At 39.5% G+C, this 115,343-nt stretch carries 119 protein-coding genes, 1 other RNA gene, 1 pseudogene and 1 riboswitch (1 of these 122 running past the window's edge); of the genes and pseudogenes, 101 read left to right on the top strand and 20 right to left on the bottom strand.

Annotation, left to right across the window (positions count from 1 at the left end):
* The 18 genes from hepT to BMX30_RS10070 all read left to right on the top strand — a co-directional run.
* Positions 1–324 carry the final stretch of a heptaprenyl diphosphate synthase component II gene (gene hepT / locus BMX30_RS10155; protein ID WP_090744583.1) on the top strand. Its footprint begins 639 nt before the window's first position, so 324 of the gene's 963 nt are visible here — the last part of the coding sequence; its start codon lies off the left edge, out of view; its stop codon occupies positions 322–324.
* Positions 325–415: 91 nt separating this feature from the next.
* Positions 416–862, top strand: a complete 447-nt coding sequence (gene ndk, locus BMX30_RS10150) for a nucleoside-diphosphate kinase (protein ID WP_090744580.1) — start codon at positions 416–418, stop codon at positions 860–862.
* A 136-nt stretch (positions 863–998) separates the two neighbouring features.
* A complete protein-coding gene (aroC, locus tag BMX30_RS10145; protein WP_090744577.1) occupies positions 999–2,171 on the top strand; it encodes a chorismate synthase in 1,173 nt (390 codons plus the stop codon).
* Positions 2,172–3,260 (top strand): 3-dehydroquinate synthase, encoded by a 1,089-nt coding sequence (aroB, locus tag BMX30_RS10140; protein WP_090744574.1) that lies wholly within the window; start codon positions 2,172–2,174, stop codon positions 3,258–3,260. It abuts the gene before it with no gap.
* Entirely contained in the window at positions 3,261–3,626 is a 366-nt protein-coding gene (gene aroH / locus BMX30_RS10135; RefSeq protein WP_090744572.1) for a chorismate mutase, read from the top strand.
* Positions 3,627–3,754: 128 nt separating this feature from the next.
* The gene (gene hisC / locus BMX30_RS10130) at positions 3,755–4,855 is read left to right on the top strand and encodes a histidinol-phosphate transaminase (protein WP_090744569.1); all 1,101 of its coding nucleotides are present in this window, start codon (positions 3,755–3,757) and stop codon (positions 4,853–4,855) included.
* Between the two features lie 15 nt (positions 4,856–4,870).
* The gene (locus BMX30_RS10125; protein WP_090744566.1) at positions 4,871–5,974 is read left to right on the top strand and encodes a prephenate dehydrogenase; all 1,104 of its coding nucleotides are present in this window, start codon (positions 4,871–4,873) and stop codon (positions 5,972–5,974) included.
* Between the two features lie 43 nt (positions 5,975–6,017).
* The gene (aroA, locus tag BMX30_RS10120) at positions 6,018–7,307 is read left to right on the top strand and encodes a 3-phosphoshikimate 1-carboxyvinyltransferase (protein ID WP_090744564.1); all 1,290 of its coding nucleotides are present in this window, start codon (positions 6,018–6,020) and stop codon (positions 7,305–7,307) included.
* Positions 7,308–7,437: 130 nt separating this feature from the next.
* Entirely contained in the window at positions 7,438–8,331 is an 894-nt protein-coding gene (locus BMX30_RS10115; protein WP_090744562.1) for a hypothetical protein, read from the top strand.
* 15 nt (positions 8,332–8,346) lie between these two features.
* The gene (locus BMX30_RS10110; RefSeq protein ID WP_425283750.1) at positions 8,347–9,570 is read left to right on the top strand and encodes a tetratricopeptide repeat protein; all 1,224 of its coding nucleotides are present in this window, start codon (positions 8,347–8,349) and stop codon (positions 9,568–9,570) included.
* 78 nt (positions 9,571–9,648) lie between these two features.
* The gene (locus tag BMX30_RS10105; protein WP_090744556.1) at positions 9,649–10,197 is read left to right on the top strand and encodes a ReoY family proteolytic degradation factor; all 549 of its coding nucleotides are present in this window, start codon (positions 9,649–9,651) and stop codon (positions 10,195–10,197) included.
* 283 nt (positions 10,198–10,480) lie between these two features.
* Positions 10,481–10,942, top strand: coding sequence for a DUF2487 family protein (locus BMX30_RS10100; RefSeq protein ID WP_090744554.1), 462 nt, complete (start codon positions 10,481–10,483; stop codon positions 10,940–10,942).
* A 161-nt stretch (positions 10,943–11,103) separates the two neighbouring features.
* Entirely contained in the window at positions 11,104–11,607 is a 504-nt protein-coding gene (locus BMX30_RS10095) for a QcrA and Rieske domain-containing protein (protein WP_090744551.1), read from the top strand.
* 3 nt (positions 11,608–11,610) lie between these two features.
* Complete coding sequence (gene qcrB / locus BMX30_RS10090; RefSeq protein WP_090744548.1) at positions 11,611–12,285, top strand: menaquinol-cytochrome c reductase cytochrome b subunit; 675 nt, start codon at positions 11,611–11,613, stop codon at positions 12,283–12,285.
* Positions 12,286–12,365: 80 nt separating this feature from the next.
* Positions 12,366–13,121, top strand: coding sequence for a menaquinol-cytochrome c reductase cytochrome b/c subunit (locus tag BMX30_RS10085; RefSeq protein WP_090744545.1), 756 nt, complete (start codon positions 12,366–12,368; stop codon positions 13,119–13,121).
* A gap of 174 nt (positions 13,122–13,295) precedes the next feature.
* Complete coding sequence (gene lhaT, locus BMX30_RS10080) at positions 13,296–13,916, top strand: lipoprotein heptaprenylglyceryl N-acetyltransferase LhaT (RefSeq protein WP_425283749.1); 621 nt, start codon at positions 13,296–13,298, stop codon at positions 13,914–13,916.
* Between the two features lie 224 nt (positions 13,917–14,140).
* Complete coding sequence (gene ypjB / locus BMX30_RS10075; protein ID WP_090744543.1) at positions 14,141–14,941, top strand: sporulation protein YpjB; 801 nt, start codon at positions 14,141–14,143, stop codon at positions 14,939–14,941.
* Positions 14,942–15,004: 63 nt separating this feature from the next.
* Complete coding sequence (locus BMX30_RS10070; RefSeq protein ID WP_090744540.1) at positions 15,005–15,682, top strand: zinc metallopeptidase; 678 nt, start codon at positions 15,005–15,007, stop codon at positions 15,680–15,682.
* Between the two features lie 646 nt (positions 15,683–16,328).
* Here the strand turns inward: BMX30_RS10070 and BMX30_RS10065 are convergent.
* Positions 16,329–17,201, bottom strand: coding sequence for a YitT family protein (locus BMX30_RS10065; RefSeq protein ID WP_090744538.1), 873 nt, complete (start codon positions 17,199–17,201; stop codon positions 16,329–16,331).
* A gap of 300 nt (positions 17,202–17,501) precedes the next feature.
* Between BMX30_RS10065 and BMX30_RS10060 the strand changes: the two genes are divergently transcribed.
* From BMX30_RS10060 to BMX30_RS09980, 17 genes are all read left to right on the top strand, one after another.
* Complete coding sequence (locus BMX30_RS10060) at positions 17,502–17,804, top strand: nucleotide pyrophosphohydrolase (RefSeq protein ID WP_170843848.1); 303 nt, start codon at positions 17,502–17,504, stop codon at positions 17,802–17,804.
* Positions 17,805–17,815: 11 nt separating this feature from the next.
* Positions 17,816–18,616, top strand: a complete 801-nt coding sequence (dapB, locus tag BMX30_RS10055; RefSeq protein ID WP_090744533.1) for a 4-hydroxy-tetrahydrodipicolinate reductase — start codon at positions 17,816–17,818, stop codon at positions 18,614–18,616.
* 12 nt (positions 18,617–18,628) lie between these two features.
* Positions 18,629–19,054, top strand: a complete 426-nt coding sequence (mgsA, locus tag BMX30_RS10050) for a methylglyoxal synthase (RefSeq protein WP_090744530.1) — start codon at positions 18,629–18,631, stop codon at positions 19,052–19,054.
* Positions 19,041–19,763 carry a bacillithiol biosynthesis deacetylase BshB1 gene (gene bshB1, locus BMX30_RS10045; RefSeq protein ID WP_090744528.1) on the top strand — a complete coding sequence of 241 codons (723 nt, stop codon included), beginning with the start codon at positions 19,041–19,043 and terminating at the stop codon, positions 19,761–19,763. The genes mgsA and bshB1 overlap by 14 nt, the downstream gene beginning before the upstream one ends.
* The gene (bshA, locus tag BMX30_RS10040; protein ID WP_090744525.1) at positions 19,751–20,887 is read left to right on the top strand and encodes an N-acetyl-alpha-D-glucosaminyl L-malate synthase BshA; all 1,137 of its coding nucleotides are present in this window, start codon (positions 19,751–19,753) and stop codon (positions 20,885–20,887) included. The genes bshB1 and bshA overlap by 13 nt, the downstream gene beginning before the upstream one ends.
* On the top strand, positions 20,887–22,095 hold the full coding sequence (locus BMX30_RS10035) for a CCA tRNA nucleotidyltransferase (protein ID WP_090744522.1): 1,209 nt from the start codon (positions 20,887–20,889) through the stop codon (positions 22,093–22,095). Before bshA ends, BMX30_RS10035 begins: the two co-directional genes overlap by 1 nt.
* Positions 22,068–23,051 (top strand): biotin--[acetyl-CoA-carboxylase] ligase, encoded by a 984-nt coding sequence (locus BMX30_RS10030; RefSeq protein WP_090744520.1) that lies wholly within the window; start codon positions 22,068–22,070, stop codon positions 23,049–23,051. The genes BMX30_RS10035 and BMX30_RS10030 overlap by 28 nt, the downstream gene beginning before the upstream one ends.
* A 248-nt stretch (positions 23,052–23,299) precedes the next feature.
* Positions 23,300–24,136, top strand: coding sequence for a 3-methyl-2-oxobutanoate hydroxymethyltransferase (gene panB, locus BMX30_RS10025; protein ID WP_090744516.1), 837 nt, complete (start codon positions 23,300–23,302; stop codon positions 24,134–24,136).
* The gene (panC, locus tag BMX30_RS10020) at positions 24,133–24,981 is read left to right on the top strand and encodes a pantoate--beta-alanine ligase (RefSeq protein ID WP_090744512.1); all 849 of its coding nucleotides are present in this window, start codon (positions 24,133–24,135) and stop codon (positions 24,979–24,981) included. The genes panB and panC overlap by 4 nt, the downstream gene beginning before the upstream one ends.
* Before the next feature lie 16 nt (positions 24,982–24,997).
* On the top strand, positions 24,998–25,381 hold the full coding sequence (panD, locus tag BMX30_RS10015) for an aspartate 1-decarboxylase (protein WP_090744509.1): 384 nt from the start codon (positions 24,998–25,000) through the stop codon (positions 25,379–25,381).
* Positions 25,382–25,546: 165 nt separating this feature from the next.
* A complete protein-coding gene (gene dinG, locus BMX30_RS10010) occupies positions 25,547–28,363 on the top strand; it encodes an ATP-dependent DNA helicase DinG (protein WP_342028068.1) in 2,817 nt (938 codons plus the stop codon).
* Positions 28,364–28,729: 366 nt separating this feature from the next.
* A complete protein-coding gene (locus BMX30_RS10005; protein ID WP_090744503.1) occupies positions 28,730–29,215 on the top strand; it encodes a cell wall elongation regulator TseB-like domain-containing protein in 486 nt (161 codons plus the stop codon).
* Positions 29,216–29,247: 32 nt separating this feature from the next.
* Complete coding sequence (locus BMX30_RS10000) at positions 29,248–30,432, top strand: pyridoxal phosphate-dependent aminotransferase (RefSeq protein ID WP_090744951.1); 1,185 nt, start codon at positions 29,248–29,250, stop codon at positions 30,430–30,432.
* Positions 30,433–30,915: 483 nt separating this feature from the next.
* Positions 30,916–32,211 (top strand): asparagine--tRNA ligase, encoded by a 1,296-nt coding sequence (gene asnS / locus BMX30_RS09995; RefSeq protein WP_090744500.1) that lies wholly within the window; start codon positions 30,916–30,918, stop codon positions 32,209–32,211.
* 138 nt (positions 32,212–32,349) lie between these two features.
* The gene (locus BMX30_RS09990) at positions 32,350–33,057 is read left to right on the top strand and encodes a DnaD domain-containing protein (RefSeq protein WP_090744498.1); all 708 of its coding nucleotides are present in this window, start codon (positions 32,350–32,352) and stop codon (positions 33,055–33,057) included.
* Between the two features lie 70 nt (positions 33,058–33,127).
* Entirely contained in the window at positions 33,128–33,784 is a 657-nt protein-coding gene (nth, locus tag BMX30_RS09985) for an endonuclease III (protein WP_090744495.1), read from the top strand.
* A 2-nt stretch (positions 33,785–33,786) separates the two neighbouring features.
* Positions 33,787–34,308: a YpoC family protein gene (locus tag BMX30_RS09980; protein ID WP_090744493.1), complete on the top strand. Its 522-nt coding sequence runs from the start codon at positions 33,787–33,789 to the stop codon at positions 34,306–34,308.
* A gap of 22 nt (positions 34,309–34,330) precedes the next feature.
* Here BMX30_RS09980 and BMX30_RS09975 read toward each other — a convergent pair whose 3' ends face one another.
* The gene (locus BMX30_RS09975) at positions 34,331–36,901 is read right to left on the bottom strand and encodes a transglycosylase domain-containing protein (RefSeq protein WP_090744490.1); all 2,571 of its coding nucleotides are present in this window, start codon (positions 36,899–36,901) and stop codon (positions 34,331–34,333) included.
* Positions 36,902–36,941: 40 nt separating this feature from the next.
* Positions 36,942–37,556: a Holliday junction resolvase RecU gene (recU, locus tag BMX30_RS09970; RefSeq protein ID WP_090744487.1), complete on the bottom strand. Its 615-nt coding sequence runs from the start codon at positions 37,554–37,556 to the stop codon at positions 36,942–36,944.
* A gap of 108 nt (positions 37,557–37,664) precedes the next feature.
* Here recU and BMX30_RS09965 point away from each other — a divergent pair, with 108 nt between their 5' ends.
* The 3 genes from BMX30_RS09965 (at position 37,665) to BMX30_RS09955 (ending at position 39,717) form a co-directional block, all read left to right on the top strand.
* Complete coding sequence (locus BMX30_RS09965; protein WP_342028067.1) at positions 37,665–38,666, top strand: DUF2515 domain-containing protein; 1,002 nt, start codon at positions 37,665–37,667, stop codon at positions 38,664–38,666.
* Positions 38,667–39,001: 335 nt separating this feature from the next.
* Positions 39,002–39,268 carry a hypothetical protein gene (locus BMX30_RS09960; RefSeq protein ID WP_090744482.1) on the top strand — a complete coding sequence of 89 codons (267 nt, stop codon included), beginning with the start codon at positions 39,002–39,004 and terminating at the stop codon, positions 39,266–39,268.
* A 71-nt stretch (positions 39,269–39,339) separates the two neighbouring features.
* Positions 39,340–39,717, top strand: a complete 378-nt coding sequence (locus BMX30_RS09955; RefSeq protein ID WP_090744480.1) for a YppE family protein — start codon at positions 39,340–39,342, stop codon at positions 39,715–39,717.
* Positions 39,718–39,770: 53 nt separating this feature from the next.
* Here BMX30_RS09955 and BMX30_RS09950 read toward each other — a convergent pair whose 3' ends face one another.
* Positions 39,771–39,965, bottom strand: coding sequence for a YppF family protein (locus BMX30_RS09950; RefSeq protein ID WP_090744477.1), 195 nt, complete (start codon positions 39,963–39,965; stop codon positions 39,771–39,773).
* Between the two features lie 191 nt (positions 39,966–40,156).
* On the opposite strand from BMX30_RS09950, the gene BMX30_RS09945 reads away from it, so the two are divergent.
* Complete coding sequence (locus BMX30_RS09945) at positions 40,157–40,732, top strand: YppG family protein (protein ID WP_244532552.1); 576 nt, start codon at positions 40,157–40,159, stop codon at positions 40,730–40,732.
* Positions 40,733–41,249: 517 nt separating this feature from the next.
* Here BMX30_RS09945 and BMX30_RS09940 read toward each other — a convergent pair.
* Positions 41,250–41,942, bottom strand: a complete 693-nt coding sequence (locus BMX30_RS09940) for a Crp/Fnr family transcriptional regulator (RefSeq protein ID WP_090744474.1) — start codon at positions 41,940–41,942, stop codon at positions 41,250–41,252.
* 199 nt (positions 41,943–42,141) lie between these two features.
* Between BMX30_RS09940 and BMX30_RS09935 the strand changes: the two genes are divergently transcribed.
* The 8 genes from BMX30_RS09935 (at position 42,142) to BMX30_RS09900 (ending at position 51,355) form a co-directional block, all read left to right on the top strand.
* Positions 42,142–44,418 (top strand): DEAD/DEAH box helicase, encoded by a 2,277-nt coding sequence (locus BMX30_RS09935; RefSeq protein ID WP_090744472.1) that lies wholly within the window; start codon positions 42,142–42,144, stop codon positions 44,416–44,418.
* 42 nt (positions 44,419–44,460) lie between these two features.
* On the top strand, positions 44,461–45,735 hold the full coding sequence (locus BMX30_RS09930) for a ribonuclease H-like domain-containing protein (protein WP_090744469.1): 1,275 nt from the start codon (positions 44,461–44,463) through the stop codon (positions 45,733–45,735).
* Positions 45,736–46,150: 415 nt separating this feature from the next.
* Entirely contained in the window at positions 46,151–46,486 is a 336-nt protein-coding gene (locus BMX30_RS09925; protein WP_090744466.1) for a CotD family spore coat protein, read from the top strand.
* 118 nt (positions 46,487–46,604) lie between these two features.
* Complete coding sequence (locus tag BMX30_RS09920; RefSeq protein WP_090744463.1) at positions 46,605–47,165, top strand: SLOG family protein; 561 nt, start codon at positions 46,605–46,607, stop codon at positions 47,163–47,165.
* Between the two features lie 78 nt (positions 47,166–47,243).
* The gene (gene gpsB / locus BMX30_RS09915) at positions 47,244–47,549 is read left to right on the top strand and encodes a cell division regulator GpsB (protein ID WP_090744460.1); all 306 of its coding nucleotides are present in this window, start codon (positions 47,244–47,246) and stop codon (positions 47,547–47,549) included.
* A gap of 86 nt (positions 47,550–47,635) precedes the next feature.
* Positions 47,636–48,022: RNase P RNA component class B (rnpB, locus tag BMX30_RS09910), an RNA gene on the top strand.
* Positions 48,023–48,174: 152 nt separating this feature from the next.
* Positions 48,175–49,311 carry a THUMP domain-containing class I SAM-dependent RNA methyltransferase gene (locus BMX30_RS09905; protein ID WP_090744457.1) on the top strand — a complete coding sequence of 379 codons (1,137 nt, stop codon included), beginning with the start codon at positions 48,175–48,177 and terminating at the stop codon, positions 49,309–49,311.
* Positions 49,312–49,372: 61 nt separating this feature from the next.
* Positions 49,373–51,355, top strand: a complete 1,983-nt coding sequence (locus tag BMX30_RS09900; RefSeq protein WP_170843841.1) for an ATP-dependent DNA helicase — start codon at positions 49,373–49,375, stop codon at positions 51,353–51,355.
* Positions 51,356–51,412: 57 nt separating this feature from the next.
* On the opposite strand, the gene BMX30_RS09895 is transcribed toward BMX30_RS09900, so the two are convergent.
* Both BMX30_RS09895 and BMX30_RS23515 read right to left on the bottom strand, forming a co-directional pair.
* On the bottom strand, positions 51,413–51,643 hold the full coding sequence (locus BMX30_RS09895; RefSeq protein WP_090744451.1) for a DUF2249 domain-containing protein: 231 nt from the start codon (positions 51,641–51,643) through the stop codon (positions 51,413–51,415).
* Between the two features lie 98 nt (positions 51,644–51,741).
* Entirely contained in the window at positions 51,742–51,894 is a 153-nt protein-coding gene (locus BMX30_RS23515; RefSeq protein WP_170843840.1) for a hypothetical protein, read from the bottom strand.
* A 193-nt stretch (positions 51,895–52,087) separates the two neighbouring features.
* On the opposite strand from BMX30_RS23515, the gene BMX30_RS09890 reads away from it, so the two are divergent.
* Both BMX30_RS09890 and BMX30_RS09885 read left to right on the top strand, forming a co-directional pair.
* Positions 52,088–53,593 carry a carboxypeptidase M32 gene (locus BMX30_RS09890; RefSeq protein WP_090744448.1) on the top strand — a complete coding sequence of 502 codons (1,506 nt, stop codon included), beginning with the start codon at positions 52,088–52,090 and terminating at the stop codon, positions 53,591–53,593.
* A gap of 129 nt (positions 53,594–53,722) precedes the next feature.
* Entirely contained in the window at positions 53,723–54,631 is a 909-nt protein-coding gene (locus BMX30_RS09885; RefSeq protein ID WP_244532550.1) for a DMT family transporter, read from the top strand.
* 126 nt (positions 54,632–54,757) lie between these two features.
* Here BMX30_RS09885 and BMX30_RS09880 read toward each other — a convergent pair whose 3' ends face one another.
* Genes BMX30_RS09880 through BMX30_RS09870 form a run of 3 tightly spaced genes read right to left on the bottom strand, consistent with a single transcriptional unit; the run spans position 54,758 to position 57,069 of the window.
* Positions 54,758–56,416 (bottom strand): b(o/a)3-type cytochrome-c oxidase subunit 1, encoded by a 1,659-nt coding sequence (locus BMX30_RS09880; protein WP_090744445.1) that lies wholly within the window; start codon positions 56,414–56,416, stop codon positions 54,758–54,760.
* On the bottom strand, positions 56,416–56,892 hold the full coding sequence (locus tag BMX30_RS09875; RefSeq protein ID WP_090744442.1) for a cytochrome c oxidase subunit II: 477 nt from the start codon (positions 56,890–56,892) through the stop codon (positions 56,416–56,418). Before BMX30_RS09875 ends, BMX30_RS09880 begins: the two co-directional genes overlap by 1 nt.
* 27 nt (positions 56,893–56,919) lie before the next feature.
* A complete protein-coding gene (locus BMX30_RS09870; RefSeq protein ID WP_090744439.1) occupies positions 56,920–57,069 on the bottom strand; it encodes a cytochrome c oxidase subunit 2A in 150 nt (49 codons plus the stop codon).
* 369 nt (positions 57,070–57,438) lie between these two features.
* Positions 57,439–57,540, top strand: a riboswitch (purine riboswitch).
* Positions 57,541–57,822: 282 nt separating this feature from the next.
* On the opposite strand from BMX30_RS09870, the pseudogene BMX30_RS24250 reads away from it, so the two are divergent.
* The 7 genes and pseudogenes from BMX30_RS24250 to BMX30_RS09835 all read left to right on the top strand — a co-directional run.
* Positions 57,823–57,941, top strand: a pseudogene (locus BMX30_RS24250) (solute carrier family 23 protein); the annotation flags it as partial.
* A 323-nt stretch (positions 57,942–58,264) separates the two neighbouring features.
* Positions 58,265–59,038 carry an SDR family NAD(P)-dependent oxidoreductase gene (locus tag BMX30_RS09865; RefSeq protein WP_090744437.1) on the top strand — a complete coding sequence of 258 codons (774 nt, stop codon included), beginning with the start codon at positions 58,265–58,267 and terminating at the stop codon, positions 59,036–59,038.
* Positions 59,039–59,227: 189 nt separating this feature from the next.
* On the top strand, positions 59,228–60,313 hold the full coding sequence (locus tag BMX30_RS09860) for a type III polyketide synthase (RefSeq protein WP_090744434.1): 1,086 nt from the start codon (positions 59,228–59,230) through the stop codon (positions 60,311–60,313).
* A gap of 2 nt (positions 60,314–60,315) precedes the next feature.
* Entirely contained in the window at positions 60,316–60,888 is a 573-nt protein-coding gene (locus tag BMX30_RS09855) for an isoprenylcysteine carboxyl methyltransferase family protein (protein WP_090744431.1), read from the top strand.
* A gap of 504 nt (positions 60,889–61,392) precedes the next feature.
* Complete coding sequence (locus BMX30_RS09850; protein WP_090744428.1) at positions 61,393–65,052, top strand: dynamin family protein; 3,660 nt, start codon at positions 61,393–61,395, stop codon at positions 65,050–65,052.
* Between the two features lie 12 nt (positions 65,053–65,064).
* Positions 65,065–65,817 carry a nucleotidyltransferase domain-containing protein gene (locus BMX30_RS09845; protein WP_090744425.1) on the top strand — a complete coding sequence of 251 codons (753 nt, stop codon included), beginning with the start codon at positions 65,065–65,067 and terminating at the stop codon, positions 65,815–65,817.
* Positions 65,818–66,190: 373 nt separating this feature from the next.
* Positions 66,191–67,060, top strand: coding sequence for a 5'-3' exonuclease (locus BMX30_RS09835; protein WP_170843846.1), 870 nt, complete (start codon positions 66,191–66,193; stop codon positions 67,058–67,060).
* 154 nt (positions 67,061–67,214) lie between these two features.
* Here the strand turns inward: BMX30_RS09835 and sspL are convergent, their stop codons facing one another.
* Positions 67,215–67,346, bottom strand: coding sequence for a small, acid-soluble spore protein L (gene sspL, locus BMX30_RS09830; RefSeq protein WP_090744419.1), 132 nt, complete (start codon positions 67,344–67,346; stop codon positions 67,215–67,217).
* Positions 67,347–67,505: 159 nt separating this feature from the next.
* Here sspL and BMX30_RS09825 point away from each other — a divergent pair, with 159 nt between their 5' ends.
* Together BMX30_RS09825 and BMX30_RS09820 are read left to right on the top strand one after the other, a co-directional pair.
* On the top strand, positions 67,506–67,964 hold the full coding sequence (locus BMX30_RS09825) for a divergent PAP2 family protein (protein WP_090744417.1): 459 nt from the start codon (positions 67,506–67,508) through the stop codon (positions 67,962–67,964).
* A gap of 73 nt (positions 67,965–68,037) precedes the next feature.
* On the top strand, positions 68,038–68,310 hold the full coding sequence (locus BMX30_RS09820) for a DUF6123 family protein (protein WP_090744414.1): 273 nt from the start codon (positions 68,038–68,040) through the stop codon (positions 68,308–68,310).
* Positions 68,311–68,331: 21 nt separating this feature from the next.
* Here BMX30_RS09820 and BMX30_RS09815 read toward each other — a convergent pair whose 3' ends face one another.
* Positions 68,332–69,270, bottom strand: coding sequence for a DMT family transporter (locus BMX30_RS09815; RefSeq protein ID WP_090744411.1), 939 nt, complete (start codon positions 69,268–69,270; stop codon positions 68,332–68,334).
* On the bottom strand, positions 69,267–69,677 hold the full coding sequence (locus BMX30_RS09810; protein WP_090744408.1) for a reverse transcriptase-like protein: 411 nt from the start codon (positions 69,675–69,677) through the stop codon (positions 69,267–69,269). The genes BMX30_RS09815 and BMX30_RS09810 overlap by 4 nt, the downstream gene beginning before the upstream one ends.
* Before the next feature lie 119 nt (positions 69,678–69,796).
* On the opposite strand from BMX30_RS09810, the gene BMX30_RS09805 reads away from it, so the two are divergent.
* Together BMX30_RS09805 and BMX30_RS09800 are read left to right on the top strand one after the other, a co-directional pair.
* Positions 69,797–70,453: a reverse transcriptase-like protein gene (locus BMX30_RS09805; protein WP_090744406.1), complete on the top strand. Its 657-nt coding sequence runs from the start codon at positions 69,797–69,799 to the stop codon at positions 70,451–70,453.
* Positions 70,454–70,473: 20 nt separating this feature from the next.
* Positions 70,474–70,665 (top strand): zinc-finger domain-containing protein, encoded by a 192-nt coding sequence (locus BMX30_RS09800; protein WP_090744403.1) that lies wholly within the window; start codon positions 70,474–70,476, stop codon positions 70,663–70,665.
* Between the two features lie 66 nt (positions 70,666–70,731).
* On the opposite strand, the gene cspD is transcribed toward BMX30_RS09800, so the two are convergent.
* Positions 70,732–70,932, bottom strand: a complete 201-nt coding sequence (gene cspD / locus BMX30_RS09795) for a cold-shock protein CspD (RefSeq protein WP_046524220.1) — start codon at positions 70,930–70,932, stop codon at positions 70,732–70,734.
* 270 nt (positions 70,933–71,202) lie between these two features.
* On the opposite strand from cspD, the gene BMX30_RS09790 reads away from it, so the two are divergent.
* From BMX30_RS09790 to mntR, 3 genes are all read left to right on the top strand, one after another.
* The gene (locus BMX30_RS09790; protein WP_090744400.1) at positions 71,203–71,484 is read left to right on the top strand and encodes a hypothetical protein; all 282 of its coding nucleotides are present in this window, start codon (positions 71,203–71,205) and stop codon (positions 71,482–71,484) included.
* A 134-nt stretch (positions 71,485–71,618) separates the two neighbouring features.
* Positions 71,619–73,778: a DNA topoisomerase III gene (locus BMX30_RS09785; protein WP_090744397.1), complete on the top strand. Its 2,160-nt coding sequence runs from the start codon at positions 71,619–71,621 to the stop codon at positions 73,776–73,778.
* An 82-nt stretch (positions 73,779–73,860) separates the two neighbouring features.
* Entirely contained in the window at positions 73,861–74,289 is a 429-nt protein-coding gene (gene mntR / locus BMX30_RS09780; protein WP_090744394.1) for a transcriptional regulator MntR, read from the top strand.
* 195 nt (positions 74,290–74,484) lie between these two features.
* Here mntR and BMX30_RS09775 read toward each other — a convergent pair whose 3' ends face one another.
* Positions 74,485–74,700 (bottom strand): DUF3892 domain-containing protein, encoded by a 216-nt coding sequence (locus BMX30_RS09775; protein ID WP_090744391.1) that lies wholly within the window; start codon positions 74,698–74,700, stop codon positions 74,485–74,487.
* Between the two features lie 159 nt (positions 74,701–74,859).
* Positions 74,860–75,768 (bottom strand): homoserine O-acetyltransferase MetA, encoded by a 909-nt coding sequence (gene metA, locus BMX30_RS09770; RefSeq protein WP_090744389.1) that lies wholly within the window; start codon positions 75,766–75,768, stop codon positions 74,860–74,862.
* Between the two features lie 155 nt (positions 75,769–75,923).
* Between metA and BMX30_RS09765 the strand changes: the two genes are divergently transcribed.
* The 9 genes from BMX30_RS09765 (at position 75,924) to BMX30_RS09725 (ending at position 85,024) form a co-directional block, all read left to right on the top strand.
* Positions 75,924–76,463: a hypothetical protein gene (locus BMX30_RS09765; protein ID WP_090744387.1), complete on the top strand. Its 540-nt coding sequence runs from the start codon at positions 75,924–75,926 to the stop codon at positions 76,461–76,463.
* 63 nt (positions 76,464–76,526) lie between these two features.
* On the top strand, positions 76,527–77,375 hold the full coding sequence (locus tag BMX30_RS09760; protein WP_090744383.1) for a DegV family protein: 849 nt from the start codon (positions 76,527–76,529) through the stop codon (positions 77,373–77,375).
* 95 nt (positions 77,376–77,470) lie between these two features.
* On the top strand, positions 77,471–78,115 hold the full coding sequence (locus tag BMX30_RS09755) for an HD domain-containing protein (RefSeq protein ID WP_090744380.1): 645 nt from the start codon (positions 77,471–77,473) through the stop codon (positions 78,113–78,115).
* On the top strand, positions 78,112–79,989 hold the full coding sequence (locus tag BMX30_RS09750; RefSeq protein WP_090744942.1) for an ABC-F family ATP-binding cassette domain-containing protein: 1,878 nt from the start codon (positions 78,112–78,114) through the stop codon (positions 79,987–79,989). Before BMX30_RS09755 ends, BMX30_RS09750 begins: the two co-directional genes overlap by 4 nt.
* An 83-nt stretch (positions 79,990–80,072) precedes the next feature.
* Positions 80,073–81,197: a conserved virulence factor C family protein gene (locus tag BMX30_RS09745; RefSeq protein ID WP_090744378.1), complete on the top strand. Its 1,125-nt coding sequence runs from the start codon at positions 80,073–80,075 to the stop codon at positions 81,195–81,197.
* Between the two features lie 315 nt (positions 81,198–81,512).
* The gene (locus tag BMX30_RS09740; protein WP_090744375.1) at positions 81,513–82,649 is read left to right on the top strand and encodes a glucose-1-phosphate adenylyltransferase; all 1,137 of its coding nucleotides are present in this window, start codon (positions 81,513–81,515) and stop codon (positions 82,647–82,649) included.
* A 99-nt stretch (positions 82,650–82,748) separates the two neighbouring features.
* Positions 82,749–83,183, top strand: a complete 435-nt coding sequence (locus BMX30_RS09735; RefSeq protein ID WP_090744940.1) for a BrxA/BrxB family bacilliredoxin — start codon at positions 82,749–82,751, stop codon at positions 83,181–83,183.
* A gap of 168 nt (positions 83,184–83,351) precedes the next feature.
* Positions 83,352–84,128 carry a class I SAM-dependent methyltransferase gene (locus tag BMX30_RS09730; RefSeq protein ID WP_090744373.1) on the top strand — a complete coding sequence of 259 codons (777 nt, stop codon included), beginning with the start codon at positions 83,352–83,354 and terminating at the stop codon, positions 84,126–84,128.
* Positions 84,129–84,445: 317 nt separating this feature from the next.
* Positions 84,446–85,024 (top strand): YpjP family protein, encoded by a 579-nt coding sequence (locus tag BMX30_RS09725; RefSeq protein ID WP_090744370.1) that lies wholly within the window; start codon positions 84,446–84,448, stop codon positions 85,022–85,024.
* 57 nt (positions 85,025–85,081) lie between these two features.
* Here the strand turns inward: BMX30_RS09725 and BMX30_RS09720 are convergent, their stop codons facing one another.
* Positions 85,082–85,333, bottom strand: coding sequence for a hypothetical protein (locus tag BMX30_RS09720; RefSeq protein WP_090744368.1), 252 nt, complete (start codon positions 85,331–85,333; stop codon positions 85,082–85,084).
* A 175-nt stretch (positions 85,334–85,508) separates the two neighbouring features.
* Here BMX30_RS09720 and BMX30_RS09715 point away from each other — a divergent pair, with 175 nt between their 5' ends.
* From BMX30_RS09715 to BMX30_RS09670, 10 genes are all read left to right on the top strand, one after another.
* Positions 85,509–86,210: an anthrax toxin lethal factor-related metalloendopeptidase gene (locus BMX30_RS09715; protein WP_090744365.1), complete on the top strand. Its 702-nt coding sequence runs from the start codon at positions 85,509–85,511 to the stop codon at positions 86,208–86,210.
* Between the two features lie 104 nt (positions 86,211–86,314).
* Complete coding sequence (locus BMX30_RS09710) at positions 86,315–87,109, top strand: thymidylate synthase (RefSeq protein WP_090744362.1); 795 nt, start codon at positions 86,315–86,317, stop codon at positions 87,107–87,109.
* Entirely contained in the window at positions 87,106–87,591 is a 486-nt protein-coding gene (locus BMX30_RS09705; RefSeq protein ID WP_090744360.1) for a dihydrofolate reductase, read from the top strand. The genes BMX30_RS09710 and BMX30_RS09705 overlap by 4 nt, the downstream gene beginning before the upstream one ends.
* 113 nt (positions 87,592–87,704) lie before the next feature.
* The gene (locus BMX30_RS09700) at positions 87,705–88,436 is read left to right on the top strand and encodes a lysophospholipid acyltransferase family protein (RefSeq protein ID WP_090744357.1); all 732 of its coding nucleotides are present in this window, start codon (positions 87,705–87,707) and stop codon (positions 88,434–88,436) included.
* A 138-nt stretch (positions 88,437–88,574) separates the two neighbouring features.
* Positions 88,575–89,840: a threonine ammonia-lyase IlvA gene (gene ilvA, locus BMX30_RS09695; protein ID WP_090744354.1), complete on the top strand. Its 1,266-nt coding sequence runs from the start codon at positions 88,575–88,577 to the stop codon at positions 89,838–89,840.
* A gap of 160 nt (positions 89,841–90,000) precedes the next feature.
* Entirely contained in the window at positions 90,001–90,204 is a 204-nt protein-coding gene (locus BMX30_RS09690; RefSeq protein ID WP_090744352.1) for a twin-arginine translocase TatA/TatE family subunit, read from the top strand.
* Between the two features lie 126 nt (positions 90,205–90,330).
* A complete protein-coding gene (gene tatC / locus BMX30_RS09685) occupies positions 90,331–91,098 on the top strand; it encodes a twin-arginine translocase subunit TatC (RefSeq protein ID WP_090744349.1) in 768 nt (255 codons plus the stop codon).
* Positions 91,099–91,330: 232 nt separating this feature from the next.
* Positions 91,331–91,906: an SCO family protein gene (locus tag BMX30_RS09680; protein WP_090744347.1), complete on the top strand. Its 576-nt coding sequence runs from the start codon at positions 91,331–91,333 to the stop codon at positions 91,904–91,906.
* 116 nt (positions 91,907–92,022) lie between these two features.
* On the top strand, positions 92,023–92,868 hold the full coding sequence (locus tag BMX30_RS09675; protein WP_090744344.1) for an SGNH/GDSL hydrolase family protein: 846 nt from the start codon (positions 92,023–92,025) through the stop codon (positions 92,866–92,868).
* A complete protein-coding gene (locus BMX30_RS09670; RefSeq protein ID WP_090744341.1) occupies positions 92,858–93,442 on the top strand; it encodes a YpmS family protein in 585 nt (194 codons plus the stop codon). Before BMX30_RS09675 ends, BMX30_RS09670 begins: the two co-directional genes overlap by 11 nt.
* Positions 93,443–93,523: 81 nt before the next feature.
* Here the strand turns inward: BMX30_RS09670 and BMX30_RS09665 are convergent, their stop codons facing one another.
* A complete protein-coding gene (locus BMX30_RS09665) occupies positions 93,524–94,285 on the bottom strand; it encodes a DUF4397 domain-containing protein (protein ID WP_090744338.1) in 762 nt (253 codons plus the stop codon).
* Between the two features lie 167 nt (positions 94,286–94,452).
* On the opposite strand from BMX30_RS09665, the gene BMX30_RS09660 reads away from it, so the two are divergent.
* From BMX30_RS09660 to ablB, 11 genes are all read left to right on the top strand, one after another.
* Complete coding sequence (locus tag BMX30_RS09660) at positions 94,453–94,950, top strand: PTS sugar transporter subunit IIA (protein WP_090744335.1); 498 nt, start codon at positions 94,453–94,455, stop codon at positions 94,948–94,950.
* Between the two features lie 158 nt (positions 94,951–95,108).
* Complete coding sequence (locus tag BMX30_RS09655; RefSeq protein ID WP_090744333.1) at positions 95,109–95,288, top strand: YjcZ family sporulation protein; 180 nt, start codon at positions 95,109–95,111, stop codon at positions 95,286–95,288.
* A gap of 369 nt (positions 95,289–95,657) precedes the next feature.
* Positions 95,658–98,351, top strand: coding sequence for a response regulator (locus BMX30_RS09650; RefSeq protein WP_090744330.1), 2,694 nt, complete (start codon positions 95,658–95,660; stop codon positions 98,349–98,351).
* A gap of 69 nt (positions 98,352–98,420) precedes the next feature.
* A complete protein-coding gene (locus BMX30_RS09645; RefSeq protein WP_090744327.1) occupies positions 98,421–99,239 on the top strand; it encodes a CheR family methyltransferase in 819 nt (272 codons plus the stop codon).
* A gap of 3 nt (positions 99,240–99,242) precedes the next feature.
* A complete protein-coding gene (locus tag BMX30_RS09640) occupies positions 99,243–100,847 on the top strand; it encodes an ATP-binding protein (RefSeq protein WP_090744325.1) in 1,605 nt (534 codons plus the stop codon).
* Between the two features lie 48 nt (positions 100,848–100,895).
* Positions 100,896–101,888 (top strand): S66 family peptidase, encoded by a 993-nt coding sequence (locus BMX30_RS09635; RefSeq protein WP_090744322.1) that lies wholly within the window; start codon positions 100,896–100,898, stop codon positions 101,886–101,888.
* Positions 101,889–102,335: 447 nt separating this feature from the next.
* Complete coding sequence (locus BMX30_RS09630) at positions 102,336–103,694, top strand: aspartate aminotransferase family protein (RefSeq protein WP_090744318.1); 1,359 nt, start codon at positions 102,336–102,338, stop codon at positions 103,692–103,694.
* Positions 103,687–104,388 (top strand): CoA transferase subunit A, encoded by a 702-nt coding sequence (locus BMX30_RS09625; protein WP_090744316.1) that lies wholly within the window; start codon positions 103,687–103,689, stop codon positions 104,386–104,388. Before BMX30_RS09630 ends, BMX30_RS09625 begins: the two co-directional genes overlap by 8 nt.
* 24 nt (positions 104,389–104,412) lie before the next feature.
* Positions 104,413–105,072, top strand: a complete 660-nt coding sequence (locus BMX30_RS09620; protein ID WP_090744313.1) for a 3-oxoacid CoA-transferase subunit B — start codon at positions 104,413–104,415, stop codon at positions 105,070–105,072.
* A 26-nt stretch (positions 105,073–105,098) separates the two neighbouring features.
* Positions 105,099–106,376 (top strand): peptidase, encoded by a 1,278-nt coding sequence (locus BMX30_RS09615; protein ID WP_090744310.1) that lies wholly within the window; start codon positions 105,099–105,101, stop codon positions 106,374–106,376.
* Between the two features lie 69 nt (positions 106,377–106,445).
* Positions 106,446–107,294 carry a putative beta-lysine N-acetyltransferase gene (gene ablB, locus BMX30_RS09610; protein WP_090744308.1) on the top strand — a complete coding sequence of 283 codons (849 nt, stop codon included), beginning with the start codon at positions 106,446–106,448 and terminating at the stop codon, positions 107,292–107,294.
* Positions 107,295–107,362: 68 nt separating this feature from the next.
* Here ablB and BMX30_RS09605 read toward each other — a convergent pair whose 3' ends face one another.
* Entirely contained in the window at positions 107,363–108,355 is a 993-nt protein-coding gene (locus tag BMX30_RS09605) for an MBL fold metallo-hydrolase (protein WP_090744306.1), read from the bottom strand.
* A 197-nt stretch (positions 108,356–108,552) separates the two neighbouring features.
* On the opposite strand from BMX30_RS09605, the gene BMX30_RS09600 reads away from it, so the two are divergent.
* From BMX30_RS09600 to BMX30_RS09575, 6 genes are all read left to right on the top strand, one after another.
* On the top strand, positions 108,553–109,929 hold the full coding sequence (locus BMX30_RS09600; protein WP_090744304.1) for a sigma-54 interaction domain-containing protein: 1,377 nt from the start codon (positions 108,553–108,555) through the stop codon (positions 109,927–109,929).
* Between the two features lie 123 nt (positions 109,930–110,052).
* Positions 110,053–111,483, top strand: a complete 1,431-nt coding sequence (kamA, locus tag BMX30_RS09595; protein ID WP_090744301.1) for a lysine 2,3-aminomutase — start codon at positions 110,053–110,055, stop codon at positions 111,481–111,483.
* The gene (locus BMX30_RS09590; protein ID WP_090744298.1) at positions 111,476–111,784 is read left to right on the top strand and encodes a YokU family protein; all 309 of its coding nucleotides are present in this window, start codon (positions 111,476–111,478) and stop codon (positions 111,782–111,784) included. Before kamA ends, BMX30_RS09590 begins: the two co-directional genes overlap by 8 nt.
* 331 nt (positions 111,785–112,115) lie before the next feature.
* Positions 112,116–112,481 (top strand): putative zinc-binding protein, encoded by a 366-nt coding sequence (locus tag BMX30_RS09585; protein WP_090744295.1) that lies wholly within the window; start codon positions 112,116–112,118, stop codon positions 112,479–112,481.
* Between the two features lie 97 nt (positions 112,482–112,578).
* Complete coding sequence (locus tag BMX30_RS09580) at positions 112,579–112,824, top strand: hypothetical protein (protein ID WP_090744292.1); 246 nt, start codon at positions 112,579–112,581, stop codon at positions 112,822–112,824.
* A 15-nt stretch (positions 112,825–112,839) separates the two neighbouring features.
* The gene (locus tag BMX30_RS09575; RefSeq protein ID WP_090744289.1) at positions 112,840–113,160 is read left to right on the top strand and encodes a carboxymuconolactone decarboxylase family protein; all 321 of its coding nucleotides are present in this window, start codon (positions 112,840–112,842) and stop codon (positions 113,158–113,160) included.
* A gap of 143 nt (positions 113,161–113,303) precedes the next feature.
* Here BMX30_RS09575 and BMX30_RS23510 read toward each other — a convergent pair whose 3' ends face one another.
* A complete protein-coding gene (locus tag BMX30_RS23510) occupies positions 113,304–113,465 on the bottom strand; it encodes a hypothetical protein (RefSeq protein ID WP_170843839.1) in 162 nt (53 codons plus the stop codon).
* A gap of 315 nt (positions 113,466–113,780) precedes the next feature.
* On the opposite strand from BMX30_RS23510, the gene BMX30_RS09570 reads away from it, so the two are divergent.
* Positions 113,781–114,734: an alpha/beta hydrolase gene (locus BMX30_RS09570; RefSeq protein ID WP_090744286.1), complete on the top strand. Its 954-nt coding sequence runs from the start codon at positions 113,781–113,783 to the stop codon at positions 114,732–114,734.
* A gap of 85 nt (positions 114,735–114,819) precedes the next feature.
* On the top strand, positions 114,820–114,951 hold the full coding sequence (locus BMX30_RS24070) for a hypothetical protein (RefSeq protein WP_280139953.1): 132 nt from the start codon (positions 114,820–114,822) through the stop codon (positions 114,949–114,951).
* The last annotated feature ends 392 nt before the right edge of the window (positions 114,952–115,343 follow it).

The following is a 115,343-nucleotide window of genomic DNA, read 5'->3' as shown; positions in this document are numbered from 1 at the left end:
CTTGACTTTACTGCAACGGAACAAGAGTTAGGTAAACCTGCAGGTGATGACCTCATACAAGGAAACATAACCCTTCCTGTCCTATATGCCATGCAAAATAAAGAGGTATACGAGAAAGTAATAACTGTCCATGAAGACATCTCTAGAGATGAAATGAATGAAATTATCTCGTTGATCAAACAATCAGGGGCGATTGAACAGTCTCTTGCTTTAAGTGATCAATACTTAAAAAAAGCGTTAACCATCCTTGATGACCTCCCTCCAAACAAAGCCAAGAAAACATTGCGAGATATTGCTAAGTTTATTGGCAAACGTAAATATTAGCAAGTTGCTAATTTTTCAAAAAAATGTTACTATTTTAGATGGTTGTTGATATCAACCTACTATACATATGATCTTTTAGGAGTGGAGTTTCATGGAAAAAACGTTTCTTATGGTTAAACCTGACGGGGTACAACGGAATGTAATCGGTGAAATCGTTTCCCGTTTTGAAAAAAAGGGGTTCCAACTTGTTGGGGCAAAGCTTATGAATATCCCAACAGAACTGGCTGAAGAGCACTATGGTGAGCATAAAGAACGTCCATTCTTTGGTGAACTTGTTGGTTTCATTACTTCTAGCCCAGTGTTTGCTATGGTATGGCAGGGAGAAAATGTAATTGCAACTGCACGCCAAATGATGGGTTCAACAAATCCAAAGGATGCTGTAGCAGGGACAATCCGGGGTGACTTCGGTCTAACTGTGGGTAAAAACATCATTCACGGATCTGACTCTCCTGAAAGCGCTGTCCGAGAAATCGGTTTGTTCTTTAAAGAGGAAGAATTAGTAGAATACAATAAACTCATGAATGAATGGATTTATTAAAAAGGAAGTAGACATCTGCTGTCAGCAGATGTCTTTTTCTTTTTGCTATCTTATTTTTTAAATTTTTGCTATTTTTATTTAAACGTGTATGTTATATTGGTACATAATCCTTTAATGAGTTGAAGGGGGAAAGAATATGAGATATTTGACAGCCGGGGAATCCCACGGTCCACAGCTAACAACGATTATCGAAGGCTTACCAGCTGGGGTCCCATTAACAGAAGAAGATATTAATACAGAGCTTGCTAGACGCCAAAAAGGATATGGGCGTGGTAGAAGGATGCAAATTGAAAAAGATGCCGTTCAAATCATGGGAGGAATCCGTCATGGTTATACTCTTGGTTCTCCAGTTGCTCTTGTGGTTGAAAATAAGGACTGGACACATTGGACTAAGATTATGGGGCAGGCGCCTTTGGATTCAGAAGCATCAGAAGACGTAAAGAGAAAAATTACCCGAGCACGACCTGGACATGCGGACCTAAATGGCGCATTAAAATATGGGCATCGTGACATGAGAAACGTTCTTGAGAGATCATCTGCACGAGAAACAACTGTTAGAGTTGCGGCTGGAGCGGCGGCCAAAAAGCTTTTATCGCTCTTGGGGATTGAGATTGCTTGTCATGTGTTAGAAATTGGTGGCGTACAAGCTGAAAAGCTACCATACACCTCATTGGCGGAGTTGAAAGAAAAAACCGAAGCCTCCCCAGTCCGCTGCTTTGACTCAAATGCAGAGCAGAAAATGATGGATGCCATCGATCAAGCAAAGAAAAATGGCGATTCTATTGGTGGAATTGTCGAAGTGATTGTCGAAGGAATGCCAGCTGGTGTTGGCAGCTACGTACATTATGACCGTAAACTTGATTCAAAACTTGCAGGGGCAATGGTCAGTATTAATGCCTTCAAAGGGGTTGAATTTGGTATCGGCTTTGAAGCAGCAAGGAAACCTGGTAGTGAAGTTCATGATGAAATTGGCTGGGATCCAGAAAAAGGTTATTACCGAAAATCAAACCGCCTTGGTGGGTTTGAAGGTGGAATGACAACTGGTATGCCAATTGTAGTTAGAGGTGTGATGAAACCAATCCCAACACTCTATAAGCCGTTACAGAGTGTCGATATTGAAACAAAAGAAGCATTCGCTGCAAGTATTGAGAGGTCAGACAGCTGTGCTGTTCCAGCTGCCGCTGTAGTAGCAGAAAGTGTAATTGCATGGGAGCTTGCGGCTGCCATTGTTGACCAATTCTCTGCGGATCGCCTTGACAGTCTGCAAATGGCAATTGATGAACAGCGTCGTTATGCGAGGGAATTCTAAATGGAAACCATCTCGATTAAAGCAGGAGAACAAGTGTACCCGGTACATGTTGGCTTTGGTGTAATTGGAAAATTACAATCATTTCTACAAAGTCAGTTCCCTAAGCTGACATCGGTTTTGATTATAACTGATGAAACTGTCGGTGCTTTGTATTTAAAAGATTTAATCCAGGAACTTGGGTTGGATACTGTCCACACGAAAATCGTTCCAGCTGGAGAGAAAGCGAAGACCTTTGACGTCTATTACGATTGCTTAAGCTATGCGCTTGAAAAGAGACTTGACAGAAAATCAATTATTTTGTCTTTTGGTGGCGGCGCTGTCGGAGACTTAGCAGGATTTGTCGCTGCAAGCTTTATGAGGGGAATTCCATTTATCCAAATTCCGACAACCATCCTTGCACACGATAGTGCGGTAGGTGGAAAGGTGGCAATCAATCACCCACTTGGGAAGAACATGATTGGGGCTTTTTATCAGCCAGTTGCCGTATTTTATGACTTGCATTTTTTAACGTCTCTTCCTCCAGCTGAATTAAGATCGGGTTTTGCCGAGGTTATAAAACATGCACTCATAAGTGATTCAAGTTTTTATAATTGGTTGGTCGAAAACATCACGAGACTTGAAGATATTCCAGCACCATCGATGGTAGAATTTTTGACTAAGGGTATTCAAGTGAAGGCTGGAGTTGTTGAAGTAGATGAAAAAGAATCTGGTATCCGCGCGCATCTCAACTTTGGTCATACATTAGGTCATGCCATCGAAGCTGAAATGGGCTATGGAGCAATTACCCATGGAGAAGCTGTAACAATCGGAATGGTGTTTGCGCTACAACTGAGTGAGAGATTCCATAAGTTTGATTTTAATCGTAGGGAATTTATTCAGTGGGTCAAACATCTAGGGTACCAAACAAATCTACCTAAGGGGCTATCTGTTTCAAAACTGCTTGAAAGAATGAAACAGGATAAAAAATCATTTGGACAGACAATTCACTATGTTTTATTAAGTGAAGTTGGTCAGCCATATGTTAGGGAACTGGGCGATGATTTTCTGTTAGAAAACCTGGGAATTTTCATAAAAACAGGGGGGCTATAAGTGATAAGAGGGATAAGAGGAGCGATTACCGTTCAAATAGATAATGAAGAAGAGATTATTTCGGCAACTGAAAGATTAGCCAGGGAGGTTATCCGAGAAAATGGAATAACTGCTGAGTCCGTGTCTTCCGTATTTATTTCAGTTACTCATGATCTAACCTCTGGATTTCCTGCCAAGGCTCTTCGTCAAATCGATGGTTGGACATTTGTTCCGGTTATGTGTATGCAAGAAATCCCTGTGCCAGGATCACTTCAAAAGTGTATAAGACTTATGTTTCATGTAAATACAGACGTACGGCAAGAGGGTATCAAACATATTTATCTAGAAGGAGCCAAGGTGCTTCGTCCAGATCTTTTCAAATCCTAGGATTGTTAAAAATGGCTGTGTTAAAGTAAGTTGTTGATTTTACTTTGTTGATTGGAACAAAAATCAACAACCTTGTTTAACATAGCCTTAAAAAATGGAACAAGAGTTTAATTGAGGTGAAAAAATTTATGAAATGGAAACAACCATTATTATCACTAAAACCATATCAGCCAGGAAGGACAATTGAAGAAGTAAAAAAACAGTATAATCTAGAGGAAATTGTTAAACTGGCTTCGAATGAAAATCCTTTTGGCTGTTCTCCAAAAGCCGCGGGGGCCATACGGGATTTTTCTAGTTTATTATCCTTATACCCTGACGGTTATGCAACAAAATTGCGGGAAGCTGTCGCCTCTCATTTACAAGTCAGAGTAGAGCAGTTAATCTTTGGGGATGGATCGGATGAGTTAATTCAAATCATCTCAAGAGCACTCCTTCATAGTGGAACAAACACTGTAATGGCTGAGGGTACCTTCTCACAATACAAGCATAATGCGGTAATTGAAGGTAGTGAAATCAGGGAAATTCCACTAGTAGATGGGGCGCATAACCTACCAGCTATGCTAGCTGCCATTGACGAGAATACGAGCGTGGTTTGGCTCTGTTCCCCTAATAATCCGACAGGGGTTTACATAAACCGTGATGAAATCGTTGCTTTTATATCAAAGGTTCCGAAGGATATACTAGTAGTTTTGGACGAGGCCTATTTTGAATATGTATATGCAGAGGATTACTATGATGCGCTAGCTCTTGTGAGAGAATATGAGAATATGATTGTCCTACGGACATTTTCTAAAATATATGGTCTAGCGAGCCTGAGGGTCGGATACGGAATAGCGAATGAAGCTATTATTAATGTACTTGATCCTGCAAGACCGCCTTTCAACGTAAATGCTTTAGCGCAAGCGGCCGCAATAGAAGCGATAAAGGATCAGGACTTTGTTACCCGCTGCAGGGAAGCAAATATAAAAGGATTAGAGCAATTCTACCAATTTTGTGAAGAGCATCAATTAAGCTATTATCGTTCCCAAGGGAATTTTATTCTTATTGACTTTGCTTGTGATGGAAATGAGGTCTTCCAATTCTTAATGGAAAGAGGCTACATTGTCCGTTCCGGTGTTCCACTCGGATTCCCTACTTTTGTCAGGGTCACAGTTGGTTCTAGGGAACAAAATGAAGGTGTGATTAGCAAGATGAAAGAGTTTCTCGCTGCGAAAGCAACTTTAGCGTAAAAGTGAGGTGATACTGTGGAAGGCCGCGTGTTTGTCATTGGTTTAGGGTTGATTGGTGGATCTCTGGCTTTATGCATTAAAGAGGAGCATAAAGAGGTTATTGTATGTGGGTATGACATAAATGAAGAGCAGGCAAAATTAGCGAAGATGATGGGTGTCATTGATGAAAGCGTTCGAAGTCTTGAGGCAGGAGCAAGGGATGCAGACCTTATTATTATTTCTACTCCCGTTACGGTGACAGAGCAAATATTGGAGCAGCTGGCTGAATTACCTTTAAAGGACAACGTGATTGTAACAGATACAGGTAGCACAAAAACCACCATTACAGACAAGGCGAGAAGCCTAATAGAGAAGGGTACTTGCTTCATTGGCGGTCATCCAATGGCTGGTTCTCATAAAAGTGGAGTAACAGCTGCTAAAAAGATACTCTTTGAAAATGCCTTTTATTTATTTACCCCTAGGCAAGAAACAAACCCGAAAGAGATTGAAACATTAAAAGCCTGGCTTGTGGGAACAAAAGCAAAATTTTTGATAGTATCCCCGGAAGAACATGATTACCTGACTGGAGTCATTAGTCATTTTCCCCATTTGATTGCCGCTTCGCTTGTCCATCAAGCGGCTGCAGCAGAAGATCACTCAGCCCTTGTTAGTAGACTTGCTGCCGGTGGATTTAGAGATATTACAAGAATTGCATCAAGTAGCCCTGCGATGTGGCGGGATATTTTACTTCATAATCGAACGGTGATTCTAGAGTTATTACTAGGTTGGGAAAATGAGATGCAAAAGGTCATAACGCTCCTAGAATCAAGTGATGCTAGCGAAATCTATCGTTATTTTGATGAGGCGAAAAATTATCGTGATGGACTTCCAAGTAAAGAGAAGGGGGCAATTCCGGCCTTTTATGATTTATTTGTAGATGTCCCCGATTATCCAGGTAGCATTTCGGAAATCACGGGTCATCTTGCTAAAGATGAAATTAATATTACGAATATCCGTATTCTTGAAACTAGGGAAGATGTATATGGCGTCCTTGTTATTAGTTTTCAAAGCGAGGAAGATCGAGCACGGGCAGAGGTATGTATTCAAGTAAATACTAACTTTGAGACCTCTATGGGTTAAAAAGGGAGCCGCTTTATCATTTATTAAAATAAAGGAGTTAGATATGGAAGCCAAAAAGCTGATATCCAATAAATCATCCCTTGTTGGGACGGTAAAAGTACCGGGAGATAAGTCGATTTCCCACCGAGCAGTGATGTTTGGCTCCATCGCTTCTGGAGTAACGACAGTGGAAAATTTTCTTCCTGGTGAAGACTGCTTGAGTACCATTGCCTGTTTTCGTAAATTAGGAGTGGACATTGAGCAGGAAGGAAGTCGAGTTAAGGTAGAAGGCAAGGGGCTTGACGGACTTCAAGAGCCTAAGGATGTTCTTGATGTGGGGAACTCGGGTACCACAATACGACTCTTAATGGGTATCCTGTCTGGAAGACCATTCCATACTGTATTGATAGGAGACCAATCAATAGGCAAGCGACCGATGACACGGGTTACTTCTCCGCTTGCTAAGATGGGAGCTAAAATATCAGGTAGAAAGAATGGCGAATATACTCCTTTATCTTTATCAGGAGGAGAGCTTACGGGAATAGAATATGAGCTCCCTGTCGCAAGTGCTCAGGTGAAGTCAGCAATCCTATTAGCAGGTTTACAGGCGAACGGAGTAACGACAGTTATTGAACCTGAAAAGACCAGGGACCATACAGAACGAATGATTCGAATGTTTGGTGGAGAGGTTCATTCAGAAGGGATGGCAATCTCCGTTAACGGTGGACAAGAGCTGAAGGGTACTCATGTGGATGTTCCTGGAGATATCTCCTCGGCAGCCTTCTTCCTCGTTGCAGGCGCAATTGTTGCTGGAAGTCAGATTACGTTGAAAAATGTCGGATTGAACCCTACACGAACAGGGATATTAGATGTGCTCAAAAAGATGGGCGCTGATGTTACGATTGAGGCATACGACTCCGCGGGAAATGAGCCTGCTGGTAACATTACTATTGGAACTTCATCCTTAAAGGGAACGGTTATTTCGGGTGATCTAATTCCTAGGCTCATTGATGAAATACCAATCATTGCCCTCCTAGCTACCCAAGCAGAAGGAAAGACAGTCATCAAGGATGCGGCAGAATTAAAGGTGAAAGAAACCAATCGAATTGATACTGTAGTGAATGAGTTAAAAAAGCTAGGAGCCAACATAGAGGCGACCGACGATGGAATGATCATCTATGGGAATTCTAGTAGGTTGAGTGGCGGGACCGTAGCCAGCCACGGTGACCATCGAATTGGTATGATGTTAGCTGTCGCGGCCTTGATATGCAGTGATGAAGTATATCTTGAGGACAGTGAGGCAGTGGCTGTTTCATACCCTGACTTCTTTAATGATTTACATTCCTTGTTTTAAAAAAATTAAAATTGTCAAAGAACCTCCCCTAATACTAAAGGAGAGGTTCTTTTAATTCCTACATTACTCCTTATGCATAATTCCTTCTCCTTTTTCATAGCTTGTCATAAGACCGTTAAGGAGTGGTTTTATGGCTTATATTATTGACAATGCTCATATTCTCAAAGGAGAAAGGCTAAAAGATTTAAGTCTTTTAATTGAGGGTGATCGAGTTAAGTCAACGAGGGCAACCTTAAATATGTACAAGCATCTCCGAATGGATGCGGACGATTACATTATGACTCCTACTCATGTTCTCTTGGATTTTGATCTACCCTTATCTCAACCATTTGAGAAACGGAAGGCTTACTATTTGGAGAAATTCATAGAGAAGGGCAGTACAACGGTTATAACTAGTATCCGCGTTAATAGAGAAAGAGAATTTCCTCACCAACTAAAAAAAGTCCATTCTCAATTGCTTGATTGTCCGCTTGACTACGTCCTTGGGGTCAGAATACCAGTTAAACTATTAAACCAGAGTTTCTTAATGCAGTGTAAAAGGGCGAAAATCCCTGCCATCTTTGTTGAAGTCAATAGCATTTCTGAGCTTAACGAAGTTCCTTGGGGTTGGGTAAAACAAGCGATGTTCCCATATAATAGTCCGCTCATCCCGATATTTCAATCAACAGAGAAAAAAGTTAGAAAGACATGGACAAATATAATGAAAAACACGAATTTACCCAGCCTAATAGACCCAGTTCAGGAGTTAACCCCACTAAGTAGGAATCAAGTAGAGAAAATAGGCATCTTTCCAATGAAATCAAATTTGCATGATGGAGGGGAAGTAAGTTACAATTTCTATTTAAAAGACAGTGGAACTGTTAAAATGATAGAAAGCGAGTTATTTATGCAGCATGACTCAAAACTGTTAATCACAATGCATAAAGGAAAAGTGATTCGTGCCGGGAAGAAGATGATTTATCGGCCTGGGTTTGGGGAATATGTGGAAATAAAAACGCCCTCTTTCTATCAATCCCCGACATAGATTGGAAGGATGAACATGAATATTGAGGCAATTAGTGGTTTATTAGAAAACGGAGAAGTAAATGAAGCGATGTCTGGTTATGCGCAGATTTTAACCAATGGCAGTGATGAAGAAAAGTTTTTACTAGCAGAAGAGCTTTTCCGCTTTGGTTTCCTTGAAGAGACAAAGAATCTTCTAGAATCTCTCTTACTCAATTACCCTACTGAGGGAGAGCTTCTTGTTCTCCTGGCGGAAACAGAGCTTGAGTTAGGGGAAGAGGAGAAAGCGACGCTTATCCTTGAAAAAGTAGGGGAGAATGACCCTCAATACCCTCAGGCTTTGCTATTGATGGCCGATTTATACCAGATGAATGGCTTATTCGAAGTAAGTGAGCAAAAGCTTCTTCGAGCAAAACAATTGCTTCCTAATGAGTCAATCATCGACTTTGCACTAGGAGAATTATATGCTCATCAGGGACGCTTTACAGATGCGATTCAATACTATGAAAGGGTTGCTCATGAAAGAAATGAAGTGGGAGGAGTAAGCTTGAATCAGCGACTAGCTGAAGCTTATAGTGCAGGGGGATCCTTTGAGGAAGCGCTTCTTTACTATGAGAAAGCGCTAGGGGAGCGTCTAGAGATCAACACCTTATTCGGTTATGCTTTTACAGCTTTGCAGGCTGGTAAAAATAAAACGGCTATTGATAAATTTGAAGAGTTAAAAGTTCTTGACCCTGAATATCATTCTTTATACTTACACCTTTCCCATGCATATGAACATGAAGAGATGTTGGAAGAGGCTTATGAAACGATTAAACAGGGGATTAAGCAAGATGACTTCAATAAGGACTTATTTTTCTATGGTGGAAAGATTGCCTTAAAACTTGACCTTGTCGAAGAGGCAGAGAGCTTATTGCGTGAGGCGTTAGCGCTTGACCCTGGCTTTACAGAAGGAGCGCTTGTTCTAAACAAATTACTTCTAAAACTGGAGCGATATGAAGATGTTTTAGATTTAATTTCAAACACGGACATGAAGGATGAAGAAGAGCCTCAACTTTTATGGGATGCTGCAGTAGCCTCACAGCATCTTGAGCAATATTCACAGGCATTAAACAAATATCAGCATGCATATACTTTCTTTAAAGACAACAAAGAATTTCTTTCAGATTATGGTTATTTTTTAATTGAAGAAGGAAAAATAGCCGAGGCCGCCGAAATTTTAACTATACTCATTAAGATTGATCCGATGAACGAAGAGTAACAGGAGCTTCTTGAGCGGTTAACCGAAGAGTATTAATCACAAAAAAACTGACCATGTATACAGAGGAGGGATTCACAAATGACAACCCCTGTTTCTGTCAACGAGAAGAAAGACTTTATCCGTTGGTTCTTGAATCATTACCAGTTAAAGAGGCGGGAATGCGTATGGATTCTCAATTATTTAATGAGTCATGACCAATTGATGGAGAAAGTCCATTTTGTTGAAAATGCCCAGTTCTGTCCTCGAGGACTTGTAATGTCCACCCATTGCATTGATGAGGTTCCATTTCGATTCTATAAAGAAAATATCATGACCACCGATGCTGAAAAGTCGTTTCATGATATTCGCTTAAATCGTGATGAGGAAATTTATATCCAATTAAATTTTCACTCAGCCAATAAGGCTCCTCAATTTGCCGCGGTTCTTGAGGAAAATCCATTTATGCCTAAACGATTACAAATCAGTGAAAAGGATCGGTTGATTGCTGAACGCTTTCTTGTCGATAGTCTTTATCGGTTTCAAAAAGATAAACTTACAAAATTAATCGATGAAGCCTTAGATAGGCAGGACAAGGAAGCCTTCGTGCGTCTAACAGAAAAATTAAAGCAACTAGGAACTGGTCAATGAACGGCTTGCTTATTAAAAGCAAGCTTTTTGTTTGTTAAGGAATTTATAAAAGTTTAAGGGTGTGGATAATTGTGTTCGTTTTCTGTATCCAGCTCCAGCGCCTAGCCCCTCGGGTCATAAGCCAAGCCGTCAAGAAGGTTAAAAAACAACCTTATTGACGGCTCGTCTTATGCCTGTCGGGGCTGATCAAGGCGCTTGCGCTTTTGTTCTTTGGCTTTTTCTGGGCATACACTCCATGAAATGGTAGAATAAATAGGAATACAACTAGACGGAGTTGAATGAAATGAAATGGGTACCTACTGATATTGGAGTTTTTGAAAAAACACCAGAGTATGTGGACACGGCTGTCATTCCGTTGCTACCGGTTTCCTTCAAGGAGGGGATGAAGGATTCTGCGGCAATGACGGAATTTACGACGCTTTTAACAAGTCAGCTTGAAAGACAGCTGCAGGGCAGAATCCTCCTGATTCCCGGACTTTCTTATTTGAAAGAGTCCCGGTCTGAATCATTGGAACAATTGAAGAGGTGGGAAACAGAATTGTTGGACAAGCAATTCAAGCATGTATTTGCTGTTACTTCCGATTTTGATTGGAAACAGGATGAGGGACATTTAAAAGGGACCCTCTTATGGTTACCGACACTTCCACTTCAGCAAATGGATGAAAAAACAAAGCAATCTGTAATGGAGGATCAAGTACGTCAGTTAATGAATTTGTTCATTCAAAAATGGCGCGAGGATGAATAATGGACAGCCTGTAATATTTATCACTGATAAAAATGTTTTTACCATAGTATTATATTGATTTTATAAAGAGATTGATATATCATGATTATGTCCTAGTCTTAATTGTGTGTACAAATTATGTTCGAAGTACGTAAAATTGGGGAAACAGAGGGGGGAAAAGCATGAGTGAGAATCGCGTTTCAAGACGACAATTCTTAAACTATACACTGTTAGGTGTAGGCGGTTTCATGGCTGCTGGAATGGTGATGCCAATGGCGCGTTTTGCGATTGATCCTGTCCTAAAAGCCAATGCAGGTGGAGATTTCATTGCCACAAAGCTAAAGGTGGCGGATATTACAACCGAGCCGCAAAGGATTGATTTTAAATTCGATCAAAAAGATGGATGGTATGAGTCTGAGGTTACTGGAACGGCATGGGTATACAAGACAGAAGACGGAGAGATTGTAGCCCTTTCACCAGTGTGTAAGCATTTAGGCTGTACAGTAGACTGGAATGCAGACGAGAAGAATCAAAATATGTTCTTCTGTCCATGCCATTATGGTCTCTATGAAAAGGATGGTACAAACGTTCCAGGCACACCGCCGTTGGCACCGCTTGATGTCTATCCTTATGAGGAAAAGGACGGCATCCTTTATTTAGGGAAAGCACAACCGAAGGGGGCGTAATAATTGTTAAACAAGATTTACGATTGGGTAGATGAACGTTTAGATATTACGCCGCTTTGGCGTGATATTGCTGACCATGAAGTTCCGGAGCATGTTAATCCGGCGCATCACTTTTCCGCATTTGTTTACTGTTTTGGCGGTTTGACTTTCTTTATCACTGTCATTCAGATTTTATCAGGAATGTTTTTAACGATGTATTACGTTCCGGATATTAAAAATGCATGGGAATCTGTTTATTATCTTCAAAATGAAGTGGCTTTTGGACAAATAGTCCGTGGCATGCATCACTGGGGAGCAAGCTTAGTAATCGTCATGATGTTCTTACATACATTGCGTGTATTCTTCCAGGGAGCTTATAAAAAGCCTCGTGAATTGAATTGGGTTGTAGGGGTATTGATTTTCTTCGTAATGCTAGGTCTTGGTCTTACAGGATATCTATTACCATGGGATATGAAAGCCCTATTTGCTACAAAGGTTACCTTGCAGATTGTTGAAGCAGTGCCATTATTAGGACCATACTTAAAGACGCTAATGGCTGGTAGTGCTGATATTGTCGGTGCTCAGACTCTGACTCGCTTCTTTGCGATTCATGTATTCTTCTTACCTGCTGCATTGTTTGGCCTAATGGCAGCACACTTCATTATGTTACGAAAACAAGGTATTTCAGGACCGTTGTAAGTTCATCAGAAAGAAAAAAATGTTGTACGGATTATATGTAAGGTCTGTTCAACTTCACGGAAAAAGGAGGGGATTGCTCGATGCATCGTGGTAAAGGGATGAAGTTTGTAGGCGACTCGCGTGTGTCTGCCGAAAGGAAGCCTTTTATTCCTAAAGATTATTCGGAATACCCAGGCAAAACAGAAGCATTCTGGCCTAACTTTCTTTTAAAAGAATGGCTTGTTGGTGCCGTTTTCCTCGTAGGGTTCCTAGTTCTGACTGCAGCACATCAACCGCCGCTTGAGAGGGTTGCGGATCCAACGGATACAGCATATATTCCGCTGCCTGACTGGTATTTCTTATTCTTATACCAATTACTGAAGTATTCTTTTGCAGCGGGTCCGTATACTGTTGTAGGTGCTCTAGTTATACCGGGATTAGCGTTTGGAGCTTTAATGCTTGCTCCATTCATCGATCGTGGACCTGAACGCCGTCCATCTAAGCGTCCGTTAGCTACTGGCTTTATGCTTCTAGCTATAGCTTCTGTTTTTTACCTAACATGGGAATCTGTTGTTCAAACGGATTGGGAAGCTAAGGAAAAGATGGGGGCAATTTCGGATGTTGAGATTGATAAAGCATCTGATGGTTACCAAATTGCTGAAGCAAACACTTGTCTTAGCTGTCATGGAGGAGAGCTTGGTGGCGCGAGTGGCCCAAGTTTAGTGGGTACGGGACTTACGGCTGAAGAAATCTCTGATATTGCTGTAAATGGTCAAGGAGATATGCCAGCTGGTATCTTCAAGGGTACTGACGAAGAATTGCAAATCATGTCTGAATTTATTGCTGAATTGGAATAGTAAAACATAGGCTGACGGGAAATTCCCGTTAGCTTTTTTTTGCTTGTTAAATAACGCCGTACTTAAAGAGAAAACCAACCTGTTTAACCTAGCCTTTTAATAAAGTATAATAGAAAAGGGTGAATTCCCTCTTTTTAGAAGATTACGTATTAAAAGAAGAAAGAAGTGTGTTTAATGATTACATGGCTTTATTCTATGTTACAAAACAAGCAATTTATATGGATGTTGTTCATTATCAATCTTTTTGGAACGATTTACGGATATATGTGGTACGGTCCTCAACTAGTTGAAACTCCTGCAATATTCTTACCTTTTGTTCCAGACAGTCCTACTGCGAGTCTATTTTTTGTGTTTGTCTTAATGGCTTTCTTGCTTAAAAAAAACTGGCCGCTAATGGAAGCGCTGGCGATTGTGACCTTGTTTAAATACGGAATCTGGGCGGTTATTATGAATCTCCTTGTCCTCATTGTAACAGGAGACCTACACTGGAGCGGATATATGTTGATGGGATCCCATTTGGCCATGGCGGTCCAAGGTCTGTTATATGCACCATTTTATCGCTTTAAGGTTTGGCATTTGGTTGTAGCTGCGATTGTGGCTTTACATAACGAAATCATAGATTATGTTTTTATGATGATGCCATGGTATCAACAGTTACATCTATACCAAAATGAGATTGGGTATTTCACTTTCTGGCTAAGCTTACTATCCATCGGAATAGCCTATTACTTTGGCTTGCGTAAAAACCGCTATATATTAGAAATCAATCCTAGGAGTAGCAATTTACATAAATAAAGGAGTAAGTTTTATTGTTAAACTCGATTTTAGCGGAGAAAAGCTATCAGATGCGTTTATATTCAGTCTGTAGCTATTTCGCTTAACTCTATAGCTATTTATCGAAAAACATAGCATCATTTTCTATTTAATGTTCGAAAGCAATAAGTTGAAGAAAGAGTATAAATAAAAGGTCTATCCTTGTCCACTCTCTCATACATTTTAGTATTTAAGGGGGGACAGGAATGAAACCAAGTAAAATTATCGCATTACTCCTTTCTTTGCTACTGCTTTTAACACCAGTGGTTGCATACGCTGATATAGAACCTTCCATAAAAAGGCTCGATAACATTTCTGATGAAGCCCTTCAGATGGTAAAGATTTATCGTTATGAAGACGCTAGAAAAATGCTTGAACATTTTGAGGGGGAGTTTATTAAAGTTACCGGAGAGGCATATTTTTTCTCAATGGACGAGCTTAGGATTGTAACTACTGCTCATGATGAAGCGCTTGAAGCCACCGGTAGTTCAACTATGGGACATGAGGAACGGTTGCATAAGGTTACAAGATTTCGGCTTGTAATTGATGCTCTTCAGTCAATCCATCAACCACTTTGGACAGAAATGGAGGAGCCAATCATGACTGTGTTCAATGGCATGAAAGACGCAGTCTATAATGGGGACAATGAGGATTTTCATTCGAATCTAGATTCTTTTTTGTCCCTTTACCATGTCATTTATCCAAGTCTTAAGATTGATGTCACTCCTGAAACGATTCAACAAATTAATGCTCGAGTAAACTATATTGATCATTATCGCCCTGAGGTTTTATCGAAAACAGCAAGCCAGGTGGAATTGGATGCCCTTGAAGCCGATTTAAGGAAGATTTTTGACGATATGTCTGAAGATGAGGCAGACCCCTCCCTTTGGTGGGTTATTATTTCTACAGGGAGCATTATAATTCTGACATTATCCTATGTTGGCTGGCAAAAGTATCGAGCGGATCTCGAAAGGCGTAAAAATCGTTTAAAAGAGAGAAAAAATTGACACCCTTTCTATTCATGAATAAAATAGTAGTAACAGCTAGATTTTTTTAGGAGGGCTTTGCGGTTGAGCATATTAATTTATTTTGCGATTCTTATTTTAGTTCCGATTTGGGCGCAGATGCGGGTGAAAAGCGCATTCAAGAAATACTCTCAGGTTCCTTCTTCCTCTCGTATGCGCGGGGCAGAAGTTGCAAGAAAGATTTTGGATGATAACGGACTCTACCATGTAGGGGTTGAAGAAACGAGAGGGGTTTTAAGTGACCATTATGACCCACGTTCAAAGACAGTCCGTCTATCCTCTGACAATTATCACGGTCATTCTGTAGCTGCTGCTGCGATTGCATCCCACGAGGTTGGTCATGCGATTCAAGATCAGGAAGACTATTCGTTTTTACGATTCCGTCATGCCTTAGTACCAGTAGCAAACCTAGGATCCAATTTTTCTTGGATTTTCATCCTAATAGGGATTTTTGCTCAAATGAGCAATATGCTTTTATTAGGGATTATTTTTATGGCAGCGGGTGTTGTTTTCCAGCTGGTTACTCTACCTGTCGAGTTTAATGCTTCAAACCGTGCGATGGAACAAGTAGTAAGTGCGGGGATTATCAGAAATGATGAAGAACGTGAAACGAAGAAGGTTCTCGACGCTGCTGCTCTTACCTATGTTGCTGCTGCAGCGGTTGCGGTAATGGAACTAGTGCGTCTCGTTTTAATTTATACTGGGATGAATAATGATGACTAAGTTAGAGAAAGAGCTGCAAATCCTAACGGGTTCCGTTTCCTATCACAAACAATAAAAATATAATTTAAAATGAGTGCCAATTTGTATATGAAATTGACACTCATTTTTTATAGGTATAAAGTACATGTTTGATGAAATTACTAAAAAATTCGTATACAAGGGCTGTTGTACCTCTACAATTTCATCCGCAAATTGATATATAATTTATCTTATAAAAAATAAGCGGAGTTTTTCCGGTTATTTTGCAAAATAACTACATTATGGGGTAAATAAGCGGAGTTTTTCCGCTTAAGTAAAGAAAAATTACCCGTTTTCACTTTTTTCGAGTAAATAGTCGGAATTTCTCCGTCTATTTAAGCTAATTTTAGTGCTTTTTCCAAAATAACCGGAATTTCTCCGCTTATTTATCAAACAAAACTGTCCCCAATCAATAAGAGCGGATAATCACGGAACCATCCTCTATTATCGAGTAATTCAGGCAGCTAAACATGGATATTTAAAATGGCTCAGTTAATGAACTGAGCCATTTTATTTTTTAGTAAAAAAACAGATACAAAAGGCAGGACAAATTGGGCTACATTTTCGATTGCATTTTCAGGTTTAGACAGGAAACGGAACCCGTTATGCAAATTCGCAGCTCTTTTTTCTATCTTTGGATGGGGATTTTATTTTCATCAAGTGTAAATCCTTCTCCTAAAACATCATGAACAATTGTAACTGAAACAAACGCATGAGGGTCAACGGAGTTAATAACCCCCTTTAACCGGACGATCTCATTTTTTCCAACGACACAGTATAGGACATCGCGTTCTTGTTTTGTGTAAGAGCCTACCGCCTTTAATAGTGTGGCCCCTCTATCCATTTCTTTTAAGATTCGATCGGCAATTTCTTCATTTTTATCAGAAATTATCATCGCGCCTCTAGCCGAATAAGCCCCTTCTTGCATAAAGTCAATAACTCTTGCCCCTATAAAAACGACAACAAGTGTATACATGGCTTCTCGATAATTCAAGTATGTAATGAGTGAAATCGTAATAACACAGAAATCGAACATGAACATGGTTCGCCCCATCGACCATCCAACATACTTTTGCGCTAGCCTGGCAATAATATCGACTCCTCCGGTTGTGCCTCCAAAGCGAAAGATAATTCCAAGACCAATCCCAATAAAAACACCAGCGAACAACGCAGCTAGAAAAAGATCCTCATATAAAGGCATCTCAATCTGGTATCTTTGAAAGATGGCTAAAAAGAGGGACACGGCAAATGTACCGATAATCGTATATAAAAAAACACTACGACCTAATAACTTCCAACCAATAAAAAACAGTGGGATATTAAGAATTAAATTTGTGATTGCGGGATCCCAACTGAAAACGAAGTAAAGGAGAAGGGTAATCCCTGTAAAGCCCCCTTCTGCTAAATTATTTTGCATATTAAAGTGAACAATACCAAAAGAAAAGATGGCTGATCCAAGTAAAATAAAAAATATATTCTTTAATTTTAATTCTGAAAACAAACTGGTTTCTCACCGCCTAATTATGAAGTTTGCGTGAAGCGTTACTAATTATATAAAATATCTATCATAAGGGCAATCTTTTACAGTATCGCCTTATTTAGCTAAAATATTTGTCAAACCTTACCTTGTAGGCTAACATCAAGTAGAGATAGAAGATCCTCGAAGTAATAAGCTATGATATAGGAAGTTGTTGAGTGCGTATACCGTTGATTGGAACGGGAATTAACAACTAGTACAGAGGCAAAAACAAGAAGGGAGGAGAAGTAATTGAGTGAGCAAAAGTCAATCAAAGATTTACAAATGGAAGTCGATACATACATAGGTCAATTTAAAGAAGGTTATTTTAGTCCTCTTGCGTTGGTGGCGAGAATGACTGAAGAATTAGGTGAACTGGCTAGGGAAGTAAACCATTATTACGGAGAGAAGCCTAAAAAGGCAAGTGAGGAAGAAAAGACTGTTGAAGAAGAACTGGGTGATATGCTTTTCGTCCTAATTTGCTTTGCTAATTCCTTAAATATTGATTTACAAGAAGCACATGATTCAGTGATGCTCAAGTTTAATACTAGGGATAAAGATAGATGGACAAGACTTAATGAAGAGTGAGGAGAATTAGTATGGAAAAAGTGAAAATTGTCGTAGCTGGTCCAAGAGGTCGCATGGGGAAAGAAGCCGTAAACCTTGTTTTAGAAACAGAAAACTATGAACTAGTCGGCGTGTTAGATTATAAGCATGAAGGCATGAAACTGGTTGAATTAGAAGGCTTTACGAAAGGGGATGCCCTGGTTTATACAGATATTCATCAATGCTTTAAAGAGCAGCAACCGGATGTTTTGATTGACCTGACTACACCTGAGGTTGGAATGGAACATACTGTCACCGCGTTAGAATACGGTGTTCGACCAGTTGTAGGAACGACAGGGTTTTCTAGTGGCGATTTAAGAAAATTAGATGCCCTTTGTGAACAAACTGGGCGCGGTTGTATCATCGCACCAAACTTTGCTGTGGGAGCGGTACTTATGATGAAATTTTCACAAATGGCGGCAAAGTATTTTAATGATGTTGAAATCATTGAACTACATCATGACCAGAAGTTGGATGCTCCATCAGGTACAGCGGTAAAAACGGCTGAGATGATTTCTACTGTACGTGAAGCGAAACAACAAGGACATAAAAATGAGAAAGAGACGATTCCTGGAGCTAGAGGGGCTAATTTTGATGGAATGCATATTCACTCTGTAAGATTACCAGGTCTCATTGCTCATCAACAAGTGATGTTTGGTTCTGATGGTCAAACTTTATCCATCCGTCATGATTCGTATAATCGGGCTTCGTTTATGTCTGGAGTGAAACTCGCAGTTGATACGGTGATGGAAAATGACCATTTTGTGTATGGTTTGGAAAATATAATTGGATAGGAGCCTATAACGATGAATATTGCATTGATAGCTCATGATAAGAAAAAAGATGACCTTGTGCGATTTGCAGTCGCCTATAAGCCAATTTTTGAAAAGCATACACTTTTTGCTACGGGTACAACCGGTTTGAGAATCATGGAAGCGACTGAGCTTCCTGTTCACCGCTTTCAATCTGGTCCCCTAGGTGGAGACCAAGAAATCGGTGCTAAGATTGCCAAAAATGAAATGGATGCGATTTTCTTCTTTAGAGATCCGCTAACTGCGCAACCCCATGAACCCGATGTTACGGCCCTCGTGAGGTTATGTGATGTCTACGCCATCCCACTGGCAACCAATATGGGGACAGCAGAGATCTTAGTAAGAGGATTAGAGCGTGGTGATTTAGACTGGAGATATATTGTGAAAGAGAGCAGTGACCAAGAGAATGGAAATAACTAACCTAGATATTCTTGCAATAGGTGCTCATTCTGATGATGTTGAAATCGGTATGGGTGGGACAATTGCAAAATATGCTTCAGAAGGAAAGAAAATTGGTATTTGCGATTTAACAAAAGCAGAATTGTCCTCAAATGGAACGGTAGAGCTTCGTCTTCAGGAAGCTGAGAAGGCTGCGGAAATATTAGGCGTGGTTGTTAGGGAGACGTTGGATCTACCAGATAGAGGTTTATACATGAAGGAAGAATACATAAAAAAAATAGTAAGGGCGATTCGTAAATATCGCCCGAGACTACTGTTTGCGCCTTACCATGAAGACCGTCATCCGGATCATGGGAATTGTGCTCGTCTTGTCGAAGAGGCGGCTTTTTCGGCAGGGATTAAAAATTATGATACTGGAGACGGGCTTATGCCACACCGAGTACAGTCTCTTTACTTTTATATGATCAACGGTTTTCACAAGCCTGATTTTGTTATTGATATTAGTTCGTATATGGAGGCAAAGAAGCGTTCTCTGCAAGCATATGAAAGTCAGTTTATAAAAACACACACCAGTTATGAAACTCCGCTTGTTAATGGTTACATTGAAAGTGTCGAGGCAAGGGAAAGATTGTTTGGGAAGGACGCAGGTGTAACTTATGCAGAAGGATTTATGTCTAAATCCCCACTAGTTATACGCGATTTGTTAGGAGAAAGCTCATGGAAAAATTAAAAATTGGTATCACCTGCTATCCAACCGTAGGTGGTTCAGGGATTGTTGCAACCGAATTAGGAAAGCTTTTAGCAGAAAGGGGACATGAAATCCATTTCATCACCTCAAGTCTGCCTTTCCGTTTAAATAAAATGTACCATAACATCTACTATCATCAGGTAGAAGTGAATCAATACTCTGTCTTTCAGTACGCTCCATATGACATAGCGCTTGCGAGCAAAATAGCTGAAGTGGCGGTTCGCGAGAATCTTGATTTGCTTCATGTTCACTACGCCATCCCCCATGCCGTTTGTGCGATTCTTGCTAGGGAAATGAGCGGACGTGACTTGAAAATTGTCACAACCCTCCATGGGACAGATATCACTGTACTTGGGTATGATTCTTCATTAAGTGATGCTATTCGTTTTGGGATTGAAAAGTCAGACGCAGTCACCGCTGTTTCCAACTCTTTAGTTGCTCAGACGTACGATTTGATCAAACCAGAGAAAGCAATACAATGCATTTATAATTTTGTCGATGACCGTGTTTACCAATATGGGTCTAGTGATTTGAGAAGAGATTATCGAATAGAGCCATCCGAAAAGGTAATCATCCATGTGTCCAATTTCCGTCCTGTTAAACGCGTTCCCGATGTCGTTAAATCTTTTGCTCGAATTGCTTCTGAAATACCAGCAAAGCTACTTCTTGTAGGAGATGGCCCTGAAATGAAAGTCGTTTCAAATCTCGTTAATCAATTAGGAATCCGCGATAAGGTCCTATTTCTTGGTAAACAGGAAAATTTGGAAGAACTTTATGCAATTAGTGATGTCATGCTCCTTCTCTCAGAGAAAGAAAGCTTCGGTTTGGTTGCGCTTGAAGCGATGGCCTGTGGTGTTCCATGTATTGGAACCGATACGGGTGGTATTCCAGAGGTGATAATGGATGGGGAGAATGGCTATATTTGTGACTTAGGGGATATTCAGTCAGTTGCGAGAAAGGCTATAGATCTTTTAGGTGATCCTGCTCTATATGAGGCTTTTGTTAGAAACGCAGTAAGGACGGCTAGAGAGAAATTTAGTGCAGAGAAGATAGTTGGCGAATACGAAAATCTGTATAAGCAGGTACTAAGTCAGGTGAAAAGCTAATGTTACCTCCATTCAAGAAAGCAATCCCTTTACTAGAAAGGATAGAGAATTCGGGTTATGAAGCGTATTTTGTTGGAGGCTCTGTTCGTGATTCATTGCTTGGACGTGAAATTTCAGACGTAGATATTGCAACGTCCGCATTACCCGAAGAATTAAAAACAATTTTTCCACAGACGGCAGACATCGGAATTGAGCATGGAACGATTCTTGTTATCTACAAAGGGATTCCTTACGAAATTACGACATTTCGAGCTGAATCTGAATATAGCGATTTTCGAAGGCCTGACAAAGTAGAATTTATTCGATCATTAACAGAGGACTTGAAACGCCGCGACTTTACAATGAATGCGATAGCTATGGACCGAGCTGGAGGATTGATTGACCCGTTTAATGGTCAAGAAGCAATCCGAACAAAGCAAATTGTGACAGTTGGCGAGGCAGCGGAGCGATTTGGGGAGGATGCTTTGCGGATGATGAGGGCCGTACGATTTGTTAGTCAACTTGGGTTCACCATTGAAACGAATACGTTGTCAGCATTATCGACAATGCCCCATTTGCTTGAGAAAATAGCTGTCGAGAGAAAGCTAGCTGAATTTGAAAAACTCCTAGAAGGTCCATCTCGAACGGAAGCTTTATCTATCTTGGTGCAAACAAGTCTTTATAAATTCCTACCAGGTCTTAAAGGTAGTGGAACGAGCCTACATAGAATGATTCATTGCAGTCTTTCGACTCTTTCAAGGGTTGAAATGTGGACCCTTCTAGTCTACCAATTGCATTTGAATGAACAAGAATCAGGTCGGTTTCTAAGGGATTGGAAGCTACCTGTTAAACAAATCAAGGAAGTGTTGAAAACATTACATTGGTTTCGGTTTCGTTTACATAACCAATGGACGGCTATGGACGTTTATAGAGCCGGCAAAGAAGTTATGCTGTCAGCAGAAAAGCTTATTCAAAGTAGTTTAGGAATTGAGCCAGTCTTGAACGCAGATTTAGTTAAGCTGTTTGAGTGTTTACCGATTAAAAATCGAACAGAATTAGATATGACTGGAACCGATTTGTTATCATGGTTTAATCGGAAACCGGGGCCATGGGTTAAGGACTACCTCCAATTGATTGAGGAAAAGGTCATTAAAGGAGAGTTAGTTAATGAGAGAGCGAACATAAGGGAGTGGCTAGTCAATTGCAATCGGAAATTAGAAAAAGATTGATAGAAGCATTTACAAATGCGGGTCAAGAATATCTCTCAGGTCAATATCTTGCTGAGACAGCGGGCTGCTCAAGGACAGCCATATGGAAACATATAGAGGAACTTCGAAAAGAAGGGTTTTTGTTTGAAGCCGTCAAAAAAAAGGGTTATAAGATTGTCCATGCACCTGAGAATGTAACAGCGGATGAAATTAGCTTTGGATTAAAAACGGAGTTTATGGGCCGGTCCATTCATTATGAAGAAAAGGTAGATTCGACTCAAAAAATTGCGCATCGCTTAGCAACTGATGGCGCAGTGGAGGGAACGGTCGTCGTTGCTGAAGAGCAAACGCTTGGAAGAGGGAGATTAGATAGAAGATGGCATTCTCCTAAATACACGGGGATTTGGATGAGCATCATTCTAAAGCCGAATCTGCCGATGCATAAAGCTCCCCAGCTCACATTGGTGACCGCTGTTGCTGTCGTACAAGCAATCGAGGATGTTACAGGTTTACTCCCGCAAATCAAATGGCCAAATGATATCTTAATTGACGGCAAAAAAGTAACAGGAATTTTGACAGAGTTGCAAGCAGATGCAGATCGAATCAATGCTATTATCATCGGGATAGGCATTAATGTGAATCAGAAACTAGAAGATTTCCCAGAAGATATCTTACATACGGCTACTTCTTTGTCCGTAGAAACAGGACAAGTTATTTCGAGAGCAGGACTTATGCAAGCTGTTTTTGCAAGATTAGAGAAGCTCTATTTAACCTACTTAAAAGACGGTTTTTATCCAATTAAATTACTTTGGGAAGGTTATGCCCTTAGTATTGGAAAAGAAATCATCGCAAGAACAGTAACGGGAGACATTGCGGGCAAAGCTTTAGGGATTACAGAGGATGGCGTCTTGAAAATACAGCAAGAAGATGGGGAAATTCGTCATGTCTATTCGGCAGATATTATTATTAATGAGTAAGAAATGGATAGTAGCATAAATTTTAGAATTTTGTTATAATTCTTTTGGGCGGTATCGATAGAACTGCACCTAGTGTAAAAAATGGTGAATATAAAATGGTTCTGCCTAGATCCGAAACCGGACCGGGACAGAGGGATGAAACATGAATGAATGTAACGGGATCCTTCTGACGTTTAAGAGGGATCCTTTTTTGTTACCATCATGATGAATTGTTTTATCACCTCTCCTGTAAAAAAGGAGGAATGGAAATGAAACAAACAACTGATTTTTTGAAAATGAAAGAAAGTAAAAGTAAAATTGTGATGGTTACGGCTTATGATTACCCTGCAGCAAAGCAGGCAGAAGCTGCTGAAGTTGACATGATTCTTGTCGGTGATTCTCTTGGAATGGTTGTGCTAGGCTATGATTCTACTGTTCCCGTTACAATGGAGGATATGATCCATCATGCTAAAGCAGTAAAAAGAGGGGCAGTTAATACTTTTATAGTGGTAGATATGCCTTTTATGACCTATCACCTCTCCGTAAAGGACTCGCTTATTAATGGTGCTAGACTCATCCAGGAAACGGGTGCTCATGCCGTAAAGGTTGAAGGTGGAGGCGACGTAATCAATCATATTAAAGCGCTTGTGACAGCTGGAATTCCTGTCGTAGGTCACTTAGGTTTAACACCGCAATCGGCTGCTGTTTTGGGTGGGTACAAAGTTCAAGGGAAGAATGCAGAGTCAGCAAGAAAATTGATTGAGGACGCTAAGAAGTGCCAAGAAGCCGGTGCGTTTGCTCTTGTACTCGAATGTGTTCCTAAGCAGCTTGCTGAGGAAATTTCTAATATACTATCCATTCCAACAATCGGAATTGGCGCGGGTGTCGATACAGATGGGCAAGTCCTTGTATATCATGACATCCTTACTTATGGAGTAGGACGGGTGCCAAAGTTCGTAAAAACATATACAAATGTAAATGAACAGATAGCTAGAGCTTTAGACGCTTATGCTTGTGATGTGAGAAATCGTCAATTTCCAGACGATAAACATAGCTTTACGATGAAGGAAGAAGAGCTGCTAAGTCTGTACGGAGGAAAAGTATGAACGTAATCCATTCGATTGAAGAGATGCAAAAAAAAATCCTTAGATTAAAATCTAGCGGAAACAAAATCGGCTTCGTCCCGACAATGGGCTATCTTCATGAAGGACACAAGGCTTTAATGAAACAAGCAAGAAAAGAGAATGATGTTCTTGTGCTTAGCATTTTTGTGAATCCACTTCAGTTTGGCCCAGGAGAAGATCTCGAGGCTTATCCTCGTGATTTTGAACATGACCGAATGGTTGCCAAAGAAGAAGGAGCAGACTTTATCTTCTATCCTACGGTTCAAGAGATGTATCCAAAGCACTCATCTGTTAAGGTGTCGGTCGAGGATCGGACAGATGTGTTATGCGGCAAATCACGACCGGGCCATTTTGATGGGGTGGCAACTGTGTTAACGAAATTATTTCATTTGATTATGCCAGACAGGGTTTACTTAGGGTTAAAGGATGCCCAACAAGTTGCTGTTGTAGATGGTTTAATTAAGGATTTTAATTTTCCGATTGAGCTAGTCCCAGTTCCGACTGTTAGGGAATTAGACGGGTTGGCAAAAAGTTCTCGAAACGTGAACTTGCTATCCATTGAAAGGGATCAGGCAAAGGAACTATATCAAAGCTTACTTTATGCAAAAGAAGAGATTGAACAGGGAGAAAGAGACCCTGAGAAGGTTATTGACATGGTCAAAGCCTTTATAGAGATGCGTTGTGATGCCAAGATTGATTATGTGGAAATCTATTCTTATCCAGAATTAAAACCATTAAATATCATCGCCGGAAAAGTGATTTTAGCTTTAGCTGTAAAGTTTTCAAAAGCACGTTTAATTGATAATTTAATCTTAGAAATCGTATAATGGAGGAATAGTATTTATGTTTCGGACGATGATGAACGCGAAAATTCACCGTGCTCGTGTGACGGAGGCGAATCTTAACTATGTTGGGAGCATTACAATCGACACAGATATACTCGATGCTGTCGGTTTAGTTGCAAATGAAAAAGTACAAATTGTTAATAATAATAATGGTGCTCGATTCGAAACATATATTATCCCTGGCCAACGCGGCAGTGGAGTTGTCTGTTTAAATGGTGCTGCAGCTCGTCTTGTACAAGAGGGAGATGTGGTCATCATCATATCTTATGCGCTCGTTGCGGAAGACAAGGTCCGGTATCACCAACCAAAAGTGGCGATAATGGATGAAAATAATCGGATTGTAGAGATGCTCTACGCAGAGCCAGAGAAGACAGTCCTTTAAGCTTCCGCTTTAGCGGGAGCTTTTCTTTTTATGAAAGTTTAGAATTATTCGTAACTCACGCTGAACAGATTGTAATCTTCGTAAAAGGCGCTGACTAGCTGTTTAAAGGCTTTTTTATTTTCCGCTTTTATGATACCGTTGAATGACTGAATATAGAGGTGTTACATGATGGGCAATAAATTTGTTGTCGTTGACTTAGAAACTACTGGGAACTCACCTAAAAAAGGGGACCGCATTATTCAAGTTGGCGCGGTTATCATTGAAGATGATAAGATTACGGGACAATATTCCTCACTCGTAAATCCAGGAAAGCCGATTCCAGCATTTATTGAGGAGTTAACAGGGATTAATGATGAAATGGTCGCAAATGCACCAACCTTTGAGGAAATTGCGAGTGATATCGTCGAGCTTCTTGACGATGCCTTTTTTGTGGCACATAATGTTTTTTTTGATCTTGGTTTTTTGCAAGAAGAGTTACAAATTGCAGGTCATGAAGGATTTTATGGGCCCATTATAGACACCGTTGAACTCGCTAGAATCTTGTTTCCAACAGCTGATGGTTATAAACTTTCAGATTTGGCAGCTAAGGAAGGGATTCACCATGATCGCCCTCATCAGGCGGACAGTGATGCTTATGTGACGGCTGAGTTGTTATTAATTTTACTATCTAAAACTGAGTCCTTTCCCAATATTACAATCAAAAATCTCACAAGGATATCTGCTGGTCTAAAAAGTGATGTCTATCTGCTACTTGAAGATATTCTTCAGGAAAAGGAACGAAAGGTAAACGAATATCTCCCGAATGACGTAGAAGTTTACCGAGGAATTGCACTAAAGAGAGAAATCAACCAGTTTGACACAACCCAGCATTCTGTTTGCGCCTTTCCTAAAGAGGATGAAGAGAAGCAAGAATTATTAAAAAAAGCAATGTCTTCTTTTGAATCTAGACCTGGGCAATTAGAGATGATGGACACCATTCATGACGCGTTCATGAATCACTCTCATGCCTTAATAGAAGCGGGGACAGGGATTGGGAAATCTCTTGCGTATTTGATCCCAGCTGTCTATTATTCGAAAAATAGTCGAAATAAGGTGGTTATTTCAACATTTACGACGCAGCTTCAGCAACAGTTACTGGTTAACGACCTTCCAAAGTTGAGGAAGATATGTGATTTTCCGATTAAAGCCGTTTTGCTAAAGGGGCGTAGTCATTACATAAATTTAGTCAGGTTTGAACACTCGCTTCGAGAAGAGGATGATAATTACGACACAACTCTGACTAAAATGCAAATCCTTGTTTGGCTTATGGAAACGAGTACTGGTGACTTTGATGAATTAAATCTCTCAAGTGGTGGTTTAATTTATTGGAATAAAATAAAAAATGTTCCCATCCAATTTTTGAAATCAAGACAATGGGAATCACGTGATTTCTATTTAAGGGCTCGAAGAGAGGCTGAAGATGCCGATTTAATAATCACTAATCACTCGATTTTATTGACAGACTTTGTATCGGAAGAACCTTTTATTCCCCCATATGATTATGTTGTTCTTGATGAGGCGCACCAGTTTGAAAAAGCAGCTGGAAAACATTTTGGCCAAACCCTGGATTATTTGTCCGTTAGACTAATGCTTAACAAGTTTGGACACTATGAGCAAGGACAACTATTTAACAGACTAGAACGGTTGGTGGAAAAGTTAGTTGGAGGCAAGGTGTTAACTCACTCCAAAACCAAGTTGAACGAGCTTGTTAGCAATGTCCAGTTTGAAACTGATGAGCTTTTTAGAGTCGTAATGAACTTTGCGAAAAAGAAAAAAGGACCTAACCAGGCTGGGCACCGGTTACAAGCTTTGCTTTTAAAGTCCGAGGAAGGAACTGAATGGAAATCTTTATTTGTCGTTGCCGAACGTTTTTCATTCCTGCTTAGGGACTTAATCTTAGCCATCGAGGACAGATTGGCATTAGTAGAAAAACATCGACATTTATTAACCGTCGAGGATAAAAGTTTTCTTGAGGAAATAAACAGTCTCATAAAAGAGATGACCAATGTGCGAGTAAAAACTCGTGATTTATTCCTTAAACCTTGTGAGCAGGTTGTAAGATGGATTGAGACAGATTTACGTGCAACGCAAAACATGACCACAGTGTATGGAAGGCCGGCTAATGTTTCAGAACGATTGAAGAACGAATTTTTCGGAGCGAAAAAAAGTGTCATCCTTACCTCTGCATCATTAACGGTAAACCATTCGTTCGATTATCTAAAAAAGGAGTTGGGCATTGGCTCATATCCAATTATTGAAAAACAAATAGCTTCTCCTTTCCATTATCGAGAACAAGTTGAACTCATTGTTCCAACCGATCTGCCCGATATTAAGAGGGTTCCTGAGTCAGAATACATCTCAGCAATAACTGAACACATTATATCAATAGCCGAAGCTACTAGGGGTAGAATGTTAACTTTATTTACCTCTCATGAAATGCTAAAAAAAACCTATGAACTAATAAAAGAAAGTGCCCTTCTAGATGATTTCGCGCTTTTAGCACAGGGGATTACATCAGGTAGCCGAAGTCGACTAATAAGAAATTTTCAGCGTTTTGATAAAGCTATTCTTTTTGGGACCAGCAGTTTTTGGGAAGGTGTAGATATTCCAGGTGAAGATTTATCCTGTTTAATAATTGTTCGTCTTCCATTTTCACCGCCGGGTGAGCCACTAGCGGAAGCTAAGAGAGAACTAACCCTAGAAAGCGGAGGAAACCCATTTACAGAACAAATATTGCCAGAGGCCGTTTTGCGGTTTAAGCAAGGGTTTGGAAGATTAATCAGAACTTCTACTGACAAGGGAATTATCTTTGTGTTTGATAAAAGGATCATTACAACCTCATACGGTCAAGCATTTTTAAATTCAATCCCGGCTGTACCAATTAAGAGGGCTGGTATAGGTGAGATTATTGAATTTATCCACAATTGGCTGCCAAATGAATGATAAGCCTAGGATCAAAAAAAACTGCGCAATTGCTTGCGCAGTCAAAAGAGATGTGTGTGAACCAGAAGAAATTTTGGTTGATTTTTCTGCAAACTGACATATCTACAACAGGAAACACCTGATATAATTGGTGTGTAATGAAAGTAAAGAATTGTATTCATATTGTTCTCTCGAGGTCGGTTTTATATTAGTAACAAATTTTGTTGTGTCAAATGTGGAATAGTGATGGAAAGTAAGATAGAAGGTTTACCTTCTTATAATTGTCGATGTGCTAAATCGTCCATTAAAACATAATGATTTTGATATTCCGGGCTTATTCAAGAAGAGATAGTCTTAACTAAATATTGTACATAGTGAGTGAGTAAAGTGAAAAAATGGATAATCATAAGCATTGTAGTGCTTTTCGCACTCGGAGTAGGTCTAGTCTCAGTTTATTTAAATGCCACGAAGCCACTCAGGGTTGCTGAAGACAAATCAATTGAATTGGTTAAGGAAAAATTGGATTTGTCCAATTTCAGTGATTTTAATGTATACAATGGTGAAAGTACCTACTATGTTATGACAGCTGAAAATCAAAATGACGAGCAAGTTTATGTATGGGTTTCGGAAAATGGGAATGAAATTATTACAAAACAGATGGATAGTGGTCTGAATAAAGAAGAAGCTGTCAACACTGTTTATGCAAATAGAGCTCCTAAGGAAATTATTACTGTCCGGTTAGGGATAACCGAAATACAGAAGACGAAACGTCCAGCTTGGGAAATTTACTATCGGACTGAAAATGGCCTTTTAAATTATTATTACGTTGATTTTGAAACAGGCGAAAAGTTGCGAGCAATTGATAATTTTTAGATATAGAAAACATGGGAGGTACTAGGATGAAAATTGAACTTGCGAAAAGAGTGAAAACATTAACACCTTCAACAACTTTAGCGATTACAGCAAAAGCTAAGGAGATGAAAGCGGAAGGGTACGACGTAATTGGATTAGGTGCAGGTGAGCCTGACTTTAATACTCCTCAGCATATTATCGATGCTGCCATCCAATCCATGGAAGCAGGACACACAAAATATACACCTGCAGGTGGGTTACCAGCATTAAAAAAAGAGGTTGCTGCTAAGCTAAAAAAGGATCAGGGCCTGGATTACGAACAAAAGGAAATCATTGTAACAAGTGGGGCAAAACATGCTTTATATACATTGTTTCAAGTGCTTCTTGATGAAGGGGACGAAGTCATTATCCCGATTCCATACTGGGTGAGTTATCCGGAGCAAGTTAAGCTGGCTGGTGGAACTCCGGTTTATATTGAAGGTTCAGAAACCAATGACTTTAAAATTACCCCTGAGCAGCTTGAGGAATCTATTTCGGATAAAACAAAAGCTGTCATTATTAATTCACCAAGCAACCCTACAGGCATGGTCTATTCTAAGGATGAATTAAAAGCATTAGGGGAAATTTGTATTGCACGGGGAGTTCTTATTGTTTCAGATGAAATTTATGAAAAATTAATGTATGGGGAAAACAAACATATATCCATTGCAGAAATATCCCCTGAGTTAAAAGCACAAACAATTTTAATTAACGGGGTATCAAAATCGCATTCCATGACAGGCTGGAGAATAGGTTATGCAGCAGGAGACAGTGAGATCATTAAGGCAATGACCGATTTGGCCAGCCACAGTACTTCTAATCCGACGTCAAATGCTCAGTATGCAACAATTGCTGCGTATTCTGGTAGTCAGGAGCCGGTTGAAGTTATGCGAAGAGCTTTTGAAAGCCGTTTGGATATTATCCATGCTAAGTTAATTGAAATTCCTGGTGTTACTTGCATCAAACCTCAAGGCGCTTTCTATTTATTCCCTAATGTTAAGGAAGCTGCTAAGATAACTGGCTGCAAAGATGTAGATCAATTTGTTGAAAGACTACTAACTGAAGAACAGGTAGCAGTTGTCCCAGGTTCAGGTTTCGGTTCCCCAGACAATATCAGATTATCGTATGCAACTTCTTTAGAATTACTTGAAAATGCTGTTGAGCGCATTATGAATTTTGTTAAATCTAATCAAAGATAAATTTTAGCGCGGGTGGCCATCGGTTCGGGCCTCCGCCTTTTTATGGTAACAGGTGCTTATAGTGTCATTGGATGCTCCTTGGGAAGGAAATAACCCCCAAGGGTTCGTCTTATGCCTGTCGGGCTTGAACAAGGCGCTTCCGCTTTTCGGTTGTCTAGCTGCAGCGCCTAGGCCCTCGGGTCATAAGCCGCCCCCTATAGGAAGGCAAAGCCCGCCTTCTAATAGGGTTCGTCTTATGCCTGTCGGGCCTGTGCAAGGCGCTTCCGCTTTTCGGTTGTCTAGCTCCAGCGCCTAGGCCCTCGGGTCATAAGCCGCCCCCTATAGGAAGGCAAAAACCGCCTTCATATAGGGTTCGTCTTATGCCTGTCGGGCCTGAACAAGGCGCTTCCGCTTTTCGGAGTTGCTCTTATTTTTATCGAAAGTTATAATAGTACACGTACATAGCATCATTTAGTTTTACTTAGTTTTGGAGGGAAACATACATTGAATAAAACAACGATTTCAGAAGTACATAAATATGTAGACCAAGAGGTTAAAATCGGCGCTTGGTTAGCAAATAAGCGTTCGAGCGGGAAAATTGCCTTTTTGCAACTTCGTGACGGGACAGGCTTCATCCAAGGAGTTGTCGCCAAGAGTGATGTGGGCGAAGAAGTTTTTCAGGAAGCGAAATCAATTACTCAAGAATCTTCTCTATATGTAACTGGGAAAGTACAAAAAGACGAACGCTCCCCATTAGGCTATGAATTGTTAGTCACAGGTGTAGAGCTGATTCATCAAGCTGTAGATTATCCCATTACACCTAAAGAACATGGAACTGAATTTTTAATGGACCACCGCCATCTCTGGCTTCGTTCAAAGCGTCAACATGCTGTCATGAAAGTAAGAAATGAAATCATCCGTTCTACTTACCAATTCTTCAATGAAGAGGGATTTACAAAAGTAGATCCACCAATTTTAACAGGAAGTTCTCCTGAGGGTGGAAGTGAACTGTTCCATACAAAATACTTTGAAGAGGACGCTTACCTCTCACAGAGCGGTCAGCTTCATTTAGAGGCAGCTGCAATGGCTCTTGGTAAGGTATTTTCATTCGGACCAACCTTTAGGGCTGAGAAATCTAAAACACGTCGTCACTTGATTGAGTTTTGGATGATTGAACCTGAAATGGCATTTTATGATCATGAAGATAGTTTGAAGGTGCAAGAAGAGTATGTTGCTTATATTGTTCAATCTGTCCTGAAAAATTGTCAGGTAGAACTCAAAGTTCTTGGTAGGGATGTATCTAAACTTGAAAAAATCCAAGCTCCATTCCCTAGAATCACATATGATGACGCCTTGAAGCTATTGCATGAAAAAGGGTTTACAGATGTTCAATGGGGAGATGATTTCGGTGCTCCTCATGAAACAGCTATTGCAGAGAACTATGATAAGCCTGTATTTATAACGCATTATCCAACGGAGTTAAAAGCGTTTTATATGCAACCAGCACCGGATCGTCCTGAGGTTGTATTGTGTGCCGATTTGATTGCACCTGAGGGGTACGGGGAAATCATTGGTGGTTCAGAACGAATTCATGATTATGACCTTCTGAAACAGCGTTATGAGCAGCATGATTTGCCAATGGAAACCTATAAATGGTACTTGGAATTACGTCAGTACGGCTCCGTGCCTCATTCCGGGTTTGGCCTGGGTCTTGAGCGTACTGTTGCTTGGATTAGTGGGGTGGAACATGTCAGAGAAACCATTCCGTTCCCACGGCTACTTAATAGACTGTACCCTTAAAGGTAAGAGAAAAACGTCCTTTCTAGCTTTAGCTAGCCAAGGGCGTTTTCTTTTTCACTTTATTTCCAACGTTAATCTTTTTGTATCCAGTTACTTGTCACAGATGTTCATGTTATACTTAGAAATGAGGTGTTCGGTATGCAAAAAGCTGATTTCGTCGAATGGCTGCGTGAGGGAACAATATCAATTCCAGCAGCTTTATTAACTGAATATAAAAATATGCACTTATCAGAACAAGAACTTGTCCTGCTTCTCCAGGTTCTTCACTTTTCGGAAAAAGGGAATGATTTTCCGACTCCAACTGAGCTCTCCGGCCGTATGGCAATGTCAGCATTTGATTGTACGGAAATTCTTAGATCTTTGATTCAAAAAGGGTTTATTGAAATTATTGATGGCGATTCTACAGATGGTATTCGTTTTGAAAAGTATTCTTTAGATCCGCTTTGGGATAAGCTTATTGACCGATTTATGCAGAATAGGAAGCAAGAAAAGGTCAACGCAAGGCAAGTTGAAGAATCCGATTTATATACTTGTTTTGAAAAGGAATTTGGTCGACCATTATCGCCATTTGAATGTGAAACACTTGCAATGTGGATGGATGATGATCATCATGATCCTATTATCATAAAGGCTGCACTGAGAGAATCAGTCATTTCAGGTAAGTTAAATTTCCGCTATATAGATCGGATTTTGTTTGAATGGAAGAAAAATGGCATAAAGACGATTGAACAGGCAAAAAGCTATGGTAGAAAATTCAGGCAGCATCAGGGACAACAAAAAAGTGTCCAGAAAGAAGTAAAACCACAAACAAGGCCGGTACCATTTTATAATTGGTTAGAACAATAAACATAGTAGCAGTGAAACGAGAGAAGAATCTCTCGTTTTTTATTCATATAAAAAAAATAGGTGAAGGTATATGCTAAATAAAACTCAAATTAGATATTGTCTCGATGAAATGGGAAGAATGTTTCCTGAAGCGCATTGCGAATTGAATCATTCTAATCCATTTGAACTAGTTGTTGCGGTTGCATTGTCAGCTCAATGTACAGATGCATTAGTTAATAAAGTAACGAAAAATCTCTTTCAGAAATATACGAAGCCAGAAGACTATCTCAATGTCACACTAGAAGAGCTACAGAACGATATTCGATCGATTGGACTATTTCGTAATAAAGCGAAAAATATTCAAAAGCTTTCTAAAATGATTATTGAAGATTACGATGGACAAGTCCCTAATGATCGGGATGAGTTGACCAAGTTGCCTGGTGTTGGAAGAAAGACAGCCAATGTAGTAGTTTCAGTAGCTTTTGGTGTACCGGCAATTGCTGTAGATACACATGTAGAGCGTGTTAGTAAACGCCTAGGGTTTTGCCGGTGGAAAGACTCTGTCCTTGAAGTTGAAAAAACCTTAATGAGAAAAGTACCAGATGAAGAGTGGTCGGTCACGCATCATCGAATGATTTTCTTTGGTCGATATCATTGTAAAGCACAAAATCCTCAGTGCGAAGTTTGTCCTTTGTTAGATTTATGTAGGGAAGGAAAAAAACGGATGAAAACGAAAGAGCGGGCATAATAATGGGAAAATACTTCGAGGTTCCAATCGAATTACAAAATTCTTTTTTCTTTCCCGAGTGTTTAATTGAGTGGGAGGACAATTTAGTTACAACGTTTAACCCTAACCATCCCTTCCAATACGAATTAGGTTACTACGCCGGAATGGAAGGTCTAAGGCCTTGGGAAACGCCAGAAGAGGGAATCCCGTTATTACTTAAGGAATGGAAAAAGATTAAAGGGCAACTTGAAGAGCTGTTTGCTACTAGAAAGACTGGAGCGGCAATTGAACCAATGAAGCAATCAATCGCTTTATTTGTTGAAATCTTGTTTTGGACTAATAAAGGCCCCGTTCGATTTCCATTGATGCATATTGAAGAGTTAAAAATAAAACCTGTTAATGTTATAGAAAGGCTTGAATTTATCATCGCAAAACCTCAGCTTTATCATTCCTATATTCAGCTTTCAGAATTATTGATAGAGCAGGAAAAACATTTTATAAAAGAGCGGTTATTAAAAATGAATTCAAAAAACGTCCAAGAATAGTTCCTGGACGTTTTTTTTATGCTTAAGAATCATCTTCATCTTTATCTTCTGTTTCTACTTGGTCGTCGTTACCGTTTCCAGTTCCGTTATCATTGCCATTGCCATTGCCATTGCCATTGCCACTTCCGTTACCGTTGCCATTGCCATTCTCGTTACCGTTCCCATTCCCTTCGCCACCGCCATCATTCTCTTCGTCGTTTCCGTTTTCTTCTTCTACTGGAGGTTCAGCTTCTTCCGGTTTAGGAATCGTTATGGTTGTACTTGCTGCTTCACTTCTCTGCTCACCACGAACGGCGGTTACTTTAAACGTGTAACTTCTACCAAGGTCAGGATTAGCTATTTTCAGTGAGGTGTCCTGTGTTGATTTTAGGAGCTGATCTTGTCCCCCGTCAATCGATGCACTTACTTCAAAGGTAACTCCATCCTCTTCATTTGAGCCCCATGATACAACAATTTCATTAGTTAATTCATCGAATGTTGCCACGAGTTCTCTCGGTGTTGCAAGTTTTTCAAATTTCTTGGAAATTTCGTTTGGTATATTTCCCTTTACAGCATACTCGTAAAGGATTTGATCTTTAGGAGTATATTCACTTGCAAGTTTGGCAGGGATGGTTCCTCTTTCAACCGCAACCTGAACGACACTATCGGGCTTAGTGAAGTCTGGTGTATCGATATTTTCTGAAACCTTAGAAACGATATTTTTGAACAAATGCTGCGGTATTTTTTGTTGATAGCCGTCAGCAAGAAGAGCGTTATCCCTAAATTCGTATCCGGTCCAGACAGCTGCTGTATATCTGCTGGTATAGCCGACAAACCAAGAATCTGGAACTCCGCCATTTGGGATTTTCCATTTGTTGATTTCGTCTTGAGTATAATTAGTTGTACCTGTCTTTCCAGCAACTGAAAGGTTTGCTATATTTGCCGCAGTTCCAGTACCATTGCGAACGGCAGTTTTCAACATATCTGTAATCATGAAAGCGGTATAATCCTTCATCGCTACTTCTGTTTCAGGAGACATGTCAATTTCAGTATTATCTCGAAGAACAATTTTTTTAATTGCATGTGGTTCAGTATAATAACCGTTATTTCCAAATGCTGCATAAGCCCCAACCATTTCTAGTGGCGATAGCTCATAGGACCCTAATGCTGCAGATTCGGTGAGTTGTTCAGGTAGAGATTCTCCCAGACCCAGATTCTCAGCGAAGTCTCTAGATTTTTCGAGCCCTACTTCTTGAAGGGCTTGAAGTGCAGGAATATTCCTAGACTTCGCTAAGGCCGTCCGCATGGTCATAGGACCTTCATATTTATCGTTCCAGTTTGAAATTGATTCGCCGTTAGAATATTTGTAGGGTTTATCCTCAAGCATATGGTAGGTGCCCCAATTTAAATGTTCAATGGCCGGGCCATAATCCAGTACTGGCTTGATGGTTGAACCCGTCTGACGTTCAAGGTCGGTCGCATAATTCCAACCTCTCTCTCCTGTTCGGTTACGGCCACCACCAATGGCACGAATTTCACCCGTTTGGGTATCAAGAAGAACAATTCCGGCTTGTACATCATTTGGGTAGTCAACGACATCGTTTGTATTTAATGCAGACTCTACATAAGTTTGAGCATCTTGGTCTAATGTCGTATAAATTTTAAGACCATCGGAGAAGATATCAAAGTCTCCTTGTTTTTCTACTTCGTCGATGACTCTGTCAATAAAGGCGTCAAAAGGTTTTTCTTTTCGCTTTGCACGTTCTTCCTCTGGTACTAGAGAATCCGTAACAGGTGTTGCTATCGCTTCCTTCATTTCGCTCTCAGAAATAAACCCATGTTGGTGCATGAGCGTCAAGACAATATTACGACGTTGTTCCGCTCTGTCAGGGTTGGTAAAAGGATTATAATTATTCGGGCTTTGCGGAATTCCTGCTAGTAAGGCTGCTTCATGCAATTCTATCTCATGCAATTCCTTTCCAAAGTAAATCTTTGCTGCAGTCCCAATTCCATGACTATTCTCCGACATAAAAATTTTGTTAAAATACATTTCAAAAATATCTTCTTTTGTATACTTTTGTTCAAGCTGGAATGATAGCCAAGCCTCTTCGGCTTTACGATCAATCGTTTTATCAAATGTGAGGAAATAGTTTTTAACGACCTGTTGGGTGATGGTACTAGCACCTTCAGCGCCAAATCCTTCAGTAAAGTTAGCGATGACGGCCCCTACAAGACGGATTGGATCAAGACCATTGTGCTGGTAAAATCGCACATCCTCTGTTGCAATAACTGCATTTTCAACTATTTCTGGTATATCCTCATATTCTATATAATCACGATTTTCGGAACCTAGCACCGTAATTAATTCATTATCCTTATCATATATTTCTGATGATATTGGGTCTTTCAGCATTGTTTCATCTAGTTTTGGTGCATCTTGTACCATGAAAGCAAATGTTCCGGCGCCAATAAGAAGGCCAACGATTCCTAGGATGACTAATCCAAGAAATATTTTTTTTACTAAGCCTTTAGACGTTTTTTTTCTTTTAGGCTTTTGGCTCTTAGCGGCAATTTGTTTACGGCGTTCCTCGCGAGTTTGAGGTTTATCTGCCATAGGGATTCCATCCTTTCTAAAAAAAGAACATTAAATAAATTTAACTAAGGTTATAAAGATAATTGATTACTTTAATATAGTCAATCCTTGGCTGAAGTCCTAAAGGGATGCGATGTCCTAACTTTTCGATTTCGCCCTTTGTAACCGACTTACGACCACCTTCCTCCATCCTTTTCCAAAACTCAAGAAGATGATGCGCTTGAAGTAGGTAGACTTCCTCCAATGTAGAAAATCGTAAGATGACGAAACAAATCCCATCTTGTCTTAATACCCCACTCATATGTTGGATTTGATGTGGGTGGAAATTTTTAAGTGGAAAGGAACTAGTGAACTTTGTTTCTTTAGCCTCGAAGTCAAGGTATTTCCCTTTATAAACTCCATTGTAATCCGTTGTTGATGCTTGTTTGAAATACGCTTCTTTAATGACTGCAGCACTTCTCTTCGGGTAATCAACCTGAACAATTTGAACAGGGGTTGGCTTTTTGTGTATTATAGCAATTTGACGTTCTAAATAATACGAATTGGTTTCATTTAAGTCTTCTTCGAGCGTCATTCCACGGTTGCTATAGGTACTGTTTTTGACTTTATCCTTTTTGAATCCTTCCGATTTGGCCTTTGGAATATACGGTTTTCCGTTAGGGTAATGAAAGTTCATTAATGACACACCTCACAAACTACTACCTATCATACCAAATCTTCTTCGTTTATGGCTGAATAAAAAGCCTCATTTCATCTTAACCTAATAAGATAAAGGGGGGAGATCGTGATACATAAGGATAAAGGAACCCAACCGAACTTATCTCAACTTGAGGAGAATCTTATTTTTAAGATTCGGTTAGAGACTGAGCGATTCAATGTTGATAATGTTTCCAGAACCTCCGCCTATTTTGACTTTTACCTAAAACACCCTGATATCATCTGGGCTTTTTTAGCCAGTATGGTATCTCGTAATGGCGGCTATAATATGTGCGATTTAGAAGGTGATTGGTTCCCCCTCATTCTCGAACCTCCCGTAAGGAGGACCCTTTTCCAAACATATGAACGTGCAAATTGGACAATATTTCGAGATGCCTTCCCCCAGTTACTCCTTTACCATTATTCGACGAAAATGGGCATGCCTTTGTTTCATTTATTAGTCCATTTAAATATATCTACTTTTATGAAGGGGGAATGGGAATCCTATTGGAAGGAAAGGGACAAGAAGCGGCTCATGGATGCTTTAATCGTAAATGAACAAAATGTGATTCACAGCACGGTCATCGAACATCCTGTTTTTCAAAGAAAAGTATTTAATAGCTTTAGGTTTCTTTTTCAGGACTTCTTTCATTTTAGTGCTGTCCTACTGCCAACTAGAAGAGGAGAGCTTTACGGAGCTAGTGTGAATGGTTTTAAATCGGTGAATAAGCGAATTAATCTTGGAAAAAGAATAGCGTCCATCTTATTTGATCCAGAGCTTTATCCGCTCTTTCTAGATTTTGCCCTAACGACAGAACACACGGGCTCGAGGTACGATTATGAACAGTATCTCTTTGCTGGAAAAAAAAGGGATACACCTTTCTTAAGATGGACATTTCCGGTCATGAATCACCATTACCGAAGACAACCCGATTGGTTCAGAGAAAGAAGATTTCATAAAAACTGGATGAATCCAGCAATCACTCATCGACACCCGATCCATTTAACCAACTGGTTCTTAGATAAACAAAGACAATTTCATACCTTTGTTTCTATAACCGAATTGATAGCGAATAAAACTAAAATGTAAAAAGCAAGGGAAGTCCCTTGCTTCTTGTTTTTCATGTGGTTATTAAGTTGATGGTCTATCTGGGCCTTCAAGCTTTTTATCACCATAGCCTGCCTTTTTTTCTTCTAGATGCTTTTGCTCTTGTTTGTTTTCTTTTTCTTGATTTTTCATTATAACACCTCCGGTTCATAGTTTGTTCAAGTTGAAATTTTTTCATTCGAAGGGACTGTCGAATCTTGTACAGTTTAAAGAAATTGCACTTTCTTTGACGAATCCCTTCTAGTTTTGTCAACCCTAAAGGACATAACAAATGGAAGGCCGAATTAAGTACCTAAAGAATCCAAGGAGGTTTGCAAATGAACACGACAGGAATTGAAAAGGAAAAGATTATTATGATGCTAACGGAATTGAATAATCAGCTTGATGAGCTAGAAGTGGAATTGCACTCCTCAACTGAAGAGGTTAGCAAAGTTTGGTATGATTCCCAGGATGAACGGCTCAGTCGCTGCGACCAAAAGCTTGAAAAATTAGAGGGTGATTTGATAGATATGGAACAAGGAACTCGAGGTAACCGAAAGAGTTATCCCGGAAAAAGAGTTGTTAAACTTGAACTCGGGTATTAAAAAAAATACAATAGTGTAAGAAAGTAGCTTTTATCATAAAGGCTGCTTTTATTTTTTTAGGGGGGCAAAAAATGGTTCCGAACGAAGAGTTATTTAAAAGGACAGAAAAATTATTAGAATATAGAAAGTTTATTGTAAATCGTTTTGAAGAAGCAAAGGCTTCAGGGATAAAAGGGGATTTCTATCAAGAAGTAAAACCTTTTGCTAACGAAGTAAAACAAAAAACAGATGAATGGCGTACAGAGGCATTATTATGGCTTAAGAACTATCCGCAACGACATATACACGCCCGTCAAATCGAATCCACCGCGGAAAACCTTGAGATGGTGTCTATATCTGCCTTTTTCCCAGAAACAAGTCGGAAAAGGTTTTTAGACCATGTTCAATCAATTGAGTTTGTGCTCAATGGACTTGCGAAGGCGATAAAGGACATCGAAAGCAGCCGTTAACATTTGAAACCAAAAATAAAGCACCCAGGTTAAGGGTACTCAAAAGGAGTGTTTTAGGAATATTGCTTGAGATCTTCAGGGGTAACGGCTCCCTGCAGTTCAAGTTCTCTTACCAAAACCCGGTAATCATGGAAGGAAATTTCATTCTGTACATACGCCCTTTTGGCAAAATCCAGCAACTCGTTTGCATTCTCGGGTGTATATTGCTTAACTTCAGTAAACATCCCTTTTAACTTCTGCACATTCATGATTTTTCCCCCTTCAGCTTTTACCTAATTTTAACATGAATTTCCATCTCGTTATTATTTTTTCAAAAATGAAATTTCAGACAATATTCTTCACGATTAGACAAAACGAGAAAACTCTTCCATCCATTTCACCTTCTGGGCTGAAAGTACATAATCTATTGTAGCGAAGCAAGTAAGGAGGATGTTCAGCTATGTTTGGTCGAAGAAAAAATTTGGCAAGGCAATCCCCATATCCAGCGTATTCAAGTTACTATAATCTTCCTGTGTACGGTCCCAACGGAAGTAACTTTAATAATCGAAATATGCCACAGCAGAATCTAGCTTACCCACCATCTTATAACCAACACTATTGGGGTCAAATGCAGCAGATGAATCCCTCAGGTCCTTATATGAACTTTCAGCAGCCCTATAATCCAACCCAAATGGGTGGCGGTTGGCAAGGACATGGAGGGTCGAACAGTTATGGGCAACAGCAAAATGTTTCCCAACTATTGTTTGAAAACCCCCTTCAGCCGCAAACTGAGAATCCGTACGGAGGCTACTATCAGCAGCAGCAGGAAATGCCCTATCAGAATATGAATCCCTATCCACAACAGGCATTTCTTCCGAAACAGCCGGGTGGCTTTCAAGCGGTTATGAACTCTTTTAAAAGCCAGGATGGAAATCTGGATTTAAATAAGATGGTTGATACTGCAGGTCAAATGATGAGTGCTGTGACACAGGTTTCATCGATGGTAAAAGGGTTAGGAGGAATCTTTAAGACATAGAAGTTACATTTATGAACATACCTTTGACAGCACTAAAACATCTGATGTTAATCTCACTGGTACATTTAAAAGTCCTGTTATTCTGATCTGAACCACCTGATTTCATCGGAGGTTAAATGAGTTACATCTGATTGTTTGAATAAGGGGAGTATTTCCCTTTAGCCTGCAGAATAGGGCTCGGTTCGGGGGATATAAGGGGAGTTTTTCCCGTTAAGGAGAACCAAAATGGTTCATTTCATGTTTTTTGAGTAAATAGGGGGAATCTTTCCCTCTATTTACTCTATTCTTCGTGCTATTTCCTCAATAAGAGGAATTTCTCCCCTTATTTTAGTATCTTATTTGCTAACCGGTCCTTGTCTGGAATAAAAAATGCTTGGAGCTCATGGTCTCCAAGCATTTATCTTTTCTGATTTACTTCCCAAATTGCTTTTTAATTTTAGTGCGAACTACTATACGAAAAGCCTCCGTATTTGTACTTCAGGACAACACCCATTAAGGTAATCACAGCGGGCTTTCTTTATAACAACTCATCCAATAAAACATCCATATCAATGATCATATTGCCATGCTCGTCTGTTTCAATGAGTTCATCCTTTTTCATTTTGGTAAGAGTCCGACTAACGGTTTCGCGAGTGGTACCAATCATATTTGCTAAATCTTTATTGGTAAACTCAGCTTTTAATAAAACGGTTTCATCCTCTTGTTTTTCTCCGTAAAGATTGGCAAGGCGTATCAGGAGTTTAATAATTTGTTCGTACGTATTATTAAGGACTTGTGCTTCAAGCCGCTCCTGAAGGTCGACAATCTTTTCTCCTAGAACTTTAAAAACTTTTATACTCAGCTCTGGGTTTTCCACTAAAACCCTTTCAAAGTGAGAAATAGGGACAACCGCTAAGATAGAGGGTTCGAGTACCTCGGCGAATGCTGGATAACCACCTTTTCGAAAAAATCCAACGTGTGGGAACATTTCACCATTCTTCAAAATATTTACGATTTGCTCTCTGCCATTAACATCACTTTTATAGATCTTAATTTTTCCTTGGTGAATAAAATAGACATTTTCAATCGGTTCTCCCTGCATGAAGACATGGCTATTTTTATTCCATTCTCGTGTAATTGCAATATCTGCAATTTTTTCTATTTCTAGATCATCTAAATCACGAAAAAGAGAATAATGGGAAAGAAATGTTTTTAACTCTGCTCTGTTCAAATAGTTCACCTCATTTTGCCAACAATCAATAAGCCTATTGTAGCAAAAAAAGAGTAGGATGTGTTTCTTTTTAAGGGGAACTTGTAAAGGCATTTCTAGGAAGAGAATCAAAATGGGAAAATCTAGCTATGAAAAAATGATATTTACTCTTTTTGAACGAACGTTTATTCGTTAAAATAAGAGTATTGAGGTGAGGCATATGAAGTTACGTAGAGATTTGCAAGATATTATACAAGAGTTAAAACTAGATGATTCAATTAAAGAAAATATCATACATTGGCAAACAATCGATGAAAAACCAGCAAAAAACTTTGATATGCCGGAAGAGATTCATCCGTTATTGAAACAGTCAATGGAAAAACGGGGAATCAGTCAACTATATACCCACCAAAGGACCGCATATGAAACTGCTAGTAAGGGTCGAAGTTTTGTTGCAGTTACTCCTACTGCATCTGGGAAGACTCTTTGCTATAATTTGCCGGTACTTCAAGGGATTGTGGAGGACGAAACTTCAAGAGCACTTTATTTATTTCCGACTAAAGCTCTAGCTCAGGATCAAAAAAGTGAAATCAATGAGTTTATTCAAGAAGCGGGATTGAACATCAATAGCTTTACATATGATGGAGACACTCCGGCAAATATTCGCCAAAAGGTTCGAAAGGCAGGACATATTGTCATCACAAACCCGGATATGCTTCACTCTGCCATTTTGCCGCACCATACGAAATGGGTATCGCTCTTTGAAAATCTAAAGTACGTAGTGATCGATGAACTGCATATTTACCGCGGTGTATTTGGGAGCCATGTGGCAAATGTCATCCGGAGGCTGAGGAGGCTCTGCCAGTATTATGGAAGTGATCCCGTTTTTATCTGTACATCGGCAACGATTGCGAACCCACTTGAACTTGCTGAACACCTAACAGAAAAGAAGATGGTATTGGTTGATAATAACGGGGCCCCTACTGGTAGGAAACATTTTCTCTTTTATAATCCACCAATCATCAATAAACCCCTAAATATCCGGAGAAGCGCTACACTCGAAACACGTTGGATTGCGGGTGAATTTCTTAAAAACAAAATTCAAACCATTGTGTTTGCTCGAAGTAGGGTGCGTGTTGAAATCTTACTAACCTACCTACAAGAGCTAGTAAAACACAAGCTTGGGCCCAAAGCCATTAGAGGCTATCGAGGAGGCTATTTACCAACGGAACGGCGTGAAATTGAAAAAGGGTTACGAAATGGGGACATTTACGGAGTTGTAAGTACTAATGCGCTTGAATTAGGAGTGGATATTGGCCAACTCCAAGTTTGTATTATGAATGGGTATCCGGGTACAATCGCAAGTGCTTGGCAGCAGGCAGGGCGGGCCGGTAGAAGGCGAGGGGAATCTGTTGTAATAATGGTAGCTAGTTCTAGCCCGTTAGATCAATATATTATTCAGAACCCAGATTATTTTTTTAACCGTAGCCCAGAAACTGCTAGAATTAATCCCGATAATCTTATTATTCTAATTGATCATCTTAAATGCGCTGCCTATGAATTGCCGTTTACTAAAGGGGATCGGTTTGGAAACATAGAAGTAGAGGAAATCCTTGAATATTTAACAGAAGAACGGGTACTACACCATAATAAGGATAAATGGTATTGGATGAATGATGCATTCCCAGCCCATAATATTTCTCTAAGATCGGCATCACAGGAAAACGTGGTTATCATCGACCAATCGGATGTGGCAAAGGTGCGGGTAATTGGTGAGATGGACACCTTCTCTGCGCTTACGCTTTTACATGATGAAGCAATCTATCTTCACCAAGGGGTACAATACCAGGTTGAGAAACTCGATTGGGAAGAGAAAAAAGCGTTTGTTAGGGAAGTAGCGGTGGATTACTTCACTGATGCAAACCTAGCCGTTCAGCTGAACGTTCTTGAAGAGGACCGGCTACGCAATCGTGAACAAGTAGAAATTGGCTATGGAGATGTTAGCGTCCGGGCAATGGCGACGATTTTCAAGAAGATTAAATTTGACACCCACGAGAATATTGGCTCTGGACCGATTCACCTTCCTGAAGTTGAACTCCATACGAGCTCATCCTGGATTTCACTAGATAAGGAGTTTGCAAGCCTTAGTAAGGACAGATTTGAACAGGGATTGATCGGTATGGCCCAAGCATTAAAGCATATCGTCCCATTATTTGTTATGTGTGACCCACAGGATGTTCATGTAGTACCTCAGGTAAAAGCATCTCACAATGAAAAATCAACCATCTTTTTTTATGACCGATACCCTGGGGGAGTGGGTCTAAGTGAAAAGGTTTATCAAGGGATGGAAGTGATTTTAAAAGAGACGCTTCAGATGGTTGAGAACTGCCGTTGTCAATCAGGTTGTCCTTCTTGTATAGGGAGCGATACATCCGCGGAGACAGCCAAAGCAGATGTTATAAATATGATAAACTTATTTCTTTTACAAGCTAAATAGAAGGTTTCTAGAGTAGGTATAGAAGGAAGAGGAGAAGATAGGATGTCCTTGAAGAATAAGTTGAACCGTTTAAAACCCCATCTATCCATAGGTGTTCCTTCTGGTGAAAAGCAAGAGGCTACCCAGGTCAAAGTTTCATCTGATTTCATTAACCAGGAGATTCCATTTATGGAAGTATGGGAGAAAGAAAATGTTAGGCCTTATTTCTTTGACAACGACTACTGTCTAGTAAGAGAAGTGGTTTACCCGTTAACGTACAAGCACGGGAATTATCGTTTTGAAGATGCAGCAAAGGCTGTGAAGTTATGGAACGAAAAGGGGGTCCATCACCCGTTATCTACTGCCGGACATTCCCCGGGGGATATGTTCTTTTTTGACACTGAGACAACGGGTCTAGGTGGAGGAGCAGGGAATACAATCTTCCTACTAGGGCATGCAAGACTAGGAGTTGATTCGGTGACTCTGAAGCAGCATATTTTGCCACATCCTGGGGCGGAGGTGGCACTATACCAAAGCTTTCTAGAAACGATTGATTATTCGACGCTCGTTACTTATAATGGCAAAGCATTTGATTGGCCGCAAGTCAAGACAAGGCATACACTCGTTCGAAACCATGTTCCCAAGCTTCCTTCCTTTGGACATTTTGACCTTTATCACGCTTCCAGGAGAATGTGGAAACATAAAATTGAGAGAATGAAACTTTCATTTGTGGAGAAAGACATTCTTGGCTTTGAGCGAAAGGATGATATTCCGGGTTTTCTCGCCCCGATGATTTACTTCGACTTTCTCGAACGGAAAAATCCTGAAGGCCTTCTCGGAGTGATCAAGCATAATGAACTGGATATTCTTTCATTGATTTCTCTTTATACCCACTTGTCCTACCAACTACTAGGAGAGGATAAAAACAGAAGTGTAAGGGAAGCGTTTGAGGTGGGTAGGTGGTTTTCCTATTTAGGGAATGGTGAAAAGGCTGAGGAGACGTATGCTTCTATAGCGAAAGGAAACGAAGTAGATGCAATCAATGCCAAGCATGCGTTGGCTTTTGAGCATAAGCGTGGACAAAATTTCACAGAAGCTATCTGCTTATGGGAAGAAACATCAGAGGCAGGGAGCCTAAAAGTAAGGATAGAAGCTTGTATTGAACTGGCTAAATTTCATGAGCATAAGAGCAAAAACTGGCAGGCAGCGTTACACTATAGTCAAAAAGCAATCGCTGAGCTTGAACCGTTAGATAGTGAAAATAAACGGGACAGATGGATGAAAGAGTTACATCAACGAGTGAACAGACTTGTATCAAAAATGGAAAGAAAAAAGTAACAGGTCCATTTCCCAGGGAAGCGCAAAATTCGCATTGTAGAAGCCTATTTTCCTTTTTTCGACTTTTCCTAACAACATGTCACAAAAACTTAATACATTTAGTGAAAAAAAAGTGGATTTTATATTGTATATCCCCGTATTCGGCGTTAAAATGTATTTTTGTATGGCAATAATATTAACAATGCGAGGATGTTATAATGTATAAAGCAGTTTTAGTGATGTTTTTTGTCGTTGTTTGTTTGACAGCTATCATTTTCACCAATTTAAAAGACAATTTTTATGCGTTTTTATAGGACTGGAAATTTTTTTTCTGGTGCATGTATCTAAAATTAGGTGTTTGCATTAGTACAAGATACTCCCTTCTCTCATAGGGTATTAGTGTAATAACTAAAAAAATTGAGAGAGGAGAATTTTTATGCATTGTAGACCAAATAAGGTGTTGCCAGCAGTTGTTCATCCAACAAAATGCTGTGTAAATCATACTTTTGCTAATAACGTGGTCCCTCATATTCATCCATCACACACAACAAATGTTCACCATGAGAATTTTGACCATATTCACTACAACACACACACTCAGTCGAATGTGAATGAAGTGACTCACCAGCATTATTATGGAGGTCCTAGACCACCAATGGGAACGCCAGGACCAGGCTTTGGAGCGGGACCAGGATTCGGTGCAGGCCCAGGTTTTGGCCCAGCACCTGGGGCAGCTCCTGGATTTGGACCAGGTCCTTTCTTTGGAAGATAAGATAAAAAAAACAAGGGCTACTAACTAAGCCCTTGTTTTTTCAATACAATGAAGCATCGCGGAAAAACTGAGTGGGTTTTCATGAGAGGATATATTTTCGGTTAAAAAGGAGTACATAATGGCGAAGGTTGCAGTCGTTTCTGGCTATAAGGCCTATGAGCTTGGGATATATAAACAGAGCCATCCAGCAATTGAATACATTAAAAAAGCGATCTTGAAAGAATTGACTCCTTTAGTTGAAGAAGGACTTGAATGGGTGCTGATTAGCGGGCAGCCAGGTGTGGAACTGTGGGCTGCGGAGGTTGTATTTGAGCTACAGCAATTTCTTCCAGACCTAAAGTTATCTGTACTTACACCCTTCTTGAATCAGGAAGATAAATGGAGTGAAACGAACCAAGAATGGTATGGGTCGGTTCTTGCTCAGGCTGATCATGTGGACTCAATTTCGAAAAGGCCCTACGAAAAGCCTTGGCAGTTAAAAACAGCCAACCAATTTATTATTCATAAAAGCGATGTGCTTATTTTGCTTTATGATGACGAAAAAGAAGGTAGTCCCCGATTTCTCTTAGAAGCTGCTAAAAAGCGGGAAGCTAAGGAAACGTATGAGATTCGTTTGATAAGTTTTAACGATTTGCAACTAATTATTGAAGAAGAGCAATTCAATCAGCAAGATTTTTAGGTGAATTGAAAATTGACAAATTACAATGTTTTTGAAAGAATATAATTGGATGATTGGGGTATGATGAGGTGATTAAAAATGATGTCTGATAAAATAAAACTTACCGCAAAAGAAATATTGGAAAAAGAATTTAAAACAGCCATGAGAGGCTACAAACCTGAGGAAGTCGATAAGTATCTTGATACAGTGATAAAAGATTATGAAATCTTTTATCAGGAAATTGAAGAGCTAAAACAAGAAAATATGAGGCTTAGGAAACAGTTAGAGGATGTTTCAAGACGTCCAAGTGCCCAACCAGCACCGGCTGGTACAACAAATTTTGATATTTTGAAGAGACTATCTAACCTTGAAAAGCATGTTTTCGGCAATAAGTTATACGATTGATTGACCACTAAATTCCATAATTTCAAGTTTGTTACCATTGCTATCTCAACAATAATTACATATAATAGGTTTTGTAATCGTTAATAGCGTTCGGGTAATCGCTGCAGCTACTGCAGAGGAAAGTCCATGCTCGCACGGGCTGAGATGCTCGTAGTGTTCGTGCCTGGTCAATTCATAAGCCAGGGCAGTCGCTATTCATAGCGGCTGACGGCAGGGAAAATGCCTAAGTCGTTTAACCGATAAGGCATGAATACCTATAAAAGTGCCACAGTGACGTAGCCTTCTCAGAAATGGGAAGGGTGGAACGAGGTAAACCCCGCGAGTGAGAAACCCAAACTATGGTAGGGGCACTTTCTTGGAGGAAATGAACGAAGAGAAGGACAGGTGTTCTTACATCTGTAGATAGATGATTACCACCGGTGTGCGAGACGTTGTCGCTTGTAGCACTATGGAACAAAACATGGCTTACAGAACGTTATTAACCGATTTTTGTATGAGTGTTTTAAGCTCTCCTTTATTCAGGGGGAGCTTTTGTTTTTTACATAATGGACCTAAGTTGGTATCTAATAAGCAAAACTGTTATGATGATGGAAGGAATTTGACTTTTATTATAAGGGTGAAATAGATGAAATATGAATTGATCGCTACATCGGCAATGGGACTTGAAGCTCTCGTTGCAAAGGAAGTGCGGGAGCTAGGTTATGAATGTGAGGTTGAAAACAGCCGGATCACATTCAAGGGGGACGAGCTAGCAATTGCAAGAAGTAATATGTGGTTGCGTACCGCGGATCGTGTGAAAATTAAAGCTGGAGAATTTAAAGCCTATACTTTTGATGAATTGTTTGAAAAAACAAAGGCGATTCCTTGGGAACAATTTTTACCAGAAAATGCTGAGTTTCCAGTAAGCGGGAAGTCTCAAAAGTCAAAGCTGTTTAGCGTGTCTGATTGCCAGGCTATTGTTAAGAAAGCAATTGTTGAAAGGTTGAGGACGCACTATAAAAAGACAAGCTGGTTTGAAGAGAATGGTCCTTTATTCAAAATTGAAGTTTCTCTTGTAAAGGATGTTGCCACTTTAACCATCGATACGAGTGGAAGCGGACTTCATAAAAGAGGTTATAGAGTCAACCAAGGGGAAGCACCATTAAAAGAAACTTTGGCTGCTTCACTTGTCATGCTTACAAACTGGACAGCAGACCGTCCTTTTGCTGATCCATTTTGTGGGTCAGGTACGATTGCCATTGAGGCTGCATTAATTGGTCAAAATATTGCCCCAGGGTTTAATCGTGAGTTCGTTTCCGAAGGATGGGATTGGATTTCAGACTCGGTTTGGGACCAGGTTAGAACCGAAGCAGAGGACTTAGCAAAATATGATCAGCCACTAGAAATCATTGGTTCTGATATTGACCACCGAATGGTGAAAATTGCGGAAGAAAACGCATTTGAAGCAGGATTAGGTGATTTAGTTACGTTTAAACAAATGCGTGTACAGGATTTTACCACGAAACGAGACTATGGAGTAATCGTCAGCAATCCTCCGTATGGTGAACGACTTGGAGAAAAGAGCGCAGTCGAACAGATGTATAAAGAAATGGGAAAGGCTTTAATCCCACTTGATACTTGGTCCGTTTATATAATGACTTCAAATGAAAACTTTGAAAAACTTTATGGCAAGCCTGCTACAAAGAAACGGAAGCTGTTCAATGGCTTTATTCGTACAGATTATTATCAGTACTGGGGGAAAAGACCCCCTAGGGAAATATAGAGAGTCAAAACTCCTATATAATTAATAAAATTATGCTTGTGTGATAACTGGGAGCGCCGGTATGCGGCGCTCTAAACTATTGTCTGGAGGGATTTATTTGCCTGGCAGCCTGCCATTTACTATTTCGAAGACCGATTCTTTTTATGAAAAATTGAATGAGTGGATAGGAGATGTCTTTTATGACATTTTACCTGAAGCTGGTTTTGACTTACGTGATGAACAAATTTTTATGGCGTTTCAACTTGAAAAGGCCTTTAAAGATAAAAAGGCCATTTTTGCTGAAGCAGGAGTCGGAACAGGAAAGACGATTGTTTACCTTTTATATGCGATTTGCTATGCAAGATATAAGAAACAACCAGCTATTATCGCTTGTGCCGATGAACGTTTAATTGAGCAGCTAGTCAAAAAAGAAGGGGACATCGCTAAACTTGAAAAAGCGCTCAACCTAAATATTGATGTACGATTAGCCAAATCCCGGGATCAATATTTATGTTTAAATAAACTTGATGCCGTTGTCAACGATGATGTCGAGGAATATAACTCTGTTCATGAGAGCCTTCCAAAATTTGTTCATGAAAGTTCAACGTTGCAGAAATTCCATCGCTACGGAGAGCGTACGGATTATCCTGATCTGACAGATGAACAGTGGTCAGATATTGGCTGGGATCCGCTTCAGGATTGCCTAGCTTGTAGCCGTCGCCACCGTTGTGGGTTAACACTACAACGGGAGCATTATCGTAATGCAGCGGATATCATTGTATGTTCTCATGATTTTTACATGGAACATATCTGGACGAAAGAATCTCGGAAACGAGAGGGGGAGCTTCCCTTCTTACCTGAAGGAAGCTGTGTCGTGTTTGATGAAGGGCATTTATTAGAGTTTGCCAGTCAGAAGGCTTTAACCTACCGATATACTGAGCGGACAATTGAAACACTTCTAACAAGGATCATGGACAATGATGTCAGGGACAAAACCTTGGGCCTTATGGAAGAAGCTATTTCCGTTAATGAACAATTCTTTGATGAGTTAACAAAGTTTAGTATGGAAAGTAAGGCCTCTGAGAAAATGACTGTGAAGAAAACCCCTTCCATTACTGGTTTAGCTGAGAATCTGTTGTGGATTATAGAGTCGCTTCAAGAAGAATTGGTATTTGAAAGTGAAATGTTCATCATCAATGATTATAATTTAAAAATTGTCGAAGAATATCTAGATCAAATTAGTTTCTCCCTTACTTTGTTTGCTAGGCGTTCGGTGGGAATCAACTGGCTTGAAGATCATAATGGCGAGAAAACGCTAGTGATTATGCCAAAAATGGTTGAGGAAATTCTCCGCAAAGAAGTGTTTTCTCAAGACAAGCCGTTCATCTTCTCATCGGCCACTTTATCAGATAATGACTCATTTGATTATCTCGCAAAGAGTCTTGGAATTGATGACTATGCTTCCTTTACAGTTAATTCTCCATTCGAATACGAAGAAGTGATGGAAATCTACTTGTCAGAATTTGAGGATGGGGATTTTCAGTCAAAGGCTCAATACACATTGGACCAAATTAAATTAACTAAAGGTAGAGCTCTTATTCTATTTACGGACAAAACCGATTTGTTTACATTTAAGAAGTTTATGGAACATAATCAAACGGACTTCCCGGTCCTTTTTGAAGGGGATGCTGAGATTTCCACACTTGTCTCACGTCTGCAAAATGAGGAGCAAACGGTTCTTTGTTCTACGAATCTTTGGGAGGGGCTAGATGTTCCTGGGAAAGCACTAGAAAATGTCATTCTATTCGATTTGCCATTCCCTCCAAATGACCCAGTTTTCGCGGCAAAAAGGGAAGAGGCGAAAGACCCATTCAATGAAGTGGATATGCCTTATATGATCTTAAGGCTTAGACAAGGGATTGGTAGATTGATTCGAAGTCATGCAGATAGAGGAGTTGTCCATCTTTTGCTAGACAAGAATCTAGAATCCTCTGTTTTGGAAAGAATCTTATCTGTCTTGCCGGTTAAACCCAAAAAGGCGATTAGCCAATCAGATTTATCTTAATTTTTATAAATAAAGTAACAGCCCTACCTGTCACTAGGTAGGGCTGTTTTGTATGTTTTACGCTTTTGTGAATGTAATTTTATAATGTTTCTCGTTTATTTCTTCGGTATTGTAAGCAAATCCTTTTGAAGTTAGTACACCATATAAAGGGACAGGTTGAAAGGGAGCCTGAAGAATAAGGATATCCCCGGTCTGATAAGCTGCAACCGTGGACATGATTTTATCGAATGGATCTTGACCATTTTTAATATCTTCTCGCACATCTAAGTCGATTACTTTGGGTTCCATGCTAACATCTCCTGATCAAGTAAATTTTCTTTATATTTGAAGTGTAACAGGTAATGCTGAACGACAAAGTGACCTTTATCATCAATTAATATTTTTGTCTATTGGGATTGTCCTCCACTCGTATCACTTTCTTTTTCGGCACAAGGAAAACAATGGATTTGTTTCCCATCAAGCTGGATTCCATTGAAGAAGCCATCCAGACAAAAAATTTCTTTCCCGCATTTATGGCAGTATCCCACAAGTTCTTTCATAGCTTTCCTCCTCTAAAGTCGTTATGTATTCTTATCGTAACATGTTTCCTTGCTGCAGATTTGTTAATCTTCTTGATACTAGTTCAGATACGTTAAAAATGGCGTAGACATGTATAGGGGTTAGGCTAGATTGATAACAGTTCCTTGGAAAATGTGATAATATGGGTGAGATATAGAAAATGGAGGGAAGATAATGAATTCTCAAAATACAGAGAAAGAATTTCTCGATTATGTAAAAAAGATGACAGCTTATCAAGAAGCACTATCCGTTTTATATTGGGATTTACGTACGGGTGCACCAAAAGACGGGGTGGAACAACGCTCAGAGGTGATTGGAGTCTTATCAACTGAGATTTTTAATATGTCAACATCTGAAGAAATGGCTTCATACATAACCACCTTATCTTCAAATGAAAACCTTTCAGAACTCGTTAAAAAGACAGTTGAAGAGTGTAAAAAAGAATATGAACGAAACAAAAAAATCCCTGCACAAGAGTATCGTGACTATGTGATTCTCCAATCGAAGGCAGAAAGCGTTTGGGAAGAGGCTAAGGCAAATTCAGATTTTGAAATGTTCCGGCCTTATCTTGAAAAGCTTGTAGAAACAACGAAGAAATTTATTGGCTATTGGGGTTATAAAGAAAATAAATATAATACTCTGCTCGATATGTACGAACCAGGTGTAACGGTGGATGTACTTGATCATGTATTTGGACAGCTAAGGGAGAGAATTGTTCCATTGGTAAAACAAATTGCGGATTCTCCAAATAAGCCTGAAACACAATTTCTGTTTGAACACTTTCCGAAAGAGAAGCAACGCGATTTCAGCCTGAAGGTATTAGAACAAATGGGATATAACTTCAATGCAGGTCGGCTAGATCAGACAGTCCATCCATTTGCCATTGGGATGAATCCGGGAGATGTCCGCGTCACGACAAAGTACGATGAACAAGATTTCCGCACGGCTGTTTTTGGTACGATTCATGAGGGCGGTCATGCTCTGTATGAACAAAATCTCTCTAAAGAACTAATTGGGACGCCACTTTGTACGGGGACATCAATGGGGATCCATGAATCTCAGTCCTTGTTCTATGAAAATTTCGTTGGACGTAATCCTTTCTTTTGGAAGAAAAATTACGATCTTTTAAAGCAATATTCCGATGGTCAATTCTCAGACGTAGCGCTTGAGGACTATTGCCGGGCCATAAATGAGTCTAAGCCTTCTTTAATTAGGATTGAGGCCGATGAATTGACCTACGCTCTTCACATCATGATTCGATATGAAATTGAAAAAGGGCTTTTCAATGACGAGATTGAGGTAAAGGATTTACCGAAAATATGGAATGAGAAATATGAGCAGTATCTCGGAGTTTGCCCAGAGAATGATTCCGAGGGAGTACTCCAGGATGTACACTGGGCAGGTGGAAGCTTTGGGTATTTCCCTTCCTACGCTTTGGGATATATGTATGCAGCACAGTTTAAACATGCGATGCTCAGAGATTTACCAGAGTTTGACCATTTGTTAGAAGAAGGAAACTTAAAACCAATTCAAGAGTGGTTAACAGAAAAGGTTCACCAATTTGGTAAACTAAAACAGCCGCTTGAGATTCTTCAGAGTGTCACAGGTGAAGGCCTGAATGCTAATTACCTAGCTGAATACTTAACAGAGAAATATAAGGATGTATACCAAATATCCTAAAAAAGTCAATTGAATCCGGCTTGTATTAAGGTTGCTTACCTTTTGAGCGATTTTAATCCATCTAATTTCATATCAAAAAGCAACACAGTTTGTAAAATGAGCCTATAGTAAAAAGGGGAATATTGCGTTTTGGCTTACTTAATGATTGCCTTTGCGGCAACGATGTGGGGACTTATTGGTTTCTTTGTAAAAGGTCTTTCCGTAGCAGGATTTAGTGCGATGGAAATTGTGACGATTAGAGTAGGTTCTGCTGCGATTATGCTTATTATTATCGGAGGAATCTTCTTTCGTAAGTATTTAAAGATCAACATAAAGGACTTACCACTGTTTATCGGGACCGGGCTGATGAGTATTGTCTTTTTTAATTGGTGTTATTTTACGGCAATTGAGCAAATGAATATACCGGTTGCGGCAGCGCTTCTGTATACGTCGCCTGCCTTTGTGATTACGCTATCAGTACTATTTTTAGGTGAGAGATTGAATCGTAGAAAACTTACAGCAGTAGCTGGAACTATTATCGGTTCAGCAATGGTCGCCGAAATTAGCTTGTCTCAGGGAAGTAGTTTTCCGCTTATGAGTTTGTTTATAGGATTAGGTGCAGGACTGGGCTATGCTCTCTACAGTATATTTGGGAAAGTAGCCCTAAAGAAATATTCTCCTTTTACCCTAACATTATATACGTTTACAACTGCTGCGGTCTTTCTGGTCCCTTCGTTTGTAGGGACGAACCAGACTAAGCATCTATTTAATCAAGAAGTTCTCTTATATGCTGTCGGCCTTGGGTTGGTACCAACGGTATTGGCATACTTTGCTTACTCATGGGGTCTTGAGAAAGTTGAAAGTAGCCGTGCAGCCATTATCGCGACCGTTGAACCAGTTGCTGCAACCCTCCTAGGAGTGATCGTTTATCAAGAGCATATATCGGTGATCCAACTAATAGGGATTGCGTTCATCCTTGGTTCCGTAACGTTTGTAAATGTTCCAAAGGGAACTCGTCTTCCATATAAAAGAAAACAAGAAAAAAGCGCTCGATTTTGACGGAGCGCTTTTCTGTTTGAGAATTATAAAAGTTAAGGTTGTGGATAATTGTGTTCGCCTCTGCTTCCAGCTCCACCGCCACCGCCTAGCCCCTCGAGTCTCACCAAGGCGCTTGCACTTTTCTTCTTACCACAATTTATATCCTTTAGAACCAATTGGTGCATTTTCAATCAAGTCAATAAATGGAATCGTGTAGGCAAATGCGATAAGTAGAACTACAATTCCTAGCCATAGTTTCCAGTTCTCTAATACCATTGGTGCTTTTTCTGCCAAGTTCGCTGCTTCTCCTACAGGGAATTCTTCTTCTCCTTTTGGAGCAAAGAAAGCAAGATTAATAAAGATATATAGAACAAGGATGATTGCTATGAATAGAATAGATCCGCCAACGGCTTGTGCAATTTGGTAAGGAATCCATTCGGCAGCTTGGGCAGCTCCACCATATTCAGAGAATGCAGAGCGACGTGGTGCCCCGAGAAGGCCGGCTGCATGCATCGCACCAGACATAAACGTCATACCAATCGCCCATAATACCCCTTGCAGGATAGCGAGCTTGTTCATAGCCTTTGTTAAAGTCCGACCTGTTAAATGTGGAATCAACCAGTAACTGATACCGAAAAACGTTAAAATAACTGCTGTAGCAACAGTTAGATGGAAGTGACCTGTCACCCAAATTGTGTTATGGACAACTTGGTTCATCTGGTTTGAAGCATTGATAATTCCACCTGCTCCACCAGGTATAAAGCTTAACATCCCGATAAATGGAATGAGGAAACGAGCATCGCCCCATGGAAGCTCTTTCAGCCAACCGAATAAACCAGTTGCTCCTTTTGAACGACCAAATGTTTCAAAAGTTGCAAATAGTGAGAAGGCCGTCATTAATGATGGAATAATAACTAAAAAGGTAAGAACAACCTGCAAAAACTTCCATGCAGCGTCAATTCCTGGCTCCATTAACTGGTGGTGGAATCCAACTGGAATCGAGAATAATAAAAAGAGAATGAATGAAAGTCTTGCCAGTGAATCTGAGAAAATTTTACCACCAATGATCTTCGGTACAACCACATACCATGCCATATAGGCAGGCAGGAGCCAGAAATAAACGAGTGGGTGTCCGAAGTACCAAAATAATGTCCTACTAACTGCAACGTCTACGCGCTCAACAATGCCGAGCGACCATGGTAATAATTGAAATAGTACGGTGGAGGCAACACCAATCGTAGCAACAACCCACATAAGGGTGTTTACTAATGCCATAAATGTAAGAAGTGGACTTGGCTGTCCAGGATTCTGTTTTCTCCAAGCCACATAAGCCATAATAATTGCAGCGCTACCTAGCCAACTTCCGGCGATGACAAGTGTCAGACCCACGTAGAAGAGGGCATGTGCTTGAAGTGGAGCATAAAACGTGTAAAGGACGGATGCCTCGTTTAATAAAATCATAACTGCAGCCATGACGGTTCCAATCGTCATTAACCAGAAGCCAATCCAAGCAGTTGTTCTTTGCTTATTAGAAAGTGTTCCAGCTGTACGACTTACAGCCACAAGCTGAAAGCCCATAATGAAGTAGGTGGTCATTACTAGGGCCAATACAACGCCATGTAATGTTAAGAGTTGATAGTATCCAATCCCAGCCGGAAGTGTATACTGGCCAGATCTGACGAGAGTTTGTAGTAATCCAGCCATTCCTCCAATAAATAAACCGATGAATGCGACGTAAAAATGGGCCATTCCTAATTTTGCGTCTCGAGGATCGACCTTTTTTATCTTTTCAGTGAAAGAACTCATTATTCCACCACCTTAATCATTGAAGACATCAAGTGATGACCGGCACCACAGTATTCGTTACAGACAATTAAAAATTCTCCAGCCTTGTCAAAGGTTGTGACGAGTTCAGAGATATAACCTGGTTCAAGCATCATATTGATATTAGTCCCAGCAGCATTAAAGCCGTGAACAACATCTTTAGTTGTCGCAATGACTTTCACCTTTGCTCCAAGCGGGACTTCGACTTCCCCCGGTGTATAGTTAAAAGCAGAAGCAACGAAAACAAGTTCATAATCCCATTCTTTTCCTTCAACTTTGTTTAGACCTGGTTTATCAAATGGAGCAGTTGTATCCACTTTTTCTGGATTGATGGTAGCTAGGCAACTAGGTGGCTGATTTCCAAGGTAAAAGGCACTTACACCAATCACTGATAAAAAAACAAGTAAAGTGGCTACCCCAAAAATAAGCCAAATTTTTTCGAACTTATGAATATGCATGGTATTTTTCTCCCCTTTATCTCTCTATTAAAAACGATTTACAAATAACAAGAATACACCAACCCACGTAATGATTAGGAAGAACCCCAGCAAGAATACCGAAGCTAACGTTCCCTTTAATGAGGACTGATCCTCCACCTTCGTCTGTGTTCTTTTATCGAGCCCAGGCTGAGCCATTTTGTCCACTCCTTTCAGGAATTTTAAATTTAATTAGAATAATTACATTTTCATCATACAAAACAATCCGGTATTTTCCAGTAGCTTTCGGTCAATTCACAAATTGTTCATTCCTTATGTATTCACTATGTTAATGTTATAAAGTTGTCGTAGCGGTGATTTTTGTCACATTAATCGCGGGGTAATTGTGAAGGAAATGTGAACTCATCGTTGTGAAAATATGAACATTTAATCCTAAGATGCATTTGTGTGATTTGAAACACTGACAAATAGGAATGAGCCTTCAAGAGGAAAAAGCGAACTTTTTTTGTGTGAAAATAAAAAACATTCGTTTTTAAGGTTGGAAGGTGCCAGCTAAATGATATAATGATTTTAAATTTAAATGTAACTCATATAATCGCGGGGATATGGCCTGCAAGTTTCTACCGGACTGCCGTAAATGGTCTGACTATGAGTGAGCAATGAGCAGAACTTTAATAGGTTCGTTATTTTTGCCTAAAACCAGAATGCCTGGGGTCTCATTGCTTCACTCTTTATGGAGTGAAGCAATGACCCCAGGCATTTTTTATCGTTTATGAAATTATAAAAGTTAAGGGTGTGAATGAATTTGTGTTCGTTCTCTGAATCCAGCTCCAGCGCGCTTGTCTAGCTGCGGCTCCTAGGGACTCGGAAGACATAAGCCACTCCCTTTCAGAAGGTAAAAAGCACCTTCTTACACGGCGCGTCTTATGCTTGTCGTCCTTGTGCAGTCGCCTAGGCTATCGTGCCGAAGGATTAGCGTTTATTCTGGGCGGATGTTTAATTCTTTTCCATACACTACTTTTTCTCAGAATGTCGGACTTATTCAATTATCTGGTATTAAAACTAAAAAAGGTGTTACAAAGCCTCATAAATTAATCTGTGATGTACCGTTTCCTAGCTGAATTCATAAACTAATACAAAAGGATTCTGCGGGGATGTGAAGAGAAATGCATAAATACTATTGTGATCAGTGTCGCCTTTTGTACAATGAGTCATGCACTTGTAAACATTGTGGCATATTAGTGGAAAAAGAAATTTGGATAGAGGTACAAACTCAATCCAATCAATACAAATAACATGGAGCATCGATTTGTATCGATGCTCTTTCTTTACTTGTAAACCTTTAAACATGGTAGAATAAAACAGAATTTTAAAAAAGGGAATGATGATACATATGTTTTTACCTTCATTTAACCTGAGTGGAAAGGTAGCTATAGTGACAGGAGCTGGGAGAGGGATTGGACGTGCGCTGGCAATTGGACTAGCAGAGGCGGGAGCTGACGTGGCCTTGATTTCACGTACAGAAGCTGATCTTGAAAGGACAGCGGCATCGATTCATGAATTAGGCCGACGCACTCTAATTCTACAAACAGATGTAACGAGCAGGGAACAAGTTCGAGACACGGTTGAACGAGTCATGAGAGAATGGGGGGAAATTGATCTCCTCATTAATAATGCTGGGATGAATATCCGCTCTAAAGCCCTTGATGTAACAGATGAAGAGTGGCAAACCATCATGGATACAAACTTGAAATCCGCCTTTATGTTGTCTCAAGAAGTCGGTCAACGAATGAAAGAAATGAATAATGGCGGTAGAATTGTTAATATTTCGTCTGTTGCTGGGCATGTCGCCCTTCGAACTGGGGTTGTTTACGCAGCGACAAAGGCCGCGATGATTCAAATGACAAAAGTCCTTGCAATGGAATGGGGAAAGTATGGCATCAATGTCAACTCAATTGGCCCTTGGTATTTTAAAACGCCATTAACGGAAAAATTACTCGCGGACGAGGATTACGTCCGTGATATTCTCGCTGTAACTCCATTGAATCGTGTTGGTGAGCTCCCTGAACTAGTCGGCCCCGTTGTTTTTCTCTGCTCTGAGGCAGGGAGCTATGTTACTGGGCAAACATTGTTTGTGGACGGCGGCATGACCATTCATGGGTTTTAATTTATGAAAATGGAAAAGATTATCTACTGTAATACCAACGATAGTCAGTTATAATAATAGTGCACAGCAACTCCTTCAAAACGTTAGGCTTCCCTTTCTAGGGAAGCTTTTTTTTGTCTATTGCGGGTAGGTGCATACTCTCCTTAATAATGGAAAAAGTAAGCTAAAGATAAGTGAGGAGAGTTAATCATGCCAAAGATACTATCAGTAGCTGAAGCCAGTCCACCATTCGTCATTCCTCAGAACCGAGTCATGGAGTTTGCTGAGGAGTTATTCTCAGAATCCTTTCACGATATTAAAAGATTGCTTCCAGTGTTTTTGAATGGGCAAATTGAGAAACGTTATTTTTCGGAAGACTTGACTTGGTTTAGCAAAGATCACTCCCTTGAAGAAAAAAACAATGCTTACCTCCAAACAGCTGTTGAACTAGGAAAAGAAGCAATCGAAGGCAGCCTGTCTAATCCTTATTTCTTAGAAAAAAGGATTCCCTTTCATGAAATTGATGCTATTTTTACTATCACTAGTACCGGGATTGCTACACCTAGTATTGAAGCGAGGATTATGAACCACCTCCCTTTCTCGCCCCATACAAAACGGATACCAATATGGGGATTAGGCTGTGCTGGGGGCGCCTCAGGATTATCGCGCGCTTATGATTATTGTCTGGCTTATCCTTCTTCGAAAGTACTTGTATTATCAGTTGAATTATGTAGTTTAACCTTCCAAAGAAATGATCGTTCTAAGAGTAATTTAGTCGGTACCTCCCTATTTGCTGATGGGGTTGCTTCTGTTGTCGTTTGCGGGGATGACTCAGACTTTCATACATATCAAAAAGCCACATCACTACCTAACATACTGGCAACAAGTTCGACATTAATGAATGATTCCTTAGATGTAATGGGGTGGGATATGAAGGATGAAGGTCTTCATGTTGTCTTTTCTAGAAATATCCCAGCGATAGTTGAAAATTGGTTAGAGCCAAATGTGCGCCAATTCCTAGAGAAACAAGATGTTAAAGTAGAGGATCTCAACCATTTTATTGCCCATCCTGGTGGAAGGAAGGTATTAGATGCTTATGAAAAGGCACTCCAGCTTCCGAAAGGGATGACTGATATTTCTCTTCAGGTATTAAAAGAGCATGGAAATATGTCCTCTGCAACAATTCTTTATGTGTTAAGAAGGTTTATGGAGGTAGCGAGACCGGGAGAACTGGGTCTAGCTGCAGCATTAGGTCCAGGGTTCAGTTCGGAATTGCTTCTCTTGAGGTGGGAATAAAGATGTTATTTTACCTGTTTGTCACCATTATTGTCTTTCAACGAGCAATTGAATTGGTTATTGCTAAAAAAAATGAACGGTGGATGAAAGCAAAAGGAGCTGTAGAATTCGGTGCAGAACATTATCCAATCATGGTGCTAATTCATACTGCCTTTTTTATAACAATGATACTCGAAGTGCTTTATTTTAATCGAGAGCTCTCTCAATTTTGGGTAGTTTTGTTTGGAGGGTTTCTTTTCACGCAAGCAATGAGAATATGGGCACTAAAGTCCCTTGGTCCTTATTGGAATACAAAGATTATTGTTCTTCCGGGAGCAGAGATTGTGAAGAAAGGGCCGTACCGTTACATCAAGCATCCCAATTATTTTATTGTTGCCTTGGAACTGGCGATTATCCCCTTGATGTTTAATGCTTATACAACAGCGATCCTATTTACAATTTTAAATATGGCCATTCTCTCAATTAGAATTCCTACAGAAGAGAAGGCTCTTAAAGAATGGACGGGTTATGAAACTGAATTTCAGGGTAGTCACCGTTTCTTGCCGAATTTGTTAAAAAAGTTTGACAAATCATAGTCCGATATTGAAGATTTCATACACACATGGTAAAATTTTAATTGAGGTTGAAAATTATTCTCAATTACTACATATCATCTATAAGGATGGTGGTCATAATGACTTCATTGCTAGTTATTACAACTGTAGCGGTCTATTCAGGTGTTATGAAATACGTTTTGGATCATGTATTAAAACCACAATAATTTCAAACGAACTCTGTTATAACTCGGGATTATCCCGGGTTTTTTATTTTGCAAATCTCCGTTAAAGGAGAGTGATGATTTTGCTTCCCGTTGATTGTAGGCGCTGCAGCTAGACAGGCTCACCGCCCGCCCCGCTGTTCGTGAGCGCCTGAAGCGGAAATCAACATTCTTGTTTAACAGAGCCTCTTGAAAAATGATTCACGGCATTTTCCTATTTTAAAAGTATATTTTCTAGTTATTATTGTGGGAATAAAATGAAAAATCATTTAAAATGGAGGGAACAAAGGTGTTCACAAATTTGTCACAAGGGGTTTAAGTTATGGGTCTATTAGTTGCTCAAAAGGATAAACAGCTTTTAGGGAAAATCATTAAGCTTCATGGTCTGTTTTCACAGCATGAAGATTCCGAGGCATCCGCAAAATCTAGGGAACTTGGAAGAAAGACATTAGAAAAAGAGTTTGCAATCGCTTTTTGTGGCCATTTTTCTGCTGGTAAGTCAAGCATGATTAACTCTTTAATAGGTGAAGACATACTTCCGTCTAGTCCAATCCCCACAAGTGCAAACCTTGTAAAAATCAAATCTGGGGAAGAATATGCGCGGGTTTTCTTTAAAGAAGGAAAGCCAAGGTTTTATCCAGCACCCTATGATTATGAAATAGTAAAAAACTACTGCAAGGATGGCGACCAAATCGAATCGCTTGAAATTAGTCATAAAGGATCGAGGATTCTAGAGGAAGTAGTGATTATGGACACACCTGGAATTGACTCAGCTGATGATGCCCACAGGATTGCTACGGAGTCAGCACTTCATCTAGCTGATCTGGTATTGTATGTAATGGATTATAATCACGTCCAGTCGGAGCTTAACTTTTTATTTACAAAAGAGTTAACCGAGGCTGGCAAAGAGCTTTATCTTGTTGTGAATATGATAGATAAGCACCGTGAGGAAGAACTACGGTTTGAAGACTTTAAGAAAAGTGTTTCCGATTCTTTTGCGTCTTGGGGAGTTCAACCGAAGGGAATTTATTTTACTTCATTAAAACAGCCAGATTTTGAGCATAATCAATTCAATGAGCTGCAACAATTACTTCAAGAACGCATTCGAAATCGGGAAGAAATGCTTCCAGAGTCAGTGTTCAAATCACTTGTTAAGGTATCAGAAGATCATGTTAAACAATTAACAGAAACAACAGAAAATCAGTTTTCACAATTAAAGTTGCGTTTGAATGACGTACCTGAAACCGAATGGGGTCAACTTCCTGAGCAGCATGAACAAATAAAAGGAAAATTAAGAGAGTTAGAAAGCCGAGAAGCAAGGAGGGAAGTTGATTTCACTGAAGGGGTTGATGCGATCTTAAAGAGTGCATACTTAATGCCGTTTAAGACTCGTGAATTGGCAGAGTCTTATTTAACATCTATGCAATCTGACTTTAAAGTGGGTTTGTTCTTTGCCAAACAGAAGACTCTTCAGGAACGTGAATCTAGACTTGAACTATTTTATCAGGACCTTGCAGAGAAGGTACAGGCCCAATTAGATTGGCACCTAAAAGAGTTTCTCCTTAAATGCCTTAAGGAGCAAAAAATTCAGGAGGGTAACCTTTTAACACTTGCCCAGTCGTTTAAAGTGAATTTTACAAAAGAGCTTTTACAACAAACCATTAAGTCTGGTGCAGTCGTATCTGGGGATTATGTACTTACCTATACAAATGATGTTGCCGAAATGCTGAAAAAACAATCACGTGAGCAGTTGAGAAGCTTCAAGGAGGAATACTTAGCTTCAGTAAAGTCTTTATCCGGCCATGAGTTAGTAGAGGCAAAGGAAGAGGAAAAACTACTCGGGCAATTAGTTGACACATATCAAAGTGTTTTAAAAGCGGAGGAACTGCTTTCAGCTAGAACGGAGGAAATATTTAATGCATTATATGGAGAGCTTCAACTAGCCCCACCGGTGGAAGAGGCAGAAGCCCTATTCATCCAAAAGCTTGATGAAGAAGTGGTCTTAAATACTGAGAATCTCTCAAGGAAAGATCAACCTAAGACGAGTCAAAACAGAACCGAAAGCAACCGTACGAATCAAGAGGGGCAGGTAAACTTAGAAAACTACCATAGGCAAGTGAACAATCTAGTGGAGAAATTGCGGGAAACAGCAGGAGCGGTGGATAGTTTGCCTGGCTTAAAAAGGATTTCAAAAGAATTGATTGAAAAAGCCGGAAGACTAGAAAATCAGCAGTTCACTGTAGCCTTATTCGGGGCATTTAGTGCGGGGAAATCCTCATTTGCAAATGCATTAATTGGTGAAAACCTTCTTCCGGTATCGCCAAATCCAACAACAGCAGCCATAAATAAAATAAAGCCGATTGATGATGTGCACCCACATGGAACGGTTCTTGTGAAGGTGAAAGACGCCGTTCAACTGTTAGAGGAAGTGAACAGGTCATTAAAGTTGTTTAAAATGGAGGCCTCTAATTTTACAGAGGCATTGGAAAAAATAGCTTCAATTCAGGTGGGTGAAGCGAATACAGGGGCATCAGAAAAGCTCCACCATTCTTTTCTTAAGGCTTTCTCAACAGGCTACCGGTTATTTGAAAGTCGGATGGGCAACGTTTTCACGACGGATTTGAATGCTTTTCGTGGGTATGTAGCAGATGAGGAGAAGTCCTGTTTTGTTGAATGGATAGAGGTATATTACGACTGTGAATTGACAAGAGAAGGGATCAGTCTCGTAGATACACCAGGGGCAGATTCAATCAATGCTAGGCATACGGGAGTCGCCTTCGATTATATTAAAAACTCAGATGCGATACTCTTTGTTACTTATTATAATCATGCTTTCTCTAGAGCGGATCGAGAATTCCTAATCCAGCTAGGTAGGGTCAAGGATACGTTTGAACTTGATAAGATGTTTTTTATTGTTAATGCGATTGACTTGGCCAATTCAGAGGAAGAAATGGAAGATGTCCTAAACTATGTCGAAGATCAACTCGTTCAATATGGAATAAGGAAGCCCCATCTCCACCCTGTGTCTAGTCTGAAAGCGTTAAAAGAAAAAATGGAAAACATTGAAGGAGATTCAAGGTTTACTCAATTTGAACAGTCGTTCTATTCGTTTATTTCAGATGATTTAATGCGGATGGCAATGGAATCGGCTGAAGCTAAATGGCAACAATCTGTCCAAACTCTAGAAAAATTACTGCACTCAGCTCAAGAAGGTCAAGAAGAAAAGATGAAGAAACTTGCTGAACTTGACCATGAAAAACATAACGTTCTTAATCACATTAAAGGCAAGGATGTGGACTTTTTAGAGAAACAGCTTACTCAAGAAGCGGATGAACTTGTGTACTATATTAAACAAAGGGTGTTCTTAAGATTCAATGAATTTTTCCGTGAATCTTTTAATCCAACGGTCATTAAAGATGATGGGCGTGATTTAAAACATGCCTTACAGTCAGCTCTTGATGAGTTGATAGAAAGTATTGGGTATGACCTGCTTCAAGAAATGCGGGCCACAACTTTAAGGATTGAAGCGTTCATTACAAAGCTATTTAATGAATTCCAACAACGACTTAGTACAGAGTTAAATAAACTTTCAGATGATTTAACGATTGCTACGGTTGAACTAACAGAGTTTGATGAAATCGACTTTGAAGTAGCGTTTAAAGATCTAGATAAAAAAGTATTTAAAAAAGCATTAGGTTCGTTTAAAAATCCAAAGGCATTCTTCGAGAAGGATGAAAAAAGAGTAATGAGCGAAGAAGTGGAAAAGATTCTAGAACAGCCAGCGGATGAGTATTTGCAAAAACAAAATAAGGATTTGAAAGACCATTATCATGCTTCATTAATAAAGCTATTTGAGCGCTTGCTCACTGACATTGTTGAACAGACGGAAGAATATTATACGGGCTTAAGGTCAACTCTTTCAACAGATTTTCCTTTAGACGAACTCAAAGATACCTATACCAAGATAAAGTCGCTAGCATAAGGACGTGAAGGAATGAAGGAATGGCTCAACGCGATTGAAAGAGACTATGAGGTCAAAATCTTGTATGCGTGTGAGGCAGGTAGCAGAGCGTGGGGATATGCTTCAGCAGACTCAGATCAGGATATTCGCTTTATTTTTAAGCACGAGGATGCTCGAAAGTATTTCTCCCTTGATGCTCCGCTTGAAGTCATTACGATTCATCATCCATATGATGCTCAAGGCTGGGACATACAAAAAGCTTTTCGGCTTTTGCGCAAGTCTAATCCTAATTTGTTTGAATGGGCCTTTTCCTCGACAGTTTACGTCGATGTGGAAGGCTTTCAGACACAATTACAGGAACAGGTCGTTTCAGGCTATTCTCCCTACTCACTGGGAATGCATTACCTTAGTCTTGCAAGACGAAATCTAAACGCGACCACCGAAGAGAATGGATTTACTGGTCAAGATCAGAAACAGCTCCTTTATTGTCTCCGTTCCTTGTTGATTATTAAGGGGTTAGCAGAGCGTCTCCCTGTTAATGGGCAGCTTATTCCTAATGGTTTACAAGAGGAACCGAATACCGAGGGTTCGGAATTGTTTCTAAAACTAATAGAGGCCAAACGTCAGGGTAATCTGATTGTAGAGCAAGACAGGGCGAGGCTTAAACAGCTAATTCATAAATTGCTCGAGGAACTGTCAATTGAAGTGAAGTCCTTTGAAAAAGGGAAGAACGCTACAGAGTCCCTTAATCATTGGCTGTGGAATCTACTAGGACTTTGGGGGTGAAAAGGTGGTCAACCGATTTCATGCCTGTGCTACATGTGTCCATTTCTGTGCAAATCGGACAGAAAACGGGATGAAGTATGTTTGCAGTCGATTGGGCTTTGAGACGAAAACATCCTATCAGTTTAATTGCTGGGACCCGAAACCTCATGTCTTAAAGCTAATGGTAAAAGGGAAAAATAAATGACCTTTAAAAGGAAGCGCCAAGCACGAGCAATGGCGCTTCCTTTAGTTTCTAGTACCAATTTGTGGTTTTGATCATTAAAACGCTAGTAATCATGCTATAATGGGTAAGTTGCTTTTGAAAATTAGAGTTATGTATATATATTATTGATAGTAAAATAGGAGGTATGAATTCGTGAATAAATCAACTCTTATGTTAGTCGATGGCATGGCATTATTATTTCGTGCCTTTTATGCAACGGCGGTAACTGGACAATTTATGATTAACTCTAAAGGAATTCCAACAAATGGAGTTCAAGGTTTTGTGAAACATATGATGACAGCTGTTGCGAGTTTCAAGCCTAGCCATGTGGCGGTTTGCTGGGATATGGGAAGTAAAACGTTTAGAACTGAAATGTTTCCTGAGTACAAAGCAAATCGCGGAGAAGCGCCTGTTGAGCTGATTCCTCAGTTTGATCTTGTTAAGGAAATTGTAGAAGCCTTTGACATACCGAATATCGGAATGCCTGGCTATGAAGCAGATGACTGCATTGGGACAATTGCTAGAAATGTTCATGAGGAAATTCATGTTTCTATATTAACGGGCGATAAAGATATTCTTCAGCTCATTAATGATCGGACCTCGGTTATCTTATTGCAAAAGGGCTATGGAAATTATCAGGTTCATAATCGTGATACGCTTTATACGGAAAAAGGTATATGGCCGGAACAAATGATTGATTTAAAGGCTTTGATGGGTGATCCAAGTGATAATTACCCTGGGGTACGGGGAATTGGTGAAAAGACAGCTATCAAACTCTTACAGCAATTTGATCATATTGAAGGAATACTCGCCAACCTAGATTCGTTAACAAAAGGCCAACGTAGTAAAATTGAACAAGACCTGGATATGCTTCACCTTAGCAGGAAACTAGCAGAGATTAAATGTGATGTTGAGGTAAGTTGTAATTTAGATACAGCTACACTTCTAATTGACCGTGATAAGGTACTACGTAAATTTGAGGAGATTGAGTTTAAAGGTTTGCATAAATTTATTCTAAATAGTGATAAGGAACTTGCTTAAATATAAAACGGCCGAAAAACTCGGCCGTTTTTTTGTGCTTGTTTAGAAAATTCGCCTCCGCTTTTCGTTCAATCCAAGGGCAACCTTCTGGCTGGACTCGTCTAGACTCACGGGGCTGACCAAGGCGCTTGCGCTTTTGTTCTCTCAATAGGGTTTATTTTGTATTGCTTCGTTTCGCTGCATTCTCTAAGTCTGTCTTAGGATTTTTTGTTAGTTCAGCGTCCTGGCCATATCCTTGTGGATTCACTCCTGGAGCTTTTGTTCCCCGACCATGTTTTTTACTCATATTATTTCACTCCTTTTCGATTAGCGAGCTACATCGTTTAGCTTTTACCGAAAATTGACCGTTTATTTCAAAGTTACTTGAGAAATTTTTTCATGGTTATTATGCCTCGAAAGTATAAAAACAGACGTTTCTTTTCAAATTAAGACAGAGGTGAGTAATTTGAATAAGGGCATAGTAATTGCATTATCAAGTATCGGTATTGCACAAGCACTTAAAATTCCGATTCATTATATAAAGACGAAGGAATGGAAGCCAGATTTATTTTTTGCTACAGGTGGGATGCCTAGCTCTCATTCAGCAGGGGTCTCGTCTTTGAGTACTTATGTTGCGCTGAAAAAAGGAGTTCCTACAGTTGATTTCGCGTTATCAGTAGTCTTTGGCATGATTGTTATGTATGATGCACAAGGGATTAGAAGACAGACGGGGGAATTGACTTTAAAGGTAAATGACTTAGATGAATTAATTGATAAAATACATGAACATGAAACCGTTAAATATGAGGAGAAAGCTCCAGAGCCACTTAAGGAAGTCCTTGGACATAAACCTGCAGAAGTCCTTGCGGGCGCAGTAGTTGGGATTTGCCTAGGGATGCTTGGTTACCAATTTTCAAAAAAATGATAGAAATTTGTCGAATCCTCTGGTAAAATCTACATTGGATATGGATAGATTCACCAGAGAGGGTTGGCCATAAATGAATACATTAGAGGATTACTTGCTTAGCTTAAAAAGCAAGGGTTTTCATTTTGGAGAAGATGCAATTGGCTTCATTTATTTTGGGAAACAGTACACTGAGGCATCTGATGAATTAATAAATACAGCAATCGAAATTACGTTGAAAGTGCAAAAGAGGTTTGATGGGAGCTTCTATATTTCTTTGTTGGAGACCTTCATGGCCAATGAAATCAAAGGGCGCCGAGAAGCTTTGAACTTTGTGAAAGTAAAGCAGCTACTTCCCTTACCATAAAACAAAGGAGCGGAATCAGGGTTAAACCTCTGTATCCGCTCCTTTTTTTGTAGTTAGAACAGGTTTAAGTTTTGGGAATCGAGTTGCTGGCAATTCAGCTAAAATCATCCCTGCGAAGATCAATAGACAGCCAGCAATGGCACTGTATGAAAGACGATCTCCTGCCCAAGTAAAGCCAGTAATCGCAGCGAAAACAGGTTCCATTGCAAAGATTAGAGCGACCCTTGTTGCAGTAGTATACTTTTGGAACTTGGTTTGAATCAGGTAAGCAAGTGCCGTTGCAAAAACGGCTGTCGTTATTAAAGCCATCATGACCTCTGAGGTTAAGAGGATGGATGGATCAAAGGCTCGTTGCCAATCTTCAAATAGAATAGCCGATATGCCAGATAAAACAGCAACTGTAGCAATTTGGATGACTGTTAGTAGAAGGGTTGGAAATTGACTCGTATATTTGCCGGTCAATAATATTTGAAGAGCAAACCCAATTGCACAAATAAACACTAAACCATCACCAATATTTAACCCTGTTACATCCGTCATCGTCAAGAGGTATAGACCAATCGTAGCCACAAACACTCCGATATAGGCATTCACAGAAAGGCGTTTACGGAAAAGGATAATCGTGAATAATGGAACCATCACAACACTTAAACCGGTAATGAAAGCGGCTTTTGAAGATGTTGTATAAACAAGGCCTAGAGTTTGAAAGCCATACCCTATAAATAACCAAAATCCAAGAATGAACCCAGCTAAAAACACCTTCTTATCGAAGCTCTTTATTTGCTTACGTTCAAAAAGAGTTAGCCATAAACCTAGTAGAACTGCAGCTAGGGTAAAACGTACCCAATTAAATGATAAAGGTTCCAGAAAGGAAATTGCATTTTGAACGACCACAAAGGTCGCACCCCAAATTAATGCGACAAACAACAAAGAAAAATCTGCAATAAGAGAAGGTTTCATAGGTCTTTTCCCTCATCTAGATTATTTGCTCGGATGGCTTTACGAGCCAGTTCATCGGCCATTTTATTTAGTGAGGAAGGAATCCACTTCATAAAAAAGAGATCAAATTGACCTGACAGGGTTAATGCTTTTTCTAATAAGGGTTTATATAGAGGATTCCTAACAAATTCCTTCTCCACGGCTGTGTCTACGAGCTCCGAATCTGTTCGAAACGATACCGTTTTGAACCCCTTTTCATGGCAAATCTCTAAACCTTTGATAAAAGCCTGGTATTCAGCTTCGTGGTTAGACATCAATCCTAATGGAATAGAATAAGTAAAGACTTCACCATTTGCTTTAATAAAGATGCCCGCTCCGCTTGGACCGGGGTTTCCAGCACTTGCACCATCGATATAAACTTCAATCAAAAATCATTTCCCCTATTCCTATAATGTTTAGGTTCAGTGTATCATAAAATCATTGTTGAGAACGCTAATAACATCCATTATAAATCAATCGATTCTATTTCTGAAGTGAGGCGAAAAATATGAAATATAAACTGGAATATAAGTATAAATTAAAAGGAAAAGAACCAGTTTCCTTTACTTCTGACTGGCTCGAGGGAGAAGATGCTCTTTTTGCAGGTGAAGAGTTAGAAAAGACAGGGAAAGCGATTGAAATTTCCTTCTCAGATGAGATAGGCACATCTTGGACAATCAAAGAAATGAAAAAACTATTAGCAGAAATAGAAGAGGAACCACATGATTTAACAGTATATTTTGATGGTGGTTTTAATCGTGAAAACAATCACTCTGGACTGGGTGCCATTGTTTATTACCAGCAAGGGAAAAAAAAGTATCGTCTGCGTGCTAATCAACTCGTTGAGGAGCTTGATACAAATAATGAAGCTGAATATGCGGCATTCTACTTTGCGTTAACCTTGTTAGAAGAACTGAATGTACATCATCTGGCTTGTGAGTTTAAGGGGGATTCTCAAGTTGTTCTTAAACAACTTGAAGGAGAATGGCCTTGCTATGAAGAAACTTTAAACTCATGGCTCGATCGGATTGAAGAGAAAATAAAAGCACTAGGATTACATCCAAAATATACTGCAATTGATCGCAAAGAAAATAAAGAAGCAGACAAATTAGCCACTCAAGCATTAGAGGGGAAATCAATACACAGTAAAATGCAGATACTGTAAGGTAAGGAAGGTGGAAGCGATTGTCAAGGAAACAAGTGCTTGCAGACATGGAAGCTCTCATGGATACCTATTGTACGGGGTGCTTTCTAAAAAGGCAGAATAAGAAAGATCATGGAAAGCGCTATGCACACCGCTTTTGTATTAGTCAATGTACGGTTGGGGAGAAATTAAAGGCTTGCGGGACAAAACTATCTGTTCAAAACACTAAGTGATAGAAGCAGACACTAAAATAGGCTGGCGGTAGCGCCAGCCCAGGTGTAATTCCTTTTTATTATCTATTATAATTTCACAACATTAGCAGCTTGTGGTCCACGGTTTCCTTCAACAATTTCAAAAGAAACTTCTTGGCCTTCTTCAAGAGACTTATAGCCTTCTCCTTGAATAGCAGTGAAATGAACGAATACATCATCTCCGCCTTCAACTTCGATAAAACCGAAACCTTTTTCATTATTGAACCATTTTACTTTACCGTTTTGCATGTTACATTTTCCTCCTAAGCCTTTTCAAGACACTTCATTAGTGTCAAAGTAAATATTTTCATTTAACAGGACATACAGATTTATTTAAAAAATAATAATATATTCTGATAAATGATGTTTTAAATATACATGAAATAGCCCTTGGCAGTCAAGAATCCATAACGATATTTCAAATAAAATTCACTAATTTTGGACATGTCACTTCCAAAGCAATAGCATAAAAAAATTGTAGTTCTCATACCTTTATTGAAAAGCTTAAAGGGTGAGGAAATGTATCGTTTTACAATGGATGGTAATCATTGGATCATCAGGTTTTCACCACATTTGGATATTGAGGAAGAGGACAAAGAAATTGTTATTCAATTGGTGCTAGAGTTTGAAACAAAAGTGAAGGGTTTTTCTCATGGTGAATCATTTCTTCTTTTTGACGATAAGTTGGGTGCGATTATCTTTAGAATTGAAAAAATCCCCTCGTCGATTTTTACCGTTTCTACCATCGTCCCTAAAGATAAGTGGTATAAAAAGACTTTATTGGCTATTGAGCCGTATTAATCTTGAAACTGAATCTAGAAGAAGCAGCCAGTGAGAAAAAGCTGCTTCTTCTTTTATTTGTGTCTTTACTGTTTTGGATAAGCTCGGCTAAAATAAGATTGAGTCATTTATTTTAATTGTATTTAGGAGGAGCTATGAAATTAATTATTGCGGAAAAGCCTGACCAGGGCAGGACGCTTGCCTCCGTTTTTAAAATGAAAAAACGGGAAGGATTCATCGAAATTCTTCCAAATGAGATTTTTCCCAATGGAGCTTACGTTACATGGGCCATTGGACATCTAACGGAATTAGCAGCCCCCGAAAAGTACGATTCCTCTTGGAAAAAATGGTCACTCTCTACCTTGCCGATTATTCCAGAGCATTTTCAGTATGAAGTGGTTAAATCAAAAGCTAAGCAATTTTCAATCATCAAAAATCTCGCCGCTGATTCAAAAGTTACGGAAATTATTCATGCCGGTGATGCCGGGCGTGAAGGAGAGCTTATTATCCGTAACATACTCCGACTTGCAGGATGCCAAAAGCCTATGAAGCGGTTATGGATTTCCTCGCTAACTCCGAAAGCCATTCGCGAAGGTTTTCAAAAGCTCCTGAATGAAGCAGATACAAAAAATCTATATTTTGAAGCCTATACTAGGTCATGTGCCGATTGGGTTGTCGGGATGAACGCTTCAAGGCTGTACACCTTGCTTCTCCAGCAGCAAGGATTTTCTGATGTATTTTCGCTTGGTCGTGTTCAAACGCCAACGCTTGCACTCATTGTCAAACGTGAACAGGAAATTGACGGTTTTGTTTCTGAACCTTTTTGGGAGGTCATCGCAAAATTTAATTTAAATGGGAAGAAATACACCGGAAAATGGGAAAAAGACGGCGATTCTAGAATTAAAACGAAAGAGTTGGCAGAAAAAATTGCTGGATTTTGCCAAGGTAAATCAGCTGAAGTAGTCGAGGTGAAGTCGGAGAAAAAAGAATTTTCACCACCGCTTTTTTATAATTTATCTGCAATCCAAGCGGATGCCAACAAAAGGTTTAAGTTTCCACCAAAGAAAACGCTCGATGTCTTACAGGGGCTCTATCAACGTGGAATTGTTTCATACCCCCGCTCAGATTCAAGATATGTGACTCCTGGAGAGGCAGAGGGGTTTCCAGTGATTTTGGCTAAGATTCAAGCCAAAGAAGAATATAAGGAGTTTTTTCCGCTACCGGTTGAATCGATTAAAGATCATTCAAGGTATGTGAACGAAAAAAAGGTGACTGATCACTATGCCATTATCCCAACCGAACAGGTACCGGACTTAAATCGACTGACTCCTGATGAGAAGAAGCTGTATGATCTGCTTGTTAGAACGTTAGTTGCCGCCCATTATCCAGCATCAGTAGCGGAGTACACAACAATCAGGTCATTAGTTGATGGACGAGCCGTATTCGTTTCAAAAGGGAAAGTGCAGTTAGAGGAAGGTTGGCGTAGAGTCCTCCCCCATAAGGAAAAAGAAAAGGATCCGGAACTCCCGAAGATTTTTGAAGGAGAAAAGGGGGAAGTATCCAAAGTAGAGGTAAAAGAAAGTAAAACACAGCCGCCTAAGCGTTACACAGAAGGGCAATTAATTACCTTAATGAAAACAGCTGGTAAACATATTGAAGATAAAGAGCTAGAAAAGGTGCTTATGAAAACAGAAGGTCTCGGAACAGAAGCAACCCGGGCGGGAATCATCACGATGCTGAAGGACAGAGGGTATATTCAAATCAGTAAAAATCTTGTTTTTGCTACAGCCAAGGCAAAGATTCTTATTCAGGCGCTAGGTGGACAAGTCCTAGCATCCCCTGAGATGACAGCAAAATGGGAAAAGCGTTTAAAGGAAATAGGACAGGGGGAGGCTTCGCCAAAATCATTCATTGAGCAAACCGAAAAGATGGTGGCTCATCTTGTTATGCAGACTTCTGAGGCGGCTACGACTTGGAGCTTTGAAACGGAAATGAAGGAGGCGTTCGTACCCGGAAAAAGAAACGGGAAACGAGTCCAAGGTGCAAGTCTTGGAAAATGCAAAATTTGTGGTGGGAATGTAGTAGATAAGGGCAATCTATTCGGCTGTTCAAACTATCAAAAGACGAAATGCAACTTTAGTATATCGAAGAAAATACTAGGAAAGACCATTACTCAAAAACTCGTGAAGCAACTATTAAAGGATGGGACGACCGAAATTATTCAAGAGTTTAAAGGGAAAGAAAAGCCGTTTAATGCCAAGCTAGTTTGGGATGAAAAAGACGCGAAAATAAAATTTGATTTTGCAAATACCTGATGATGATATGGCTAACCTTGTCTAACACAGGTATCTATAGTAAAATTTTATTTGGTTATGGAAGAATAATGGAGGTTAAGGGATGCCGACACCTAGTATGGAAGACTACATTGAACAGATTTATATTTTAATTGAAGAAAAAGGATATGCAAGGGTTTCAGATATCGCTGAAGCATTGTCCGTCCATCCCTCCTCGGTAACAAAAATGGTTCAAAAGCTTGATAAGGACCAATATTTAGTGTATGAAAAATACCGTGGCCTTGACCTGACATCAAAAGGGAAAAAAATAGGACAAAGATTGGTGTATCGCCATGAGCTACTTGAACAATTACTGAAAATTATAGGTGTAAAGGAAGAGAACATCTACCAAGACGTCGAAGGTATTGAACATCATCTAAGTTGGGATGCAATTGACCGAATCGGAGATTTAGTTCAGTATTTTGAGGAAGATAGAAATCGTATTGAGGACTTAAAAGAAGTGCAACAAAAGAATGAAGACAATGATGAATAACCGGAACACCTGACATGGCTTGTCAGGTGTTTTTAGTTCAAAGCTTGGACCGATTTAACTTGCGAAAAGCTCTATTTTTGTACGTTAAAAGTAAATTTACAAGCTCTTTTCTCATAATGGTGGCAGATTTCACTATATAGATAGCGCAGACACTTAGTATTCAGCTTAAAAAGCACAAAGTTTTGAGAAAAGAGCCTAATAGATTTCTGGAAGTTCATTTACATTTGGAAGATCAAAATCCATGGGATTATCAGAGTCCGCCGTTTCTTGTACATTCGCTCCAGTAATTACACCTTCCTCCGCTTCTGCGAGAGCTTTACGGTATGAAATTACCCTTCCCTCAGATGTAAGGAAAGAAATAATTTCTCCGGCATGGTTCCGGTAGACACCAGTTAGCAGTTCTCCGCTCATCTACTCACACCCTTTCTTATTTAGTATTTCTCTTTTAAAGGGAAAATAAACCATATTGTGCTCAATTACATTGTTGATTAGAGGGAGAACCCACAGCTACGTTTAACGCAGCGGATAAAAAAGGAGCACTTCTTATAAAAGAAGGCTCCTTTGGTGCTTTCATTTCCACTCGTAAGGTGTTTCTTGATAAACATAGTAATTCAACCAATTTGAAAAAAATAAATGGGCATGCGAGCGCCAACAGTTGATTGGCTTTTGGTTAGGGTTATCCTTCGGGAAATAATGAACCGGGACAGGTACGGATAAACCCCTTTCTAAATCCCGTGTGTATTCTTCGGCTAGAGTTTCTGTTTCATATTCTAGATGACCTGTCACCATAATTTGTTTTCGATCTAGTGACTGAATGATGAAAGCACCAGCCTCTTCAGAAGAGGACAATAATTTCAAATCAGGTGAATTTAAAATTTCAGCTACCGAAGTGTCTGTATGTCGTGAATGTGGAGCGAAAAATACATCATCAAATCCACGTAGGATTTTTTCTGTTCGATCAAAAATTTGATGCGCGTAGATTCCTGAACACTTTTGAGGGAGTTCATTCTTACCAATGCCATAATGGTGGTAGAGGGCTGCTTGGGCTCCCCAACAAATATGCAGAGTAGATGTGACATTGGTTTTGGTCCAATCAAATATTTCCTCGAGCTCTTTCCAATAACTCACTTCATTAAATGCAATTAATTCGACAGGAGCACCGGTAATAATCATGCCATCATACTTCTTGTTTCTGACTTCATCAAAGGTCGTATAAAATTGATCCAGGTGATATCGGCTTGTGTTTTTGGACTCATATGTAGCTGTTTTTAAAAATGTGATATTGACCTGGAGTGGTGTGTTGCCTAATAAACGCAGGAACTGTGCCTCTGCTTTTTCTTTTTCGGGCATTAAGTTAAGTATTAAAATATTTAAGGGTCTAATATCTTGTTGACTAGCCCGGTCTTCTTCCATGATAAAAATATTTTCCTCTTCAAGAATCTCCCGTGCTGGAAGAAGCTTTGGAATGGTAATTGGCATCCGTACCCCTCCTTTTACAAATTTCGTATGATTAATTATAATCGTACTTACACTTTCTAGCAATTTAAGAATCTCAATTTTTTAGAAAAATCGATTTTTTTAATTTGAAGAGGGCATTCAAATGATAAAATAATTGTACTGTGAGGTGAAGTGGAATGTTTGATCCAACTGCTTTTGATAATATGAAGGTGGTCGTCGAGGGAGCCATCTATGACAGAGATCTTGATGGGGAGCTATTGGTTACTTCAAGAAATGACGTAGTGAATTTAGCAACTCTTTCTAGAACATTTGATATGTCATTTTCTTTAAGGCACCAGGACAGCAAAAGGATTTGTGCGAAATTGACGATTGAAGCAGGACTACAGAACCTTGCTGCCGAACTTTTAAAGACGGAAGAAGCTTTGAAACTAACGGGTTGTGTGGTTACCGTCGAGTTTCATCTGAAGCATTATTATAAAGACAAATCTTTCCTTGGAATACAGGAAGCGTTAGAGAGTATTTGGGGAACAGATCGGAAAATAAAGCAACTGGTCCATTTGAATCCGCTTAAAAGGGAAGAACAAATCGTCAATATTGTCTCCGTTCAATTCAATCGCCTGATCTTAGAGGAGCAAGTGGACGATCTAATAGAAATGATTGACTACCTTATCCTCTCTTTAAAAGAACTCGAGCAATACATATTTAATAGCAAATGAAGCATTCCTTTGTCGTATTCTTCTTTTGAAAAAATATATATGGTTTAAAAGGGGGAGTTACTCGTGACGAAAATTGCATGGGTTACAGATAGTACATCCGTTTTAGATGAGGAATTGAGAAACCATCCTGATATTTATCTGATTCCTTTATCAGTTATTCTAGATGGGGAGGCTTATGCCGATGGAGAGGATTTAACGGCAGAAGAGCTGTTTGCCAAACTGAAAACATTGAAAGACTCTCCAAAGACATCCCAGCCTGCAGTAGGAGCATTTCAGGAGCTATATGATCAACTGGGAAAGGAATACGATGAAATTATCGCAGTACTTTTGTCAAAGAAGCTCAGTGGGACGGTTGACTCAAGTGAACAAGCAGCTAATCTTGTTGAAATTCCGGTTACAACAATTGATTCTAAAATCTTAACCTACCCGCAGACTGCTCTGATGAAGCGTGGGATAAGGCTAGCTGAAGAAGGACTCTCTGTACAAGAAATAAAGACGGAGCTTGAAGAGATTGCTAATCAAAACGAGACCTATGTGTTAGTCGGGAGCTTAGAGCAGCTTCATCGAAGTGGCAGAATGTCGAGTGCGAAGTTTTTTCTTGGCAGTGTCTTGAATATTAAGCCGATTATTTCCATTGTTGATGGAGCGCTTGAAGTGAAGGAAAAGGCCCGCAGTGAAAAAAAAGCAAAGGAAAAGATTTTCGACTATATGCGAGGTGCTTACGAGAAGAATAAATTCAGTGAAGCATGGTTGCTATACGGCCTCCATCCCGACACAGCCAATCAGTGGAAACTGGAATTGGAAGAAGAGTTTAAAAATGTCCAGTTTAGTTGTTATCCACTGGGTGCTGTCATTGGTGTCCATGCTGGCGAGGACACAATTGGAATTAGTTGGTATAACCGAGAAATGTAGGTGCCATTTTAAATGGCCCTTTTTTTATTGAATTTCAAGTTATAGTTTAAGCTGCTGTTCGTGTTAAAATATGACGGTAGGAAGAAGGTGTACAGATGAATGATATAATTAGTAAAACAGAAAATTATGTCCGTGCTGTGCTTCAGGATGAAGCGACGGGGCATGATTGGTATCATATAGAAAGAGTCTGGAAAAATGCTCTTTTAATTCATGAAAAAGAAGGAGCGGGCGATCTTTTTGTGATTGAAATGGCTGCATTACTGCATGACATCCCCGATGGGAAGCTGAATCCTTCTGAAGAAGAGGGGTGGAAGAAGCTTAATCGATACATAAATACGCTTGGACTTCCTGATTCGACGGTTACACATATTTTAGAATGTATTGAATCGGTCTCTTATAAGGGTGGCCGTGTTACAAACCTAAAGACAATCGAAGCAAAGATTGTCCAGGATGCCGATCGTTTAGACGCGATTGGAGCCATTGGAATTGCCAGAACCTTTGCATTTGGAGGGAAAAAGGCGCAGCCCCTGTATGACCCTGAGATTGCGGTTCGTGGGGAGATGACGACGGAAGAGTATCGACATGGAAAGAGTTCCTCGGTGCACCATTTTTATGAAAAGCTACTTAAACTGAAGGAATTAATGAATACACCGGCAGCACGGCAGCTTGCTGAACAAAGGCATGAGTTTATGGAGGACTTTTTAAAACAATTTTATAGGGAATGGAATGGTCAAGCTTGAAAATGCTTTCGATAGAAAATGTTACGAAGTCTTATGGAGAAAAGGTGTTATTTAATGATATTCATTTCACGATTGGTGAACGGGAACGCGTCGGCCTAATAGGTGTCAATGGGACAGGGAAATCCTCGTTATTAAAAATAGTAGCCGGAATCGATCAGGCTGATAGCGGGGACATTGTCTGCGCAAAAGATTACCAAATAAGTTATTTATCCCAACAGCCAGAATTAGAACCTGAATTAAATGTCCTTGAGCAAGTCTTTTTCGGTGATGCCCCTATTCTGAAGCTAATGAAAGAATATGAAACAGCCTTGCTAAAGTTGGAAAAGGATCCTGAAAATTCGGCTGTTCAGGAAGAGCTAATGAACATCCAACACCGGATGGATAGTGCTGACGCTTGGGATGCGAATACAGCTGCAAAGACGATTTTGACGAAGCTGGGAATCACAGATTTTAGTAAAAAAACAGACGAGCTTTCTGGGGGCCAGAAGAAAAGGGTTGCGCTAGCACAGGTGTTAATTGAAGCGCCGGACCTCCTTATTCTTGACGAACCTACAAACCATCTTGATTATGAGACAGTAAAATGGCTTGAGGAATACTTAGGACGCTCTGGTGGGTCTTTGTTGCTGGTAACGCATGACCGTTATTTTCTTGACCGTGTGACAAATCGAATTTTTGAATTGGATGCTGGTTCACTCTACACTTATAAAGGGAATTATGCGGACTTCCTTGAAGCAAAGGCGGTACGGGAAGAAAACGAAGCAGCTACTCTCGACAAGAAAAAGAATCTTTTTCGCCATGAACTCGAATGGATTCGCCGGGGAGCTAAGGCAAGGTCAACAAAACAAAAAGCACGGATTCAGCGTTTCGAAGAGTTAGAAACACAGGTTTCCTCTAGTAATATGAATGAGAAACTTGATATCTCCCTAAGTGGTAGTCGTCTAGGTAAACAAGTGCTCGAACTAAAGTCAGCGACCAAATCTTTTGAAGACAGAGTGATTCTAGATGATTTTAATCTTCTAATTAAGCCAAAAGATCGGTTAGGAATAATTGGTCGAAATGGAACAGGGAAATCGACATTGCTCAATATTCTTTCGGGTAGACTTCCGCTTGACTCTGGTGAGTTGATAACAGGCCAGACTGTGAAAATCGCTTACTATACCCAGGAAAATGAAGACTTAGATGAAAATAAACGAATGATTGAATATTTAAAGGAAACTGCCGAGATTGTTCATACATCCGATGGCAAAACGATTTCTGCAGCACAAATGCTTGAAAGATTTTTATTCCCCCCATTTACCCATGGGACACCCATTCGGAAATTATCCGGCGGGGAAAAGCGTCGCTTGTATCTTTTAAAACTTTTGATGGATGAGCCAAATGTACTGTTACTTGATGAGCCAACAAATGACCTTGACACACAAACTTTAACGGTACTTGAAGATTATCTTGAGGACTTTCCTGGTGTGGTAATCACCGTTTCCCATGATCGTTACTTCCTTGACAAGGCGGTAGACACATTGCTCGTCCTAGAAGGAGCAGGGGAGATTTCTTTATTCTATGGTAATTATACAGATTACCTTGAGAAACAAACACAAAAGGAAGCCCCGGTTGCTGTAGTTAAGAAAGATAAAGTCGAAATTGAAGATAAAACAAAGAAGAAAAAAATGTCTTATATGGAAAAGCGAGAATGGGAAGGCATTGAGGACAAAATTGCAGCAACGGAAGCACGTCTTGAGGAAATTCAAGTAGAAATGGTTGGGATTGGCAGCGACTTTGAGAAGGGTCAAAACCTAATGAAGGAAGAAACAGAGCTTAACGACAAGCTTGAGCAGTTAATTGAAAGATGGAGCTATCTGTCCGAGCTAGTAGACTAAGGTTTGACGACAAGGCAGAGTCCATGAATATCGACATTGCATATGTTAAAATAGTTTTTATCTAATAGATTAGGGGTGGGATTATGAAAATAACATCGATCGAGCCAACTCCAAGCCCGAACACAATGAAAATCAATCTTAATGAAGAGCTTCCCATGGGAAAAAGCAATAATTATAAGAAGGAAGCAAAAGATGAGGCACCCGAGGTGGTTCAAAGGATTCTCGAGATTGAAGGGGTAAAGGGAGTCTATCATGTCGCTGATTTTCTGGCCGTCGAACGAAATGCCAGGTTTGATTGGAAGGTAATTTTACCAGAAGTTAGAAAGGCATTTGGTCAGGAGCTAGGAGATGAAGGCGAACAAGGCCCTGAAATCGATGAGCATTTTGGTGAAATTAAGGTCCAAGTTCATATGTATAAAGGGGTTCCGGTCCAGATTAAGCTTACAGACGGGACGGAGGAAAAGCGCTTTGCCCTTCCCGAAATCTTTGCTAATGCTGCCTTGGAAGTACAGGGACCAGACGACAATCTCGTGATGGTTAGAAGATGGAAAGAGTACGGCGTTCGTTATGGTGAGTGGGAAGAAATTGGCTCCGAAATGAAGGAAGAGTTAATGGCGGCCTATCCACCCGAAAGACTTAAAACTATAGTCCAGCAGGCGAAAAATCCAGAAACGCAATTGACTGGGAAAGAGAGACAACAGGTCAGTCTAGATGATTTTAATCATTCAGATTGGCGTATTCGCTACCAGCTTTTAGAGCAAATGCCTGACCCAACGGTTGAGGATCTACCATTGTTGGAAAAAGCGTTAGCAGATGAAAAGGCGTCCATCAGAAGATTAGCAACTGTATACCTGGGGATGATTGAGGAAAAGGACGCATTGCCTTACTTATATCAAGCCTTGAAGGATAAAAGTGTAACGGTTAGAAGGACAGCAGGTGACTGTCTATCAGACCTTGGGCATCCAGAAGCGATGGAAGCAATGATGGAAGCATTACAGGATGACAGCAAGCTTGTCCGTTGGCGTGCAGCAATGTTTCTTTATGAGGTTGGTGACGAACGAGCTCTCCCAGCATTAAAAAATGCGGAGCAAGATCCTGAATTTGAAGTCAGCCTTCAAGTGAAACTAGCCATTGCTCGGATTGAACACGGGGAAGAAGCAAAGGGGTCAGTTTGGAAACAAATGACCGAGGCAAGAAAAAATCAATAAGTTAAAAGCCTGTCCTAAATTCGGGGCAGGCTTTTATGTTTTTAAGTACGATGGGCTTGCGGGACTTTTGGACTGTTTTTTAGAGAATATCTGACAAAAAGAACGAATAAAGTGAAAAAAGCCCTGATAACTTTATGGTTATAGGGTCGAGGGTCAACTAATCTGTCAAATTTAAGAGAAATAGGTCAATGGAATGTGGTTTAAATTTCAAAAGCGGTTTGTTACATTGAAAAGAATAGTAGGTTTCTGAAGTATTCGAACACCCTGGTTTAAGGAATGCTGAATTTACCTAAAACAGTCCCTAAGGAGAACTTTATGGCCAAAAAAGAAATCCTTACTTTATTATTAGCTGGTGGAAGAGGCACAAGACTTAAGAAGCTGACGGAAAAAATGGCTAAACCAGCCGTTCCTTTCGGAGGGAAATATAGAATCATTGATTTTGCACTAAGCAATTGTCGTAATTCAGGAATGGATACGGTAGGGATTCTTACTCAATATCAGCCACATACACTGCAGAACTACATTAGTAATGGGGAGAATTGGGAGTTGAATCGAAGGAATGCAGGTATCACCTTTCTGCCACCTTTTCAATGTGATGATATGGATCGCTGGTATGAAGGGACCGCACATGCAATCGCCCAAAATCGGCAATACATTCAGTATCATGACCCCGAATACGTCTTAGTCATCTCGGGAGACCATATTTATAAAATGGATTATAATAAATTGCTCGAGGAACATAAAAAAAATACCGCTGACGTAACCATTGCAGTTACCCACGTTCCCTGGAGCGAAGCATCTCGCTTTGGAATTATGGATGTACACCCAGGTACAAAACGAATCCTCGGGTTTGAAGAAAAACCTCCCACTCCTCAATCAAATCTTGCATCAATGGGCATCTATATATTTAATTGGAAGACGTTAAAAAGTATCTTTGAACAATTTCAGAATGAAAGAGAATTTAATGATTTTGGTAAAGATATCATTCCATTCATGTTAGCTTCAAATTACCGTCTATTTGCGTATGAATTCAACGGTTATTGGAAGGATGTTGGAACGGTTGAAAGCTATTGGGAAGCAAATATGGATTTGCTATCGGCTAAAAGTAGCTTGATTCTTCACCAAAAAGATTGGCCAATATTTACAACTGATTATTCACTGCCACCGACATATTTTGATGAAAAATCATCAATTAATCAATCGTTGATTGGAGAGGGCTGTGAAATTTATGGAGAGATTCAACGGTCTGTCATTTCTTGTGGTGTTACAGTCGGAAAGGGTTCTAGGATAAAAAACTCTGTGATTCTGCCGAACACAATTATTAGAGAAAATGTAGAAATTGAGAACGTTGTAATTAGTGGGAATACCGTAATTGATAGCAATCTGAAAATAAATACATCCTTCAGCAATATTCTCCATATTGATAAGAAGAAAATTTTAAGTCGATGGTGATATAGGATGGAGGCCAGTGTCACTTAGAGGCGGTCTAGATTGCATTGAAAGAGAAAAGATAGTATGCTAACACTGCAACTAATGATGGGAGTGATTCAGATGTCAATGGCTTATGAGGAATATATGAAACAAATTGTAAAGCCAATGCGTGAGGAACTTGTCCAAGCGGGCTTTAAAGAATTGATAACACCTGAAGAGGTTGAAGAGTATGTTGAAAATGCGTCAGGCACAACGCTTGTTGTTGTTAATTCTGTTTGTGGTTGTGCAGCAGGTTTAGCTCGCCCAGCCGTTAATCAGGCTTTGATTCGAACAGAGAAAAAGCCTGACCACCTTGTTACTGTTTTTGCTGGCCAGGAAAAAGAAGCAACAGCCAAAATGCGTGAATATTTCACAGGAATCGAGCCATCTTCTCCATCTATGGCGTTATTAAAAGGAAAAGAAGTTGTCCACTTTATTCCACGTCATGAAATTGAAGGGAAATCCATGGAAGAAGTAATGGAAAACCTTGAGAATGCTTTTGAAGCTAATTGTTAAATGCGTTCGAAGGAGAAAGGATGTCGTTGACGTCCTTTTTTCTTTTAGCCTGTGTTCATTCAATTGTTGATTTTAAATAATGAATGGAGCGGAAATCAACGTCCACGTTTAACACATCCATCTTTTAAGAATACATAAAAACTATCAATGGATGCAGGTGGTATAAAGGTGATAATTACAACTGCCGGGCGTACAAATGAAGAAATGGTTGCCCAGGCCCAGAAAACTGCCCTAGATTTAGAGTCTAAGTATGTTACTAGGAAAAAACGTTCTGTCTTGTCCATTATGGAAATAGAACAGGACGATTGTCTCGTTGTTGGCAAAAATCGGTTGGAGCTTTATCCGTTCGGCGAGGAGGACCCTTTTTTCTTTCATCCCAACTCATCGATGTTTCGGATTAAACGGATTTTGAAAGGGGAAAGTGATCCTTTTATAGAAGCAACTCAGCTCAAGGCTGGAATGAGTATATTGGATTGTACGTTAGGACTAGCCTCCGATAGCATTGTTGCTAGTTTTGCGGTTGGAGAGTCCGGGAGAGTGGCCGGCATTGAGGCGAATCCTTACCTCGCTTATATTGTACGAAAAGGTTTGAGTCAGTGGGATTCCGGAATAGCTGATATGAATGAGGCAATGAGAAGAATTACAGCCATACAAAATGACTCACTTACCGTACTGAAGCAGCTAGAAGACAACAGTTATGATTGTATATATTTTGACCCGATGTTTGAGGAGACGGTTCTTGAGTCCGATGGAATTAGAGGGTTGACGAAATTTGCAAGGAGGGATGGACTTTCTGTTGACATCATGAAAGAGGCCTATCGGGTTGCCAGAAGGCGCATTGTTTTAAAGGATCATTTCCGCAGCACCCGGTTTGATCAATTCCATTTTTCTGTTTATCGAAGGAAGACAGCTAAATTTCATTTTGGAGTGATTAAAAAAACCTGAAAGAAATTCTTCCAGGTTTTTCGTTCGTCATTAATCTGTAGCACACAAAAAAACAAAATATCCGAGCATAATTAAGCTGATGATTGCAACCGCCCATGTCATATGAGTTCCCCCTTTTTAATCCTCTTCTTAAAATTATGGACTTTTGGTGTATCTTTATACCTCTTTTTAAATTTATCCTATATGAAAAGTGTGTAAACTCTTTTCCTCTCATAAAAAAAATGTATAATAATCTTATAGCTAATTTTAAAACTAGATTAATAGAAATAGAAACCCTTAATAATAAATGGACTAGATTGCATGAGGGGGCATGGATTATGCCGTTATGGCTGAGGAATTCACTCGTTGTTTTAATAACCATTATTACTTTTGGCCTGGTTTCGCCAGCACAAGCATCTGAACTATTATCGGTTGAACCAAAAGATACTGACCGCCCCGATACATTTGAAAGTGTATCGATTCATTCCGATGATGTAAAAACGAATTCCGAAGACTATGGAAGCTTCGTTAGTAGGATTATGAAGGAGGCAGAAGAACAATCCTTCGAGAAATTTGGAAGTAGGATTGGCCCGGTCATAGAAGATGAATTTCGTGAAATCATTCTTCCGAATATGGAGGTTGCAATTGCAACTGTAGCTGTGCAGTTTCCTGAAGAACGTTTAGCGAATCTTGAAGTAACTGAAGTGCCTGGCGGAGGTTTTTCTGAGAAAATTTTTCATATTGTGAATGAGCAAAAGAGTGATATCATTCGTTTCCATGTTAGAAGAGATAACCCTCCTCAAGAAGGATATTGGTTTAATTTCCATTACCACACTTACCACGATCAATTCCAAACACATTATGAGCTAGGTACCATCTTTTGGGATAAAAATACACCACCAAAGTGGAAAAGTTAAAATAAAGCTTAATGTAATTTGACAAAGACTATATAAAAGAAAGAGAAAGAGAGCTTATCAATTATTGATTGCTCTCTTTCTCTTTTTCTTTGCTTTAAAGTATAGGTACAAAGTGGTCATTAAATAGAGGGCGAATACGATTGTAGTTGAAATGTAGATTTGCATTGGTACACTAAGAAACATAAATACAAAGAACAATGTGTAGAAAAATAAGTCTAATAGAATCAATTTACCGGATATTACCGCTTGCTGATAAACCTCAAAATCTTGAGGTTGATATTGTTTGCGTTTTGGTCCGATTAAAAACATGGTGTTTCACCTACTTAGCTTTGTACTGAACTATATGCATCAACTGAGAAAAGTGTGACGTGGAATAGGTGTTTTCCTTATTCTGTAAAGTCATTTAGTTTCATCGGGAATTGTAATAAACATGATATAATTTTAATAGGTTCATAACATAACTTCATGATAGGGAGACGATGAGATGCGCAGACTAACCCAATTCTTCCTCATTGCCGTCTTCACTTTTTTACTTCCGGGAAGTTTACATGCAAATGTGAATGGCATTCCTCTGAAAGATTACCCTAGACATTCTTTATTATATGAGAATTTAAATTTAGAAAACTTGGATTTACTTGGAGAGATTGTTTTATTACCTGAAGGGTCCTTTGATTATGAAGAAGTAGCTGATATAGTTTCAAGAATCGATGCACTCCCAGAAAAGATGCTGAGGAAAATTACGGAGGAACGTATTTATTTAGCTCTTTTTAACGGGAAACTAACGGATAACCCTTCTGCCAGGGACCTTAGAGGTGTTACACCGAGGGGGTACACCTCTGATAAAACTTGGGATGAAGTACCTGGAGTAGGTGGGTCAAAGCTAGTGTTGGCTAAAATCGGCAGTAGTACTCAAGGGTCAGGGCATGGTTCGGTTAACCTAGAGTTACATGAACTAGCGCACTCCATTGACCGGCACGTCTATAAATTAATTCGAGATGACGAAGAGTTTCTTGAAATATGGAAAAAGGAGAGCAAGATGCTCTTCCCAGGAAAAGAGTATTTTCTAAACTATCCTGAAGAGTATTTTGCTGAGACCTTCGCAATGTATTACCTCGGTGGGGAATATCATCAATTGTTAAGGGATGTTGCTCCGCAGACGTATTGGTTTATTGATGGGCTTGAATAATTGATGGTACCGGCAAACGAAAGTTTGTCGTCTTTTGGTGTAGATTTCTTTAAGCCAGTAATCTAAAATAAGGTAGACTGTTTTAATTAAGGGTGGGATTTTCTATGAAGCAATATTTAGACTTGTGTAAACATGTACTAGAAAACGGAACAAACAAAGAAGATCGGACCGGAACAGGTACAATCAGCACCTTTGGTTATCAAATGAGATTTGATTTAAAGGATGGTTTTCCGTTAGTTACTACAAAAAAGTTACATCTTAAAAGTATCATTCATGAATTGCTTTGGTTTTTAAGTGGAGATACAAACGTAAAGTACCTACAGGAAAATGGTGTGCGAATTTGGAATGAGTGGGCAGATGAAAATGGTGAGCTTGGACCAGTTTATGGACATCAATGGAGGTCATGGCCGACTCCTGATGGAGGAAGTATTGATCAAATCTCCAATTTAATTAACCAAATTAAAAATAATCCTGATTCAAGAAGGTTGATTGTAAGTGCGTGGAATGTGGCAGATGTGGATAATATGGCATTGCCTCCATGTCATTGCCTATTTCAATTTTATGTTGCAGATGGAAAACTATCATGTCAGCTCTATCAAAGATCGGCGGACGTATTCTTGGGTATTCCCTTTAACATCGCCTCTTACGCATTGCTGACGATGATGATTGCCCAGGTATGTGACCTTGAGCCGGGCGAGTTCATCCATACGATGGGCGATACCCATATTTACACGAACCATATTGATCAAGTGAAACTACAATTAACAAGGGATCCACATCCGTTACCGCAAATGAGAATCAATCCAGAGGTGAAAGATATTTTCGGTTTCCGTTATGAGGACTTTACCCTGGAAGGTTATGACCCGCATCCACATATTAAAGGAGTCGTGAGCGTATGATATCACTAATTTGGGCAATGGATGAAAACCGGGTTATTGGCAGTTATAATAAACTTCCATGGCATTTACCAGAGGATTTAAAGTTTTTCAAAAGAGTCACAATGGGACATCCGATTGTGATGGGACGGAAAACCCATGAATCAATTGGTAAACCTCTCCCTGGACGCGAAAATGTTATTATCACTCGGGATCGGCAATATAGAAGTGAAGGATGTACCGTTCTTCACACGATTGATGAATTATTAGACTTTGCCTCGAAAACAGACGAAGAGGTATTTGTGATTGGTGGAGCTGAAATTTTCAAGGAAATTATCCCACATGCAGACCGCCTCTACCTTACGATGATTCATCACCAGTTCGAGGGGGATACCTTCTTTCCATCCTTCCATATTGATGAATGGGAGTTAGAGTCACGAGAAATGGGTGAAAAAAACGAGAAAAACCCTTATGAGTATGAATTTTTAATCTATAAACGAAAGTAAAAAGCAGCCCGTGAGCTGCTTTTTAATTTTGAAAAAAATATCCATCTCTACAGTCTAACAGCTTATCAATCAGTTATAATAAATTTGGCTACAAAATTGTAAGGAGGAAGGCAATGTTCAGATTGGCGTTGATATTTTTATATATGAGTGGTTATTTAGTATATAGCTTGCCGAAGTTAAAAAGAGTGCAGGGGCTCACAGAAGATCTGTCTGTAGCGAAACGGGACTCACTTATTCATGAAACACCACAGCAGTGGTCGCAAACGATTATGAAAATGACAGGTTCCAAGATTGAGGTCCAGGGAAAACAGCATCTCCCTGAAGGGCCTGTGTTATTGGTTAGTAATCATGAAGGAGACTTTGATATCCCGTTATTGCTTGGACATGTAAACAAACCCTTTGGATTTATCTCGAAAATTGAGGTGAAAAAGATTCCTATTTTATCTAAATGGATGGAAGTAATGAATTGTGTGTTCATGGATCGTAAGGATCGCCGCCAAGCCGTTCGCTCTATTAAAGAAGGAGTGGAGCTTCTAAAGCAGGGACATACAATCCTCGTTTTTCCTGAAGGAACACGAAGTAAGGGGGGACCGATTCAAGAGTTTAAGTCAGGTAGTTTAAGATTGGCGAAGGATGCAGGAGTACCAATCATCCCAATTTCAATTGAGGGAACAGCGGATGTGTTTGAGAAAAATGGAAGAATGATAAAACCAGCGAGCATTAAATTGACCATCTGTAAGGCAATTCGATTTGAGGAGTATAAAGATAAAGACCTTAAGGTTGTCGCAAATGAAGTAAGAGAAATCATCATTTCGAGTAGAAGAGAGGATAAACTTGCCTCATAAATGATCCCTGCACAGTTTTATGTGCAGGTTTTTTTTAGGGTGTGTAAAATGTGAAAATATTAAAAAACTTTAATTAATTAACGTATTTTCATGTTATAATGTACAAATTAATTATTTTATAAAAAGCGAGGGTGCTGTATGGAACAAAAAACAGTAGCGAAAAAATTGGTGCAAGTTGAGGATATATTGATTGCCTACAGGCATCTCAAGGAAATTGTTGCCCATACACCACTACAGAAAAATGAACCGCTTTCTGAGAAATATGGAGCAAATGTATATCTTAAAAGGGAAGACCTGCAGCATGTCCGATCGTTTAAATTAAGAGGGGCCTATTACTCAATGAAACTTCTTGGCGAAAACCTTGAGAATGGAGTAGTTTGTGCAAGCGCCGGGAATCATGCGCAAGGAGTAGCCTTTGCCTGTAGGCAGCTTGGAGTTCATGGGAAAATATTTGTGCCGGCAACAACTCCAGGGCAAAAAGTTAAACAAATTGAAATGTTTGGTCGTGAATATGTTGAAATTATCCTAGCGGGGGATTCTTTTGATGATGCCTATAGCAAAGCAGTAGGTTGTGCTGATAAAGAAGGTCGTACTTTTATTCACCCGTTTGATGACGAAAAGGTGATAGCAGGACAGGGAACGGTTGCTGTTGAAATCATGAATGATTGCGAAGAGCCGGTTGATTTTATTTTAGGAAGTATTGGTGGCGGCGGTTTAATGTCAGGATTGGGCACCTACATAAAAAGTGTCTCACCAGCAACAAGGGTAATTGGTGTAGAGCCGGCTGGGGCAGCATCTATGAAGGCTTCGCTAGAAAATGATGGTGTATTGCCTTTAGAAAAAATCGACACGTTCATAGACGGAGCAGCCGTTAAGTGCGTTGGTTCTAAAACTTACGAAATTTGTAAAGAACTGTTAGATGATATTGTCGTTGTTCCAGAAGGTAAGGTGTGTACCTCGATATTACAACTTTACAATGAGCATGCGATTGTAGCCGAACCAGCTGGTGCAATGCCAATAGCTGCACTTGATTATGTAAAAGATGAAATCAAAGGGAAAACGGTTGTTTGTGTCATCAGTGGCGGAAATAATGACATAAGCCGGATGCAAGAAATTAAGGAACGCTCCCTATTATTTGAAGGGTTACTACATTATTTTATTGTTGACTTTCCACAGAGGGCGGGTGCTCTAAGGGAATTCCTTGATGATGTTCTGGCACCCCAGGATGATATTACAAGATTTGAATATACTAAAAAGCATAATAAAGAAAGCGGCCCCGCCTTGGTAGGGATTGAGTTAAAAGATAAGAATGAGTATTCGAGGCTAAAGGAAAGCCTTCAGCGTAAGGGTTTTTCCTTCATTGAACTGAACAAGGATAATCAATTGTTTAATTTACTTGTATAAAAACCATAATAAAGATAAAATGGCAGTTGGATTTCAATAGTTATTCAAAAATTTTTTAGCTATTGTGAAAGTCTTATGAACTTTTAAGGTAAATCCACTCAATGTGTAACAAATACACTATAATTACAGTAGATTTACAAATGAAAGGAGATGCGGATCAATGTTATCAAACATCGGTGTTCCGGGGTTAATCCTAATCCTTGTATTGGCACTTATCATTTTTGGTCCTAAGAAGCTTCCTGAGATTGGGCGAGCATTCGGTCAAACTCTTCGTGAATTTAAAAAGTCTACACGCGAGTTGACTAGCGATGTAATGGAAGATTTCGAAGAAGAAAAGAAAGAAGTGCAAAAAGCTTTAAAATAAGGTGGAAGATTAAAGATTATAGGTCTTGCACCTTCTTTTTCTGAAAATGGGGAAATAAAAAGCTACAGCGCCTGCTAAAGTGCTGTAGCTTTTCTAAATACGAATGACGTTTGGCAGGGGAGATATATGGAAGATAAAGAACTAAATGTAGTAGACCATCTAGATGAGCTAAGAAAAAGGCTGATTGTTACCGTTTTTGCCTTTTTAGTGTTTTTTATCGTTGGTTTTTTATTTGTAGAGGAAATATATAATTTTTTTGTACAGGATTTAGATGTTAAATTAGTGGTTCTTGGACCGAGTGATATCGTATGGATTTACTTTATGATTGCTACGGTGATTGCAGTTGCCGGAACGATACCAGTCCTGGCGACACAGATTTGGTTATTTGTTAAACCAGCTTTAAAACCAATTGAACGTAAAATGACACTATCCTACATTCCTGCTTTATTTATTTTATTTATCGTGGGTCTTTTGTTTGGTTATTTGGTTATTTTTCCGATTGTCCTTAATTTCCTTATCGAGTTAAGTGGCGAAATGGTTGTGACAAACTTTACAGCAGATAAATATTTTCGCTTTATCCTAAATATGACGATTCCTTTTGGAATCCTATTCTTAATGCCTGTCGTGGTAATGTTTTTAACTTCTTTAGGTATTATTAATCCTTATGTACTTGCGAGAATCCGTAAGTATGCCTATTTCGTTTTGATTGTCGTTGCGGTTGTCATTTCACCACCAGATATTATGTCAGATTTCCTTGTGACGATTCCTTTGTTGTTCCTATATGAAATCAGTATTAACCTATCAAAAGTCGTTTATAAAAGAAAGTTGAAAAAGGAAAAGGAATGGGAAGCTGAAATGGGATATGACGATGAAAATGTTAGTGAAAAGGATTAAGAAACCCGGATACTATTGGCTTAGTAAATAAAGCTAGTGTGGATATAAAATGAAAAATGAAGTGTTGAACCCTATTGGTGCCTGTTAAGGCACCTTATTTATTTTATGTGTCATCTTATTCAAGAATACTGGAATCATAATAATTATGGTTATATGAGGGATTCGCTTTCTTAATTCGGAGAGCTCTGCTAGAATGAGGTTGTTATAATATACAGATAGTGGGGGAACGGGAATGAAGAAACAGTTAATGGTGGTTATCATCACCTCAGTATTGATACTGGCTGCATGTGGTCAGAAAGGAATTGAGGGAGCTTTAAACTGGCCAATTGAAGATTTTAATTTTATTAATCAGGCAGGAGAGCAAGTGTCTCTTGATGATTTAAAAGGAAAGGTCTGGATGGCAGATTTCATTTTCACGAATTGTGCAGATGTTTGCCCACCGATGACCGCTAATATGAAGAAACTGCAGGAAATGGTCAAAGAGGAAAATATAGAAAACGTTGAGTTTGTATCCTTTACCGTTGACCCAACGGTTGATACTCCTGAAGTGCTTACTGAATATGGTGAACGGTTTTATGTTGATACTGAGAATTGGAACTTCCTTACGGGGTATCCTCAAGATAAGATAGAATCCTTTGCTATGGATAACTTTAAAACCATTGTTGCCAAGCCGGAAGAAGGGGATCAAGTGATTCACCAAACATACTTCTATCTTGTGGACCAGGAAGGCAAGATTATGAAACAATATTCTGGCCTCAATGATATTCCGTTTGAAGAAATTGTCAATGATATGAAAGCAATACAATAGGCCCCTAGAGGCCTTTTTTTGCGGCTATATAGGAGATTGGGTATCCTCTATCTGTGTCAATGAGCATGTATGCGTGCTATAATATACGGAAGAAATGGTAAAGGCAGGTGAATAAAATGTGGAAGCAAACCACTTTACTTTTTCTATGCACAGTACTTTTAGCATCTTGTAGTTTACTAGATAAAGATACAGTGTTCACACCGGTTAAAGCAACATCCGTTAACCTTAAGAAATCAATTCCTATTGATTTTATTCCGCGTCCACTTCATCTTGTTGCTGTAGGTGATTCACTTACAGAGGGGATAGGGGACAGTACAAAACAAGGTGGATACCTACCATATCTTGCCAGTATGCTAGAAGGAGATAAGGGTATAAGGGAGATTGAAATAACCAACTTTGGGAAAAAAGGAAATAGGACGGAGCAGTTGGGTAACAGATTGAACAGTCCTGAGATATCGTCCGCCATTCAAAATGCCGATATGGTTGCAATTACAATTGGTGGAAATGATATAATGAGCATTGTTAAAGATAATATTTTCCGCTTGGAACTAGAAGTTTTTCAACAGGAAAAAGAAGACTATGTTTCCCGTCTAGAGCAGATTATCCAAGCCGTTCGTCAGGATAACCGGGATGCGGCAATAGTTCTCATCGGAGTTTATAATCCATTTTATTATTGGTTCTCAGAAATAGAAGAAATGAACAAAGTGGTTGATGAGTGGAATGAGGCGACTCAGCGTCTAATAGAACAACACCCAAACACTCTCTTTGTTGAAATTGATGACATTTTCCTTAATAATAAAGAAAACCTCTTATTTGATGATCATTTTCATCCAAATGACCGAGGATATGAATTAATTGCACAAAGGGTCTTTGAAGAACTTGAAGACGACGCACTAAAAGAGTTAAGTAAAAGATCTTACACAGTCCTTAAAGAGGAGAGCACTCAGATAGATGAAGAATAGATGGCGTCTTGCATTTTTTTTCCTGCTAGGTATTGTTACGCTACTTTTGATTACGATATTTATTATGGTAAGTGCCCCATCAGATCAACCACAGAAGGGCTTTGACAGCTCCAGTGGAAGTGGCGAGAAACATGTATCATTTGATGTGAGCACGAACAAAGCGGATTTAAATAAAATTATTCATCACTACTTGGTTACCGAGGGTTTTACAGGGCCAATTGACTATGAGGTTTTAGTTAAGGACCAGGTTGAATTGTATGGAACCTTTCCGGTATTTGGTCAGAACTTAGAAATGATGTTAACATTCGAACCCAAGGCTCTTGAAAACGGGGACCTTGTGTTAAGGCAAGAATCGATTTCAATTGGGACGCTGAATCTGCCAGTCTCTTATGTAATGAAAGTGATCCAGAGCAATTATAAGTTACCGGATTGGGTCAGTATCCAACCCAATGAAAAAACAATTTACGTCTCCCTTCAAGAAATGGAATTAAAAAGCGATATTAAAATTCGTGCTAACTCCTTTGATCTTAAGCGTGACGATATTTCTTTCACTCTCTTGGTTCCTGTTGATTAGAGAATAAGTAGCTTATAGAGTATCGCTTTTGAAACTCGAAAAAAACAAGGACCAGCCAACGTCAACTTGGCTGGTCCTTGTTTAGATGATATCACGTAACAGAAGGACCTCTTCATCGGATATGATGGCGGTATAGGTGATATTAGGTTCAAGAACCAATGTGTCTGGACTTAGGACGACATGTTGATTCTTGGGGCTTCTGCCTTCCAAGTCAAGCTTCATTGGCGTAATTCCTAGATAGGAGGTTGAACCCTTAAATTTGAGTTCGGGAAAGATGACGTCCCGGCTTTTTACAGCAATATCAAGATCACCTAAATGTGGTGAAAGATGAAGAAACCGAAGTTTAGATTCACCTGCTGGGACATAAGGTTGATCTTCAAAGGCAAGTAATTTCTGTTTTTCGGATTTCTCTGTGGCAGCTAATGTATACCAACGACCAGGTTGTAAGATAATCTTTTTGCTTAGGATGCTTGTAGTTGAATCTCCCGCTGGGGTTAGGTCAATCTGATGTTTCCCAGAAGGCATAGAAAGATAATGATTAAAGTAACTATACGAAAAATCATTCGCTATTAGGACATCATCCACATAGACATCTACACTTGGCATGTTCTTAGCAAAATGTAAAAATCTAAGACTGGATGGCATTGTTGCTGAATGAATTGGGTGATGATCTGCTACCATCGCACTCCGTGAGGCCTCGTTTGTCCCTTTTAAACGGTTCACGCTATTGAAAGAATGATGATTCCTATTTGTATTGTAATTGGCTGATTCTTGGTACATGGCCGCTTTGTACAAATAATTTTGCTGATTTCCCATCACGGTCATATCCCACTCCCTTACCATATTTTATTCCTCTTTACCTTGAGCTCAAAGACACTCCCTTTATAATATGGATTTAAGTCAGACATGTGCCGTTATCTCTTGAAGGGCATAAAATCTTTGTTTTTGTTTTTTTATGGAGACATTAGGTACAATATAGGAGGAAGGAAATAAGAAAGGATGTATATGCAATGCTTAAAAAATTATTTGGAAAAAAAGAACCAGTCAAAACCATACAGCTATATTCTCCATTAACTGGAAATGCAGTATCTCTTGAAAAAGTACCCGATCCCGTTTTCTCGGAAAAGATGATGGGAGACGGTTTAGCGATTGAACCATCTGAAGGGATAGCTGTTTCACCAGTGGATGGTGAAATCATTCAGGTGTTTCCTACAAAGCATGCAATTGGCATTCGTGCAAAAAACGGTGCTGAAATCTTGATCCATATTGGGCTTGAAACGGTTTCTTTAAACGGTGAAGGCTTTGAGGCTTTTGTCAGTGAGGGAGACAAAGTAAAGGTTGGGGATAAACTTGTATCATTCGACCTTGAGATTATCAAAACTAAGGCAAAGAGTACAGTAACCCCAATTATTATCACCAATACGGATCAGGCCATGCCTTTTGAAATGAGCGCGACTGGCCACGTTGAAAGAGGGACTAGCCAAGTCCTTGAACTAACGATGAAGTAGACTAGGGTGTAAAAGGTGCGTGCCAATTAATTGGTACGCTTTTTTTCTGTCCAAAGACAAAAACCTAAAAAAAATAGGCTAATGCACATACAGGTCAAGTACCCAAGGCATAAGGTAAGAGTGTAAGAAATAAAGTAAAACGTGAGGAGAGATGTTTCATGCATTATGCTAACCAACCTGCACCACTTTCACCTGTTGCGGATTATGGCTATTGTGGATATCCTTATGCTGGAGTTGCAGGGGTTGCAAGTCCCGGCTTTGGAGGTAACACATTCGTATTAGTTGTAGTACTCTTCATCTTGCTTATCATCATCGGCTGCAGCTGTGGAACTTGGTAAAATAGATATTGATTTAAATTGCCCGATTCCCGGGCAATTTTTTTGTGTAAAATAAACATGTGTAAGGGTTTGGGTCATTATATTCTTTCTCTGTGTCCAGCATTGATCCTATCAAAATCTTTTCAACAGTCAAACAGAGAAAACTAGCTCATATGAAGATGAAAAATCGCTTGTCGTAATTATGCGACAGGCTATTTTTATTTATCTCTTAAGGTTACAATTAAATAAGATAAGAAAATTCATGCTTTATTCTAACTAATATTTCCAAAAATTAGATTGACATCACAAAGTAGATGACTTATATTTTACTCGAACAAATCGGAATATTTTAAAATAAGGATTTTCATCCAGAATAAGAGGGTTGAAAAAATGAAATTTGCTACAAGATTATATGTAGGGTTTGGCATCATCATTGCAATGATGACGATTTTATTATTGATTAATATAAACCTGCAAAGTAGGCAAACAGAAGAAATTAATGAGCTTGTTAAAGATCGTTATCAAAAAATTAAAATTCTGAACAAGATTCGTGAGGATGCTTTCTATGTACATGCAGACTTAGAGGGAGAATACACCTCTGCAACCGATAATAACTTGAAATCTATTAATGAAATTTTATTTGAAATTAATAATAATATAGACACGCTTATCCAAATGAGTACGGGCAAGGTTGAACAGGATGAAATGATGAAATTAAAATTTCAGTTAGAAGGTTTTGAGGAAACAATTTATCAATATAATCAGGATTCCATTGAATTAAGAAGTGTAGAGGGTGCATTACATAAAGCACGATTAAACCGAGATGCGATTCTTTCTTATATTACGATCTTAATAGCAAATCAAGAAGAAGTTATGGATAACATGATTATAGAAACGGAACAAAGGCTTAATGCCTCAGTTAATTCAGGGGTTATCTCGATTGCTATTGGCATCATCTTGGGAATTGTCCTATCGTTCTGGTCAATCCGGACGATAACAATTCGCCTAGGAAAGCTTAAGGAAGTTATGAATTCTGTGGAGAACGGTTCAGAACAGCTTCCACGGATTACCATTACAAAAAATGATGAAATTGGTGCAATAGCAACTGCATACAATCAAATGGCTGCTGCACTAGAGGAACATGAAAAGAACGAACGTCTTTATAAGGAGGATATTGAAGAACAGAACCGGATACAAACCCAACTAGCTGATATCTCTATCCTTTCACAAGACTTATCAGACATCAAGAGTCTTGGCCAGGAATATATTCAATCCATTATCCCGGCAGTCGAGGCCAGTTATGGGGTAATTTATATCAAAAAAGAAAAAGGGAATCGCCCATATCTTCATAAACTGGCCACTTATGCTACCAACAATGGTAAGGAGACGATTGAGTTAGGTGAGGATTTGGCAGGGCAATGTTTACAAGATGGCCGGCCAAAGAGACTATCTGGGGTCCCTCATCATTATGTAAAAATTGCCTCCGGGTTAGGAGAAACAAAACCACAAAGTATCTTGATTTTGCCGATCGAGTTAGAAGGGGAAATCCTTGCTGTCCTTGAGATTGCAAGTTTACAAGAGTTCACGAAGACACATGAGACTTTGCTTAAGGAAACAACCGAGCAATTAGGTATTATCATCAATCGAATTCAAAAACAGATGCAGGTAAAACAACTTTTAGATGCAACTAAAACGCTAAATGAAGAACTCCAAAATCAATCCGAAGAATTACAGCTTCAGCAAGAAGAATTAAAGACGATGAACGAAGAACTAGAATCACAATATCGAAAGTCCGAACAACGGACGAATGATTTACAGAAGGCAAAGGCTGCTCTAGAAGAAAAAACAAAACAGGTTTTGCTTAGTTCGCAATATAAGTCCGAGTTCTTAGCCAATATGTCCCATGAACTAAGAACACCACTAAATAGCCTACTAATCTTAGCGCAAATCCTTGTTGAAAATAAAGAAGGTAACTTGACTAACAAGCAAACACAATACGCAAACACCATCTATTCATCTGGAAAGGACTTACTTGATTTAATCAATGACATTTTAGATTTGTCCAAGATTGAATCAGGGAAACTTGATTCTCATATTGGTGAATTTGATGTAAGAGGGGTTGTTTCTTTTGTTAAAAATCAATTTAGTGCGGTAGCTGAACAAAAGGGACTAACCTTTAATGTACAAATTGAGGAAGATGCACCTGCCATCCTTTACTCGGATGAACAAAAAATCTATCAAATACTAAAAAATTTAGTAGCTAATGCTTTAAAGTTCACAGAAAAAGGGGATGTAACGTTAAGGGTTTATGTTCCGGAGCCAGAGGGGCGAAAATCTACTCCTGAATTACTTGCCTTTGCTGTAAGTGACACAGGGATAGGGATTTCACCAGCTAAACAGGAACTTATCTTTGAGGCTTTCCAACAGGCAGACGGCACCACTAGCCGTAAATTTGGCGGTACAGGACTTGGACTGTCGATTAGCAAAGGGATGGCCGATCTAATTGGAGGTTCGATTACGGTTGAAAGTGAAGAAGGAGAAGGAAGCATATTTACTTTCTTTTTACCTATAAATTTGGATGAAAATTTGAGTATAATAGAGGGAAACAAAGAGGTTGCTGCAACGGTCGGTGAAGCACCAGAGCCTTTGCTTCCTGCTCCTGATTCGATTGTGATAGATGAGGGATTGTCCAATGAGAGTGAGGACATTCTCACCGGAAAATCTGTCCTGTTAGTTGATGATGACATGAGAAACGTATTTGCGTTAACAACGGCTTTAGAGGAAGTTGGAATCGATGTCCATTTTGCCGAAAATGGTAGGGAAGCTTTGGAAGTTTTAGGTGTTAAACCAGATGTAGACTTAGTTTTAATGGATATTATGATGCCTGAAATGGACGGGTATGAGGCAATGAAGCGAATACGGTCTTCAACAATATATGAGCAACTCCCGATTATTGCTCTGACAGCCAAAGCGATGAAAGATGATCGTGAAAAATGTTTGGAGGCAGGAGCTTCCGATTACATTAGCAAACCGGTAAACCTAAATCAACTCCTCTCCTTATTAAAGGTTTGGTTATATAAATAAGAGGGGGTTATCATCATAAATATCATTCGCAGCAGTGAAATAGATAGGGCTTATCATTCTAATGAAGATTTGGAAAAGCTTGAAATTGAACTTTTGCTAGAAGGGATTTTTCGCCATTATGGGTTCGATTTTCGCAACTATTCATACTCTTCGATACAAAGAAGAGTTTGGCATCGAATTAAGAATGAGAAGATTGAATCTATTACAGCCCTTTTGGATCGGGTACTACACGATCCATCCATGATGGAAAAACTCTATCTTGATTTCTCTATCAATGTCACGGAAATGTTTAGAGACCCTGCCTTCTTTAAGGTGATACGACATAAGGTTTTGCCACTCCTTAGCCAATTACCCAGTATAAGGATATGGCATGCCGGTTGTTCAACGGGGGAAGAAGCGTATTCAATGGCTATTCTCCTTTCTGAAGAAGGTCTATATGATAAATCAAGGATTTATGCGACAGATATGAACAACCATGTAATCAAACAAGCGAAACTGGGCCAATTCTCATTGAAAAAAATGAAGGGGTATACGAGCAACTACGTTCATTCAGGTGGAAGAAACGATTTTTCGCAGTATTATAGGGTTCAAGAAAATCATGCAGTTTTTCACCAAGAGGTATCAAAGAACATCATCTTCGCACAACATAACCTAGTGACCGATGGTTCTTTTAATGAATTTCACTTAATTATCTGTAGAAATGTTCTGATTTATTTTAATAGAGAGTTGCAAGCTAGGGTTCATCATTTGTTTCTCAATAGCATGAGCTCAAATGGATTTCTAGCTTTGGGGAATCGAGAAGGGCTGTCTTTCCCTAAACATGATCAATTCTATATGCCCTTTGATTGCGAAGAAAGAATTTACCGAAGATTGGAAGGAGGGCAGTGAGAGATGGATAATCAATTGGTGAATATACTATTGGTCGATGATAGGGAAGAGAACTTACTTGCACTAGAAGCAGTCCTCACTTCCCCGAACTATCATCTTAAAAAGGCTCTTTCTGGAGAAGAAGCATTGAAATGGGTCTTAAGAGAAGAATTTGCCGTAATCATCATGGATGTTCAGATGCCTGGAATGAATGGATTCGAAACGGCAAAGATGATTCGGCAAAGAGATAAAACGAAGGATGTTCCCATCATATTTGTGACAGCTTTAAGTCAAACGGACGAGAATGTGATGCAAGGTTATTCTGTAGGCGCAATTGACTATATCATAAAACCATTTAATCCTAGTATTTTAAAATCGAAAGTAAATGGATTTGTTTCTTTGTTCTTGAATCAAAAAAAAGTTGAAGAACAGGCTAAAATCATTGCGATAAGAACCAGAGAGTTAGAGGATGCTAATCGGACATTAAAAAGCAATGAGGCAATGCTAGAGGCACTGGTCAAAGAACGTACAAATGAACTGACTAATACGAATAAAATGCTGTTAGAAAGCGAAGAAAAGTATCGTAGGCTTGTCGAGGAATCTCCAGAAGCCATTATCCTAACAAGAGAGAATAGCGATGTCCCATTTTTTATTAACGAAACAGGTGTAAAGCTTTTAAAAGCAAGTTCGAAGGAGGATGTACAGAATCGATCTTTGTTTCAGTTTATTCATCCTGATGATCATAAAAAGGTAAGGGAAACCCTAGCGAAGAATCGAGATGGTCTTCATACCTATGAACATCGCTTGATTTGCTTAAATGGCGACATCATCCATGTTGAGGTTAAGAGTATCCCATTTGATTATAAAGGGAACTCTTGCTTACATATCTTGGTTCGTGATATTACTGAGCTTAAGCATAGCCGCGAGTTTATGCAACAAACAGAGAAACTTACGGTTGTAGGTGAACTAGCTGCTGGTATTGCCCATGAAATTCGGAATCCACTGACGAGTTTAAAAGGCTTCACCCAATTATTGGGCGACAGAATTGATTCGAACCAGGATTATATGGACATTATGATTACAGAAATTGAACGGATTAATACGATTGTGAGTGAGCTTTTATTATTGGCCAAACCAAGAAGAATGGATTTCCATGAGATTAATATTGCAATGGTTTTAAAAAATATCATCACTCTAATGGAAGCGCAAGCAAATCTATATGGGGTTACCCTGAAGTGTGAATATTGCGATGATCTGCCTGAATTTATTATCCATGGAGAGGAAAATAAACTAAAACAAGTGTTTATAAATATCTTGAAAAATGCGATTGAAGCGATGGAACAAGGCGGTGATATATTGATTTCGGCCCAGCCTATTGGGAATGAAATTGAAATCACATTCATCGACAGTGGATGTGGTATACCTCCGGAACTTCTTTCAAAAGTTGGCCAACCCTTCTTTACGACGAAAGAAAAAGGAACGGGTTTAGGTCTAATGGTTTGTCACAGTATTATTGAAAGTCATCAAGGGACAATGGTCATTGATAGCGTAAGAGGAAAAGGTACTACGGTTTCTATTAAGCTTCCCCTCTATCAAACGCAACTGAAGACTATAGAGTATTCTTCATAATCTTTTAGGCATAATACTGATAAATAAATTGTTGAGGGGATAAAAGAAATGCTTGCACAGAGATTAACTCCTGGAGATGAGATAAGAGTCATTGCTCCTTCGACGAGTATGGCGGTAGTCAAGGGGAAGCAAATTGACTTAGCGGTGAATCGATTGAATGATCTGGGGTTCAAAGTAACCTTTGGGAAATACAGCGAAAACCATGATGAGTTCTTTAGTACCACTGTAAAAGAGCGTATAGCCGATTTACATGATGCCTTTAGTGATCGACAGGTTAAGGCTGTGTTAACGGGTGTTGGAGGATACAATGCCAACCAACTTCTAAGACATATTGATTATGATTTAATTAAGGACAACCCTAAGATTTTCTGTGGGTATAATGATATCACCTCACTGCAGTTGGCCATCTATCGAAAAACCGGACTTGTGACTTATTATGGTCCTCACTTTTCAAGCTTTGGTGTAAAACATGGATTCGAGTATACTTTGAAGTCATTCCTTGAAGCGGTGACAAACGATGCGCCATTTGAAATTGAGCCTTCTGAGGTATGGTCGGATGATCCTTGGTTTTTGGAACAGGAACAACGGAATTTTGTTCAGAATACTGGATATACGATTTTACAAGGAGGAAATGCTTCCGGTAAGCTAATCGGGGGGAATCTTTCCACCATCAATCTCTTACAGGGTACAGAATACATGCCTTCTTTACATAATAGTATATTGTTTATTGAGGATGATGAGGAAACACATGCTAGAATATTCGACCGCCAGCTTCAGTCCCTTCTACACCAACCGGATGCTGCAGGAATTAAGGCGATTTTAATTGGACGCTTCCAAAAAGATTCGCAAATTACGGAAACGGCCTTGCGACAAATCATTGCCTCAAAATCAGAACTTCGAGGAATTCCTGTTATTGCGAATGTCAATATCGGTCATGTACAACCATTTGCAACGTTACCAATTGGTAGCACCGCAACAGTTACTGTTGTCAGTAACAACGTTGAAATCTCCGTTGATCAAATGGAATATAATGAATCATAACGAATGGATGGTACCTTAAAGCAGGTACCATTTTTTTATTGTTTACTTACTACATAAACTAAGGGTATGGGAATTTGTGTACGTTCTCTGCATCCAGCCTTAGCCCCTAGTCCCTCGGGTCATAAGCTTGTCTAGCTGCGGCTCCTAGGGACTCGGAAGACATAAGACTCTCCCTTTCAGAAGGTAAAAAACACCTTCTTACAGGGCGCGTCTTATGCTCGTCCCTGTGCAGTCGCCTCCGCTTTTCGTACAATCCGTCAAGAAGGTTAATGAACAACCTTCTTGTCGGCTCGTCTAGACTCACGGGGGCTGTTCAAGGCGCTTGCGCTTTTGTTCTTTATGTTAAAGGATGATTCTCTAAGAAAGAATCATGCTCTTTCCTCATACAATTTATAGAAAAGTTCTTTATAGATTGGGAGCGCTTCCAGAAAAGGGCGGAGTGAGAGGATGGAACGAACATATTTAATAAAACCAGCTCTTGATGAGGAATATCCGATTGTCAGCTATGGGAAGGGGGTCTATTTATACGACCTTGATGGAAAACAGTATCTAGATGCTTCCTCAGGAGCAGTTACCGCCAATATTGGCCACGGTGTTGAAGAAATTATTGAGGCAATGAAAGAGCAATCTGAAAAAATATCATTTGTCTATCGGTCGCAATTTTCAAGTGAACCCGCAGAAAAGCTTGCTGAAAAAATCGCCCTCTCTACACCTGGTGATTTAAATTGGAGTTTTTTTGTAAATAGTGGATCCGAGGCGACAGAGACGGCCATGAAGGTTGCCATTCAGTATTGGCAAGAAAAAGGTTTTCCTCTAAAATCAAAAATTCTTTCAAGATGGGTTAGCTATCATGGTATAACACTAGGAGCTTTATCTATGTCCGGTCATCCTGGCCGAAGATCAAGGTTTGTTCCGTTGCTTGCTGATTTTCCAAATGTTTCTCCCCCGTATTGTTATCGTTGTCCATTTAACCAAACACCAGAAAGCTGTAAATATGAATGTGCTCAGGAATTAGACACAGCATTAAGCAGAATCGGCCCTGAATCTGTTGCCGCATTTATTGCCGAACCAATCGTTGGGGCTGCAGGTGGGTGTATTACTCCTCCTAAGGGTTACTATAAAAAGGTTAAAGAAATTTGTGAAACCCATAATGTCTTGTTTATTGCGGATGAAGTTATGACTGGGTTTGGTCGTACGGGAACGATGCTTGCAAGTGAGCATTGGGGTATCATTCCTGATATAGTTTGCCTTGGAAAAGGAATGGGGGCAGGATATGCTCCGATTGCAGCCACCGTTGTTAGTGAAAAAGTAATGGAACCAATAATGTCTGGCTCTAAACAGATTATGAGTGGGCATACATTAAGTGCCAATCCGCAATCAGCAGCAGTTGCACTTGCTGTAATGGAATATCTAGAGAATAATAACCTTTTTGCTGACGTCGATTCTAAAGGCATTTATTTAAAAAATCTTATTGAAAAACTAAGAGTTCAGTACCCGTTCATTGGTGATATACGAGGAAAAGGCTTGTTACTCGGGCTGGAATTCGTAGAGGATAGGGAAACGAAACAATCCTTTTCGAAGGAATTCAATGTAACGAGTAGACTCGTGAAAATTGCCCAAAGCTTAGGTCTCTTAGTTTATCCGGCATCGGCAGGATTGGACGGAACAAGTGGCGATGCCATTATCATTGCACCACCGCTCACGATTACGAAGCGAGAAATCGAGGAACTTGTTAGATTATTAGAGTCATCGATGGTGCAATTAAAACAAGAATTAGTAAAGCAAGGGGTAAAAATGGATGATTGAACAATCGAATCCTTTTCAAAAAATTAGTTCTCTTGAGCAGGCTCTTAAGCATTTAAAAGATGGATTAACAATTATGTTTGGAGGGTTTGGTGGTGTAGGATCTCCACCAGGTTTAATTGATGGAATGATAACAAACAACCTTAAAAACCTTACATTAATAGGAAATGACACCGGGTTTCCACATATCGGAATTGGTAAGGTGGTTAGTCAAGGGAGAGCTAAAAAGGTGATTGCCTCCCATATCGGTTCCAACCCAGTGGCTGGAAAGCTTATGAATGAAGGATTACTTGAGGTGGAATTTTCACCTCAAGGAACTTTGGTAGAGCGAATCCGAGCTGGTGGAATGGGCCTTGGTGCCATTTTAACGGATATTGGGATTGATAATGAAATGGTCGCTTACGGGAAGAAGCAAATGCAATTAAACGGTAAGGACTATTTAGTAGAGCCTGCCCTCACCGCTGATGTATCCATCATCTATGCTAAGAAGGCCGACCCCTACGGAAATCTAGTCTACGATAAAAGCGCAAGGAATACGAATCCACTTGTTGCAATGGCAGGGAGGTTTACCATTGCAGAGGTGGAAGAAATCGTTCCGCTCGGAAGTTTAAATCCGGAGGAAATTATCACTCCGGGTGTTTTTGTTGACATGGTCATCCCTTCAAATGGAGTGAACTGGAAATGGGTCTGGGAATAGACTCGCACGCAGGGGGGATAAAAAATGATTTTAGATGAAAGGAACAAAATGGCGAGACGAGCGGCGGAGGAAATAGCGGATGGTATGGTCGTCAACCTAGGGATTGGAATACCATCGCTAGTTCCAAACCACCTACCCAGTAGTATGAATGTGATGTTCCAAGCCGAGAACGGTATTCTTGGCATGGGAGCTTCCCCTCTTTCAGGTAAGGAGGATGAAAATCTATGTAATGCAGGAGGGTATCCTGTCACGATTGTCCCTGGTGCCTCCTATTTTGATAGTACGACTGCATTTGGGATGATTCGGCGAGGTAGGGTAGATGTATCAATTCTTGGTTCTCTGCAAGTAAGTAGGCAAGGGGACTTAGCAAACTGGATTATCCCTGGGAAAAAAATTCCCGGCATGGGCGGAGCGATGGAACTTGCCTCTAAGGCAAAGAAGCTGGTGGTACTAATGAAACACACAGATAAAGCAGGGAAATCTAAAATCGTCAAAGAGTGCACCTTACCTCTAACCTCAAAAGGCTGCGTAGATCTTATTATCACCGATTTGGCTGTTTTCCAGGTAGTCAATAAGGAGCTGTTCTTAATTGAACATTATAGTTCAACAACAGTCGAACTGATTAGGGAGAAGACAGATTGTAATTTTCTCATAGGAAATAACTTAAAGACAATAGCTTACTAGATTGAGACTAGAAAGGGGCAAATTGTGTGGAGGAGGCGCAAAGAAAAGTAAGAGCTTATATTCAGGGTAATCAAAGCGACGCAGCGAAATTCCTGCAGCGAGTTGTACAGGAAGGAAGTGTAAGAGGAAAAGAAAGTAGTGCTCAGGCGGTTATTATTGAAAAATGCCGAGAACTTGGAATGAACATGGACATTTGGGAACTAGGGGGTGAGGAGCTAACTAATCATCCTGCTTTCTGTTCGGACCGGAACAATTTTGTTGGAAATCCAAATGCAGTTGGAGTTTTGCCCGGGACTGGTGGAGGAAGGTCGCTGATTTTAAACGGCCATATTGATGTCGTCCCAGTCGGGGATATCGATTCATGGGAATATGAGCCCTTTAGCGGGAAGATTGAGAATGGTCGATTGTATGGTCGTGGTTCAACTGATATGAAAGGCGGAACAGTTTCGCTGCTTCTTGCACTGGAAGCTATTATTAAAAGTGGAGTCACTTTAAAGGGAGATGTAATTTTCCAAAGTGTCATTGAGGAAGAGAGCGGGGGAGCTGGTACCTTATCTACCGTTCTGCGGGGTTACAAGGCCGATGGGGCAATTATACCAGAACCGACGAATTTGAAATTCTTCCCGAAGCAGCAAGGTTCAATGTGGTTTAGAATAAAAATAAGAGGAAAGCAGGCCCACGGCGGAACAAGATATGAAGGAGTTAGTGCGATCGAGAAGGCGGAATTGATTTTAAAAGAAATAAGAGAATTGGAAATTAAAAGAAATAGTAGGATTACCGATCCGCTATTTTCCGAAATTCCTATCCCTATTCCAATTAATGTAGGAAAAATTAGTAGCGGCGATTGGCCCTCCTCTGTACCGGATATTGCTTTGATTGAAGGGAGAATGGGGGTGGCTCCAGACGAATCAATGGAGAATGCAAAACAGGAAATGGAGCAGGCCATTGAAAAAGTTGCGTCACTAGATCCATGGTTAAAGGAGAATCAGCCTGTTGTTGAATGGTTTGGAGCAAGATGGTTACCTGGGGATATCGAGGTTGAACATGATTTAGTTACGGTGCTAACTGAAAGCTTTACTGAAATCAAACGTGCCCGTCCGGTGATTGAGGCTTCTCCGTGGGCCACGGATGGCGGGATTTTAAATAAAATTGGCGGTGTACCTGTGGTCGTTTTTGGTCCTGGAGTAACGAAGATGGCTCATGATGCCAATGAATATATTGAACTTAATGATGTATATGAGGTGGCAGAAATCATTGCAGTTGCGATCATGAAGTGGTGCGGCACTGAAAACGATGGTACGTGAAGATGTCCCTGCCATAGAGTAATGGAGCCTGGCAGTTAATTGCCGATTTTTTTTGAAAGGAGGGGGAAGATGCAAAAGGCAAAAACAGTCGAAAAGAAGGGTGTTAATTATCGAGTCACCTTCTATCTCGATCCGTTTAATAAGCGAGTCAGGGTCGATGATTATATAGGAAATTTAAATCAACTTCTAATTGAAAGTGAAAGGATGGCCAAAGAACATAAAGCGGAAAAACTGATATTTAAAGCAAGAAAAGAACACTTTTTAACTCTTGTTGAACATGGGTTTCGGTTCGAGGGCATGATTTGTGGTTATTTTCTAGGGTCCGATTGTTTGTTTTTCTCTAAGTTTTATAATCATGAGCGGATGAGGAGTCAGGAATGGGGTAAGGAAGATGAATTGCTATATGGTGTTACCTCTCTTGATAGACATGCGAAATTGGGAACAATTCCTGGTGAGTATACACTTAAAAAGTTGACAGAGAATGATGCAGAGGGGTTAGCTAAACTTTATCAGCAAATCTTTAAAATCTATCCAACTCCTTTAAACAAACCGGAATATATAAAAGAAACAATGAAGGAAGGGACCATTTACTTTGGATTTGAGCATCACGGTGAAATCATTAGCGCAGCGTCCGCAGAAGTAAATGATTTTTATAAAAATGCGGAATTAACGGATTGTGCAACTTTGAAAGCCCATCGTAAATATGGACTGATGAAGTTCCTACTTTTAAGATTAGAGGAAGAGTTAAAGTCAAACGGTATCTATTGCGTGTATTCCATCGCAAGGTCGTTATCCTTTGGAATGAATGCGGCATTGCACCAATTGGGCTATGACTATCGTGGAAGGCTTATGAATAATTGTTATATTTATGATAAGCTCGAAGATATGAATCTTTGGGTAAAGGACATGTCGAAATGAAATGGACTTGTAAAATAGTAAATGGGACTCTCCTTAATGGGTAATGGCCAGGGAGAAGTGAGGAGGCTTTACTTTAAAGCTTCCTCTTGTTTGTTTACAGAATAGTGCCAGACACCTTGGTTATTGTCTTTTGTAATTCTCCCCTGTGCTTCCAAATAATCTAAATGACTAACAATTTCCGATATCACAAGAGGAAATTGTTCGTAATAAGTATTTTTATAATATGTTTCCGCAAGTTGATGGGCGGTGCTAATCCCACTTTGTATCAACTGGAGGAAACGGTCCGCTTTCGCTTCAATTCGCTCGATTCGTTTTTCAATGAGTTTACTTGACTCTTCAATCATTGACCCGTGACCGGGGAAAACGATTTCCGGATCCAAAGAATAACAAGTCTCTAAAGAATTCCGTTGTTGGATGAGGGTGTAAAGTCTCTTCCCGGTATCATCAGGTTCGACAAATGCATTGCTCGAGATATGCTCAAGTAGTAAGTCTCCAGGGAATAACCACTGTCTATCTTCGTCCCATAAGGCAATTTGGTCTGGGGCATGGCCAGGAATTTCTATAATATGAAAATGAAGTAACTTGGAACCGGTAATTTCATTAATGTCTGTTTGTAGTGCTTGATGTTTATTTTTTATAACCGCTTTCTTTAAATAGTTCACCTGCTTATCCCCTAACTCTCCGCAACCCATCTCCTGATACAATTGCTCGTAAAATTTGACTCTCTTTTCCATATAGTTTGAATCTCTTTTTAAGCGGGGGATGGAAAGTGGAGACGCATAAACAGGAACCGGATGCTGTGCAACAATTTTATTTACTAAGCCAACATGGTCATAATGATGATGAGTAAGGATGATTTCTGTTAAATCCTCTAATTTTAATTGGTTGTCTTGTAAAGTTTGAAGTAAAGCGTCCCAGCATTCTTGGCTGTCGATGCCGGCATCAATTAGGGAAAGCGATTTTTTCGTTTTGACTAAAAAGAAGTTAATTGTTTTCAAGCCATACTCTGCTGGTACGATAATCGGGAATACCTGGCAGCCTTCTTTACTAAATACGTTCATGGGTTCACCTCTAATATACCTTAATGAATTTTGAAAATTCTTAATTTATATTTATCATACATGATGGACAAAGTTTGACCAAGTTTTTAGCTTTGAAAACTTTTTTCCTAGACAAATTAGGGAGTGCCGAAAAGTCAGCATATAAGTGACAGTTTTTCAGCTTTCTCTCATATGCATAGAGTAGGTAGGTGAAAACGATGAATACAATTCCCCATATTACAGAGGAATTTCTAGGAGCCATCCTAGGAAGTATTGATGAGGCAATCCATGCGGTTAATACAGACGGAATCACGATTTATTACAATGAAGTAGCCGCACGTCACGATGGATTGGAGAAGACGGAAGTTTTAGGTAAGCCTCTACTAAGTGTGTTTCCATCCTTAAATGAAAGAACGAGTACCCTTATAAACGTGCTTAAGACAGGAAAGCCCCTTTATAATAAAACGCAAACCTTTGTAAATCTCCATGGAAGAAAGATTGAAACTGTCAATACAACATTGCCAATCGTGGTCAACGGGGAGGTTCTTGGTGCAGTTGAAATCGCTAAGGACTATACAAAATTAAAGGAATTGGCCGAAAAGCTGGTGGATATTCAAAAAAGCTTACAAAACAAACCCACTAAGCTCAAAGACCAAAAGGCAAATTATCACTTTGGTGACCTTCTCACAAAAGATGTAAACTTTATTCAAACAAAGAAAAAAGCTGAAAAGCTTGCGAAAACAAATTCACCCATTCTTATTTTCGGTGAAAGTGGAACGGGCAAAGAGTTATTTGTTCATGCGATTCATTATGCTTCGAGACGAAGTAAGGGACCGTTTGTCGCCGAAAATTGTGCAGCTATTCCAGAGAGCCTACTAGAAAGTATCCTTTTTGGAACGACAAAAGGGAGTTATACAGGTGCAGTTGATCGCCCTGGGCTATTTGAACTTGCAGATGGTGGTACACTATTTCTCGATGAACTACATGCGATGCCGATTGATTTGCAGGCAAAACTTTTAAGAGTGCTAGAAGATGGGGCTGTTAGAAGGGTAGGCAGTACGAATGTATTAAAAGTGGATGTTCGTGTGATTTCAGCAATGAATATTCACCCCATGCTAGCTGTACAAGAGAAAAAGTTGCGCGAAGATTTGTATTATCGGTTAAATGTGCTAACGTTTGAATTGATTCCCTTAAGAAAACGACAAGGTGATATCCTGCTTCTGACGGAGAAATTCATTGAAAGTTATAAAAAACAACTAGGGAAAGAAATTATTGGGATGGACCGTGAGACGGTAAATATCTTATTGGCCCATTCCTGGCCTGGAAATGTGCGCGAACTGAAGCATACCATTGAATATATGATGAATGTATGTGAAAAAGAAATGCTAACAACAGCTGACCTGCCAGCGATTTTAATAAAATCCACTCAAGGGCAAGAACCTGAACTTAACGGACTGAATTTAAAGGAAAGATTGAACCAATATGAAAAGAAGTTAATCAAACTTGCTATGGAGGAAAGTGGCGGTAATATTCAAAAGGCCGCTCTTATACTGGGGATTCCACGGCAAACTTTACAATATAAACTGAAAAAGTAGAAAAGCTTGCCGTAATAGTTAGGCAAGTTTTTTTATTTATTTATTTATTTATTGTTCTCTTTTAAGGTGTTGGCACGGAAGTTGCATATCTAAATAAGGAAAGGACTGATAAGGAGGATATTTATGAAATCATTTATATATAAACCTTCCCGACACTGGAAGGATATTGATTTATGGAAGAATGTTACGGAAGAACAATGGAATGACTGGCTTTGGCAGCTAACGAACACGATTAGGACAATAGACGATTTACAGAAGGTTATTAACCTGACCCCTGAAGAGGAAGAGGGGGTACGAATTTCTACGAAAACCATCCCACTCAATATTACACCCTATTATGCCTCGTTGATGGACCCGGATGATTCCCGTTGCCCAGTTCGAATGCAATCAGTACCAATCGGCAAAGAGATCTATAAAACGAAGTATGATCTGGAGGATCCTCTCCATGAAGATGAAGATTCGCCTGTACCTGGTTTAACCCACCGATATCCAGATAGGGTGTTATTCTTAGTAACCAATCAGTGTTCAATGTATTGCCGCTATTGTACGAGAAGAAGATTCTCAGGGCAAATTGGCATGGGGGTTCCAAAAAAACAACTTGATGCTGCAATTGATTATATCCGTAACACAGAAGAGGTAAGGGATGTCCTGATTTCAGGCGGGGATGGATTGTTGATCAATGACAATATTCTTGAATATATATTGAAGAATTTAAGAGAGATTGATCATGTGGAAATCATCCGGATTGGAACGAGAGCCCCAGTTGTCTTTCCGCAAAGGATTACCGAAAATCTCTGCAATATTTTAAAGAAGTATCATCCGGTTTGGGTAAACACGCATTTTAACACATCTATTGAAATTACCGAAGAATCAAAGAAAGCCTGTGAAATGCTCGCCAATGCGGGGGTACCTGTCGGGAATCAAGCAGTGATCCTAGCCGGAATCAACGACAGCGTTCCAATCATGAAGAAGCTGATGCATGACCTCGTTAAGATACGTGTACGTCCTTACTATATCTATCAATGCGATCTTTCTGAAGGAATCGGTCATTTTCGGGCTCCGGTTTCAAAAGGACTAGAGATTATTGAAGGGTTGCGGGGACATACAAGCGGGTATGCTGTCCCGACCTTTGTTGTCGATGCGCCTGGTGGTGGAGGGAAAATTGCACTCCAACCAAATTATTTGATTTCTCAAAGTCCAGATAAGGTTGTTTTGAGGAATTTTGAAGGAGTAATTACTTCCTATCCGGAACCGGAAAATTATGTTCCTGGACGTGCGGAGGATTATTTTAAAAAGGTCTATCCTGACTATGAGAAGAAAAAATCGAACGTTGGGATAGCTGCGGTTATGAACGATAGCAAATTCAATTTGATTCCTGATGACTTGCAGCGTCTTGATCGCCGGCAAAAATATGAAACTGACCCTTCTCACGCTTCATTGAAAAATAAGCGTGAAAAACGTGATCAACTGAAGGAAAAGAAATATCAAGCGGAGCAAAAGAAAAGTGCTGTTCAGAAAAACAATCCTACGGAAGTTGAGAAATCAAATGAGTAAGAGAGTAGAATTAGATGTGCATTGTGAATGGTGTAGCAGCTCAGCCAAGCAAGGAGAGAGTACGGTTTATTGGGAACTACCTGATGGAACAAGGGCCATCGAGATAACAGATGTGCCCTCTGTAATATGTTCAACTTGTGGGATGGTGTATGCAGGAGATGATGTGACAAAGGAGATTGAGGATCAGTTATTGCTCGTTGATACGAATAAAATTAATAAAACAATTAAGTATGTTGATTTACTGGAATTACCACGGCTTCTGAAGCGAAATTACTTTGATTTTTCAACCTATAATAACTAATATGTTCAAGTTCTTCCTAATAGATTGAACCACATCATTAAGACAAAACGGCAGGTCGAAAGGCTAGTCGTTTTGTTTTATATAGCTGGACAAGCAACTAAGTGAAAAGAAAATGATGAACTTCAAATATTTTTAACTGTTATTTAATTTAGCAGGGAACCTCTCTTTTTATATCTGAAAAATCAGAAATTAGTATAATATATCACAGCTTAAACTGTAATTATTAGTTAAAATCGTACGCAAAGGATTTTTTACTCATTTTAAGCGTAATTGGTGTAATTGATTTTAAGGTTCTAATAATTTGTGAAGTGTTTATAAGGGGGAGATAACTTTGGGAAACAATAACTTACCAATTGTATATTCATGTTCCGGCTGTTCCTCGGCTGCACAGGCTGCCAACATGATTGCTATTAAGATGGATCGGGAAAATATTGCGGAAATGTCCTGTATAGCGGGTGTAGGTGGGGATGTAAAACCTTTAGTGAGGACAGCAAAGTCTGGTCGTGAAATTATTGCTATTGATGGTTGTCCCCTGTCATGTTGCAAAAGTTGTTTAGCTAGGCATGATGTGCAACCAGAGCATCATTTTGTTTTATCGGATTTTAACATACCTAAAGTGAATGGAAAAGATCCTGATTCAGAGAAGTGTAGGGCTGCTTATGAGCGAGTGTTAGAGCTAGTAGATAAAAAAGGATAAGGCGAAAAAGAGTTTTAATCTATTTTTTCATTGAATTATAAGTCTGAAAATTATAAACTGTTTATAAATTATGAAATAAGAAGAGAGTAGGTAGGGCATGAAACGAATTGATATGATCGAGTATGATCAGGCCGAACCAGCGGTAAAAGCGTCCTTTGATTATATAAGAGAGGCTTCCGGCGGACATGTAATGAATGTTTTCAAGGTACTAGGTAATCAGCCGAATGTACTAGAAGGAATATCAACTCTTCTATTTGGTGTTTACCGATCGGGTGAAGTGGATATTGAATTAACGGAACTCGCCTATCTCTACACGTCTACTTTGTACAAGTGTCATTATTGAGTACCGACCCATATTATGCTCGGTCGGGGCATTGGACTTTCTAAAGACAAAGTGGAACATCTTCGTTCTTGGCGGGAAAGTAAGGTTTATACCGATGTGGAGCGGTTGGTTCTTGAGTACACGGAGCAGTTGGCTACAGATGTGCGGATTGACGACGAAATGTATGCTCGATTACAAGAGCATTTTACTCAGAGGCAAATACTTGTACTTTGTACAACTGTGGGTGTTGCTGGTATGATTAACCGAATTCATGGGACTTTTAAAACAGAGTTAGAAGAATTCACAACTTCTAGGCCCAAAGTACAAGAAAGCATAGGAAAATTATTGGAGAAATAGACTGTAAATGTTCGACTCACTAGTAATAGGGTTTACGGTGTGGTAAATATGTTTAAACTACAAAACTGTTTTAAAAAAACCTCTTCAACTGTATGAAGAGGTTTTTAAGATTTTATAGTTATTAGGCAAAACAGATTAAAAGCTTATAGGGATAAGTTTTTTGTATCTTGATTAATAGGTAGAGAAATGACTTTTCCACCGATTTGAACATGGATGGTATCCTTGAATATAGCCTTAACAATTCCTTTAAGAGAAATAGTCGAATCGACAGATAGGTTATCTTTCTTTTGGTTTTCTGCTTTCATCTGTTTATCACCTTCCATAGGGTATTTGTTAAAACTGCTTAAAAACGAAAAGCTATCGGATGTAGCTTGGTTTGCAATTAAGTCTTCTTCAAGTTAGGAAAACATGAAGTGTAGTTCAAGTATTCCATATGCATTTATGAATGTCAACGAAAACACTTTTAGAATATTGGATTTATTGATTACCAATAAGAATTAGGGAAGACTAGGTGGATTTGAACTTTGTTGATCGTTTTCTCAGGCTTTGTATGTTTAAAAGCACCTTTACTCATAATATGATAAGTGTTGTGAAAATCATGCTAAATGAGGGTTAAATGAATGATAAAGTACATCATGATGATAGCATCGCTAATTTTAGCCTTATCTTTTAGTGCGATCGTTGTGGCAGATCCAATATCGATTGGCACAAATTCAGCGAATGATAATTCAGAAGTGAAAATCATTAAAACAAAACAAGTGAGTAACCAAAATGTACAATTACAAACGGATATTACCTATAAGAAAATTGGCGACCGAGATTTGAAAATGCATTTGTTACTTCCTAAGAATAATAATAGAACCTTGCCGGTCATTATCTTTATTAAAGGAAGTAGCTGGGGGAAGTATAAACCTCAGGACACTTTAGGGTTTATTCCACAATTAGTTCGCTTTGCTAAAAAGGGGTATATCGTAGCAAGTATCGAGCATCGTACTAGTCATGAAGCTAAGTTTCCTGCCCAAATTCATGATGTAAAGGCAGCTGTCAGATATTTAAAAGAAAAGTCAGATGATTATCATATCAATCCCAATAGGATAGGTGTATGGGGGACATCTTCAGGCGGTCATCTTGCTGCATTGTTAGGGACATCCTGTACTGCTCCTGAACTAGAGGGGCTACCAAATACATCAAAACAATCTAGTTGTGTACAAGCTGTTGTTGACTGGTATGGCCCAACTGATTTCCTTCGTATGAGGAAAGAGGGCTATAATGCAGAAGTTGCTCATTCAGCAGAATCAATCCTAATTGGTGGCCCAATCCTTCAAAATAAGGAAAAAGTGAAGACAGCAAACCCGATTACCTATATTACAAAAAATGCGCCACCTTTTTTAATTATGCATGGGGATAAAGATAAGAGGGTTCCTTTTAATCAAAGTGAATTATTATATGAAGCGTTAAAAAAGAATGGTGTAGATGTCACACTTTATAAAGTGAAAGGTGGCGGGCATGGAAGTGGATTTGGACACCCTGAAATTTTCAAAACCGTTCAGGAATTCTTTGATCGTCATTTATGAGCGAACGCCAACAATGTAGATCATACTTCGAATGATTAAATTAATCCATATGGTCACTAGAAAAAAAACAATAGGAGTGATTCGAATGAATAACAAGAAAAACTACTTAGATGAAAAGAACGATTTTAATGGACCTGAAAGGGATAAGCGGAATTATCCAAAACGTCCGCAACATGTCCCTATCACAGATAAGCAATCACCTGATACAAGGAAATAGATAGACCGTAAAAGAAGCTGTCACGTTGCAGCTTCTTTTACAATCCAATTGTATTAAATTACCATTGAATTGTAAATAGTAGTTATGATACATTATCTAAGCTGTTTCGGCAGCACCTTATCTACAATTATTAATGGAAAAATATTTTAGAATAATTGACACATTGGGTTTTCTATTATAGATTATAAACTCTTCGTTGAAATAACGAGTATTAAACATCGTTTTAATTTGTAATTAAAATAAATAGTAATTTAAGATTGAAAAAATGTTGCAATGACAAAATCAATGTGGTAAGATAAATCTTGTCGCTTTAAGAGTGACAGGTCAGAAATTGTTCTTTGAAAACTAAACAAACAAGCGTCAACAAACAATATTTATCATGTTTCTTCTAT

This window comes from Mesobacillus persicus (genome assembly GCF_900109925.1).
Taxonomy (GTDB): domain Bacteria; phylum Bacillota; class Bacilli; order Bacillales; family Cytobacillaceae; genus Mesobacillus_B; species Mesobacillus_B persicus.
Note: the sequence above shows the minus strand (reverse complement) of the source record. Positions and strands in the feature narration are given on the sequence as shown.

Bases quoted from the DNA above. Each gene is read 5' to 3' on its own strand.
- mgsA (WP_090744530.1), top strand. From the start codon at position 18,629: ATGAATATTGCATTGATAGCTCATGATAAGAAAAAAGATGACCTTGTG.
- BMX30_RS09845 (WP_090744425.1), top strand. From the start codon at position 65,065: ATGAAGGAATGGCTCAACGCGATTGAAAGAGACTATGAGGTCAAAATC.
- BMX30_RS09860 (WP_090744434.1), top strand. From the start codon at position 59,228: ATGCCAAAGATACTATCAGTAGCTGAAGCCAGTCCACCATTCGTCATT.
- BMX30_RS09675 (WP_090744344.1), top strand. From the start codon at position 92,023: ATGTGGAAGCAAACCACTTTACTTTTTCTATGCACAGTACTTTTAGCA.
- BMX30_RS09740 (WP_090744375.1), top strand. From the start codon at position 81,513: ATGGCCAAAAAAGAAATCCTTACTTTATTATTAGCTGGTGGAAGAGGC.
- BMX30_RS10105 (WP_090744556.1), top strand. From the start codon at position 9,649: ATGACAACCCCTGTTTCTGTCAACGAGAAGAAAGACTTTATCCGTTGG.
- hisC (WP_090744569.1), top strand. From the start codon at position 3,755: ATGAAATGGAAACAACCATTATTATCACTAAAACCATATCAGCCAGGA.
- recU (WP_090744487.1), bottom strand. From the start codon at position 37,556: ATGAACTTTCATTACCCTAACGGAAAACCGTATATTCCAAAGGCCAAA.
- BMX30_RS09900 (WP_170843841.1), top strand. From the start codon at position 49,373: ATGCGGCGCTCTAAACTATTGTCTGGAGGGATTTATTTGCCTGGCAGC.
- BMX30_RS09650 (WP_090744330.1), top strand. From the start codon at position 95,658: ATGAAATTTGCTACAAGATTATATGTAGGGTTTGGCATCATCATTGCA.
- BMX30_RS09660 (WP_090744335.1), top strand. From the start codon at position 94,453: ATGCTTAAAAAATTATTTGGAAAAAAAGAACCAGTCAAAACCATACAG.
- BMX30_RS09775 (WP_090744391.1), bottom strand. From the start codon at position 74,700: ATGAGCGGAGAACTGCTAACTGGTGTCTACCGGAACCATGCCGGAGAA.
- BMX30_RS09875 (WP_090744442.1), bottom strand. From the start codon at position 56,892: ATGCATATTCATAAGTTCGAAAAAATTTGGCTTATTTTTGGGGTAGCC.
- BMX30_RS09655 (WP_090744333.1), top strand. From the start codon at position 95,109: ATGCATTATGCTAACCAACCTGCACCACTTTCACCTGTTGCGGATTAT.
- BMX30_RS09790 (WP_090744400.1), top strand. From the start codon at position 71,203: ATGTATCGTTTTACAATGGATGGTAATCATTGGATCATCAGGTTTTCA.
- BMX30_RS10110 (WP_425283750.1), top strand. From the start codon at position 8,347: ATGAATATTGAGGCAATTAGTGGTTTATTAGAAAACGGAGAAGTAAAT.
- BMX30_RS09820 (WP_090744414.1), top strand. From the start codon at position 68,038: ATGAATACATTAGAGGATTACTTGCTTAGCTTAAAAAGCAAGGGTTTT.
- ilvA (WP_090744354.1), top strand. From the start codon at position 88,575: ATGGAACAAAAAACAGTAGCGAAAAAATTGGTGCAAGTTGAGGATATA.
- BMX30_RS09735 (WP_090744940.1), top strand. From the start codon at position 82,749: ATGTCAATGGCTTATGAGGAATATATGAAACAAATTGTAAAGCCAATG.
- BMX30_RS09960 (WP_090744482.1), top strand. From the start codon at position 39,002: ATGAACACGACAGGAATTGAAAAGGAAAAGATTATTATGATGCTAACG.
- BMX30_RS09715 (WP_090744365.1), top strand. From the start codon at position 85,509: ATGCGCAGACTAACCCAATTCTTCCTCATTGCCGTCTTCACTTTTTTA.
- BMX30_RS09680 (WP_090744347.1), top strand. From the start codon at position 91,331: ATGAAGAAACAGTTAATGGTGGTTATCATCACCTCAGTATTGATACTG.
- BMX30_RS09880 (WP_090744445.1), bottom strand. From the start codon at position 56,416: ATGAGTTCTTTCACTGAAAAGATAAAAAAGGTCGATCCTCGAGACGCA.
- BMX30_RS09725 (WP_090744370.1), top strand. From the start codon at position 84,446: ATGCCGTTATGGCTGAGGAATTCACTCGTTGTTTTAATAACCATTATT.
- BMX30_RS09975 (WP_090744490.1), bottom strand. From the start codon at position 36,901: ATGGCAGATAAACCTCAAACTCGCGAGGAACGCCGTAAACAAATTGCC.
- kamA (WP_090744301.1), top strand. From the start codon at position 110,053: ATGAAATCATTTATATATAAACCTTCCCGACACTGGAAGGATATTGAT.
- BMX30_RS09620 (WP_090744313.1), top strand. From the start codon at position 104,413: ATGATTTTAGATGAAAGGAACAAAATGGCGAGACGAGCGGCGGAGGAA.
- bshA (WP_090744525.1), top strand. From the start codon at position 19,751: ATGGAAAAATTAAAAATTGGTATCACCTGCTATCCAACCGTAGGTGGT.
- BMX30_RS09930 (WP_090744469.1), top strand. From the start codon at position 44,461: ATGTCCTTGAAGAATAAGTTGAACCGTTTAAAACCCCATCTATCCATA.
- BMX30_RS09955 (WP_090744480.1), top strand. From the start codon at position 39,340: ATGGTTCCGAACGAAGAGTTATTTAAAAGGACAGAAAAATTATTAGAA.
- BMX30_RS09990 (WP_090744498.1), top strand. From the start codon at position 32,350: ATGCAAAAAGCTGATTTCGTCGAATGGCTGCGTGAGGGAACAATATCA.
- BMX30_RS09755 (WP_090744380.1), top strand. From the start codon at position 77,471: ATGAATGATATAATTAGTAAAACAGAAAATTATGTCCGTGCTGTGCTT.
- BMX30_RS09870 (WP_090744439.1), bottom strand. From the start codon at position 57,069: ATGGCTCAGCCTGGGCTCGATAAAAGAACACAGACGAAGGTGGAGGAT.
- BMX30_RS09895 (WP_090744451.1), bottom strand. From the start codon at position 51,643: ATGGAACCCAAAGTAATCGACTTAGATGTGCGAGAAGATATTAAAAAT.
- panB (WP_090744516.1), top strand. From the start codon at position 23,300: ATGAAACAAACAACTGATTTTTTGAAAATGAAAGAAAGTAAAAGTAAA.
- BMX30_RS09925 (WP_090744466.1), top strand. From the start codon at position 46,151: ATGCATTGTAGACCAAATAAGGTGTTGCCAGCAGTTGTTCATCCAACA.
- BMX30_RS09690 (WP_090744352.1), top strand. From the start codon at position 90,001: ATGTTATCAAACATCGGTGTTCCGGGGTTAATCCTAATCCTTGTATTG.
- aroA (WP_090744564.1), top strand. From the start codon at position 6,018: ATGGAAGCCAAAAAGCTGATATCCAATAAATCATCCCTTGTTGGGACG.
- BMX30_RS09720 (WP_090744368.1), bottom strand. From the start codon at position 85,333: ATGTTTTTAATCGGACCAAAACGCAAACAATATCAACCTCAAGATTTT.
- BMX30_RS10115 (WP_090744562.1), top strand. From the start codon at position 7,438: ATGGCTTATATTATTGACAATGCTCATATTCTCAAAGGAGAAAGGCTA.
- BMX30_RS09865 (WP_090744437.1), top strand. From the start codon at position 58,265: ATGTTTTTACCTTCATTTAACCTGAGTGGAAAGGTAGCTATAGTGACA.
- dapB (WP_090744533.1), top strand. From the start codon at position 17,816: ATGGAAAAAGTGAAAATTGTCGTAGCTGGTCCAAGAGGTCGCATGGGG.
- bshB1 (WP_090744528.1), top strand. From the start codon at position 19,041: ATGGAAATAACTAACCTAGATATTCTTGCAATAGGTGCTCATTCTGAT.
- BMX30_RS09625 (WP_090744316.1), top strand. From the start codon at position 103,687: ATGATTGAACAATCGAATCCTTTTCAAAAAATTAGTTCTCTTGAGCAG.
- BMX30_RS10035 (WP_090744522.1), top strand. From the start codon at position 20,887: ATGTTACCTCCATTCAAGAAAGCAATCCCTTTACTAGAAAGGATAGAG.
- BMX30_RS09635 (WP_090744322.1), top strand. From the start codon at position 100,896: ATGCTTGCACAGAGATTAACTCCTGGAGATGAGATAAGAGTCATTGCT.
- BMX30_RS09890 (WP_090744448.1), top strand. From the start codon at position 52,088: ATGAATTCTCAAAATACAGAGAAAGAATTTCTCGATTATGTAAAAAAG.
- tatC (WP_090744349.1), top strand. From the start codon at position 90,331: ATGGAAGATAAAGAACTAAATGTAGTAGACCATCTAGATGAGCTAAGA.
- BMX30_RS10085 (WP_090744545.1), top strand. From the start codon at position 12,366: ATGCATCGTGGTAAAGGGATGAAGTTTGTAGGCGACTCGCGTGTGTCT.
- BMX30_RS09710 (WP_090744362.1), top strand. From the start codon at position 86,315: ATGAAGCAATATTTAGACTTGTGTAAACATGTACTAGAAAACGGAACA.
- BMX30_RS09835 (WP_170843846.1), top strand. From the start codon at position 66,191: ATGTTAGTCGATGGCATGGCATTATTATTTCGTGCCTTTTATGCAACG.
- BMX30_RS09950 (WP_090744477.1), bottom strand. From the start codon at position 39,965: ATGAATGTGCAGAAGTTAAAAGGGATGTTTACTGAAGTTAAGCAATAT.
- cspD (WP_046524220.1), bottom strand. From the start codon at position 70,932: ATGCAAAACGGTAAAGTAAAATGGTTCAATAATGAAAAAGGTTTCGGT.
- BMX30_RS23515 (WP_170843840.1), bottom strand. From the start codon at position 51,894: ATGAAAGAACTTGTGGGATACTGCCATAAATGCGGGAAAGAAATTTTT.
- gpsB (WP_090744460.1), top strand. From the start codon at position 47,244: ATGATGTCTGATAAAATAAAACTTACCGCAAAAGAAATATTGGAAAAA.
- BMX30_RS09605 (WP_090744306.1), bottom strand. From the start codon at position 108,355: ATGAACGTATTTAGTAAAGAAGGCTGCCAGGTATTCCCGATTATCGTA.
- BMX30_RS09785 (WP_090744397.1), top strand. From the start codon at position 71,619: ATGAAATTAATTATTGCGGAAAAGCCTGACCAGGGCAGGACGCTTGCC.
- BMX30_RS09700 (WP_090744357.1), top strand. From the start codon at position 87,705: ATGTTCAGATTGGCGTTGATATTTTTATATATGAGTGGTTATTTAGTA.
- BMX30_RS10060 (WP_170843848.1), top strand. From the start codon at position 17,502: ATGGAAGTCGATACATACATAGGTCAATTTAAAGAAGGTTATTTTAGT.
- BMX30_RS09570 (WP_090744286.1), top strand. From the start codon at position 113,781: ATGATAAAGTACATCATGATGATAGCATCGCTAATTTTAGCCTTATCT.
- lhaT (WP_425283749.1), top strand. From the start codon at position 13,296: ATGATTACATGGCTTTATTCTATGTTACAAAACAAGCAATTTATATGG.
- ypjB (WP_090744543.1), top strand. From the start codon at position 14,141: ATGAAACCAAGTAAAATTATCGCATTACTCCTTTCTTTGCTACTGCTT.
- BMX30_RS09935 (WP_090744472.1), top strand. From the start codon at position 42,142: ATGAAGTTACGTAGAGATTTGCAAGATATTATACAAGAGTTAAAACTA.
- BMX30_RS09590 (WP_090744298.1), top strand. From the start codon at position 111,476: ATGAGTAAGAGAGTAGAATTAGATGTGCATTGTGAATGGTGTAGCAGC.
- sspL (WP_090744419.1), bottom strand. From the start codon at position 67,346: ATGAGTAAAAAACATGGTCGGGGAACAAAAGCTCCAGGAGTGAATCCA.
- BMX30_RS09745 (WP_090744378.1), top strand. From the start codon at position 80,073: ATGAAAATAACATCGATCGAGCCAACTCCAAGCCCGAACACAATGAAA.
- BMX30_RS09640 (WP_090744325.1), top strand. From the start codon at position 99,243: ATGGATAATCAATTGGTGAATATACTATTGGTCGATGATAGGGAAGAG.
- BMX30_RS09665 (WP_090744338.1), bottom strand. From the start codon at position 94,285: ATGGTAAGGGAGTGGGATATGACCGTGATGGGAAATCAGCAAAATTAT.
- BMX30_RS09805 (WP_090744406.1), top strand. From the start codon at position 69,797: ATGAAATATAAACTGGAATATAAGTATAAATTAAAAGGAAAAGAACCA.
- BMX30_RS09980 (WP_090744493.1), top strand. From the start codon at position 33,787: ATGGGAAAATACTTCGAGGTTCCAATCGAATTACAAAATTCTTTTTTC.
- BMX30_RS09765 (WP_090744387.1), top strand. From the start codon at position 75,924: ATGTTTGATCCAACTGCTTTTGATAATATGAAGGTGGTCGTCGAGGGA.
- BMX30_RS09705 (WP_090744360.1), top strand. From the start codon at position 87,106: ATGATATCACTAATTTGGGCAATGGATGAAAACCGGGTTATTGGCAGT.
- BMX30_RS09855 (WP_090744431.1), top strand. From the start codon at position 60,316: ATGTTATTTTACCTGTTTGTCACCATTATTGTCTTTCAACGAGCAATT.
- BMX30_RS10100 (WP_090744554.1), top strand. From the start codon at position 10,481: ATGAAATGGGTACCTACTGATATTGGAGTTTTTGAAAAAACACCAGAG.
- BMX30_RS10095 (WP_090744551.1), top strand. From the start codon at position 11,104: ATGAGTGAGAATCGCGTTTCAAGACGACAATTCTTAAACTATACACTG.
- BMX30_RS09905 (WP_090744457.1), top strand. From the start codon at position 48,175: ATGAAATATGAATTGATCGCTACATCGGCAATGGGACTTGAAGCTCTC.
- metA (WP_090744389.1), bottom strand. From the start codon at position 75,768: ATGCCAATTACCATTCCAAAGCTTCTTCCAGCACGGGAGATTCTTGAA.
- nth (WP_090744495.1), top strand. From the start codon at position 33,128: ATGCTAAATAAAACTCAAATTAGATATTGTCTCGATGAAATGGGAAGA.
- BMX30_RS24070 (WP_280139953.1), top strand. From the start codon at position 114,820: ATGAATAACAAGAAAAACTACTTAGATGAAAAGAACGATTTTAATGGA.
- aroB (WP_090744574.1), top strand. From the start codon at position 2,172: ATGGAAACCATCTCGATTAAAGCAGGAGAACAAGTGTACCCGGTACAT.
- panD (WP_090744509.1), top strand. From the start codon at position 24,998: ATGTTTCGGACGATGATGAACGCGAAAATTCACCGTGCTCGTGTGACG.
- BMX30_RS09580 (WP_090744292.1), top strand. From the start codon at position 112,579: ATGAAACGAATTGATATGATCGAGTATGATCAGGCCGAACCAGCGGTA.
- mntR (WP_090744394.1), top strand. From the start codon at position 73,861: ATGCCGACACCTAGTATGGAAGACTACATTGAACAGATTTATATTTTA.
- aroC (WP_090744577.1), top strand. From the start codon at position 999: ATGAGATATTTGACAGCCGGGGAATCCCACGGTCCACAGCTAACAACG.
- BMX30_RS09815 (WP_090744411.1), bottom strand. From the start codon at position 69,270: ATGAAACCTTCTCTTATTGCAGATTTTTCTTTGTTGTTTGTCGCATTA.
- panC (WP_090744512.1), top strand. From the start codon at position 24,133: ATGAACGTAATCCATTCGATTGAAGAGATGCAAAAAAAAATCCTTAGA.
- ndk (WP_090744580.1), top strand. From the start codon at position 416: ATGGAAAAAACGTTTCTTATGGTTAAACCTGACGGGGTACAACGGAAT.
- BMX30_RS09630 (WP_090744318.1), top strand. From the start codon at position 102,336: ATGGAACGAACATATTTAATAAAACCAGCTCTTGATGAGGAATATCCG.
- BMX30_RS09600 (WP_090744304.1), top strand. From the start codon at position 108,553: ATGAATACAATTCCCCATATTACAGAGGAATTTCTAGGAGCCATCCTA.
- BMX30_RS09920 (WP_090744463.1), top strand. From the start codon at position 46,605: ATGGCGAAGGTTGCAGTCGTTTCTGGCTATAAGGCCTATGAGCTTGGG.
- ablB (WP_090744308.1), top strand. From the start codon at position 106,446: ATGCAAAAGGCAAAAACAGTCGAAAAGAAGGGTGTTAATTATCGAGTC.
- dinG (WP_342028068.1), top strand. From the start codon at position 25,547: ATGATGGGCAATAAATTTGTTGTCGTTGACTTAGAAACTACTGGGAAC.
- BMX30_RS09670 (WP_090744341.1), top strand. From the start codon at position 92,858: ATGAAGAATAGATGGCGTCTTGCATTTTTTTTCCTGCTAGGTATTGTT.
- BMX30_RS23510 (WP_170843839.1), bottom strand. From the start codon at position 113,465: ATGAAAGCAGAAAACCAAAAGAAAGATAACCTATCTGTCGATTCGACT.
- BMX30_RS09575 (WP_090744289.1), top strand. From the start codon at position 112,840: ATGCTCGGTCGGGGCATTGGACTTTCTAAAGACAAAGTGGAACATCTT.
- BMX30_RS09850 (WP_090744428.1), top strand. From the start codon at position 61,393: ATGGGTCTATTAGTTGCTCAAAAGGATAAACAGCTTTTAGGGAAAATC.
- BMX30_RS09945 (WP_244532552.1), top strand. From the start codon at position 40,157: ATGTTTGGTCGAAGAAAAAATTTGGCAAGGCAATCCCCATATCCAGCG.